This window comes from Trebonia kvetii, from assembly GCF_007827045.1.
Classification (GTDB): domain Bacteria; phylum Actinomycetota; class Actinomycetes; order Streptosporangiales; family Streptosporangiaceae; genus Trebonia; species Trebonia kvetii.
The window spans coordinates 1,022,137-1,133,085 of record NZ_RPFW01000001.1 but is presented as its reverse complement, the minus strand read 5'-3'; the positions used below and the strand labels follow the sequence as shown (position 1 = coordinate 1,133,085).

General features: G+C 70.1%; 107 protein-coding genes and 6 pseudogenes (2 of these 113 cut by a window edge). 67 read left to right on the top strand and 46 right to left on the bottom strand.

The window, feature by feature from the left end; genetic code table 11:
• Positions 1 to 9, bottom strand: partial view of a type I glutamate--ammonia ligase gene (locus EAS64_RS05110; protein ID WP_222849001.1) — the 5' portion only. The gene continues 315 nt to the left of window position 1, outside the view; only the first 9 of its 324 coding nucleotides appear in the window; the start codon lies at positions 7 to 9; its stop codon lies beyond the left edge, outside the window.
• Between the two features lie 10 nt (positions 10 to 19).
• Here EAS64_RS05110 and EAS64_RS05105 point away from each other — a divergent pair, with 10 nt between their 5' ends.
• On the top strand, positions 20 to 229 hold the full coding sequence (locus EAS64_RS05105; protein WP_145851499.1) for a hypothetical protein: 210 nt from the start codon (positions 20 to 22) through the stop codon (positions 227 to 229).
• Between the two features lie 159 nt (positions 230 to 388).
• On the opposite strand, the gene EAS64_RS05100 is transcribed toward EAS64_RS05105, so the two are convergent.
• Positions 389 to 3,154 carry a LuxR C-terminal-related transcriptional regulator gene (locus EAS64_RS05100; protein ID WP_187365701.1) on the bottom strand — a complete coding sequence of 922 codons (2,766 nt, stop codon included), beginning with the start codon at positions 3,152 to 3,154 and terminating at the stop codon, positions 389 to 391.
• A gap of 615 nt (positions 3,155 to 3,769) precedes the next feature.
• Between EAS64_RS05100 and EAS64_RS05095 the strand changes: the two genes are divergently transcribed.
• The gene (locus tag EAS64_RS05095; protein WP_145851497.1) at positions 3,770 to 5,842 is read left to right on the top strand and encodes an HNH endonuclease; all 2,073 of its coding nucleotides are present in this window, start codon (positions 3,770 to 3,772) and stop codon (positions 5,840 to 5,842) included.
• A gap of 78 nt (positions 5,843 to 5,920) precedes the next feature.
• Here EAS64_RS05095 and EAS64_RS05090 read toward each other — a convergent pair whose 3' ends face one another.
• Positions 5,921 to 6,649 carry an alpha/beta fold hydrolase gene (locus EAS64_RS05090; RefSeq protein ID WP_145851496.1) on the bottom strand — a complete coding sequence of 243 codons (729 nt, stop codon included), beginning with the start codon at positions 6,647 to 6,649 and terminating at the stop codon, positions 5,921 to 5,923.
• On the bottom strand, positions 6,636 to 7,061 hold the full coding sequence (locus EAS64_RS05085) for a nuclear transport factor 2 family protein (RefSeq protein WP_187365700.1): 426 nt from the start codon (positions 7,059 to 7,061) through the stop codon (positions 6,636 to 6,638). Before EAS64_RS05085 ends, EAS64_RS05090 begins: the two co-directional genes overlap by 14 nt.
• 102 nt (positions 7,062 to 7,163) lie before the next feature.
• Here EAS64_RS05085 and EAS64_RS05080 point away from each other — a divergent pair, with 102 nt between their 5' ends.
• Positions 7,164 to 7,748, top strand: coding sequence for a TetR/AcrR family transcriptional regulator (locus EAS64_RS05080; RefSeq protein ID WP_145851494.1), 585 nt, complete (start codon positions 7,164 to 7,166; stop codon positions 7,746 to 7,748).
• Between the two features lie 6 nt (positions 7,749 to 7,754).
• Here EAS64_RS05080 and EAS64_RS05075 read toward each other — a convergent pair whose 3' ends face one another.
• Both EAS64_RS05075 and EAS64_RS05065 read right to left on the bottom strand, forming a co-directional pair.
• Entirely contained in the window at positions 7,755 to 9,956 is a 2,202-nt protein-coding gene (locus EAS64_RS05075; RefSeq protein WP_187365699.1) for a tetratricopeptide repeat protein, read from the bottom strand.
• Positions 9,956 to 11,518, bottom strand: a complete 1,563-nt coding sequence (locus tag EAS64_RS05065) for an APC family permease (RefSeq protein WP_222849000.1) — start codon at positions 11,516 to 11,518, stop codon at positions 9,956 to 9,958. The genes EAS64_RS05075 and EAS64_RS05065 overlap by 1 nt, the downstream gene beginning before the upstream one ends.
• A 273-nt stretch (positions 11,519 to 11,791) precedes the next feature.
• Between EAS64_RS05065 and EAS64_RS05060 the strand changes: the two genes are divergently transcribed.
• Positions 11,792 to 13,777 carry a WD40 repeat domain-containing protein gene (locus tag EAS64_RS05060; protein WP_187365698.1) on the top strand — a complete coding sequence of 662 codons (1,986 nt, stop codon included), beginning with the start codon at positions 11,792 to 11,794 and terminating at the stop codon, positions 13,775 to 13,777.
• A gap of 82 nt (positions 13,778 to 13,859) precedes the next feature.
• The gene (locus EAS64_RS05055) at positions 13,860 to 14,198 is read left to right on the top strand and encodes a hypothetical protein (protein WP_145851490.1); all 339 of its coding nucleotides are present in this window, start codon (positions 13,860 to 13,862) and stop codon (positions 14,196 to 14,198) included.
• A 3-nt stretch (positions 14,199 to 14,201) separates the two neighbouring features.
• Here the strand turns inward: EAS64_RS05055 and EAS64_RS05050 are convergent, their stop codons facing one another.
• Positions 14,202 to 14,600 carry a VOC family protein gene (locus tag EAS64_RS05050; protein WP_145851489.1) on the bottom strand — a complete coding sequence of 133 codons (399 nt, stop codon included), beginning with the start codon at positions 14,598 to 14,600 and terminating at the stop codon, positions 14,202 to 14,204.
• 115 nt (positions 14,601 to 14,715) lie between these two features.
• Positions 14,716 to 15,594: an ABC transporter substrate-binding protein gene (locus EAS64_RS05045; protein WP_145851488.1), complete on the bottom strand. Its 879-nt coding sequence runs from the start codon at positions 15,592 to 15,594 to the stop codon at positions 14,716 to 14,718.
• 198 nt (positions 15,595 to 15,792) lie between these two features.
• Here EAS64_RS05045 and EAS64_RS05040 point away from each other — a divergent pair, with 198 nt between their 5' ends.
• The 3 genes from EAS64_RS05040 to EAS64_RS05030 all read left to right on the top strand — a co-directional run bounded on the left by EAS64_RS05040 (position 15,793) and on the right by EAS64_RS05030 (position 17,539).
• Positions 15,793 to 16,203 carry a pyridoxamine 5'-phosphate oxidase family protein gene (locus tag EAS64_RS05040; RefSeq protein WP_145851487.1) on the top strand — a complete coding sequence of 137 codons (411 nt, stop codon included), beginning with the start codon at positions 15,793 to 15,795 and terminating at the stop codon, positions 16,201 to 16,203.
• A gap of 91 nt (positions 16,204 to 16,294) precedes the next feature.
• Positions 16,295 to 16,777 carry a hypothetical protein gene (locus tag EAS64_RS05035; RefSeq protein ID WP_145851486.1) on the top strand — a complete coding sequence of 161 codons (483 nt, stop codon included), beginning with the start codon at positions 16,295 to 16,297 and terminating at the stop codon, positions 16,775 to 16,777.
• A 165-nt stretch (positions 16,778 to 16,942) separates the two neighbouring features.
• Positions 16,943 to 17,539 carry an amidase family protein gene (locus tag EAS64_RS05030; RefSeq protein ID WP_222848999.1) on the top strand — a complete coding sequence of 199 codons (597 nt, stop codon included), beginning with the start codon at positions 16,943 to 16,945 and terminating at the stop codon, positions 17,537 to 17,539.
• A 118-nt stretch (positions 17,540 to 17,657) separates the two neighbouring features.
• On the opposite strand, the gene EAS64_RS05025 is transcribed toward EAS64_RS05030, so the two are convergent.
• Positions 17,658 to 18,380, bottom strand: coding sequence for a DUF4386 domain-containing protein (locus EAS64_RS05025; protein ID WP_145851485.1), 723 nt, complete (start codon positions 18,378 to 18,380; stop codon positions 17,658 to 17,660).
• A 109-nt stretch (positions 18,381 to 18,489) separates the two neighbouring features.
• Here EAS64_RS05025 and EAS64_RS05020 point away from each other — a divergent pair, with 109 nt between their 5' ends.
• From EAS64_RS05020 to EAS64_RS05005, 4 genes are all read left to right on the top strand, one after another.
• Positions 18,490 to 20,295 carry an AfsR/SARP family transcriptional regulator gene (locus tag EAS64_RS05020; protein ID WP_145851484.1) on the top strand — a complete coding sequence of 602 codons (1,806 nt, stop codon included), beginning with the start codon at positions 18,490 to 18,492 and terminating at the stop codon, positions 20,293 to 20,295.
• 93 nt (positions 20,296 to 20,388) lie between these two features.
• Positions 20,389 to 21,264, top strand: coding sequence for a tetratricopeptide repeat protein (locus tag EAS64_RS05015; RefSeq protein WP_145851483.1), 876 nt, complete (start codon positions 20,389 to 20,391; stop codon positions 21,262 to 21,264).
• Between the two features lie 63 nt (positions 21,265 to 21,327).
• Positions 21,328 to 21,705: a hypothetical protein gene (locus tag EAS64_RS05010; RefSeq protein WP_145851482.1), complete on the top strand. Its 378-nt coding sequence runs from the start codon at positions 21,328 to 21,330 to the stop codon at positions 21,703 to 21,705.
• 24 nt (positions 21,706 to 21,729) lie between these two features.
• The gene (locus tag EAS64_RS05005) at positions 21,730 to 22,674 is read left to right on the top strand and encodes a 2-hydroxyacid dehydrogenase (RefSeq protein ID WP_145852357.1); all 945 of its coding nucleotides are present in this window, start codon (positions 21,730 to 21,732) and stop codon (positions 22,672 to 22,674) included.
• A 9-nt stretch (positions 22,675 to 22,683) separates the two neighbouring features.
• Here the strand turns inward: EAS64_RS05005 and EAS64_RS05000 are convergent, their stop codons facing one another.
• The 5 genes from EAS64_RS05000 to EAS64_RS04980 all read right to left on the bottom strand — a co-directional run bounded on the left by EAS64_RS05000 (position 22,684) and on the right by EAS64_RS04980 (position 26,339).
• Complete coding sequence (locus EAS64_RS05000) at positions 22,684 to 23,676, bottom strand: LLM class flavin-dependent oxidoreductase (protein ID WP_145851481.1); 993 nt, start codon at positions 23,674 to 23,676, stop codon at positions 22,684 to 22,686.
• 126 nt (positions 23,677 to 23,802) lie between these two features.
• A complete protein-coding gene (locus tag EAS64_RS04995; protein ID WP_145851480.1) occupies positions 23,803 to 25,035 on the bottom strand; it encodes an NAD(P)/FAD-dependent oxidoreductase in 1,233 nt (410 codons plus the stop codon).
• A 28-nt stretch (positions 25,036 to 25,063) separates the two neighbouring features.
• A complete protein-coding gene (locus EAS64_RS04990) occupies positions 25,064 to 25,231 on the bottom strand; it encodes a GTP cyclohydrolase I (protein ID WP_145851479.1) in 168 nt (55 codons plus the stop codon).
• Positions 25,228 to 25,923, bottom strand: coding sequence for a helix-turn-helix transcriptional regulator (locus tag EAS64_RS04985; RefSeq protein ID WP_145851478.1), 696 nt, complete (start codon positions 25,921 to 25,923; stop codon positions 25,228 to 25,230). The genes EAS64_RS04990 and EAS64_RS04985 overlap by 4 nt, the downstream gene beginning before the upstream one ends.
• Positions 25,924 to 25,967: 44 nt before the next feature.
• On the bottom strand, positions 25,968 to 26,339 hold the full coding sequence (locus EAS64_RS04980) for a MerR family transcriptional regulator (protein ID WP_145851477.1): 372 nt from the start codon (positions 26,337 to 26,339) through the stop codon (positions 25,968 to 25,970).
• 71 nt (positions 26,340 to 26,410) lie between these two features.
• On the opposite strand from EAS64_RS04980, the gene EAS64_RS46655 reads away from it, so the two are divergent.
• Together EAS64_RS46655 and EAS64_RS43345 are read left to right on the top strand one after the other, a co-directional pair.
• Positions 26,411 to 26,815 carry an MFS transporter gene (locus EAS64_RS46655; protein WP_281283190.1) on the top strand — a complete coding sequence of 135 codons (405 nt, stop codon included), beginning with the start codon at positions 26,411 to 26,413 and terminating at the stop codon, positions 26,813 to 26,815.
• Positions 26,746 to 27,819, top strand: a complete 1,074-nt coding sequence (locus EAS64_RS43345; protein WP_281283189.1) for an MFS transporter — start codon at positions 26,746 to 26,748, stop codon at positions 27,817 to 27,819. The genes EAS64_RS46655 and EAS64_RS43345 overlap by 70 nt, the downstream gene beginning before the upstream one ends.
• Here the strand turns inward: EAS64_RS43345 and EAS64_RS04965 are convergent.
• The 4 genes from EAS64_RS04965 to EAS64_RS04950 all read right to left on the bottom strand — a co-directional run bounded on the left by EAS64_RS04965 (position 27,776) and on the right by EAS64_RS04950 (position 31,508).
• Entirely contained in the window at positions 27,776 to 29,263 is a 1,488-nt protein-coding gene (locus tag EAS64_RS04965; RefSeq protein ID WP_145851475.1) for an MFS transporter, read from the bottom strand. The two genes, EAS64_RS43345 and EAS64_RS04965, sit on opposite strands and share 44 nt — an antisense overlap.
• 48 nt (positions 29,264 to 29,311) lie before the next feature.
• Entirely contained in the window at positions 29,312 to 29,599 is a 288-nt protein-coding gene (locus EAS64_RS04960) for a potassium channel family protein (RefSeq protein WP_281283217.1), read from the bottom strand.
• An 83-nt stretch (positions 29,600 to 29,682) separates the two neighbouring features.
• Entirely contained in the window at positions 29,683 to 30,780 is a 1,098-nt protein-coding gene (locus EAS64_RS04955; RefSeq protein ID WP_145851473.1) for an ABC-2 membrane transporter-related protein, read from the bottom strand.
• On the bottom strand, positions 30,777 to 31,508 hold the full coding sequence (locus EAS64_RS04950) for an ABC transporter ATP-binding protein (RefSeq protein ID WP_145851472.1): 732 nt from the start codon (positions 31,506 to 31,508) through the stop codon (positions 30,777 to 30,779). Before EAS64_RS04950 ends, EAS64_RS04955 begins: the two co-directional genes overlap by 4 nt.
• A 164-nt stretch (positions 31,509 to 31,672) precedes the next feature.
• Between EAS64_RS04950 and EAS64_RS04945 the strand changes: the two genes are divergently transcribed.
• From EAS64_RS04945 to EAS64_RS04930, 4 genes are read left to right on the top strand one after another with little or no spacing between them, the layout of a single operon-like run.
• The gene (locus EAS64_RS04945; protein ID WP_187365697.1) at positions 31,673 to 32,869 is read left to right on the top strand and encodes a sensor histidine kinase; all 1,197 of its coding nucleotides are present in this window, start codon (positions 31,673 to 31,675) and stop codon (positions 32,867 to 32,869) included.
• A complete protein-coding gene (locus tag EAS64_RS04940) occupies positions 32,866 to 33,555 on the top strand; it encodes a response regulator (protein WP_222848998.1) in 690 nt (229 codons plus the stop codon). The genes EAS64_RS04945 and EAS64_RS04940 overlap by 4 nt, the downstream gene beginning before the upstream one ends.
• 17 nt (positions 33,556 to 33,572) lie before the next feature.
• On the top strand, positions 33,573 to 34,853 hold the full coding sequence (locus EAS64_RS04935; RefSeq protein ID WP_145851470.1) for a cation:proton antiporter: 1,281 nt from the start codon (positions 33,573 to 33,575) through the stop codon (positions 34,851 to 34,853).
• A gap of 45 nt (positions 34,854 to 34,898) precedes the next feature.
• Entirely contained in the window at positions 34,899 to 35,432 is a 534-nt protein-coding gene (locus EAS64_RS04930) for a DinB family protein (RefSeq protein ID WP_145851469.1), read from the top strand.
• A 1-nt stretch (position 35,433) separates the two neighbouring features.
• Here the strand turns inward: EAS64_RS04930 and EAS64_RS43340 are convergent, their stop codons facing one another.
• Complete coding sequence (locus EAS64_RS43340) at positions 35,434 to 36,150, bottom strand: phosphodiester glycosidase family protein (protein ID WP_187365696.1); 717 nt, start codon at positions 36,148 to 36,150, stop codon at positions 35,434 to 35,436.
• Positions 36,151 to 36,325: 175 nt separating this feature from the next.
• Between EAS64_RS43340 and EAS64_RS43335 the strand changes: the two genes are divergently transcribed.
• The 4 genes from EAS64_RS43335 to EAS64_RS04910 all read left to right on the top strand — a co-directional run bounded on the left by EAS64_RS43335 (position 36,326) and on the right by EAS64_RS04910 (position 38,547).
• On the top strand, positions 36,326 to 36,481 hold the full coding sequence (locus tag EAS64_RS43335; RefSeq protein ID WP_187365695.1) for a hypothetical protein: 156 nt from the start codon (positions 36,326 to 36,328) through the stop codon (positions 36,479 to 36,481).
• A gap of 235 nt (positions 36,482 to 36,716) precedes the next feature.
• The gene (locus tag EAS64_RS04920; RefSeq protein WP_145851467.1) at positions 36,717 to 37,481 is read left to right on the top strand and encodes a VIT1/CCC1 transporter family protein; all 765 of its coding nucleotides are present in this window, start codon (positions 36,717 to 36,719) and stop codon (positions 37,479 to 37,481) included.
• 151 nt (positions 37,482 to 37,632) lie between these two features.
• The gene (locus EAS64_RS04915; protein ID WP_145851466.1) at positions 37,633 to 38,316 is read left to right on the top strand and encodes a DUF4389 domain-containing protein; all 684 of its coding nucleotides are present in this window, start codon (positions 37,633 to 37,635) and stop codon (positions 38,314 to 38,316) included.
• Between the two features lie 3 nt (positions 38,317 to 38,319).
• Positions 38,320 to 38,547 (top strand): hypothetical protein, encoded by a 228-nt coding sequence (locus EAS64_RS04910; protein WP_145851465.1) that lies wholly within the window; start codon positions 38,320 to 38,322, stop codon positions 38,545 to 38,547.
• A gap of 22 nt (positions 38,548 to 38,569) precedes the next feature.
• Here the strand turns inward: EAS64_RS04910 and EAS64_RS45585 are convergent, their stop codons facing one another.
• A complete protein-coding gene (locus EAS64_RS45585; protein ID WP_246115524.1) occupies positions 38,570 to 39,058 on the bottom strand; it encodes a zinc-binding dehydrogenase in 489 nt (162 codons plus the stop codon).
• Positions 39,059 to 39,077: 19 nt separating this feature from the next.
• A pseudogene (locus EAS64_RS45580) lies at positions 39,078 to 39,353 on the bottom strand (alcohol dehydrogenase catalytic domain-containing protein); the annotation flags it as partial.
• A 186-nt stretch (positions 39,354 to 39,539) separates the two neighbouring features.
• Here EAS64_RS45580 and EAS64_RS44535 point away from each other — a divergent pair.
• Entirely contained in the window at positions 39,540 to 40,229 is a 690-nt protein-coding gene (locus EAS64_RS44535) for a TetR/AcrR family transcriptional regulator C-terminal domain-containing protein (protein ID WP_145851464.1), read from the top strand.
• Positions 40,230 to 40,273: 44 nt separating this feature from the next.
• Here the strand turns inward: EAS64_RS44535 and EAS64_RS45575 are convergent.
• Both EAS64_RS45575 and EAS64_RS04890 read right to left on the bottom strand, forming a co-directional pair.
• Positions 40,274 to 41,122, bottom strand: a pseudogene (locus tag EAS64_RS45575) (sensor histidine kinase); the annotation flags it as partial.
• A 338-nt stretch (positions 41,123 to 41,460) separates the two neighbouring features.
• Complete coding sequence (locus EAS64_RS04890) at positions 41,461 to 42,114, bottom strand: response regulator transcription factor (protein ID WP_145851462.1); 654 nt, start codon at positions 42,112 to 42,114, stop codon at positions 41,461 to 41,463.
• Between the two features lie 241 nt (positions 42,115 to 42,355).
• Between EAS64_RS04890 and EAS64_RS04885 the strand changes: the two genes are divergently transcribed.
• Complete coding sequence (locus EAS64_RS04885) at positions 42,356 to 43,084, top strand: ABC transporter ATP-binding protein (RefSeq protein ID WP_145851461.1); 729 nt, start codon at positions 42,356 to 42,358, stop codon at positions 43,082 to 43,084.
• A complete protein-coding gene (locus tag EAS64_RS04880) occupies positions 43,081 to 44,148 on the top strand; it encodes an ABC-2 membrane transporter-related protein (RefSeq protein WP_145851460.1) in 1,068 nt (355 codons plus the stop codon). The genes EAS64_RS04885 and EAS64_RS04880 overlap by 4 nt, the downstream gene beginning before the upstream one ends.
• A gap of 87 nt (positions 44,149 to 44,235) precedes the next feature.
• Here the strand turns inward: EAS64_RS04880 and EAS64_RS47330 are convergent.
• From EAS64_RS47330 to EAS64_RS04865, 3 genes and pseudogenes are all read right to left on the bottom strand, one after another.
• A pseudogene (locus EAS64_RS47330) lies at positions 44,236 to 44,367 on the bottom strand (toxin glutamine deamidase domain-containing protein); the annotation flags it as partial.
• Between the two features lie 248 nt (positions 44,368 to 44,615).
• Positions 44,616 to 44,933 (bottom strand): annotated as a pseudogene (locus EAS64_RS47325) (SRPBCC family protein); the annotation flags it as partial.
• Positions 44,926 to 48,279 carry an ATP-binding protein gene (locus EAS64_RS04865; protein WP_145851459.1) on the bottom strand — a complete coding sequence of 1,118 codons (3,354 nt, stop codon included), beginning with the start codon at positions 48,277 to 48,279 and terminating at the stop codon, positions 44,926 to 44,928. The gene EAS64_RS04865 and the pseudogene EAS64_RS47325, both read right to left, overlap by 8 nt.
• Before the next feature lie 154 nt (positions 48,280 to 48,433).
• Here EAS64_RS04865 and EAS64_RS45570 point away from each other — a divergent pair, with 154 nt between their 5' ends.
• From EAS64_RS45570 to EAS64_RS04850, 3 genes are all read left to right on the top strand, one after another.
• Positions 48,434 to 48,796 (top strand): nuclear transport factor 2 family protein, encoded by a 363-nt coding sequence (locus EAS64_RS45570; RefSeq protein WP_145851458.1) that lies wholly within the window; start codon positions 48,434 to 48,436, stop codon positions 48,794 to 48,796.
• A gap of 11 nt (positions 48,797 to 48,807) precedes the next feature.
• Complete coding sequence (locus EAS64_RS45565; protein WP_145851457.1) at positions 48,808 to 49,176, top strand: cupin domain-containing protein; 369 nt, start codon at positions 48,808 to 48,810, stop codon at positions 49,174 to 49,176.
• Between the two features lie 76 nt (positions 49,177 to 49,252).
• Positions 49,253 to 50,758: an amidohydrolase gene (locus EAS64_RS04850; protein WP_145851456.1), complete on the top strand. Its 1,506-nt coding sequence runs from the start codon at positions 49,253 to 49,255 to the stop codon at positions 50,756 to 50,758.
• Positions 50,759 to 50,823: 65 nt separating this feature from the next.
• On the opposite strand, the gene EAS64_RS04845 is transcribed toward EAS64_RS04850, so the two are convergent.
• On the bottom strand, positions 50,824 to 52,362 hold the full coding sequence (locus EAS64_RS04845) for an MFS transporter (RefSeq protein WP_145851455.1): 1,539 nt from the start codon (positions 52,360 to 52,362) through the stop codon (positions 50,824 to 50,826).
• An 84-nt stretch (positions 52,363 to 52,446) separates the two neighbouring features.
• On the opposite strand from EAS64_RS04845, the gene EAS64_RS04840 reads away from it, so the two are divergent.
• Positions 52,447 to 53,070, top strand: coding sequence for a TetR/AcrR family transcriptional regulator (locus EAS64_RS04840; RefSeq protein WP_145851454.1), 624 nt, complete (start codon positions 52,447 to 52,449; stop codon positions 53,068 to 53,070).
• Between the two features lie 42 nt (positions 53,071 to 53,112).
• On the opposite strand, the gene EAS64_RS04835 is transcribed toward EAS64_RS04840, so the two are convergent.
• Entirely contained in the window at positions 53,113 to 54,198 is a 1,086-nt protein-coding gene (locus EAS64_RS04835) for a hypothetical protein (RefSeq protein WP_145851453.1), read from the bottom strand.
• Positions 54,195 to 54,719: a SigE family RNA polymerase sigma factor gene (locus EAS64_RS04830; protein WP_145851452.1), complete on the bottom strand. Its 525-nt coding sequence runs from the start codon at positions 54,717 to 54,719 to the stop codon at positions 54,195 to 54,197. The genes EAS64_RS04835 and EAS64_RS04830 overlap by 4 nt, the downstream gene beginning before the upstream one ends.
• Positions 54,720 to 54,885: 166 nt before the next feature.
• Between EAS64_RS04830 and EAS64_RS04825 the strand changes: the two genes are divergently transcribed.
• Complete coding sequence (locus tag EAS64_RS04825; RefSeq protein WP_145851451.1) at positions 54,886 to 55,728, top strand: FTR1 family iron permease; 843 nt, start codon at positions 54,886 to 54,888, stop codon at positions 55,726 to 55,728.
• A gap of 75 nt (positions 55,729 to 55,803) precedes the next feature.
• Positions 55,804 to 56,220, top strand: a complete 417-nt coding sequence (locus tag EAS64_RS04820) for a mycothiol transferase (protein ID WP_342782011.1) — start codon at positions 55,804 to 55,806, stop codon at positions 56,218 to 56,220.
• A gap of 11 nt (positions 56,221 to 56,231) precedes the next feature.
• Here EAS64_RS04820 and EAS64_RS04815 read toward each other — a convergent pair whose 3' ends face one another.
• Complete coding sequence (locus EAS64_RS04815) at positions 56,232 to 57,020, bottom strand: SRPBCC family protein (protein WP_145851450.1); 789 nt, start codon at positions 57,018 to 57,020, stop codon at positions 56,232 to 56,234.
• The gene (locus EAS64_RS04810; protein WP_145851449.1) at positions 57,017 to 57,358 is read right to left on the bottom strand and encodes an ArsR/SmtB family transcription factor; all 342 of its coding nucleotides are present in this window, start codon (positions 57,356 to 57,358) and stop codon (positions 57,017 to 57,019) included. Before EAS64_RS04810 ends, EAS64_RS04815 begins: the two co-directional genes overlap by 4 nt.
• Positions 57,359 to 57,479: 121 nt before the next feature.
• Between EAS64_RS04810 and EAS64_RS04805 the strand changes: the two genes are divergently transcribed.
• Both EAS64_RS04805 and EAS64_RS04800 read left to right on the top strand, forming a co-directional pair.
• Positions 57,480 to 58,172, top strand: a complete 693-nt coding sequence (locus tag EAS64_RS04805; protein WP_145851448.1) for a phosphatase PAP2 family protein — start codon at positions 57,480 to 57,482, stop codon at positions 58,170 to 58,172.
• A 33-nt stretch (positions 58,173 to 58,205) separates the two neighbouring features.
• On the top strand, positions 58,206 to 58,469 hold the full coding sequence (locus EAS64_RS04800) for a metal-sensitive transcriptional regulator (protein WP_222848997.1): 264 nt from the start codon (positions 58,206 to 58,208) through the stop codon (positions 58,467 to 58,469).
• A gap of 27 nt (positions 58,470 to 58,496) precedes the next feature.
• On the opposite strand, the gene EAS64_RS04795 is transcribed toward EAS64_RS04800, so the two are convergent.
• Positions 58,497 to 58,883, bottom strand: coding sequence for a helix-turn-helix domain-containing protein (locus tag EAS64_RS04795; RefSeq protein WP_145851447.1), 387 nt, complete (start codon positions 58,881 to 58,883; stop codon positions 58,497 to 58,499).
• 94 nt (positions 58,884 to 58,977) lie between these two features.
• On the opposite strand from EAS64_RS04795, the gene EAS64_RS04790 reads away from it, so the two are divergent.
• Together EAS64_RS04790 and EAS64_RS47320 are read left to right on the top strand one after the other, a co-directional pair.
• On the top strand, positions 58,978 to 60,984 hold the full coding sequence (locus tag EAS64_RS04790; RefSeq protein ID WP_342782010.1) for a heavy metal translocating P-type ATPase: 2,007 nt from the start codon (positions 58,978 to 58,980) through the stop codon (positions 60,982 to 60,984).
• Position 60,985: 1 nt separating this feature from the next.
• Positions 60,986 to 61,609 (top strand): annotated as a pseudogene (locus EAS64_RS47320) (asparagine synthase-related protein); the annotation flags it as partial.
• Between the two features lie 132 nt (positions 61,610 to 61,741).
• Here EAS64_RS47320 and EAS64_RS04780 read toward each other — a convergent pair.
• A complete protein-coding gene (locus EAS64_RS04780; protein ID WP_145851446.1) occupies positions 61,742 to 63,712 on the bottom strand; it encodes a right-handed parallel beta-helix repeat-containing protein in 1,971 nt (656 codons plus the stop codon).
• A gap of 173 nt (positions 63,713 to 63,885) precedes the next feature.
• On the opposite strand from EAS64_RS04780, the gene EAS64_RS04775 reads away from it, so the two are divergent.
• Positions 63,886 to 65,376: an MFS transporter gene (locus EAS64_RS04775; RefSeq protein WP_145851445.1), complete on the top strand. Its 1,491-nt coding sequence runs from the start codon at positions 63,886 to 63,888 to the stop codon at positions 65,374 to 65,376.
• 10 nt (positions 65,377 to 65,386) lie between these two features.
• Entirely contained in the window at positions 65,387 to 66,022 is a 636-nt protein-coding gene (locus EAS64_RS04770; protein WP_145851444.1) for a TetR/AcrR family transcriptional regulator, read from the top strand.
• 45 nt (positions 66,023 to 66,067) lie between these two features.
• Here EAS64_RS04770 and EAS64_RS04765 read toward each other — a convergent pair whose 3' ends face one another.
• Complete coding sequence (locus tag EAS64_RS04765) at positions 66,068 to 66,781, bottom strand: AraC family transcriptional regulator (protein WP_222848996.1); 714 nt, start codon at positions 66,779 to 66,781, stop codon at positions 66,068 to 66,070.
• Positions 66,782 to 66,909: 128 nt separating this feature from the next.
• Here EAS64_RS04765 and EAS64_RS04760 point away from each other — a divergent pair, with 128 nt between their 5' ends.
• On the top strand, positions 66,910 to 67,596 hold the full coding sequence (locus EAS64_RS04760; RefSeq protein ID WP_145851443.1) for a TPR end-of-group domain-containing protein: 687 nt from the start codon (positions 66,910 to 66,912) through the stop codon (positions 67,594 to 67,596).
• A gap of 22 nt (positions 67,597 to 67,618) precedes the next feature.
• On the opposite strand, the gene EAS64_RS04755 is transcribed toward EAS64_RS04760, so the two are convergent.
• Positions 67,619 to 68,854, bottom strand: a complete 1,236-nt coding sequence (locus EAS64_RS04755; protein ID WP_246115522.1) for a CaiB/BaiF CoA transferase family protein — start codon at positions 68,852 to 68,854, stop codon at positions 67,619 to 67,621.
• Positions 68,855 to 68,985: 131 nt separating this feature from the next.
• Here EAS64_RS04755 and EAS64_RS04750 point away from each other — a divergent pair, with 131 nt between their 5' ends.
• Both EAS64_RS04750 and EAS64_RS04745 read left to right on the top strand, forming a co-directional pair.
• Entirely contained in the window at positions 68,986 to 69,882 is an 897-nt protein-coding gene (locus tag EAS64_RS04750; protein WP_246115521.1) for a hydroxymethylglutaryl-CoA lyase, read from the top strand.
• Positions 69,883 to 69,926: 44 nt separating this feature from the next.
• Positions 69,927 to 70,610, top strand: a complete 684-nt coding sequence (locus EAS64_RS04745; protein WP_145851441.1) for a GntR family transcriptional regulator — start codon at positions 69,927 to 69,929, stop codon at positions 70,608 to 70,610.
• Positions 70,611 to 70,632: 22 nt separating this feature from the next.
• Here EAS64_RS04745 and EAS64_RS04740 read toward each other — a convergent pair whose 3' ends face one another.
• On the bottom strand, positions 70,633 to 70,998 hold the full coding sequence (locus EAS64_RS04740) for a universal stress protein (RefSeq protein ID WP_187365694.1): 366 nt from the start codon (positions 70,996 to 70,998) through the stop codon (positions 70,633 to 70,635).
• A gap of 71 nt (positions 70,999 to 71,069) precedes the next feature.
• Between EAS64_RS04740 and EAS64_RS04735 the strand changes: the two genes are divergently transcribed.
• On the top strand, positions 71,070 to 72,653 hold the full coding sequence (locus EAS64_RS04735) for a phytoene desaturase family protein (protein ID WP_187365693.1): 1,584 nt from the start codon (positions 71,070 to 71,072) through the stop codon (positions 72,651 to 72,653).
• Between the two features lie 106 nt (positions 72,654 to 72,759).
• Positions 72,760 to 73,302 (top strand): VOC family protein, encoded by a 543-nt coding sequence (locus tag EAS64_RS04730; protein WP_222848995.1) that lies wholly within the window; start codon positions 72,760 to 72,762, stop codon positions 73,300 to 73,302.
• 27 nt (positions 73,303 to 73,329) lie between these two features.
• Here the strand turns inward: EAS64_RS04730 and EAS64_RS04725 are convergent, their stop codons facing one another.
• A complete protein-coding gene (locus EAS64_RS04725) occupies positions 73,330 to 74,994 on the bottom strand; it encodes an FAD-dependent oxidoreductase (RefSeq protein ID WP_187365692.1) in 1,665 nt (554 codons plus the stop codon).
• A 144-nt stretch (positions 74,995 to 75,138) separates the two neighbouring features.
• On the opposite strand from EAS64_RS04725, the gene EAS64_RS04720 reads away from it, so the two are divergent.
• A complete protein-coding gene (locus tag EAS64_RS04720) occupies positions 75,139 to 76,590 on the top strand; it encodes an aromatic ring-hydroxylating oxygenase subunit alpha (protein WP_222848994.1) in 1,452 nt (483 codons plus the stop codon).
• Here the strand turns inward: EAS64_RS04720 and EAS64_RS04715 are convergent.
• From EAS64_RS04715 to EAS64_RS04705, 3 genes are read right to left on the bottom strand one after another with little or no spacing between them, the layout of a single operon-like run.
• A complete protein-coding gene (locus tag EAS64_RS04715; protein ID WP_222848993.1) occupies positions 76,542 to 77,543 on the bottom strand; it encodes an ATP-binding cassette domain-containing protein in 1,002 nt (333 codons plus the stop codon). The genes EAS64_RS04720 and EAS64_RS04715 overlap by 49 nt on opposite strands.
• A gap of 13 nt (positions 77,544 to 77,556) precedes the next feature.
• On the bottom strand, positions 77,557 to 78,675 hold the full coding sequence (locus EAS64_RS04710; protein WP_145851437.1) for an acyl-CoA dehydrogenase family protein: 1,119 nt from the start codon (positions 78,673 to 78,675) through the stop codon (positions 77,557 to 77,559).
• Between the two features lie 50 nt (positions 78,676 to 78,725).
• Positions 78,726 to 79,565, bottom strand: coding sequence for a mycofactocin-coupled SDR family oxidoreductase (locus EAS64_RS04705; RefSeq protein ID WP_145851436.1), 840 nt, complete (start codon positions 79,563 to 79,565; stop codon positions 78,726 to 78,728).
• A 153-nt stretch (positions 79,566 to 79,718) separates the two neighbouring features.
• On the opposite strand from EAS64_RS04705, the gene EAS64_RS04700 reads away from it, so the two are divergent.
• Genes EAS64_RS04700 through EAS64_RS04675 form a run of 6 tightly spaced genes read left to right on the top strand, consistent with a single transcriptional unit; the run spans position 79,719 to position 86,652 of the window.
• Positions 79,719 to 80,471 (top strand): SDR family NAD(P)-dependent oxidoreductase, encoded by a 753-nt coding sequence (locus EAS64_RS04700; RefSeq protein ID WP_222848992.1) that lies wholly within the window; start codon positions 79,719 to 79,721, stop codon positions 80,469 to 80,471.
• Positions 80,472 to 80,517: 46 nt separating this feature from the next.
• Entirely contained in the window at positions 80,518 to 82,023 is a 1,506-nt protein-coding gene (locus tag EAS64_RS04695; RefSeq protein ID WP_222848991.1) for an aldehyde dehydrogenase family protein, read from the top strand.
• A 43-nt stretch (positions 82,024 to 82,066) separates the two neighbouring features.
• Entirely contained in the window at positions 82,067 to 83,260 is a 1,194-nt protein-coding gene (locus EAS64_RS04690; RefSeq protein ID WP_145851434.1) for an amidohydrolase family protein, read from the top strand.
• A 14-nt stretch (positions 83,261 to 83,274) separates the two neighbouring features.
• Positions 83,275 to 84,459 (top strand): cytochrome P450, encoded by a 1,185-nt coding sequence (locus EAS64_RS04685; protein WP_145851433.1) that lies wholly within the window; start codon positions 83,275 to 83,277, stop codon positions 84,457 to 84,459.
• A gap of 16 nt (positions 84,460 to 84,475) precedes the next feature.
• Positions 84,476 to 85,342: a TIGR03619 family F420-dependent LLM class oxidoreductase gene (locus tag EAS64_RS04680; protein WP_145851432.1), complete on the top strand. Its 867-nt coding sequence runs from the start codon at positions 84,476 to 84,478 to the stop codon at positions 85,340 to 85,342.
• Between the two features lie 20 nt (positions 85,343 to 85,362).
• The gene (locus EAS64_RS04675; protein ID WP_145851431.1) at positions 85,363 to 86,652 is read left to right on the top strand and encodes an acyl-CoA dehydrogenase family protein; all 1,290 of its coding nucleotides are present in this window, start codon (positions 85,363 to 85,365) and stop codon (positions 86,650 to 86,652) included.
• A 205-nt stretch (positions 86,653 to 86,857) separates the two neighbouring features.
• Here the strand turns inward: EAS64_RS04675 and EAS64_RS43330 are convergent, their stop codons facing one another.
• Entirely contained in the window at positions 86,858 to 87,571 is a 714-nt protein-coding gene (locus tag EAS64_RS43330) for a nuclear transport factor 2 family protein (protein ID WP_187365691.1), read from the bottom strand.
• Between the two features lie 193 nt (positions 87,572 to 87,764).
• Here EAS64_RS43330 and EAS64_RS04665 point away from each other — a divergent pair, with 193 nt between their 5' ends.
• From EAS64_RS04665 to EAS64_RS04650, 4 genes are all read left to right on the top strand, one after another.
• Positions 87,765 to 88,610, top strand: coding sequence for a FadR/GntR family transcriptional regulator (locus EAS64_RS04665; protein WP_145851430.1), 846 nt, complete (start codon positions 87,765 to 87,767; stop codon positions 88,608 to 88,610).
• Between the two features lie 328 nt (positions 88,611 to 88,938).
• Positions 88,939 to 90,069 (top strand): sugar ABC transporter substrate-binding protein, encoded by a 1,131-nt coding sequence (locus EAS64_RS04660; protein WP_187365690.1) that lies wholly within the window; start codon positions 88,939 to 88,941, stop codon positions 90,067 to 90,069.
• Between the two features lie 22 nt (positions 90,070 to 90,091).
• Positions 90,092 to 91,660: a sugar ABC transporter ATP-binding protein gene (locus EAS64_RS04655; protein WP_145851428.1), complete on the top strand. Its 1,569-nt coding sequence runs from the start codon at positions 90,092 to 90,094 to the stop codon at positions 91,658 to 91,660.
• A complete protein-coding gene (locus EAS64_RS04650) occupies positions 91,657 to 92,757 on the top strand; it encodes an ABC transporter permease (protein WP_145851427.1) in 1,101 nt (366 codons plus the stop codon). The genes EAS64_RS04655 and EAS64_RS04650 overlap by 4 nt, the downstream gene beginning before the upstream one ends.
• A 13-nt stretch (positions 92,758 to 92,770) precedes the next feature.
• Here the strand turns inward: EAS64_RS04650 and EAS64_RS45555 are convergent, their stop codons facing one another.
• On the bottom strand, positions 92,771 to 92,950 hold the full coding sequence (locus EAS64_RS45555; RefSeq protein ID WP_246115591.1) for a nitroreductase family protein: 180 nt from the start codon (positions 92,948 to 92,950) through the stop codon (positions 92,771 to 92,773).
• A 20-nt stretch (positions 92,951 to 92,970) separates the two neighbouring features.
• Positions 92,971 to 93,108, bottom strand: a pseudogene (locus EAS64_RS45550) (nitroreductase family protein); the annotation flags it as partial.
• 83 nt (positions 93,109 to 93,191) lie between these two features.
• Between EAS64_RS45550 and EAS64_RS04640 the strand changes: the two are divergent.
• From EAS64_RS04640 to EAS64_RS04575, 14 genes are all read left to right on the top strand, one after another.
• Positions 93,192 to 94,484, top strand: a complete 1,293-nt coding sequence (locus EAS64_RS04640; RefSeq protein WP_222848989.1) for a CaiB/BaiF CoA transferase family protein — start codon at positions 93,192 to 93,194, stop codon at positions 94,482 to 94,484.
• Positions 94,484 to 95,680, top strand: a complete 1,197-nt coding sequence (locus EAS64_RS04635) for a CaiB/BaiF CoA transferase family protein (protein WP_145851425.1) — start codon at positions 94,484 to 94,486, stop codon at positions 95,678 to 95,680. Before EAS64_RS04640 ends, EAS64_RS04635 begins: the two co-directional genes overlap by 1 nt.
• A gap of 73 nt (positions 95,681 to 95,753) precedes the next feature.
• The gene (locus EAS64_RS04630) at positions 95,754 to 96,947 is read left to right on the top strand and encodes a thiolase C-terminal domain-containing protein (protein ID WP_145851424.1); all 1,194 of its coding nucleotides are present in this window, start codon (positions 95,754 to 95,756) and stop codon (positions 96,945 to 96,947) included.
• Entirely contained in the window at positions 96,944 to 97,405 is a 462-nt protein-coding gene (locus tag EAS64_RS04625) for a Zn-ribbon domain-containing OB-fold protein (protein ID WP_145851423.1), read from the top strand. The genes EAS64_RS04630 and EAS64_RS04625 overlap by 4 nt, the downstream gene beginning before the upstream one ends.
• Positions 97,389 to 98,003 carry a Zn-ribbon domain-containing OB-fold protein gene (locus tag EAS64_RS04620; RefSeq protein WP_145851422.1) on the top strand — a complete coding sequence of 205 codons (615 nt, stop codon included), beginning with the start codon at positions 97,389 to 97,391 and terminating at the stop codon, positions 98,001 to 98,003. The genes EAS64_RS04625 and EAS64_RS04620 overlap by 17 nt, the downstream gene beginning before the upstream one ends.
• Positions 98,000 to 99,151: a thiolase family protein gene (locus EAS64_RS04615; protein WP_145851421.1), complete on the top strand. Its 1,152-nt coding sequence runs from the start codon at positions 98,000 to 98,002 to the stop codon at positions 99,149 to 99,151. The genes EAS64_RS04620 and EAS64_RS04615 overlap by 4 nt, the downstream gene beginning before the upstream one ends.
• The gene (locus EAS64_RS04610) at positions 99,130 to 99,930 is read left to right on the top strand and encodes an SDR family NAD(P)-dependent oxidoreductase (protein ID WP_246115520.1); all 801 of its coding nucleotides are present in this window, start codon (positions 99,130 to 99,132) and stop codon (positions 99,928 to 99,930) included. The genes EAS64_RS04615 and EAS64_RS04610 overlap by 22 nt, the downstream gene beginning before the upstream one ends.
• A complete protein-coding gene (locus EAS64_RS04605) occupies positions 99,927 to 101,018 on the top strand; it encodes a phosphotransferase family protein (RefSeq protein ID WP_145851420.1) in 1,092 nt (363 codons plus the stop codon). Before EAS64_RS04610 ends, EAS64_RS04605 begins: the two co-directional genes overlap by 4 nt.
• Positions 101,015 to 102,325 (top strand): acyl-CoA dehydrogenase family protein, encoded by a 1,311-nt coding sequence (locus EAS64_RS04600; RefSeq protein ID WP_145851419.1) that lies wholly within the window; start codon positions 101,015 to 101,017, stop codon positions 102,323 to 102,325. The genes EAS64_RS04605 and EAS64_RS04600 overlap by 4 nt, the downstream gene beginning before the upstream one ends.
• 1 nt (position 102,326) lies before the next feature.
• Positions 102,327 to 102,674: a hypothetical protein gene (locus EAS64_RS04595; RefSeq protein ID WP_222848988.1), complete on the top strand. Its 348-nt coding sequence runs from the start codon at positions 102,327 to 102,329 to the stop codon at positions 102,672 to 102,674.
• Positions 102,675 to 102,680: 6 nt separating this feature from the next.
• Positions 102,681 to 104,198, top strand: a complete 1,518-nt coding sequence (locus EAS64_RS04590) for a class I adenylate-forming enzyme family protein (protein WP_145851418.1) — start codon at positions 102,681 to 102,683, stop codon at positions 104,196 to 104,198.
• Positions 104,199 to 104,315: 117 nt separating this feature from the next.
• Positions 104,316 to 106,526: an alpha-galactosidase gene (locus tag EAS64_RS04585; RefSeq protein WP_145851417.1), complete on the top strand. Its 2,211-nt coding sequence runs from the start codon at positions 104,316 to 104,318 to the stop codon at positions 106,524 to 106,526.
• Positions 106,527 to 106,615: 89 nt separating this feature from the next.
• Positions 106,616 to 107,116: a helix-turn-helix domain-containing protein gene (locus EAS64_RS04580; RefSeq protein WP_145851416.1), complete on the top strand. Its 501-nt coding sequence runs from the start codon at positions 106,616 to 106,618 to the stop codon at positions 107,114 to 107,116.
• Positions 107,113 to 107,652, top strand: a complete 540-nt coding sequence (locus tag EAS64_RS04575; protein ID WP_145851415.1) for a DUF6036 family nucleotidyltransferase — start codon at positions 107,113 to 107,115, stop codon at positions 107,650 to 107,652. The genes EAS64_RS04580 and EAS64_RS04575 overlap by 4 nt, the downstream gene beginning before the upstream one ends.
• A 189-nt stretch (positions 107,653 to 107,841) precedes the next feature.
• Here the strand turns inward: EAS64_RS04575 and EAS64_RS04570 are convergent, their stop codons facing one another.
• The 3 genes in view from EAS64_RS04570 to EAS64_RS04560 are tightly spaced (each overlapping or abutting the next) and all read right to left on the bottom strand, a layout consistent with a single transcriptional unit that may run on beyond the window.
• A complete protein-coding gene (locus EAS64_RS04570; RefSeq protein ID WP_145851414.1) occupies positions 107,842 to 109,902 on the bottom strand; it encodes a beta-galactosidase in 2,061 nt (686 codons plus the stop codon).
• On the bottom strand, positions 109,899 to 110,798 hold the full coding sequence (locus EAS64_RS04565; RefSeq protein WP_145852345.1) for a carbohydrate ABC transporter permease: 900 nt from the start codon (positions 110,796 to 110,798) through the stop codon (positions 109,899 to 109,901). Before EAS64_RS04565 ends, EAS64_RS04570 begins: the two co-directional genes overlap by 4 nt.
• On the bottom strand, positions 110,798 to 110,949 hold the 3' portion of the coding sequence (locus EAS64_RS04560; RefSeq protein ID WP_145851413.1) for a carbohydrate ABC transporter permease. 829 nt of this gene lie beyond the right edge of the window; only the last 152 of its 981 coding nucleotides appear in the window; its start codon lies beyond the right edge, outside the window; the stop codon is at positions 110,798 to 110,800. The genes EAS64_RS04565 and EAS64_RS04560 overlap by 1 nt, the downstream gene beginning before the upstream one ends.

The following is a 110,949-nucleotide window of genomic DNA, read 5'->3' as shown; positions in this document are numbered from 1 at the left end:
GTTCTCCACCCGGATGGTCTTGGCGTCGCGGCGCGTTCGACGCGCCGCCGACGTGGAGGCCAGGCACCGCCTCTGGCGCGCCGCCTATTTCGCGGCGTCGCCGCAGGAGTTCCCGCACACCACCCGCCTGGCGGCGCTGCTCTACCCGAGCCTTGACGACCAGTTCGAGTTCGGCATCGACCTGCTCATCACGGGCCTGCGCCGGCGCGCCGGCCAGCCGACTGCGTGAGGTTCAGGGACCTGCAATTGTCTGAGAGTCGGGGTGGCCGGACTCCCCAGTCTGCACCCACCCCGACTAAGCCCAGCCTGACAGCAGGAACGGCCGGATAGCCTCAGCCAAATTGCGTATCCGCGCGCCTTGCCGCAACATCATCCCGCGGCTGCCGCGTCATCTCGCGCCCGGCGCCGCGGATGCGAGCGCGTCCCGCAACGCGGCGCGTGACGTCACGCCGAGCTTGGGGAAGACGTGACGAAGGTGCGTGGCAACGGTTCGTTCGGAAAGGAAGAGCCGCTCGGCGATGTCCTTGTTCCGCATGCCGCCCGCCGCCAGGGCCGCGATCTGCTCCTCGCGGGCGGTCAGCGGTTCTGAGCCGTGTGGCACTCCCCGCGTTCTAGCCTGCCCGGTTGCGCGGAGTTCCTCCACCGCGCGTGCGGCCCACGGGCCGGCCCCAAGCCATTCGAATCGTTCGAGCGCGTCGGTCAGTTGCGCCCTTGATTCGCGGGTGGCGCCTGAACGTCGCAGGCGTTCGCCGTAGATGAGCTGGAGCCTGGCGTGTTCGAAGGACCAACGGTCGGATTCGGCTACCGACAGGGCCTCGGCGAACAGGTCATGTGCCGCCCTGGCATCGGCCGTCACCATTGCCTTACAGCCGGTCACGATCATTCGCAGCCGCGGCGAGATGGCTGCGATGCCAGCCGCTTCCATGGCCGCGACGTGCGCCGCCGCCTCGGCACGCCGGTAGGTCCTGATGCAGGACTCAACCAGGTCGAGCGCCACGTACAGTACGTGCGGAGTATGCGAGGGAAGATGTCCGGCCGGGGCGATCTGGGTCGCGCAGCGATAGGACTCCTCAGAGTCCCCGGCCCCGGCAGCGGCCAGCGCGCGTGCCTGCCAGGCGTAGCACTCGATCGCCCGGACATGACGCGGGATCGCCCAGGCGAGCATCTCGTCGGTCACCGCACGCGTTCGCGCGAAGTCGCCCTGCGCCGCGGCGACCGACGCCTGGATAAAGCGGGCCACGTACCCGAGCAGCACGTAGTCGCGCTCTTCGCATAGCCGCAGGCTCTCGGCCGCGCATTCCGCCGCCTCGTCCCACTGTCCCGTCTGGAAGTTGTCGATCCCCAGCATGTTCAGGCTGTGAATGGCGGAGACAACAGGGCCGCCGTCCGCGTGCCCATCGCGCACGACCTTCCTGAGGGCGCCGCGGCATCCCGCGAGGCGGTCGACGAATAGCGCAGCAAGCGCAACCCGGATCACCTCCACCGAGTCGTCGGCCAGGTTGTCGATCGCCACGGAAAGGCGGCTCAGTGCCTGCTCGCTCGCGGACACCGGATCGGCGAATGTCTCGCCGCATACCCGCAACGTTTCAGGTACTGCCGGACCGAGTCGGCCGATCGCCTCATGGAACGGCTGCCACAGCGCGGGCCGCCCGCCGAAGAAGCAAGTCACCATCAGGGCGTACAGCGCCACCTCTGGCGAACTGTCGCCGTCCAGGCGGGTCACTGCCCCGACCGCACCGACAAGCAGCCGGTGGGACCCATCCAGGTCACCGGCATTGGTCATCAACAGGTAAGAGGCGGCGATCTTGGCCTCTACCGAGTCGTTAAGATCTCCGTCCTGCCGCAGCGCGTCCATGAGCAGGCTGGAAGCGCGCAGCCGTTCGCCGGACACTCCCACGCCCGTGATGGCCGCACGTGCGAGTCGCCGGCCTCGCTCGGTGGGATCCTCGCTGAAGCCCGAGGCGCGGGTCATCGCGGCTACCGCTCCCGCAGCGTCGCCATTTTGCAGACTCCGCAGCGCCGCGTTTTCCAGCTGGCTCGCGATGCGCTCGTCGGGTTCGCGTCCGGCGGCCGCCGAGTGCCAGGCACACCGGTCCGGGTCGTCGCTGAACAGGGTGGCCAGATCATGGTGCGCGGCCCGGAGTTCCTCGTAAGAGGCCAGCTCGATGATCGACGACCGCACCAGCGGATGGGTGAACACAAGACGATGCCAGAGTTCGTCCAGGTGCAGCAGGTGGGCCCGCTCAGCCATGGCCAGCGGGTCCGGGCCGGGCTCGGGTCCGCGTGCCGCCTCAAGGACGCGTGCGTCCCCCGTCCCGTCGAGCGCCGCGAGCAGCAGCAGCCGGCGGGCGGTGTCCGGGAGTGTCGCGAGGGTCGCGGAAAACACGGAAAGCAGGCGGGGTGTCAGTGGCAGTGCCGCTGGGAGCGCCGCGCTTCCCGCGCGCTGCGGCTCGCTCAAGGCGTCCGGGAGATCAACCAGGGCAAGCGGGTTACCTCGTGCCTCGGCCAGGATGCGCGCCCGCACGTGAGCCCCGAGTGCGGGAAAACGCGATGTGAGCAGTTCCCCGGCCGCTACTTCCGTCAGTGGCGCCAGCTCATGCACGGGCAAGCAGGAATCGTCGAAGAAACTGTCCGCACCGCGCCGCGATGACCCGAGGAACCCGATACGGCTTCCGGACACGCGGCGTGCCAGGAAGCCGAGTATGTCCGCGCTCAGCTGGTCAAGCAGCGGCAGGTCATCGATGACGATGAGAAGCGGTGCGTCCGCTCTCACCGTGTGCAGCAGCTCGATCACGGCGGCCGACACCTGCAGCCTGTCCGGAATACTGCCGTCGCCGGCTCCCAGCGGAGCCCTCAGCGCGCTGCGGTGCATGTCCTCCAGCCCGGCGCAGTAGCCCGTGAGGGGGATTAGCAGCTGATTGAGAACGCCGAAGGCGACATCCGTCTCCGACCGAACCCCCCGTCCACGGAGAACCGTGATCCCCGCTGCCGCCGCCATTTCCGCTGCCAGGTCCAGAACAAGAGTCTTCCCGGCACCAGGCTCCCCGGACACGATTAGCGCGGCGCCAATATCTGCCGTTTTTCTGAGAAACCTTTGAATCAATGACAGTTCGGCCTCGCGACCCACGGGCGACGGCGCGATTTCTTCGTACATAGAGCCCCCCAGGCCGAGTCCTTCCCCCATAGCCGCCACCCTGCAGCCTTTGCTCATAGAGCCTGAGCCTGCCACATTACATATGGCTAACAAGCGGCGCTAGGTGTTATTCGTTCTTTAGAGGCGTGCGCTCACATTTATGTGAATCGCGCACAAAATCTGCACTAACCCGCAACACCAAGCATTGGACGCCATCACCTAGGGATAAGACCGCACGAGCCCGCACAAGGCGCCGGTCATACTGGGGCTAATCAGTCAAAGCAGGCGTGGCGGGATCGGCCTGTCGCGGCAGTCGCCGCCGCCTCGGCGATCGCTTCAATGGCGAACGGAGAATCACCGATGGCTGAGGGGATGTAGCACCTGTTCCTTCCCATCGCCGGCGGCAGGGTTCGCCGTGTACGCAAGGAGTGCCGGGTAACGCTTCCCACCTGGACGGGATTCAGGACCCCTTAGAAGGCGAGCACTTGCCAGGGCTTGACGGGAAACGGTGCAGCCTAACGACCGTTAGGGGTTAGGTCTACGGGTCCAGTCGACGCGGCATCCGGAATGTCAGACCCTCGCAGTAGTATTCGATTGGTAACTGAAAGATGATCTTCCCTTCGAACGGGGGCGTTCATGGACTGGCAGGCAGCCGGCGACTGGCAGGGCGGCACGCCCGGCCGGCCCGCGGACCTGCCCGCCCTGCTCGCCGCGTTCGAGCACGGCGGGGCGTGGGAGAGGGCCGCGCCGTCCGCCGCGCTCGCCGTCGCGCTGGAGACAGCCGCCGGGTCGGGCGGCCTCTATGCGGAGGCGGACGCGGACGCCCTGGTCGGGATCGTGCGGCAGTGGGCGGCGGTCGAGTCGTGGGCGGCGGCGGGCATGCTGGGCGCGCTGCGCGCGCTGATGCGCGACGACGACGCCGGCGCCCCGGTGCTGCGCCGCCGCACCGACCTGCCGGGCGGGTGGGACGACTCGCTGACCTACGAGATCGCCGCGGCGCTGGCGATGGGACCGCAGTCGGCCGGGAACCTCGCGAACCTCGCCTGGACACTCGGCATGCGGCTGCCCGGCATCGGGCGCCTCCTGGCCGGCGGGATCCTGACCCGCTCGAAGGCCCGGCTGGTCGCGCAGGTCTTCGAGCCCCTGGATGAGGATGAGGCGGCCCGCGCGGAGGCGCTGATCGCAGGTGAGCTGGAGGGCAAGACCTACCCGCAGGTGGAGCGCCTGGCCTGGCGGGCGGCGCTGGCGGTGGCGCCGGACGCGGCCGAGCGGCGGCGGTCGCGGGCGGAGCGGGCCGCGCGGGTGACGGTGTTCCGTGAGCAGGCCGGCACGGTCGGCATGTCCGGCCGTGACCTGCCGGCCGCCGAGGCGCTGGCGGGGCACGCGAACGTGGCGGCCCGCGCCGCCGTGTACGCGGCGTCCGGGGCGTTCCCCGGCCAGGACACCAGCCGCCTGCAGGCGCAGGCGTATCTCGATCTGCTCGGCGGCGTCCCGGCCGCCGACCGGATCGCGTTCGCCGCCGCCGCCGCCGGGGCGGAGCCGCCCGGTGAGCCCGGCCCGGACGCCGCCGGCCACGATGGTGATGATGTCTGGTTCGGCGGGGACGACGGCGACGGCCCCGGACCGGGCCGCGGTGACGGTGGCGGCGGCAGCCCGGCTCCCGGCCTCGGCCCCGTCGCCGGCACCGGCGACATTAGCGGCGGCCCCGATCCCGGCGGCGGCGACGATGACGATCCCGCCGATGACGCCGACGATGACATCCCCGATCTCGGCGACGATGACGACGGCCGCATCCTCGAGCCCGGCGGCGACGACGCTGACCATTCTGCCGATGACCCGGACGACGACATCCCCGGTCCCGGCGACGATGACGACGACATCGCGGATCTAGGCGGCGATGGCGGCGGTCCGGGCGAGCAGGAAGTTCCTGAACCGCCGTCCCCGCCACTGGCCGAGGTGACGGTCCCGCTGGCTACCCTCCAGCGCCGGGCGGAACGCGCCGGGGACAACCGGCTGCTCGGCCCCCTCGACCCCGCCCTGGCCCGGCAGCTGGCCGCCGCAGCCGCCCGCTCCCCGCACTCCCGCTGGGAAATCATCATCGTGGACGAGCACGGGTACGCCATCGGGCACGGCATCGCCCGCCCCGCCCGCGGCCGACCCGGCGGGCCGCAGCCGCCGGGCCCCGGACCGAGGCCCGCCCTGGGCGCGCTGCCCGCACGGGTCAACCTCACCATCACCGAGACCCGTCTGCGCCAGCTAGCCCAGGCCGCCCAGCCAAGGTCCGGCGCCCCGCCGGGCGACTGGCACCTAACCCCGCGGAAACCGGGAACGTGGGCACTGACGCTGCCCGGCGGCCGGCAGCTGAGCGTGCGGTTCGACGTCGTGCCCACGCATCACTGCGACCACCGCTATCAGACCAGCGCCTACCAGCCGGGCGACCGGCTGCGCCGCCTGGTCCAGGTAAGAGACCACCAGTGCACGTTCCCGACCTGCTCCCGCGCCGCCCGCGAGTCCGACTTCGAGCATGCGGTCCCGTACGACAAGGGCGGCAAGACCGACGCCTGCAACGCCGGCGCCCGCAGCAGACGCTGCCACCAGGTCAAGCAAACCGCAGGCTGGACCGTCACCCAGCCCAAGCCCGGCTGGCACCAGTGGACCACTCCCGCCGGCCGCACCTACACCCAGGAACCCTGGCGATACACCGCCTGACCCTGTGAACTGGCCCGCACCTGGGCGGCCATCGCCAGGATCGTGTCGGCCACGACGCCGGGCCGGTTCCTGGGGATGTTATGGCCGGTGCCGTCGACAACGACATGGCGACCCCGCGGGGCTGCCGCCGCGAGCCCAGCCTGCAGACCCGTCCAGTGCGCGCGGAATCGGCGGGGAAACCCGCGAGCAGCGCTCAGCACGACAACGGGCACGTCGGGAAACTGCCTCGGGCAGGCGCGCAGCTCCCGCAAACGCCGCGAGGGTCACCGGGGCATCATCGTCCAGCTCATCGGGAACGACGGCGCGCACGATCCGCCATCCCCACCGGAAGGCAAGAGGCAGCCCGCTGTCCATCTCCTCATGCCCCGGGTCCACCAGGACCAGGCCCGCAACCAGTTCAGGCCGGCGGAAGGCAAGCAGCTGGACCAGGACGCCGCCCCAGCTGTGTCCGGCGAGCACGCACGGACCCGCCGTCAGCCCGGCAATGATCGCGGCGAGGTCGTCGACCTGGCGATCGATGGTGACCAGGCCGGGCGCGGGGGTGCTGCCGCCTAGCCCGGCCCGGTCGTGGGCGACGACGCGAACGTGCGGGGCCAGCAGCGGGATGACTCGCCCCCTGGCCGCGGCCGCGTTGCCGAGCCCAGCCTCGAGCACGATGGCCGGCTCACTGGCGCCGACGCCGGCCTCCACCCGCCGGACGACCCGCGGCACGACCTGCCGCGCGACCCGCCGCTCGACCCGCCGCGCGACCCCCCGCGCGACCCCCCGCGCGACCCTGCCTTCGGTACCCGCGTCAGCTCCCCGCACGCGCGTCCTCCATCAGCTCCTGGAAGACCCGGGGATCGGCGAAGTCGCGGAAGAGCGCGATACGGCCGTCCTGAATCCGGAGAACCTGGATGGACGTTGCCGTCAGCGACCGGCCCGTGGCCGTGACGGTCGCCTTCGCCCGCATCTCCGCGACAACCACCGACGGGTCCTGCGTCTGGTAGAGCTCTGTCACCTCAAGTTCCTCGATCCGCAGCGACGACGCCATGACCTGCTGGGAGTACTCGCGGATCGCCTCCCGGCCCGCGATCCGCACGGGCGTGCCCGGCGGCCCGTGGAAGCAGAACTCCATCACCGCATCGGGAGCGAACAGGTCAGCCAAGCCGTCGGCATCGCCGCTCAAGATGAGCTGGCTGCGGCGGGCTAGGACATCGGCGGGTGTGGTGGTCGGCATGTCGGCGGATCCCTTCATTCGGAGACGGTTCGCTCAACAAGCGTTCATTGAACAAGCGTAGAACGAAGAGGAGCGCTCGGTCAACACCCGTAGAATGAACAAATGACCGCTCCAAGGCCCAACTCGCGCGCTGAGCAACGCCGTCGCACCGAAGCGCGCATCCTCGACGCCGCGACCCAGGTCTTCTTCAGCGCCGGGTACGACAGGGCCACCATCCGGGCGGTGGCTTCGGCCGCGGGAGTCGACGCCGGCCTGGTCATGCACTACTTCGGGTCCAAGCAGGAGCTGTACAGGCGAGTTATCGACACCGCCCCGGTCCCCGAGGTCAGCGGGACGCCCGCCGAGGCCGCCGAGCAGATCCTGGCCGGCCTCGCCAGCCGGCTGGCGACCCCGGCCACCGCGTCGCTGGCCCTGCTGCGCTCGATGCTGACCAATCCCGAGGCCGCCAGCGCCGCCAGCGCCGGCATCGCCCGCTACGAGGCGGAGATCGCCCAGGCCATTCCCGCCGGCGACGCGGACCTGCGGGCCGCGATGATCACCGCCATCACCCTCGGCATCACGGTCTCCAGGCACCTCATCAAGTCCGACGTACTCGCCACCGCCAACCCGGACCAGATCATCGAGCTACTGCGCCCGGCCCTGCATTCGCTGACCGGTTCTACCGGGAACAGCGAGCCGGGAGCTTAGCGGCTGTCACTCCTCGCCGATGTCGGCCAGGATCTCACGCAGTTCGATGATCAACGGATCGTCGTGCGGTAGCACCCGCCGCAGCCGGTCCACCGTGTCGCGAAGCAGCGCTCGTGCGTCGCCATACCTGCCGAGTTGCGTGTACACCCGGGCAAGCTCCGCCCGGCTGCGCAGCGCGTCGGGGTGACGGGGGCCGAGCAGCCGCTCGAAGCCGATCCGCGCCTGCTCGTAGACCCGCTCTGCCGCCACTGCCTTGCCTGTGCGCTGGTAGGCGGCGCCGAGGCTGTACCGCGCCCGGACCGTGTCCAGGTGATCAGGACCGAGAGCACGCTCCCGGTCGGCGACCACCCGCTTGTAGGCCGACACCGCCTCCTTTGCCATGCCGCTGGCGAAGTAGGCATCGGCCAGGCCCTTGCGGGTGGTCATTGTCTGCGGGTGGCGCGATCCCTGGGCGCGCTCGCGGTCGGCGAGTGCGCGCCGATAGAGCGCGATGGCGTCAGCGAAGCGGCCTGCGGCCAGGTAGGCGGCGGCGAGTTCGTCGCGTGCCCCGATCGTGTCGGCATGCTCGGTGCCGAGGACCTTCTCGGAATCGCCGAGCGCGCGGTCCAGGATGGAGATGGCGCGGTGGACCTGGCGGGCCGCGACAAGAGCGTGGCCAAGGCGGACCCGCGCACCGATCACCTCATGGTGATCCGACCCGGGCTTCATGGCCTGGCTTGCGTCGACCAGCCGCTGGAACCAGTCGACCGCCTCGTCCTCGAGGCCGGCCGCCAGGCAGGCCTCGGCAAGCCGCTGCCCGGCCAGCAGCGTGTGCGGGTGGCCGGCGCTGAGCAGCTGACCGCTGGTCGTGACCAGGTCGCTCCAGTGGTCTACCGCGGGACCCGTCAGGCGGGCGTGGTCCAGGCTGTCCCCGGCTCGCAGCAGCACGGGGTGGCAGCCGTCGGCCCATAGCCGGTTCCCGGCGATCCGGCGCAGGGTCGCCGTGCAGGATCGCAGGCCGGAGGTGGGCCAGCCGGGCTGCTCCGTTTCTGGCCAGGCCTGCAGCAGCGAGTCCGCTGCCACCCAGGTCACCTGGTCAAGTGCCCCTTCTGGTATCGCGGCGCGCAACGCCGCCTGCAGCACCGGGCTGACCCGGATCGTCGGCGGCGCCGTCTCGGGTGAGATGGTCGCCAGGCCGACGCGTTCCAGTGCCGCCACCGCCGCGCGAACGGTCTCGTCGCCCGCCCAAGCCTCGCCGCCCGCGACGTAGCCGACCGCCGCGGGTGCGGTCAGCACGGTTCCCGGAATGCCGTGCCCGTCGAGCACCGCGACCAGGGCAAGCAGCGCCTGGACCGATCCGCCGGGTGCAAGCTGATTGGCGCGTTCGAACGAGATCATCCAGGTGACAGCGCTGGCCGACGGCGAAGCGCCAGAAGATTCGGCCAGCCGCTGCCGCCAGCCGAGGAAATAGTCGCGGTAGTGCAGGCACGACATCGTGGAGCTGGCAATCACCGCGCTGGCCTGAGCAAGCGCGGCCGGCTCCATGCCCATGTCGCCGACCAGGTCGATCGCGCCGAGCCGCTGGCCAGGGTTGGCCGACAGCCTCCCCATCAGGTAGCCGAGGGCCTCGCGCGAGTTGAACAGCCCGACCGGCAGGACCTTCAAGCCGCGGGGCACGGCCGTGGCGTCGGCGCAGGTCACCAGCACCCGGCCAGTCGGCCCTGACGGCGACAGGCCGTCAAGGTCCGCGGGATCGGCCAGGTCATCGAGGACGACAAGCCATCGACGGCTCGTCTCGTTCAGCCAGCCAAGGAACTGGGCGGTGACCGATTCGCAGCTGATCACCTGCTCCCTGCCGGTCGCGGCGGCTGTCGCCGCGGCGTAGCCGGACAGCACCGCGGCCCGGCTCGTGGCCTGGATCCAGACCAGCAGGTCAAGCTCGTGCGAGTGCCACAGCGACTCGGCGAAGGCCGCGGCGAGTTGTGTCTTGCCCGACGACCTCAGCCACGCGCCAGGACCAAGGCCAGGACCAGAACCGGGACCAGGATCGTCGACTCGATCGGGGATCAACGCGACCGCGGCCCCGGCAGGCAGCGCGGCGGCCAGGTCGGGAACGGTCTCGAACCGTTCCGTGTAACCGTCGGCCACGCGGGGGACGCACCCCGAGCGGACCGGCCAGGACGGTGTGCCGGACATCGCCGCGCCCCGGGGCGGCGCCGCGCTTGTCATCACAGTTCCAGCTCAGGGATTCGCATGGCAGACGTAGTGGAGAGCGTCTGCCTGCGGAAGAAGGCGGGCGCGCTGACCCGCATGTAGACGAAACTAGCCACCCCGGCCAGCGCGGCCAGTGCGGCGATGATGAAGATCCCGCCGATCTGCCAGTGCAGGCCGGGCACCGTCCAGGTGGTGTAGCTGTTGGACGCCACCCAGTCGCTTTGCAGGCTGTAGATCCCCGCCGCGTACATGATCACGCCGCCGAGCACGGGCAGGACGCCGCGCATCCACAGGTTACGGGCGCTGTCGGTCAGCGTGGACCGGTAGTACCAGGCGCAGGAGAAGGCGGTAAGCCCGTAGTAGAAGGCGATGTAGAGCCCGATCGCGGACACGGCGTCTGCGATCGGGTTGCCGCCGGATATGTAGTTCAGCGGGATGTACAGCGCGGCCGCGGCGACCCCCACCACGACCGTGGAAACCGTCGGGGTCAGGTACCGGGGGCTGATCTTGGCGAACTGCTGCGGCAGCGCCCGGTAGGCGGCCATGGACAGCGTGGTCCTGGCGGCCGGCAGGATCGTCGTCTGGGTGGACGCGGCGGCCGAACTGAGCACCATGAGGATCAGCAGCCGGGACAGGACCGTGCCGACCCCGGAGTTTCCGAAGATCGCGCTCCCGGTGACCGACAGCACGTCGAACTGGTGGTCCGGGTTCGTCAGCCCGACACCCTTGCCGCCGACCCCGGCGAAGGACTGCACGGCGAGGATCACAATGGCGTAGGTGAACAGCAGCAGCACCGTCGAGATGATCCCCGCCTTGCCCGGAATCCGGGACTTGTCCGCCGTCTCCTCGTTCACCGACAGCGCGGTGTCCCAGCCCCAGTAGATGAACAGCATCAGGATGATCCCGGACACGAACGCGGACAGCGGCAGGTGCGTCGGCGAGAACCAGCCGAGGCTCGGGTGCAGCGACCCAGGCGGGCTGCTGAAGAACACCCTGACCAGCGCGGTGACCGACATCGCCATCAGCATGACGACCTCGATGGTCAGCAGCACCCGCTGGAACCTGGCCGAGACCTCAATGCCGCGGTAGCAGATGTAGGTCATCGCGGCGATCCACAGCAGGCCGACGAGGAGCACCCAGCCGCCGGAGGCGTTGGCTCCGATCGAGCTGTCAGGTCCCTGGACGAGGAAGAACAGGTACTGCCCCGCCACCTGGGCGAGGCTGCCCATGACCAGGATGTCGGCGGCCACGGTGGCAAAGCCGCCCGCCCAGCCGATCGCCGGCGAGAACGCCCGGGTCCCCCAGATGAACGTGGTGCCGCAGTCGGGGTCGGCCTTGTTAAGCTCGCTGAAGCCGATCGAGCACAGCAGCATCGGCACGAACGCCAGCACGGCGATAAGCGGCGACTTCAGCCCGACGGCGGCCACCACGAAGAACAGCGTCGCGGCCAGGCTGTAGGCAGGCGCCGTCGACGCGACTCCGATGACGACGCTCGACACCAGGCCGAGAGCACCAGTCTTGAGACCCTTTTCTCGCGACTGTTCTGTCGGCTGCATGCCAGTAGCAAACGCTGTCATGATCCCCCCTCACGCGGACCAAACCCGCGGCATGGCGGGAAAACACTGACCGACCCGCTGTCTCCGCGCCCCGCGGATAAACCTGCAGCGTAACGGATGATCGCCGCGCACATCCCCATAATGGGACAATCGCTGAGGGGAAGGCGGAAACCCGTCAACCGTTCCGAAACAGAAGTCAACGTCAGGATGAACGGTTGCGTCCTGACTCACACCCGAAACCGTCTCCCTCGGTTCGCGGCGGCCTCACCCGCCCCGTGATCCATGATGTCGGGTATGGCTGGTTTCGAGCGGGCTGACGTCATGGTGCGGATGCACTTCGGTCCGAACCACGGGATCGCGTTCTCCCCTGACGGTGCGCTGCTCGCCGTCTGCTCGGCACACCACGCCGAGATCATCGACGCCCGGGACGGCCGGGTGCTGCGGCTGATCCGGGGGCACGCGGGGACGGCGGCGGACGTCGCGTTCTCGCCCGACGGCCGCGTCATCGTCACCGGATCCTACGATGGCACCGCCAGGACCTGGGAGGTCGCGACCGGGGCGTCGCTTCGCGTGTTCACCGGGCACACGGGCGGGCTGCACGCCGTCGCGTTCTCGCCAGCAGGGACGCGGGTGGCCACGGCGTCGAGCGATGAGACCGCCCGCGTCTGGGACGCCGCGAGCGGGACGGCCCTTGTCACCCTCGCCGGGCACTTCGGGGGCGCGCGGGACGTGGCGTTCTCGCCCGACGGGACGCGCCTGGCGACCGTGTCCACCCTGACCGCGATGATCTGGGACGCCGAGTCGGGCCAGCGGGTCGCGTCGTTCAGCGGGCACGGCGACAGCGTGACCTCGGTCGCGTTCTCTCCGGACGGGACGCTCGCCATCTCCGGCTGCCTCGATGGCGAGGGGTCACTCGACAGCATGGCGTGCGTCTGGGATGCCGCGACGGGGAAGGAGAAGTCGGCGCTCAGGGGCACCTACGGCGGCGTTCATGACGTCGCCTTCGTCCCGGGCACCTCTCTCGCCCTGACCGCGACGCATGACCCCGGCGTGCGGGTATGGGACGCCGTCACCGGCGCGGGCCGCGCTCTGCTCAAGATCGCCGACGAGGTGAACGCCCTGGCGGTGTCCGCCGACGGCACGCTCGTCGCGGCGACGACCACGATCACCGCGCGGACGTGGCAGACCGCCACCGGCGAGCCGGGCCGCACGATCAGCGGACGCCACGATCACCTGACCGCGATCGCGTTCGCGCCGTCCCGCGCATTCCTGGCAATCGCGTCCACCGACAAGACGGCGACCATCTGGGACGTCGCGACCGGCGTCCCCGTGCGGACCCTGGCGGGACATGGGAGCTCCGTCACCGCCGTCGCGTTCTCCCCCGAGGGCGCGTCCGGTGCGGTCGCGACCGGCTCGCTTGACGGCACCGCCCGGATCTGGGACGCGGCCACCGGACAGCCGCGCCGCACGCTTGCTGGGCACTCATCGTGGATCAAGGCGCTGGCGTACGCGCCGTCGGGGACCATGATCGCCACCGGGTCCGGTGACAACACCGCCCGCACCTGGAATGCCGTGACGGGCGCGGGCCTGGCGACGCTGCGCGGGCACGGCGGCCAGGTCACGGCGGTCGCGTTCGCGCCGGACGGGGCGCAGATCGTCACCGCCTCAGATGACAGAACCGCCCGCGTCTGGGATGCCGCGAGCGGGGTGCACATCCGAACGCTCGGCGGGCACGACTCGTGGGTGCAGGGCGTCGCGTTCTCCTCGCGCGGCTTGATCGCCACCGCCTCGTGGGACAACACGGCCAAGATCTGGGACACCGCAGGCGCCTGCCTGGCAACCCTTACCGGGCACTCCAGAACGGTGGAGGCCGTCGCCTTCTCGCCGGACGGGGCGCTGCTCGCCACGGCCTCAGCCGATGCGACCGCCCGGGTGTGGCACGCGGCGACCGGCGAGCACCTGGTCACGCTGGCCGGGCACGACTACACGGTGCGAGCCGTGGCGTTCTCGCCGGACGGGGCGCTGCTCGCCACGGCCTCGGCCGATGCCACCGCGCGGTTGTGGGACGTCGCGAGCGGGGCGCACCTGGCCACCCTGGTTCCCCTGCCGTCCGCTGGGTACATCACGCTGCTTCCTGGCGACCGCTACAAGCTTGGCGGCGACCCAGGCGACTGCCTGTGGTGGGCGGCCGGACTCGACCGGCTCGGCCCAGACGAGGTGCACAGCCGCTTCCCGGGGATCCGCCGGCTCCCGCCCGCCGCGCCGATCCTGCCCGCCTGATGCGTTTCCGCTGATCTCTTGCCGCCACGGGACATATGCGCCACTATTGCCCGAAGTGGGATGAATGAGGCAGGTGGTCTCGATGGACGAGGTCCGTTTCGGATCGAGCCGCGAGGCCGGCCTGCCGTCTCGCCGTCTGCGCGCGCTCGCCGTCGGCGCCTCGGTGGCGGGCGTCGCCGCCGCGGGAGTCGCGTACGCGGTGATAGCGAACAGCGCGCATCACCCGATGACCTCGCAGCCTGCGGTCGCGCAGTCCGCCGCGGCGCTTCCTGATCCGGCCCGCCTGCTGCCGTCGGCGGGCTGTTCACCCGCTCAGGCGGACTGGCCTAGCCTGGCCGGCCTCCCGGCGAGCATGCGCCCCGGCGCGCTGCCGGTCATCGTGGACGCTCAGTTCAGCGGCAGGTGCCTGGCGCCCGGATGAGCCTTACCCGAGCTTCGCCTCGGGAAGGACCGGCTCGAACAGCTCGACGGGGTTGCCCGACGGGTCCTCGGCGATGATCTGCCTGCCGCCAGTTCCGTTGACGATGTCGTTGCGGAACCGGACGCCGCTCTCGTGCAGCTTCCCGACGAGCGTCTCAAGGTCGGTGACCTCGATGGAGAACCGGTTCCAGCCGCCAGGGGCTGGCATCGTGCCATCGGCCATGGCCTGCCCGCCGCCCGGGCCGCCGCCCGGCGCGCTGAGCACCAGGCGCAGGTCGCCACGCGACAGCATCGCGAAGGCGGGGGCGGGATGCATCACCTCGGTAAAGCCCAGGTGCTTGGTGTAGAACGCGATCGCGGCGTCAACGTCGTAGACGATGTACCGGACGCTCACCGTGGCCATGGCAGACCTCCCATCGAATGTGATCACGGAACTTTTGATCCTGGCGGAGCTTTTCTACCCAGATCTGGTAGCAAAGTTCCGTTGAAATCCGAAGTTCCGTGATCATGCCCAGGCGTCAGGCGAGGGCGGCCTCGTCGTAGCCGAGCAGTGCGGATGCGCCGTCGAAGAGTTCGTGCGACTCGATCCACTGCTGGGTCTCGGCGAAGACTTCCCTGGTGTATGGCAGGAACACGATGCGCTCACCGGTGCCGAACGCCCGCACGTCGACCTGGTCCCGGTATTTCTCTGGCACGGACCGCAGGTGGTAGTGCTTGTACTGCTCCGGGTGGATGTCGATGTCCATCTGCGCCCGCCGCAGGGCGGCGAGGTACTTGTCCACGTCGGCCTTGCTCGCGCCGGTGCCGGAGACCAGGAATCCGATCATGAACGTGGCGTCGATGACCTTGCGGAACCCGAAGGCCTCGGCGATGTAGAGGGGTACGCCCCACACGACAGCCGCGGGCACTCGCCGCTCGAGCAGCGTGTCGAGGCGCTCGTTGGGCGGACCCTGGAAGGTGAGCTTCATGTCGCCAGGTGCGAGCACATCCTCGAGTGCCTGCACGGCGGCGAAGTGGCTGCCGGAGTGATAGCCCACCCCGATGGGCACCCCGGCTAGGTCCTCGGGACGGCGGGCCGGCGACTCGGGCGGCACCACGATCGCGCACGGCGCCACCGAGTAGGCGGTGGTCACCAGCTGGCCGCTCCGCTCGCGCGCGGCGGTGTTCGTGGCCCAGTGGCAGGCACAGCTGACATCGGCGCCGTCGCGGCCCGCGCCGAACGTCTCGAACGCGCCGGTCTTGATCTCTCCGCCGTCGTCCCGCCGGACGGCGCCGGCGCCGACGCCGTAGTCGCCGGTGATCACGAAGCTGTACTCGAGCCCCTCGGCCGCGAAATAGCCCTTTTCCTCGGCGACCCATTCCTGCAGCCGACCGTGCGGCATGATCTTCAGCGCCATCAGCAGCCTCCTTGCTCGTCAGGCGAAGTCAACGTAGCTCGCCGCCTCGAACAGGGTCAAGGCGGCGGACATCGCCGCCCACTGACCTTGGTCATTCGGGACGGCACGGCTAGGCGGGACCTCTGGCCGCAGCGCCCGCCAGGGCCCGCGCGCCACGCTGAGTTGTGAGCATCGGCGTCGGCAACGGAGGTGGGGCAGATGACTACCCGGACAGTCCGGAAACTGCGGGCCCTCAGCCCTGGGGAGTGCCTCGACCTGCTTGAGCCCGGCGGCGTCGGCCGCGTAGGGGTTATGTCTGCCGAGGGGATCGTGATGCTGCCGGTCAACTACGCTATCGCGGCGAAGACCGTCGTCTTCCGCACCGCACCGGACACGCTGCTCGCGGCCCAAGCCAATGGCCCGGCCAGCTTCGAGGCGGACCGCATTGACGAGGCGAGCCGCGAAGGCTGGAGTGTACTGGTACAGGGCCGCGTGCACGTGGTCTCGGGTGAGCGCGAGGTGCAGAGCCTTGAGCGGGAGACTCGCCTGGAGCCCTGGGCAGATGGCGCCCGCGACGTATGGGTACGGATCACCCCGGTCCGCATCACCGGGCGCCGGCTGGGGCCGTAGACCCCTGCCCCGGGGACCTATGCCTCTGCCGCGCGGCCGGGCGGAATGCTGTGCTGACTGCATGATGACAGGCGCGAAGATCATACTGGACATGGGGATGGATGCCGCGCGTGACAAGCTGGCCGGCCTGGCCGGGGCCAGCTGGATCATGAGCCTTCCGCAGCGACGGGCGGCATACGCCCAGCATCCCGCCGGGAGAGGGCTGCCCGGGCCACGCGCAGACGGCGGAGCGGGACTGGTGGCGGTCATGTTCGGCGCCATGGCGGCCCCTGCACCGGACCGCATTGTTCTTCCGGTCACCTGGGAACCAATGGAGCCGGGCGACGAGTTCACCGTCCAGTTGGACGGCAACATCACCCTGGCCCACGCAACGGAACACGGACATAGCGCGCTGACTCTGGCCGGAGCCTGCCCGCGGCCGCCAGGTGCCCTGACCGCGGACGCCCGCGAGCAGGTCAGGCTCGAGCTCATGGAGGCGTCGCGGGAGTTCATCGCCAGCGTCGCCCGCGAACTAGTCCACACCGCCGGCCCCGGACCGGAGCAGGATCTCACCGGTCCGTCCTGGGCATGGTGAACCGCAGCCTGCCTCGAGACTCCCACCGCTAACCCCGGCCGCAACTCCGCCAACTGCATTTAACTGCCCGGATGCCGGGCGGCTGACGGCGGCAAGAAGAACAAGACTGTTTCTTCCGGATCTCCCGCCATAGATTTCCGAGGAACCGCGAGCGGAGGGAACGCGATGACGGAGCTGTGGGCGCTAGCGGCGTCCGATCTGGCCCGGCTGGTGGGCCGGCGGGAGGTCTCGGCCCGTGAGGTGGTGCAAGCGCACCTGGACAGGATCGGGCAGGTGAACCCGGCGGTGAACGCGGTCACCGCCGTGCTTGACCGGCAGGCACTCGAGGCCGGCGACGCGGCCGACACCGCGCTGCGGCGCGGTGAGGACCCTGGGCCGCTGTGCGGGGTGCCGATGACGGTCAAGGAGAACATCGACGTGGCCGGGTCGCCGACGACGCAGGGGATTGCCGCACTGGCCGCTGCGGTCGCGCGGCGGGACGCGCCGCATATCGGCGAGCTCCGCGCGGCCGGGGCGATCCCGGTCGGCCGGGGGAACATGCCGGAGTTCGGGATGCGCTGGCATACGACAAGCGCGCTGCGCGGCGCCACCCGCAACCCATGGTCGGCGCAGCGCACGCCAGGCGGGTCAACCGGCGGGGACGCCGCCGCGGTGGCCCGCCGCCGGTGGAAACGGTGGCGCCAGGGGAGTTCGCCCGGTTCTGGGAGCTGTTCGAGCCAGCATGGACGGCTGCCTCCGGCAGCCCGGCGTTCGACCCGATGATGGAGCGGGCGGCGATCGCGCACGCCTGGCATGCCTGGATGCGGGACGCGCGGGCCGCGGTTCCGCGAGGACCTGTGCCTGGACGCCGCTGCGGCCATCGAGGAACGCACCGGGCCGCTCACCCCCGTAGCTCCGCGACCGTAGCCGAGGTAACGGCCGCGGTGATGGGAGATGGCCGGAAGCCCTTGAACGTGAGCCAGATCCCGATCGAGAACTCGAAGAGGGCCTCGGGCAGTACCAGGAGGAACGCTGCCGGGGACACCTGCGAGAACACCCCGAACAGTTCCGCGGTCGCCGCGACGAAGGCGAGGCTGCCGCCGGCCAGGCCGAGCACGGCGATCGGCCGTGGCACAAGGCCAGACCGGTACATCAGGTAGCCGAGCATCAGCCCGCTTTCGATTCCGGCGCAGTAGCCGGACCCGAGCAGGAACGTCCACTTGTGCACGGCGACGAGCGCCTTGCCGGCGATGACGAAGGTGCCCGCGTCGGTGCCGCCGCTGCCCGCGAAGTCCCGCCGCATCGTGACGACCGCCAGCAGGCTGATGATGCCGACGGCGATGATCGTGGACTCGACGATCCGAGCGGCGACGAAGCCAAGGGCGATGCCCTCGTTCTGCCGCTTGACGACGGGGAAGATCGCGACGGCTGTCCCGATGCCCGCGATGGCGAGGAGTATCTCCAGGAACGCGCCCGCGAATACGCGGGTGTCGGCGCCTGAGCCGAGGATGTAGTGGGTGTCGTTGAGCACGGGCCCGTAGAGGATGAGCGCGGGAATCGAGGTAATGAAGGTGACGAGGTAAAGCACGCCTGTGACGAGCGCGGTCTTCCTGAGCGAATCCATCTGTGTCTCCCTGGAACTGCACGGTGCCTTCGGTGCAAGAGTCCAGGGCAGGCCTTTCGAGGGCCTTTCATAACGCTGTCCGCAATGGTCAGGCGCTACTGTTCATGGCATGGAGTTCCGGGTCCTCGGGCCGCTGGAAGTCGTGCAGGGCAGCCGCCAGCTGCACGTCAGCGGAAGCAGGGAACGCGCGCTCCTGGCCATCCTGGTGATTCACGCCGGCAAGGTTGTCTCCGGCGACCGGCTGATCGAGGAACTGTGGGGCGGCGACGTACCCGGCAACCCGGCGAACGCCTTGCAGGTCGTGGTGTCCCGGGTCCGCAAGGCCCTGGAGGTCCCCGACGGCCCGGGCCCCCTCGTCACCAGAAGGCCCGGCTACCTGCTCGACGTACGCCAGGAAGAGGTGGATGCCGGAAGGTTCGGCCGGCTGGTGGCGGAAGCCAGGCAGGCCGGGCCCGGCGACAAGCCGCGCGCGCTTGCGCTGCTTGAGGAGGCGCTCGGCCTGTGGCGCGGCGCGGCGCTCACCGAGTTCGCGGCGGCGGGATTCGCGCGGAACGAGATCGGCCGACTCGAAGAGGAACGGCTCCGCGCCATCGAGTTGAAGGCGGAAGCGGAGCTAGCGCTCGGCAGGGACGCCGGGCTCGTCGGGGAGCTGAGCGCGCTCGTGGCCGGCAATCCGCTGCGGGAGCGGCTGCGCGTCCAGCTGATGCTTGCCCTGTACCGGTCGGGCCGACAGGGCGACGCACTGTGCGTCTTCCAGGAAGGCCGCGGCGTCCTCGCGGAGGAGCTTGGCGTCGATCCCGGTCCTGAGCTGCGCGAACTGCACCAGCGGATCCTGCTGCAGGACGCTTCCCTCATGTCCCTCATGGCGGCGCCGGAAGAAAGGTCACCGTCCCAGGGCAACCTGCCGGTCCCGGCGACGAGCTTCGTCGAACGGCACGCCGAACTGGCAGGCGCGGAACGCCTGCTGCGCGGGTCACGCCTGGTGACGCTGACGGGGCCCGGCGGCACCGGCAAGACCAGGCTGGCCACTGAACTGGCGACGACTCTGCAAGAGTCCTTCCCCGACGGTGCCTGGCTGGTGGAACTTGAGGCCGTCACCGACCCCGCGACGGTCCTCGATGCCCTGGCAGCGGCCCTCGGTATTGGGGAAAGCTCGTCGCTCGGCGTGGCCGGGCAGGCCCAGCGACCGCTCCTGGACAAGATCATCGGCTACCTGCGCGGCAAGGACATGCTTATCGTGCTCGACAACTGCGAGCACCTGATCGAGGCGTGCGCGCAGGTGGTACAGCGGGTCCTCAGATCGGCGCCCATGACCCGGTTCCTCGTCACAAGCAGGGAACGCCTGGGGGTGGCAGGGGAGGCGCTGTTCGCGGTGCCACCGCTTGGCGTACCGGAACCGCGGGAACAGGCTCACGGACAGATCGCCCAGTCCGAGGCGGTGCAGTTGTTCGCGGACCGTGCCACCGCCGTCCTGCCCGCGTTTGTGCTCGACGACGGCGCCGCCGCCGCCGTGTCTCGCATCTGCCGCCGCCTCGACGGCATACCGCTGGCGATCGAGCTGGCCGCCGCCCGGGTGCGAATCCTGCCGCCGGTACAGATCGCGGCGCGCCTTGACGACAGCTTCGACACGCTCACTTCGGGGAACCGGGGAGTGCTGCCGCGCCATCAGACGCTGCGCGCGGCGATCGACTGGAGCTACCGCCTGCTGGCGGAGCCGGAGCGGGAGCTCTTCGCCCGGCTGTCGGTGTTCGCGGGCGGCTTCACCCTGGAGGCCGCCGAGGAGGTGTGCCAGGACAAGGGCGCCGGGACGGCGACCGTGCTCGAATCGCTTTCCCGCCTGGTCGATCAGTCCCTTGTCAGCTCCGAGGACCGCGGGCAGGCGCGGTTTCGCATGCTCGAGACGCTGCGCCGCTAAGGAGCAGAGCGTCTCGAGGAGTCAGCGGAAGCAGCGGAACTCCGGGGCAGGCACGCGGAGTGCTTCCTGCGGCTGGCCGAACGGGCGGAGCCGATGCTCCGCGGCCCCGGGCAGGCGACGTGGCTGCGCACGCTTGAGTCCGAGCGTGACAATCTCAGCCTCGCCATGGACTGGGCGTTCCGCCACGATCCAGACGCCGCTGTGCGCTTCGCCAGCGCCCTGGCGTACTTCTGGCTGATCGGCAGGCATCGTTCCGCGGTCAGGCAGCGCATCGCGGCGGCGGTTGACAAGGCGCGGGACACGTCGCCCGTCAACCGGGGGCGGATGCTCACCTGGCCGGCCATGCTGGGATGCGTCGAGGGAAGGACCGGCGAGGCGGCCGCGCAAGCGGGAGAGGCCCGCGAGCTTTCCCTGGCGGCCGGCGATCAGTGGGGGCTCGCGCTGTGCGAAGCGGTACTCGGGCTGGCGGTCGGCCTGCGCGGAGAGGTCCGCGAGGCAGGCGAGCTGCTTGAGTCGAGCCGAGTCGGCTTCGGCACGGCCGGCGACGACTGGGGCATGGCGATAGCCACCATGCTCTACGGGTTCGTGACGTCGTTCACGGCTCAGCACGAGCGCGGCACGGCGCTGGCCAGGGAAAGCCTTGACGGCTTCCGAGCGGCGGGTGATCCGTGGGGACAGACGATGTCCCTGGAACTGCTCGGCGTGCTTGCCCGTCGCCGCGGCGCCTTCGCGGCTGCGATCAGCGCGTTCGAGGAGGCCCTCGGGGTCGTCAGGGATCTTGGACTGCGCGACGAGGTGCCCTTCCTGCTCGCCGACCTCGGAGACCTCCACGTGCAGCTGGGCGACTTCGAGACGGCGGCGGTCCTGCACAAGGAGGCCCTGGACCTGGCGCAGGGCACGGGCGCCACGGACGCCGCCGCACTCGCCCGCGGCGGCCTCGCCCTGGCGGCCCGCCGCCAGGGCGACTAAGGACGCGCCAGGGAGCTGTACATCGAGGCCCTGTCCTTTCACCGGGAAACGGCGCGGACGCCGATGCTGGCCAGCACGCTGGCGTCCCTGGGTTACGTGGAGGAACTCCGCGGTGACCTGGACGCGGCGGAAGCCTGCCACCGGGAGAGCCTGCTGCTTGCGCGGGACCAGCCGGACGGAGCCACCGTCGCTCTCGCGCTTGAGGGGCTGGCCTGTGTAGCCGCCGCCAGGCGGCAACCGCGCAGGGCCGCCATTCTGCTTGGCGCCGCGGAATCGGTCCGTGAGGGAGCTGGGACGCCGCTCCCGGCTCAGGAAAGAGCCGATGTCGAACGGGCGACGGAAGCTGCCCTCAGCTCACTCGGCGCGCAGGACCTCGCCGGCCTGCTGGAACAGGGCCGGCGCATGAGCGTCCCGGATGCCGCCACTAGCATGAACGACTGACTAGAAGGAGGGCGCACCGTGCCAGTGGCCTGGGTTCCTTACGCTAGCCGTGCCGAAGCGGAAGGTCGGCTCGGGGGCATCCCCGACGGTCTTGATCTCGACTTCTACCGGGCCGACGGAGACGACTTCCCCGCTACCGCCGACGAGGTCGCCTTCTACGTGCTGCCCTACATGAAGGGCACCTCCGTCCTTGATAAGGTCGGGCAGATGCCGCGGCTCGAGGTCGTGCAGACGCTCACGGCGGGCTACGAGGACGTGCTGCCGCTGCTGCCCGACCAGGTGACGCTGTGCAACGCGGCCGGGCTGCATGACACAAGCACCGCGGAGCTGGCGGTAGCCCTGGCCCTGGCGAGCGGCCGGCACCTGGACTGGTTCGCCCGCGATCAAGTCACCGGCACCTGGGGCCAGCGGCCCGGCAGGGCCCTCGCCGACCAGCGGGTGCTGATCGTGGGTTACGGGCGCATCGGGGCGGCCATCGAGGCCCGCCTGCAGGGCTTCGAGGTCGCCTCGGTCACCCGGGTGTCCGGGCGCGGCCGGAGCGGACCGCCGCTGGTTCACCCGGTCGGCGACCTGCACGGTCTGCTACCGGAGGCGGACGTCGTCTTCGTGGTCGCACCGCACACGCCGCAGACCGAGGGCATGTTCGGCGCGCGCGAGCTCGGCCTGCTGCCGGACGGCGCACTGCTGGTCAACGTGGCGCGCGGCAAGCTGGTGGACACCGCGGCCCTGCTCGCCGAGCTGTCGGCCAGGCGGATCACTGCCGCGCTCGACGTGACGGACCCCGAGCCGCTGCCCGTCGGCCACCCGCTGTGGCACGCGCCAGGAGTGCTGATCTCGCCGCACGTCGGCGGCGCGAGTTCGGCGTTCACGCCCAGGGCGGACCGGCTGATCGCCGCGCAGCTGACCCGGTTCGCGGCCGGCCAGCCGCTGGCGAACGTCGTCCGCCCCGGTCACGCACTGCCTGCCTAGCCAGTGCCGTTACGCAGCCTCGACCTTCGGCATGATCTCTTCCTTCAGCCGCTTGAGATCGTCGAGGGTCTTGGCGACGGGCACGTCCTGGAACGGCGGCCACAGCAGCGGCATCGTCAGCCCGGCCTCCTTGTAGCGCTTGAGCTTGTCGGTGATCTGCGCGGCGGTTCCCGCCAGCAGGTTGCTGCCCTTGCCCATCGGCGCCTGATCGGTCTCTGTGTCCGTGATCACGAACCAGATCATGCTGCAGATCTCGAGATCGTCGATCGAGCGCGAGCTTTCCAGCTTTTCGAGCTCTTCCTTGATGGCGCCGCGCCACTGCTGGAGTTCCTCGGGCGAATCCTGGATGCCGATCCAGCCCGACAGCCCGTACTTGGAGATCCGGCGTGCCGAGCGAGCCGGATCCTTCAGCCCGCTGAAGAAGATCGGCGGGTGCGGGTGCTGCACCGGCTTCCACCCGAAACCGCACCGGTCGAAGTCCGCGAACTCGCCGTGGTACTCGAACAGCTCGTTCGTCCAGATGCCCTGCATGATCTCGATCGTCTCGCGCACGTGCGTGTGCCGCTTGGGGAAGATGTGCGAGGCACTGGCCGCCGCGAACTCCTCGGGCATCCAGCCGGAGCCGATGCCCACGTTGAGCCGGCCGCCGGAGAGGTGGTCCACCGTGGCGAGCTCCGCGGCGAGCACGCCCGGCGAGCGGTACGGCGTGTCGCAGATGCTCATGCCGATCCGCACCTTGCTCGTCTTCGCGGCGAGCCACGGGATCAGCGGCCAGCCCTGGTACCACTGGCCGCGGGAGGACACCGGCAGCGCCTTCGGGAATTCGGCGATCATGCCGAACGAGTACTGGAGCCCCTGGCTATCGGAGATTTCCGGCACGACGATCCGGTCGAGCGTCCAGACGGAGTCGAAGTCGAGCTCCTCGGCGAGGCTGGTGAGGTCTTCGAGTTCCTTGACGGTTACGTGGTCGCGGAAGTTCGGCAGGTAGAGAGCGAGTTTCATGAGGCGGGCCTCCTGAGTATGCGGGGTGTGTGGCTTGTTGCGCGCTCCTGTTCTCCGCGGATGGGATCAATGGATCGATGATCTCCCCTTCCGTGGCCGTCATCAATGGAAGGGGAGCCCGATCTCCTAGCGGCCGGTCTCCTCGAGCGGAATGTCCGGGTTGGCCAGCTTGGCGGTGTCTACGGTGCCGCCGCGCCTGATCAGCGCCTGGACCGCGTCGTTGACGTCCCAGACGTTGACGTTCATGCCGGCCAGCACGCGCCCTTCGCTGAGCCAGAACGCGACGAACTCGCGCCGCTGCTTGTCGCCGCGGAACACCACCTCGTCGTAGCCGCCGGGCTCCACGTAGCCGGAGTACTCCATGCCGAGGTCGTACTGGTCGGTGTAGAAGTACGGCAGCCGGTCGTAGACGGCCTGCTGGCCGAGCATGGCCTTGGCCGCGATGACCGGCTGGTGCCGCGCGTTGGCCCAGTGCTCGACCCTGATGCTGGACTTCAGCAGAGGGTGGTAGGCGCACGCCACGTCGCCCGCGGCGTAGATGTCCGGGTCCGAGGTGCGCAGCGAGGCGTCGGTCAGGATGCCGTTACCGACGTCAAGACCGGCCGCCTCGGCGAGCTGGGTGTTCGGCGTGATGCCGACTCCCACCACCACGGCATCGGCCGGGACATAGCTGCCGTCGGAAAGGCGCACGCCGGTGGCGCGATCGTCAGTGCCAGTGATGTCGTCGACGCCGACGCCCATGCGCAGGTCGACGCCGTTGGCGCGGTGCAGTTCCGCGAAGACCTCGGCCACCTCGGGGCCGAGCACCCGCAGCAGCGGCAGTTTGGCCATCTCCACGATGGCGACTTCGGCGCCGGCGGTGCGGGCCGCGGCGGCCGCCTCGAGACCGATCCACCCGGCGCCGATCACCGCCACGCGTTCCGCGCCCTGGAACGCCTGCCTGATCTGGTCGCTGTCGCCCACCGTGCGCAGGTAGTGCACGCCCGCAAGGCCGGCTCCCGGCACCTGCAGGCGGCGCGGCGACGAGCCGGTGGCCAGCAGCAGCTTGCCGTACCGGACCCGGCTGCCGTCGGCGAGCGTGACCTCGTGCCGTTCCCTGTCGATGCCGGTGACCGCGGCGCCGAGCCGCAGGTCGACGTCGTGCTCGCGGTACCAGTCCTCCGGATGGACGTAGATCGCGTCGCGTTCGGCCTTGCCCATCAGGTAGTCCTTGGACAGCGGCGGGCGTTCGTATGGCCGTTCGTTCTCCTCGCCGAACAGCACGACCGGCCCGTCGAATCCCTCGCCGCGGAGCGTCTCCGCGGCCCTGGCGCCGGCCAGGCTCGCACCGGCGATAACAAGCGCTTCATTGGCGGCCATTGTCTGATAGTCCCTTCGAAGTGAGTGGTCAGCTAGGTACCCCGGCCAGCGCGAAGAAGTCGGCCCGTGACCGCGGGTCGGAACGGAGCGTGCCGAGCAGCGCAGAGGTAACGGTCTTCGACCCATGGGCGAGCGCGCCGCGCAGCGTCATGCACGAGTGCTCGGCCTCGAGCACGACGCCCAGCGCGTGATTCATGTCGTGGGCTCCTCGGTGGATGGCTGGTGTTCTTCGACGGCCACGCAGCAGTGCCCTGGCCGCGGGTCGAGAACTGGCTGCCAGTCAGGCAGGCGCAGGCCGTCGACCATCCCGCAGATCAGCGACCGGTTCATGCCGCAGACGAGCTCGCGATGCCGCTGCGCCAGATGGTGGAAGGGACAGTTGCGCAGCCGGATGACGGCGCCGCCGTCGGTGTCCTGCACGACAGGCGCGTACCCGTGAGCGGCCAGGACGTGCGGCAGGTCGCGTGCTTCGCCGGGCCGCCCGCGCTCCGCGAGCTGAGTCCCAAGCCGGTGCGCGGCGTGCCGCAGCGCGGCGCGGCTGGCTCCGCCCGGGTCTTCCGCGACCGCCTGCACCAGTATCTGGGCGGCGAGCTCGTAGTCGCGCGGCGGCACGGAGACCGCGAACTCGCGATCCGACTTGGCATACAGCTTGGCGGGACGCCCGGCGCCTGGTCCGCTCCGCCCGCCGAGCCGCTGGTAGGTCACGGTCAGCAGCCCGGACTCGACCAGCTTGTCCAGGTGGTAGGCGGCGAGCGGTCGGCCGATGCCCGCCAGGGCTGCCGCCTCGTCCCGGCTCACCGCCTCCGGCCGCGAGATCACCACGTCATACAGCCGCCGGCGTACCGGATCCTCAAGGCTGCTCACCGAGGCGAGATCTCGCGTGGTCATGACAGCACTCTAACACTAAAATCCATTAATTAAAGAGGGGCGGGTCATCCGGCCAGCTCCCGGGAGTCGATCGCCCGCAGGTAGCGGCTGATCGCGTCCCTGTTCCTGCTGAGGCACTGGATACGCGCGTCGATCATCAGGCGATGCTGTTCGAGAGCGGCGATGACACCAGGAGCGGGGTCGGTGAGCACGATGGTGCCGGGATCATCGAGGCAGGGCAGGATGTCCCTGATGATGGCGGTCGGCACCCCGGCGTCGATCAGCCCGCGGATCTGGGTGACCCGCGGCACGTCGGCTGGCTCGTAGGCGCGGTATCCGTTGGCCGACCGATCGGGCCTGAGCAGCCCCTGATCCTCGTAGTAGCGCAGCAGGCGTACCGGCACGCCGGTCTGCCGCGACAGCTCTCCGATACGCATCGAGGCTCCCCTCACGGCACCCGGCCGCCGCTCTTTCCCTCACACTAATGTCAGTGTTTCATCATGAGGCCATGACCATCCATGGGCTGACCCGGGCGCTGCCTGGCGCGCCGGGGGAGCGGGCCGGACGCGGGGCGGCTGCCCTCGCGGTGGTGTCGGTCGCGCAGTTCCTGATCGCGCTTGACTACTCGATCGTGTACCTGGCGCTGCCGAGCATCGCCACGGCCCTGCACATGCCGGCCGGCCTGAGTCAGTGGGTGGTCAGCTCGTATGCCGTGTGCTTCGCCGGGTTCCTGGTGGTCGGCGGCCGCCTGGCCGACCGGCTCGGGCCGGTGCGCATGTTCGTCGTTGCCATGACGCTCTTCTGCGTCGCGAGCGCGGCGGGGCGGCGGCGGGAGACGCGGTCGTGCTGCTGGCCGCGCGGGCGGCGGAGGGTCTTGGCGCGGCGCTGCTGCAGCCCGCGGTGCTCGGGCTGATCGGCACGACGTTTCCCGCGGGACGGCAGCGAACCAGGGCGCTTGCCGTCTGGGCGGCGGTCGGCGCGGCCGGGCTGGCCGCGGGCGCGCTGCTCGGCGGCCTGCTCGCCACGGCCTCCTGGCGCCTGACGCTGCTTGTCAACGTGCCGCCAGCGCTCGCGTGCGTGGCGGCCGCAGGAGGATGGTCCAGAACGGTGGAGCGTTCCACCGCGCCGCCACGCCCCATCCCTTTGCTCGCGGCTGTCCTCGGCACCGGCAGCGTCGTCACGCTCGCCCTGGCACTCACCCTCGGCGGCAGCGACGGCTGGGTATCCGTCCCGGCGCTCGCCTGCCTCGCGACCGCGCTCGTCCTGTCGGCGTGCTTCGTCCGCAACGAGATGACCTCGCGCAACGCCCTCATCGAGCCCTCCTTGCGCGGCATCGGGTCGCTGCGCACGGGCGCCGCGGCGGCCGCCCTGTACATGGCGAGCGTCGGCTCCGAGTTCTATCTGCTCACCCTGCTGCTGCAGACCGTCAGGCACTACACCCCGCTGCGGGCGGGGCTTGCGTTCCTGCCGCTCGCCGCCATGGTGACCGTCGGCAGCGTGGCCGCCGCGCGCGCCGCCCGGCGGCGGTGCCCCGGCACGGTGCTCACCGCGGGATTCGTGTTCGCCCTGGCCGGGCTGTTGTGGATCGCGGCGCTGCTGCACGACGGCTTCTACCCGGTCGGCCTGCTCCCCGGCCTGCTGCTCAGCGGATTCGGCCACGGCATGATCTACACGGCCACGTTCACCGTCGGCACCAGTGGCGTGCCGGGCGAGCACCAGGGGACGGCCGGCGCGTTGCTGACCACCGCGCAGTACCTGGCCGGCGGGGTAACGCTTGCCGTGCTCACCCTCGTACTCGCGCAGTCGCGCGGCTACGCCGGCTTCACGGCCGCCTTCCTCGTCATCGCCGCCGCGGCGGCAGCGGGCGCGCTGCTCACCGTTGCTGGACGATCGCCTTCAGTACCCGGCTCCGGCTAGGGCCGGAGCCGGCTCGGCGGCCTGGGCGCTGGTCGGCCGTGCGGCCCGCCAGGCGGCCAGGGCGGCAAGCACGCCGATTCCGGCAAGCACTGCGGTGGTGACGCCGAACGCGTGGACGGCGGTGGCCACGTGGTGCACGGCCGGGGTTCCGGTGCGCGCAAGCGCCAGGTAGAGCGAGCCGAGGGCTGCGACGCCGATCGAACCGCCGATCGACATCAGGGTCGCGCTGACACCGCTGATATCGGGCGCGTGCCTGGCGGAAACCGCACCGGTCAATCGCCCGGTCAGCGCGGCGAAGTTGATGCCGAGCCCGAGGCCGCCGACCGCGAACAGCGGCGCGAGCAGCGCGTCGCCGCGCACTCCCGCGAACAGGGCGCCGCAGATCGCCGCGTAGGCGGCGGCGAGTAGCAGGCAGCCGGCGGCAGGCAGCCGGCGGCTGGCGGCTGGCGGGCAGCCGCCTGACCATTTGCCCGGCGAGGCCGAACGCGGCTACCCAAGGGACAAGCATGAGGCCGGACAGCGCCGGACCGCGGCCGAGTCCGGCTTGCAGGTACTGGGCCACGGTGAAGAGCAGCACGTAGTAGGTGCCGCTGGCGGTCGTCAGGGCTACCAGGCTCCAGCGAACCACGGGAACGCGGACCAGTTCCACGTCAAGCAGCGGGGTGCCGCCTCGGCCGGCGACCAGTCTTTCTGCCGCGATGAACGCCGCGGCGGCGGGCAGGCTCGCGGCCAGCGACGCCCAGGCCCAGGCCGGCCAGCCGGCCGAGTTGCCCACCGTCAGCGGAACCACGATGAGCAGCACCGTGACCGAGAGCAGCGCCACGCCGACCAGGTCGAGCCTGGACTGCCCGCGGCTGTCGGCCGGCAAGTAGCGCAGCGCGCCGGCCACCGCGGCCACGCCCACCGGAACGTTGATTAGGAAGACCGGCCGCCAGCCCAGGCCTGCCAGGTTCGCCGAGACAAGCAGGCCGCCGAGGACCTGGCCGCTTACCGCGCCCGCGGACAGCGCCAGTGCGTACCTGGAGATCGCCCGCACCCGTTCGGCGCCGGAAAAGTGCAGCTGGATGCCGGTCAGCGTCTGCGGAAACATCACGCCGGCCGCCGCGCCCTGTAGCACCCTGGCCGTGATCAGCACGACCGGGTCCATGGCAAGACCGCAGGCCAGCGATGCCAGGGTGAACAGCGACACCCCGGCCACGAAGACCCGCCGGTAGCCGAATGCCTGTCCAAGCCGGGCGCCGGTGATCAGCAGCATCGCCAGCGCGATCAGGTAGCCGCCGACCACCAGCTGCAGCGCAGCTCCGGACGCGCCCAGGTCGGCGTGAATGGACGGCGTGGCCACGTTCACGATCGTGACATCCGCCTGCGCCATGAACGGCGCGGTAAGCAGGACACCGAGCAGCAGCCAGCGCCGCCGGTTCACTTCCGCTATCCGAGTGCTCATGACCGGTAGACGCGCCGGCGGCCGCGAGCGTGAGATCCGGTGCGGCGGTTAGCGGCGGATCTGCTGGTCGGGCTGTGCGCCGTCGGCGTCTCCCGATTGCCGGCGACGGCTGACCGCGCCACTGACGATCTTGAGCGCGAGCCCGAGGATGACGAGATCGGCGACCATCTGCCCGGTGACCACGAGCCGCGCCGCCTCGGTCTTGGCCGTGATGTCGCCGAACCCGACCGTCGAGAACACGGTGACGGCGAAGTACAGCCCGTCGGTGTGCGTCAGCCGCCCGTCGAAGTTGCTGGCCGACATCGTGGCCATGACGACATACGTGCTGGCGAACAGCAGCAGGAACAGCTAAACGCTCGCCGCGCACCAAGGACTGCAGTGTAGACCCGGACCTGGACCAGGCCAGGTCGCGGGCCTGGTCAGCCGGAAACTACGCCGAGGGCGCGGCGGTGGACTAGCCAGATGGTCGCCGCGATGAGCAGTGCCGACAGCGCGAGCAGCCAGCCGCCCTCGATCCACTGGAACGGCCAGAACCGGCTGGCCGGCTGGTAGCTGGTCCACAGCGTGTAGCCGTGCGGGGCGAGGCACTGCGCGAACGGGTTTCCAGCGGAAGCGGGGCCGCCGCCGCTGAGGCCACCGCCCTTCCCCGCTGAAGACTGAGCGAAAGTGCAGTACTTGTCGAGCAGGCTGGCCGGGGGGTTGCCGGCGAAGGCGAACCTGCCGTCCTTGGTCCACCGCTGGCTGATGATCCACGCGCTGCCGGGCACATCGGAGTCGCCGCTGGTGATCAGCGGTGCCAGGTAGCGCTCGCGCAGCAGTGCCGCGGCCGCGATGGCGAGCCCGGCGTAGACAGCCAGCGCGGCGACAATGGCGGGCACGACCCGGCGGATGAGCATGCCGGCCAGGGCACCGGTCGCGAAGACGGCCAGCGTCCAGGCGGGGAGCGTGACCTCGCGCAGGGTGAACACGGTCACCAGCGCGGAGTTCCCGTAGAGCCCCAGGTCCTGGTTGCCGGTACCGAGGTAGGGCAGGTAGCACCAGGACAACAGCACGCTGAACGCGGCGGCCGCGGCGGCCAGCGCGACCGCGAGCAGCACCAGCTTGGCGAGCGCCCAGCGCCAGCGGGCGAACCCCTGGGTCCAGGCGAACCGGAAGGTGCCGGTTTCCAGCTCCCGTGCCAGCACCGGTGCCCCGGCGAACGCCCCGATCAGCGCGGGCAGCAGCTGGAGGAAGATGGCCGCGTACCCCATCACGTCCCACGTGCCGTTGAACGTGTTGCCGAGGTCCTGGCAGCCGGGCGAGCTCACCGGGTGGCAGGCGGCCGCGGCGGCGTAGGTGTCGTGCACGCGCGTGCCGGCGATCCACAGCCACACCGCGAGCACGCCCAGCAGCACGGTCACGCCGGCCAGCGCGATCCGGTGCTGCCGCCAGGTGACCCCGGCCATCCGCCGCCACGGCAGCGGCCGCGGGGCGGCCTCGTCCTCGTCCGGGCGGGCGGGCATGGTCCGCGTGGTCATCGCGTCACCTCCGGTGTCTGGGTCTCGCGCAGGAAGTGCAGGGCGAGTTCCTCGAGGCTCGCCTTGCCGTGCGTGCCGAGCAGGTCATCGACCTCGCCGGCCAGCCGCACCTGGCCGCCTGACATCAGCACCAGGTAGCCGGCCACCCGCTCCAGTTCGGTGAGCACGTGCGAGGACAGCAGCACCGACACCCCGTCGGCGTCCGCCGCCGCGCGCACCGTGGCCATGAAGTCGTGCCGGGCGACCGGGTCGAGCGCCGCCACCGGCTCGTCGAGCACCAGCAGCCGCGGCCGGCGGGCCAGCGCCAGGGTCAGCGCCAGCTGCGCCTGCTGGCCGCCGGACAGCTTGCCCGCCCGCCGCTTCACCGGGATGCCGAGCTCGTCAAGCCGGGCCCTGGCGTAGGCCTGGTCGAAGCGCCGGTTCAGGTTGCGGGTCAGGTAGATCATGTCCGCGACCGTCAGGCCCTTGTACAACGGCGTGTCCTGGGCCACGAACGCGATCCCGTCAAGCGCGGCCGACGACCCCGCCCAGCGGCCGCTCAGTACGGTGACCGCGCCCGTCGACGGCGCGGTCAGGCCGACCGCCAGGTTGAGCAGCGTGGTCTTGCCGGCCCCGTTCGGCCCGACAAGCGCCGCCACGCGCCCGGCGGGGATCTCCAGCGTGCAGTCGCGCAGCGCCCAGGTACGGCCATAGCGCTTGCCCAGGCCACTGGCCTCGACGACGTTCATCAGGTCTCCTCCCATGCGCAAATCCGATGTGCCGCCGCCCACTGTCCCGGGATCGCCGCCCGGCTGTCTGCGGCCGCGCGAACGAAGCGGTTCATCCGCGAGGATGAATCCGCGTCGCCGCAGGGATGATGCACAGGGGCTGGTCAGGGGATACCTTCGGTTGCATGCAGGCAGTTGGGCGCTTGGCGGGCCGTGACCCGGGCATGATCGTGGATGCCGGGATGGGGATCGCCGGGGCCGGGCTGATCGCCATCGCCACGTGGGGCTCACCCCGCCTGATCGGCAGCGAGGCGATCGCCGGGCCCTCGTGGCTGCTGCTGCCGCTGCCGTTGCTCGTGGGCGCGCCGCTGGTGCTCCGCCGCCGCGCGCCGCTGCTGACCTGGCTGGCTACCTGGGCTGGCATCGCGCTGCTTTTCTTGCTCGCCGGCAATTCGCTGCGCGGCGTGGCGTTCATGTTCGTGCTGTTTACCGCCGCCTACTCGCTGGGCGCGCATGCCAGCCTGCGCCACGCGGTTACCGGGCTGGTAGTCGCCACCCCGGTCCTGGCCCTGATCAATCACGCGGGCGAGGCGGGGCTCGCCTATCCATCGCACAGCGGCTCATCGGGCGTGGTGCTGTCGTTCCTGCAGCTCCTGGCTTTCTGGCTGGCTGGCGTGTTCGTCCACGCCCATCGGCGGTCCGTCTCGCTTGCCGCGCGGAGCCTGGCGCTGCAGCACCAGGCCGAGCACGCCGCGGCGGTTGAGCGGACCCGGATCGCCAGGGAACTGCACGACATCGTCGCCCATCACCTCAGCGTGGTCGTGCTCCAGGCAGCCGGCGCCCGGGCGTCGGGAAAGCCGGCGGAGGCGACCCTGGAGAAGATCGAGAACAGCGCGCGGCAGGCGCTGGCGGAGACCCGCCGCCTGCTTGGCGTGCTGCGCGACCCGGACGAGGAGGCCGGCCTCGCGCCGCAGCCGGGCATCGGCGAGCTGGACGCGCTTGCCGCGAGTGTCCGGGCCGCCGGCCTGCCGGTGAACCTGGTCATCGACGGCGACCCGGCCGCGCTGCCCGCGGCGGTGGACGTGTCGGTTTACCGGATCGTCCAGGAGTCGCTGACCAACGTCCTCAAGCACGCGGGCCCGGCCAGCGCCGATGTGACCATCGAGTGTGCAGGGGACACCGTCACGGTCGAGGTCACCGACGACGGAACCACTGAGCCCGGCACCAAGATCTCGGCTGGCGGGCACGGGCTGGCCGGGATGCGCGAGCGGGCCGCGGTGTTCGGCGGTGAGCTGGCCGCCGGGCCGCGGCCGGGCGGCGGGTTCACCGTGCGCGCCCGGCTGCCGCTCGGCGGCGGCCTTCAGCCTGCGAGAGTGTCGTGATCAGCGTCCTGATCGCCGACGATCAGGACCTCGTCCGCGAGGGCCTGCGGATGCTGCTTGAAGCCGAGCCTGACCTGGCTGTCGCGGGGGAGGCCGCCGACGGCAGCCAGGCGCTTGACCAGGCACGCCTGCTAGATCCCGACGTGATCTTGATGGACGTCCGCATGCCCAGGATGAACGGCATCGAGGCAACCACCCGGCTCGTCCGCGCCGGGTCCCGGGCACGCATCCTGATGCTGACCACCTTCAACCTGGACGAGTACGTCTACCACGCACTCAAGGCAGGCGCGAGTGGCTTCTTGCTCAAGGACGCCAGCCGGGACCAGCTGACCGGCGGCGTGCGTGCGGTGGCGGCGGGCGAAACCCTGCTCGCGCCGGCTGTCACCAGACGGCTAATCGAGGACTTCTGCAGTGGCCCCGCCCCCGGCACCTCGGCCGCCGGCGCCGGGGGCCTCAGCGAGCGGGAACTCGGCGTCGTGCGGCTCGTGGCCGAAGGTCTGTCCAACGCCGAGATCGCCGCCAGGGTCTACCTCAGCGAGACCACCATCAAGAGCCACATTGCCCGCATCCTCGCCAAACTCGGGCTCAGGGACCGGGTGCAGGTCGCCGTCTACGCCTACGAGCACGGCATCGTCCGGCCCGGTCACCTCCCGCATGGTGCTGAAGGGAAACGGGAAAGGAGCTAACCAGCGAGAGGGCTGGTATGGACGATGCGATAGCGGTCGTGGCGGTGGCGCTGCTTGCCTATGCGACGGTGGAGCGGCGGCTCAGGCCGACGCCCGTCAGCGGCGCAATGCTGTTCACCGCGGTCGGCCTGCTGGCCAGCGGGCAGGTCACCGGGCTGATCACCTCCTCCCATGCGGGTCACGGGGCGACCGCCTTCCTGGAGCTGACCTTGGTGATCGTGCTGTTCACCGATGCCATGGGGGTCAACGCGGCCGGGTGGGCGGTCGAGGCGCCGCTGCCTGCCCGGCTGCTGGGAGCGGGGCTGCCGCTGACCATTGCAGCCGGCTGGGCCGTGGGCTGGGCGCTGTTCCCCGCTGCCGGGGTCTGGGGTGCGGCGCTGCTCGCCGCTGTCCTGGCGCCGACCGACTCCGCGCTCGGTCTGCCGGTCATCAGCAACGAGCGGGTTCCGCTGCTGATCCGGCATGCGCTCAACGTCGAGGGCGGCCTCAACGACGGTCTCGCGCTGCCGTTCGTCACCATCTTCCTGGCACTGGCGCTCGAGGAGGAGAACGCGGTCGGCGGCGGCCATGTCTTGCAGGTGCTGCTGCGGGGGCTGGTGGCATCCGGCGCGATCGGCGCGGCGGTGGGCTGGGGCGGCACGCTACTGCTGCGCTGGTCGACGGGCAGGGGCTGGTCACGACCGCACTGGCAGTCGGTGGCACTGCTGGCCATGGCGGTGCTGTCGTTCGCCCTCGCTGACCTCATCGAGGGCAGCGGCTTCATCGCCGCATGGGCGGCCGGGCTGGCAGCCGGCCTGGTTTCCCGCGGCAGCCTGGCCGAAGCTCAGCAGACACCGGAAGAGCTCGCCAGCCTCGGGGTCTCGGTGAGCTTCGTGCTGTTCGGCGCCCTGTTCCTGGCCCCCGAACTGGACCACGTGACCTGGGCGACGGCCGGCTACGCGCTGCTGAGCCTGACCGTGATCAGGATGATCCCGGTCGCGGTCTCGCTGCTCGGCTCGGGACTTGCCGGGCGAACCGTGACGTACATCGGCTGGTTCGGCCCGCGCGGGCTTGCCTCCATCGTGTTCGCCGACCTGGTGGTCAGCAGCGGACTGCCCGAACAGCACCTGATCGTCCCGGTCGTGATGCTGACGGTGGGCCTGAGCGTCGTGCTGCACGGGGTAACCGCACCCTGGGGTGCGCAGCGCTACGGCCGCTGGTACGCGGCCGCTGTCACGCGCAGTCCCGGCATCCGGGAGGCCGCCGAGTCGCCGCCGGTGGCCTACCGCGTACGGGTCTCCCAGCATCCGCCGCCGTAAACGGAGCCTGGACCGCGCGCGCATCACCGCCCGTAAGGTGGCCACATGGGCGAGCTGCAAGCACTGCTTCGGGAGTACGACCGTGCCCGCGCCTACACCGACGAACTGTGGAAAGACCTCACACCGGATGAGGTGATCTGGCGCCCGCACGAGAACTCCAGTGCCATCGGCTGGCACCTCGGCCACCAGGCGCACGTCGCCCACTTCATGATCCGCAACCTCACCGCGGCCGAGCCCAGCCCCGACCCGGAACTGGATGCGCTGATGGACTCGGCACGGCCAGAGAAGTTCCGCGGCACGCTGCCCACCGTCCGGCGGCTTACCGACTTCCGTGCCGCCGTCGCGGAGCGCGTCCATGCCCGCATCGGCGATATCGCCGCCGGGCGCGTGGGTGCCCCCGGCCAGCTGGCCATCGTCGCGACTCACCTGGTGGCCGCACTGGTCAATCACGAGTACCAGCACGACCAGTGGATCGGCGAGGTCCGTGCGGGAAACCTTGGCCACGCGCTCCCGCCCGACCCCGAATCGGACATGCTCAGCCGCGTGGACGGTTACCTGGTTCTCACGCCAAGCGCCTGACTCAGCGGCTACCGCGGGCCGGCCGGGCGGACATCGTGATGAAGTCGCGGGCGTAGGCCGGATCGAAGAACGTCTTCGGCCCGCGCGAGGTGTCGGTCAGCTTAGCTCCGTTGTAAGGCGCGGCCAGACCGTCCGGGGTGGCCGGCTTGAAGGTGGCGAACACCGGCCAGCTCGGGTTGATGTCGAGTTCCATCCCGCGCACCACTCCGGCCCGCACGAGGAGCTCCGCGACCTGCGGCGGAGTGAGATGCTTGCCGACCACGTAGACGAGGGCGCCATCGGCGGTGACGCCCACCCCGGACCGCCACTGATACCTGGTGCCATGCTCTCCGGCACCGCAGGGGCAGGTCCCGCCCCACACATGCCAGGTGCGCGTGAAGGCGCGCGCGGTGGGCTTGCCGTGGACGACAAGCGGATACAGATTCTGCCTGACGGCCACCACCGTCGGCGTCATGGTGACGTCGCTGCCCCACGCGCCGACGGTAATCGACCCATTGGCGTAGATCACCAGCGAGGCGTCCCCGCGCACCAGCGGCCTGATCATCAGGCCTTCCGTGTAGTAGCCGCCGTGGGCATCGGCCATCTTGAAGCCGCCGTTAAACGCCGCGACGAGCGAGGCGGCCGCCGCGCGCGTGACCGGCGCGGTGTACTTGTACGGGCCGCCGCCCGGTGACATTGACCCCGAATACAGCCGGGCGGACAGCAGACTGGTGTCCATCCAGGCGATTCCGGCGCGCCGGGTGCCGCCAGGGGGAACAAGCAGCGTCTCGTAGACGGCCGGCCTCCCGGCAACGAGCCGCCCGGCCGGATGCCACGATCCCTCGCCGGCGTAAGCCGGCGTTCCGGAGAATGGCCGCAGTGCCGCCGGGGCGGGCAGCGGCGGGTTCCCTGGCGTGGCGACGCGGACGATGGTCGTGCTGCCGCTACTCGTCGTCGTGCGGCTGCGGCCCGAGGTCGTGCGGCCCGAGGTCGTGCGGCCGGCGCCCGCAGGCGTGCTGCGGCCAGCACTGCTGCTCGCCGAGGTGGCCCCGTTCGCGCGCTGCGGCTGACGATGACTTGGTAGGCTGACCGCACTGCACGCCGTTAGCGCAGCCGCCACCGGCAACACCATAGCAATCGGCAGAAACCTGGCATGACGGTCATTTTTCCGGGCCACGGCCCCACGTTAGGACGCCAAGTTCAGGCAGGGGCGCTGTTAACCGGCTGCGAAGCATCTGAAAACGGCCGCGGCGGGAACCGCCCATGCCGGATCTGGGTAGAGAGATCCCTGGGGATTGGGGAGGCATGAGCGCTGACGATGACATGCCCTCCGCTGCTCAGGTAGAGGCGGCCGAGGGCGGGCGTGCGACCCATCCAAGGGAGCCGCATACCACCGGCATGGCGGGACGGCTGAACTGGCTGCGCGCGGCGGTGCTCGGCGCCAACGACGGCATCGTCTCGGTGGCGGGCATCGTCATCGGAGTAGCGGGGGCCACCACCTCCCGCGGCCCGATCTTCACCGCCGGGCTGGCGGGTCTGGTCGGCGGGGCCGTGTCGATGGCGCTGGGGGAGTACGTCTCGGTGTCCAGCCAGCGTGACAGCGAGCACGCGCAGATCGCACAGGAAAAACGCGAACTCGCCGCAACGCCAGAAGCTGAGTTGACCGAGCTGACCGCCCTGTATGAGGCCAAGGGCCTGTCCGCGGAAACCGCCCGCACGGTCGCCGCCGAGCTGACCTCCCGCAACGCCCTGGCGGCCCACCTGGACGCCGAACTGCACATCGACCCTGCCACCATCCCTAATCCGATGCAGGCCGCGGCCGCTTCCGCGCTGTCGTTTGTCTCCGGCGCCCTGCTGCCGATGCTGGCCATCATGCTGCCCCCGGCGCGCTGGCGGGTCCTGGTGGCTTACGTGGCGGTGCTGATTGCTCTGGCCGGCACCGGTGCGCTGAGCGCGCGACTCGGCGGCAGCGACGTCCGCCGCGCCGTCCTGCGCGTGGTCGTGGGCGGGGCGCTCGGCCTGGCCTTCACCTACGGCGTCGGGCGCCTGTTCGGCACCGCCATCCACTGACGCGCCCACCGCCACGGAAGCGGCGGGTCGCCCAGCGTCCTTCCCAGTCGGGACCAATGCCCACTCGTTCCGGGTCATTCGCGCCTTTACCGCCGGCCAGCGCAGCGGTCTGCTGGAACTGAGGACTACGAGCACCGCGGAGGTGAGCAGAATGAGCGCGGCAATGTACCCGGCACGGGTGAACGCGCGGCTAGACCAGCCGTTGTCCCGCTGGCTCTGGCTTGTCAAATGGATCCTGGTGCTGCCGCATTACGTCGTGCTGATGTTCCTGTGGCTGGCATTCATCGTGCTCAGCGTGGTCGCGGGAGCCGCCATCCTGGTGACGGGCCGCTACCCGAGAGGCATCTTCGACTTCAACGTGGGCGTGCTGCGCTGGACGTGGCGCGTGCAGTACTACGCGATCGGCGCGTTCGCGACCGACCAGTATCCGCCATTCACGCTTGAGGACGACCCTGGCTACCCGGCGCACTTCGACGTCCAGTACCCGGAGCGGCTGTCCCGCGGGTTGGTGCTGGTCAAGTGGTGGCTGCTCGCCATACCGCACTACCTGGTGGTGGCCCTCTTCATCGGCGGCACCGGGTGGGCCGCGTACCACTTCGGCGGACTGGTCAGCGTGCTCGCGGTGATCGCCGGAGTCATTCTCTTGTTCACCGGGAGCTATCCAGGCAGCGTCTACGACTTCGTGCTCGGCATGAACCGGTGGGTACTCCGGGTGGCCGCTTACGCCGGCCTGATGACCGACAAGTACCCGCCGTTCCGGCTGGACATGGGCGGTACCGAGGACGGCCTGGAACCGCAGGAATTCGGCCGCTCAGCGGGAACCTGGGAGGGTTGAGCGATGGGTGCATTCTTCAGGCTGCTCAGTGCCGGGCCGCTGTTCTTCGTCAGCGCCTGGCTCCTGATGATCTTCGCCGGGATCGTCGCCGCCGACGTCGGCATCCAGCCGTTCGGGTACCTGACGTCGATGGTGGTCACGATCGGGCTCTGGCTGACCCTCGCCCCCGCGATCGGCGCGGCCAGCCGCCACCCGGCCAAGGGCAAGTGCCAGCACGCCGACAGCGACTGACCTGCCAGGATCCAGCGCGGGCTCAGGGGACGGTGATGGCGACCTTGCCGCGGGCGTGGTGGCCGAGCATATGGCTGACGGCGTCGGCCGCGCAGTCGAGTGAGTAGGTCTTGTCGATGACTGCCCGGACGGCGCCGGACTCAAGAAGGCCGGCCAGTGCGTCAAGGTTCTCGCGGTTCACGGTGAGGGTGGCCGTCTTCACGGTGGTGGAGCCAAGACCCATGAGCATCGCCCGCGCGATCCTCGGCAGGCCCGCAAGCAGGCCTCCCGTGTTCCCGATGCTGTTCGGGATGAATACGCCCCGCGGGGCCAGCAGCCGCGCGGTGGCCGACGGCGGCCGGTTCAGCACGTTGTCGAGGATGACGTCGTACCGCTGCTTGTCGCGGGTGAAATCCTCCGTCGTGTAGTCGATGACGCGGACCGCGCCGAGCGAGCGGACCAGGTCGACGTTGCGGGTACCGCACACCCCGGTGACCTCGGCGCCCAGCGCCGCGGCGATCTGGACGGCCACCCCAGAGCGACCCGAACACCTCGTCGCCGGGCCGGAGGCCGGTGACATGCGGGCCCGCGGCCGCCACAACCCCGGCGACGTCGCTGCCCCGGACGGGGTGGCGGGGCCGCCGCAGTCCGATGCCGAGGCGGAGGATCGACGGCACTCCCGCGACGGTGGCCCAGTCCGGGGTGTTGACGCTGGTGGCCTGCACCCGGATCAGGACGTCGTCGTCGCCGGGCGACGGGCACGGGACCTCCCCGGGCCGAAGCACGTCCCGCGGGATGCCGTAGCCGTGCTGGAGGATGGCCCGCATCACCGGCGGATTGGCTGACATGTGCTCTCCTTTTCTCACCATGTGACGGAACGCGCCGGCCGGCGACAGTTCCGCGCACGGTGATCTGATAGGAAGGAATGAGAACCTTACGATGTAAGGAGTATCCTTACGCCGTAAGGGTAATCTTTACGATGTAAGGACGTCAAGGCTCCGGAGGTCGGTGACATGAAGCTCGGCGACACGGGCGAGGGGGGCGGTCAACGCCGCCCCCAGCTGACGAGGCGGCAGGTGGTGGCGGCCGCCGTCGAGCTCGCCGACTCCAGCGGCATCGAATCCATCAGCATGCGCAGGCTCGCACAGGAGCTGGGAGTCGAGGCGATGTCCCTCTATACCCACGTGCGCAGTAAGGAGGACCTCCTCGACGGCATCGCCGACGCCGTGATCGGCATGATCTCTGCCGATGCCGTCGCCGCCGACTGGAGAACCTCGCTCCGGCGGATGGCACTTGCCGCGCGCGGCGTGATGCTCCGCCACCCCTGGGCGCCGCGCGTGATCGAGACACGGGCCGCACCCGGGCCGGCCGCCCTGGCGTACATCAACGCGGTACTCGGCATCCTTCGCGAAGGCGGCTTCTCGATCGGGCAGGCGCACACCGCCTTGCACCTCCTCGGCAGCCGGCTGCTCGGGTTCACCCGGGAGCTGTTCGACGATTCCGCGGCCGCCGATCCGCAGGCCGCGCCCAGTCTTCCCGCCGAGTTCGCCGCCGCCTTTCCTTACGCGGCCGAGATGGCGCTCGCTGTCGCCCATGGCGGCGCACTCGGGCCGTGCGACGACGACAGCGAGTTCGAGTTCGCTCTCGACTTCCTACTCGACGGCCTCGGCCGGCTTCGCCGATCCGCTGGCCCGCCGTCGTGAGCGTGAGGTAAGCGGATCGGCGGGCTGGTGCGTCGGCGGGGGATGACGACCGAGATGTCGAGGCCGCCTTCGGGCTGGCTGCGGGCGGTGATGGACGCGCCGTGCGCAGTGGCGACCGAGCGGGCGATCGACAGGCCGAGCCCGACACCGTCGCGGACGGCCGTCCGCGCCTCCATGCGCCGGAACGGCTCGAACAGCGAGGGCACCGCCTCGTCCGGGATGAAGGGACCGCTGTTGGCGATCTCGAGGTGCGCTGCCGCGTCGCTGCTGCCGGTGCATACTCTGATCCAGCCGCCTGCCTCGTTGTGCCTGACGGCGTTGCCGACCAGGTTCGCGATCATCCGCTCGAGCAATTGCGGGTCCGCGGCCGTCTCGGCCGGGTCAAGCTTGGCGTCGACGGTGAGCTGCAGTCGTTCGATCTCGGGAGCGGCGGCGTCGATCGCGTCCTCGGCCAGGGTGGCCAGGTCGGTGAACTCGGTGCTGAGCTTGCCCTGGTCGCTGACGGCGATGGTGAGCAGCGCCTCGATCATGCTCTCGGCCTTGTCGATCGACCGCCGGACGCGCACGGCCATGTCGGTGAGCTGCCGCGCCGTCGTAGTCGGCTTGGCCAGGGTCACGTCGATCGCCGTGCGCATCACGGTCAGCGGCGTGCGCAGCTCGTGCGAGGCGTTGGCGACGAACCGGCGCTGGGTGGCGAACGCCGCGTCCAGGCGCTCGAGCATGCCGTCGAACGTGTCGGCGAGTTCCTTGAGCTCGTCCCTCGGGCCGGTGAGCGCGAGCCGTTCGCCGAGGTGCTGCTCGGAAGCCCGGCGGGCGGTTGCGGTGATCTCTCGCACGGGGCGGAGCAGCCGGCCGGAGATGTACCAGCCGAGGCCGCCGGACGCGACCGTCATGACCCCGAGGCCGAGCGCCCAGTAACCGAGCAGTTTGGCCAGCGTGTTCTGCTGTGCCTGCATGCCCGCGACGGTCCCCGCGTAGTAGGCGGCGTACGCGTGCTCGCACAGGTACGTGCTGGTCGTGGTGTACGCCTGGCAGGCCTGCGCCACGGAGCCCACAAGCTTGCCGCTGGCGATCAAGGACTCGGTAGGGCTGGTGGGAAGGATGATCCTCTGGAGCACGAAGAGGGCGAGCCCGAATACCGCAAGCCCGGCGACGAGGAACGGCGCGGCGTAGATCAGGGTGAGCCTGGTCCTGACCTTCTGCGGCCAGAGACGGCGGAGCGAAGGCACGTTCACGGCAGCCGGTACCCGCTGCCGACAACGGTGTCGATCGGGTCGGGCTCGCCGAGCTTGCGACGCAGTCGGCCGATCGTCACCGTGACCGTGCGGGTGAACGGGTCAGCATTCTCATCCCAGACTCGGTCGAGCAGCTCCTCGGCACTGACCACACCCCCGTCCGCGGCCAGCAGCTCCTCGAGGACGCCCATCTCCTTGCGGGTGAGCGACAGCGGGCGCCCGGCCCGGCTAGCCCGGCGGCGGGCCCGGTCGAACATGATGTCGCCCCGCACGATCAGCGGGACGGCGGCCCGCTCGCGCCGGCCAAGCGCACGGACCCGCGCGACAAGCTCCTCGAACGCGAACGGCTTGCCCAGGTAGTCATCGGCGCCGAGGTTGAGCCCCTGCACCCGGTCGCCGACCGTGGCGGCTGCGGTCAGCATCAGGACGCGCGCCGTGGAACGGGCCCCGACCAGCGTCGCGCAGACCGCGTCACCGTGCACCTCGGGCAGGTCCCTGTCGAGGATCACCACGTCGTAGGAGTTCATCAGGGCCTTCTCCAGGCCGGCCGGGCCGTCGTAGGCCACGTCCGCGCCGATGCCCTGGTCGCGCAGGCCGTCGGCGATATCGTCCGCCAGCTCGGCCTGATCCTCGACGACTAGCACCCGCATAAGCCCATAATGCCGCGCCGGACATCACACGCGCATCACACGGGCCGCCGCGCGGATCGTCACGGCGCGGCCGCGGGTTACGCGCGACCTGGCCTTTCGCGCCACGCCAGGCCCGCACGCGCCCGGGTGGACCGGTCCCAACGGCGTCGCGCGTGATGCCCGTGTGACCGCCATCCGCGTATGCCTGGACGTGGCCGGGCGCAGCGCGCGGCCGTTCGGAGGAGAAAGAGGAGGGCATCGGATGAATGTCGTCGAGGCCAGCGGCCTTGGCAAGCGGTACGGCGGGACCTGGGCGCTGCGCGAGTGCACGCTTGCGGTCCCGGCCGGCCACGTGACCGCGCTTGTCGGCCCGAATGGCGCAGGCAAGACCACGCTGCTCAACCTGGCGGTCGGCCTGGCGGCGCCGTCGGCGGGCAGGGTGACCGTGCTTGGCGGCCGCCCGGCCGGGTCGCCCGCCGCGCTTGACGGCATCGCGTTCGTCGCCCAGGACACGCCGCTGTACCGGAACCTGTCGGTCGCGGACATGATCTACCTGACCCGCAACCTGAACCGGCACTTCGACCGGGCATACGCCGAGGCCCGGCTCGCCGAGCTGGGCATACCGCAGAAGCGAAAGACAAGGAAGCTGTCCGGCGGCCAGCAGGCGCAGGTCGCGCTGACCCTTGCGCTGGCCAGGCGGCCGCGGCTGCTTGTGCTCGACGAGCCGGTGGCGATGCTCGACCCCGTCGCCAGGCACGACTTCATGGACACGGTGCTGGCCGCGGCGTCTGCCGACGGCGTGTCGGTGCTGCTGTCCTCGCACGTGCTCGCCGAGCTTGAGCGGGCGGCAGGCTACCTCGTCCTGCTATCGCGGGGCCAGGTGCGGCTGGCCGGCGAGGTCAAGGGCCTGCTCGCCACGCACGAGGCGACCAGCCTGGAAGAGCTCGCCCTGTCCTACCTGCGGCAGCACGCGACGGAGGTGGCGCGATGAGCGCGCTGACAGTGCCCGCGAGCCCGGAGGCGGACGCCCGCCTGCGGCCGCTGCCGTGGCGGCGGATGGCCGGGATCATCTGGCGGCAGCACCGCTTCGCGCTGGCCGGCGAGGCGGCGTTGCTCGGGGTGCTCGCCGTGCTGCTGTGGATCGCGGGCACCACGCTGCACCACAGCTACGCCAACGCGGTTGCCTGCCGCCCGGCAGGCTCGCCGGCCTGCCAGGCGGCGACGCTCGCCTTCGTGGGCAGCTATGGCTTCCTGTCGAACGGCATCATCCTGCAGGCGCTGCCCGCACTGATCGGGGCATTCATCGGCGCGCCGCTGCTGGCCAGGGAGATGGAGACCGGCACCTTCCGGTACGCCTGGACCCAGGGCTTCGGGCGGTGGCGCTGGTCGCTCGCCAAGCTGGCGTCGCTCGCGGTGGCCGTGACGGTCCCCGCCCTGCTGTTCGGCCTGCTGCTGTCCTGGTACTACCAGCCGTACTTCGCCACGCGCAATGACTCACTCGGCCTCATCGAGATGACCCAGTTCTTCCCCGGCCTGTTCGACCTGCACGGAGTCGCATTCGCCGCCTGGACGCTTGCCGCGTTCGCGATCGGCGCGCTGGCCGGCATGCTCATCCGCCGGGTCGTCCCGGCGATCGCCGCAACCCTGGCCGTCTACGCCGGGCTGGCCTTCGCCGCGGGCGCGTTCCTGCGCGAGCATTACCTGACGCCGCTGGTCACCAGCGACCTGAACCTGCCCGGGTCCGCGTGGGTCCTCGGCCAGTGGTGGACCAAGGGCGGCGTCACGCTCAGCTCTGCCACGATGTACCAGGTCATCAACTCCGCTTGGGAGCAGGTCAACCCACCCGCGCCTGGCGCGGCAGGCGCGGCGGGGAAGTACGGGGATTACCTCAGCGTGCTGCGGTACCTCACCGGGCACGGGTACACGCAGTGGACGAGGTATCAGCCTGGCAGCAGGTTCTGGCCGTTCCAGTGGATAGAAAGCGGCTGGCTGCTCGCGCTGTCGGTGCTGCTCATCGCCGGATGCGTCTGGCTGGTCCGCCGCCGCGCCGCCTGAGCATCCGTCAGGCGCGGTCGACGGGCTTTCCTCGAAGCCGAGCCCGTCGAGCGTCGGCGGCCAGGTCTCGCGCAGGCCCGACTGCCCGTCCACGGCCATGACGGTGCCGTTGTCGTTGACCGCGTTGAACCAGTGGCCGCCGCCCGCGGGCCGGTCAAACCCGACCACTGCCACGCTGTCGGGCCCGAGCCCGTCCAGCCGCTCCCTGACCTGAGCCATGGACGCGGGAACGGCGCACCCCGCGTCGTGGCCCGGCAGGTCAAGCGGCGGTTAGGCCCCGGCACGGGCAGGTGGTCACGTCTCGCAAGCGGCTGCTTTCGCAATGGAGAACGCGCGCGGCAACCCGCCGGTTCACGCACCCGGGCAATGTGGACTAAGCGCGCCTTCGCTAACTGGCTTTCCGCTGCCGCGAGCGCGGCGAGCCGGGACAGGGACTGGCTGATGACGTCCTGCTGGGCGGCCAGCCGGTGCGCCTCCGCCTCGGGGATCTCTACATGCACCGTGATGCTCGTCGCCGCGCCGCCGTCAAGCATCGTCAGCCGCCATTCGAAGACCAAGTCAGAGACCAGGCAGGAGATCGTTACGCCCGACTCGGTGACGCGAAGCTGCTGCGCCATCGGGAAGTCGGGGTAACCCTGCGGATACATCGTGTACTCGCCCGCCTGGCCTGGCTCCACCGACCCGACGCCTGCCCACCAGTCGGGGAACCGGGATGGGTCGTAGAGCAGCTTCCACACCTCTTCCGGCGGCGCGTCGCTGCGTGCCCCGTCCTCGAATTCAGGCATCTGAGCCTCCCAGATCTGCCACGGTGGCGATGTCCGCGCGCAGCGCGGCTAGTTCCCTCGCCGGCTCGATGAGTTCGGCGACGGGCGGGCGGCCCAGGTCGATCAGCGCCGCGACATAGTGCTGCCCGAAGTCGATGTCGGGTTCGGCGTGCTCAGGCCGCGACCGGCGGAGCCAGCCGGATTCCGCTTCGCGCAGCCGCCTGGCGGCGAGTGACCGGTTACCGCGCTGCAGCGCGATCAGGCCCTGAACGTGCGACATCCGTGCCACGAGGGTGTCGGGCAAGTCAGCGGGGGAGACCGGCTCAAGCGCGACTCCGCGCAGCTCGGTCTCGGCGTCGTCCGGCCGTCCGTCCCTGGCAAGCACCTCAGCGCGCAGCAGCCGCGCGCGCGGCCGGCTGACCGGGGCGCCAAGATCGAGGGCGAGGCCGAGCTCAATGGCGGCGGTCTTGTACTCGCCGGCCGCGGTCGCGAGCAGGCCGCGGTCGTGGTGCACCAGGCCCTCGAGTTCCGGCAGCCCGATGCGCTCCGCCGCCGCGGCTGCCGCGTCGCAGGCGACGCGCGCCTCGCCGAGCCTGCCAAGGAGCCGGAGCAGTGCCGTCCGTGCGGAGTGCGTGTACACGCACGGACGCAGCAGCCCGGTGGGCGCCACCAGCGGCAGGCAGCGATCCGCGAAGTCCAGCGCCCGCGGCAGGTCGCCCGCGCACGCCGCGGCGCTCGCGGCGTTCACCAGGCTGCTGTAGGCGAGATCGGGTCGTCCGGCGCGGCTCGCCGCGGCGGACGCCGCGGCGAGCGAGCCGTAGCTCTCGGTGAACCGGCCCGCGCGGAGCAGGGCGTGCGCGCGGGCCACGTCGATGTCGTGGCTTAGCCGGCTGACCCTCGCCGGCGATGCCCCGGCAACCTCGCTCAGCATCCCTTCCGCCTTGACGAGCAGATTATCCGCCTCGGCCGCGTCACCCGCCACCGCCTGCGCCCAGGCCATCCCCGCCAGCGACTCGGTCAGGATCAGCGGGTCGGTATCGCCGCCGTGGTCGCAGCAGTCAAGCGCCGCGCGGTAGGAGCGCAGCGACTCACGCGGATGGCAGATCCCGCCGCGCAGCCAGTGGCCCCGGCGAAGCCACGCGGCGGCCAGCGCGTCGTGGTCATCGGAAGCGATCAGCTCGAGCGCACGGCCGAACGCCTCGTCCGACTCCGGGAGCATACCCCGCCACGCCTGGACGTCGGCCAGCTCGATGAACAGCTCAGGGTCCAGCCCGGCGCCGGCCTGGCCGGCCAGCGACGCGGCCTCCGTCAGGTAGGCCGCCGCCTCCGGCAGGGCCGCCACCATCCGGGCGGCGGCCGCCGCCCTGACGAGCTGATCTGCCGCCAGGTCAGCCTGGCCGGCGAGCCGGAAGTGCCGGGCGATCTCCGCGGCGTTCCGCGCCGGACTCGGCCGGACGGCGCTGCCGCGCGGCTCCCGCTCACGCAGCCAGGTGGCCAGCTTCTCGTGCAGTCGCGCGCGCACCGGGTCCGGGAGATCCTGGTAGACCGCCTCGCGCAGCAACTGGTGCCTGAAGCCGGTGCGCTCGGCGCTTGCGTGCAGCAGGCCGGAGCCGAGTGCCTCCGCCGCGGCTCCCGGCGCATTGTCGAGCAGCGGGAGGGACGCGACCTCGGCCCGGTCGAGGTCCCGTCCGGCGACCGCGGCGAGCTCGGTGAACATTCGGGCCGCCGGACTCAGCCGCGCGATTGCCTGGCGGGCGGCGCCGGCCAGCCCCGCCGCCGGATCCCCGTCATGCGCCGCGTACCTGGCCGTCTCCACGGCAAGCAGCGGGTTGCCCGCCGCGAGCCGGACGATGCGCTCACGGTGCGCGGCAGGAATCCGCACGGTCAGCCCGACCAGTTTGTCCAGTGCCGCGGCGGGCAGCGGCCCGAGGTCGAACTCGGCGGCGAGCGTGCCGCGAGCGCGCAGCGCCGCGAGCACCGCGTCAAGCTCGGATCTGGGCGGCAGCCGGCGCCGGGTCAGCACGAACAGCACGGGCTGCCGGGTGATCCGGCGCCCGGCATAGGCCACGAGTTCGAGGCTTGACCGGTCCGCGGCGTGCAGGTCCTCGAGGACCAGGACGAGCGGCCGGTCGCGCGCCGCCCAGCCGAGCAGCGCCACGGTTGCCTCGAAGAAGCGGATACGGTCCAGCCGAGGTTCGGTCGCCGGCGCACGAGCCCCGGTCCTGATGGCCGTCAGGAGTGTGTCCCAGTCGGCGTCGCCATGCGGCGGAGGCTTCGGCAGCGGGCCGGTCTGCGCGATCAGGTCGTCGAGCAGCTCCGACCACAGCGCGAACGGTGCGGCCGCTCCGGGACCGCCCGCGGCCGCGATGGCGGTCAGGGCGCCATCGGCCGCGGCCGCGTCGAGGATTTCCCGTGCCAGCCTGGTCTTCCCCATCCCGCCGTCCCCGGAGATCGCGACGGCGGTTCCGCTGCCAGCGCGGCTGGCCTGCCAGTGCCGCAGCAAGGCGCGCACCTCACCGTCACGTCCGACAAGCCGCCCCGGGCCGTTCACCGCGCCAGCGGCCGACGGGGCCGGCGTGGCCGGTGTGGCCGGCGTGGCCGGCGTGGCCGGCGTGGCCGGCGTGGCAGGAAACACGGCAGGAAACGCGCCGGGAGACGCCGCCCCAGGCGGCTCTTCCCGCAGCGCCGAGACCAGCCGCTTCGTCTCTGCCGCCGGGCTGATGCCGAGCTCCGCACCGAGCCGAGCGGCGAACCGCTGGTAGGCCGCCACCGCGCCAGCCTGATCGCCGCCGGCGACAAGGAGCCTGATGAGCTCACGAGCGGCCTGCTCGTCAAGCGGCATGGCCGCCACGCGCTTGGCCGCCCAGTCGCGTGCCGTCCGGACATGACCATCGCCTTCGGCTGCGACAACCAGTGCCGCGTACGCGCCGCATAGCCGCTCCCGGTGCTCGTCTCGTGCGTCGAGCACCCAGTCCGCGTCGAACTGGGCGAGCAGGTCGCCGCGGTGCAGCGCGACCGCCTGCTGCGGACACCCGGCGGCGAGGAGCCGCTCTAGTTCGCGGACATCCACGATTAGCCCGTTGCCGGCGAGTTCCACGTGGTCCCGTCCGGCGTGCAGGCACTCGTTCGCCGTCGGCCCGAGCGCCGCGCGCAGCGCCCACAGCGCGCTGCGCAGGCTTGCCCGGGCGCTGGCGTCCAGAACGTCTGGCCACAGCAGGGCGGCGAGCCGGGAACGGCTGTGCGGGCCTGGCCGCAAGGCGAGCCAGGCCAGCAGCGCGCAAGCACGGCGGCTCGTCGGCAGCGTGATCGCGATGCCGTCGACCTCGGCCCCGAGCTCGCCGAGCAGGCGTACCTGCAGCGTGGCCATGATCAATTATCTGCCTCGCCGACTGCCTGGCGCCATGCCGCACGGTCCCGGCTTTGACGGTGGATTGACGGCGCCGCGGGAACCTGACGGCGATCGAACCGGAACGCAGAACGAACCGGAACGCAGAACGAACCCAGCACAGAAGGAGCATCCGATGAGCACCACGACCACCACGTTCGACACCGAGGCGCTGCGCCGCGGCATCGAGGAGCGCGACACGGCCACGCTGCGCGCCCTGTACGCGCCGGACGCCGAGATGACCGTCGTCGACAGGAACGCACCGCCGAGCCAGCCGCGCGTGCTGCGCGGCCGCACCGCGATCGGGGAGTACCTCGACGAGACCTGCGGGCGCGACATGACCCATCGCCTGGAGCGGATCGTCGTCTCCGGCGACACGGCGGCCTTCACTCAGGCCTGCCGCTACCCGGACGGGACCCGAGTGCTGTGCCTGGCGATGCTGGACCTGCGCGACGGGCTGATCGTCAGCCAGACCGCCGTGCAGGAATGGGACGCGTGAGGAGCTCCGCCATGGCACAGGACACCAAGCAGGAAGTGGAACACAGAGACTTCGCCGCGGCGGACGAGGTGCGCGAGTTCGGCCACGGCAGGCTTGAGCTGCTGCACGTCGGCGGCAGCGACATCGGACGGCTCGTCCTGCAGCCCGGCTGGCGCTGGTCAGAGCACGTCAAGCCGCTCGCGGGCACCGAGCTCTGCGAGGCGCCGCACTTCCAGTACCACGTGGCGGGCACGCTGCGCATCAGGACAGCGGACGGCGCCGAGTTCGACGCCACACCGGGTCAGGTCACCTCTTTGCCTGCCGGGCACGACGCCTGGGTGGTCGGCGACGAAGACGTCGTGGTTGTCGACTGGTGGGGAGCCAGCAACTACGCCAAATGACGGCACAAGCGCCCGGGCCCGGGGTGGTATGCGAACCGCCCCGTGCCTGGCCGCGCCGTCATGCGATGATGTCGCGATGTCCGCGTTGCTGCTGCGCCAGGTCAGAGTGGTCCCCCTTGCCGGTCAGGCCGCTGCCGACCCGGTTGACGTGCTGATCCAGGACGGCCTCATCGCTGAGCTCGGCTCGGCCGGCGGTTCGCATCGCGTCCCGGCGGTGGAATGCGACGGGCGCTGGCTCATCCCTGGCCTCTGGGACGCGCATGTGCACCTAGGCCAGTGGGCGCTCGCCGGGCGGCGGCTCGATCTCTCGCACACCTCATCGCCCGAGGAAGTGCTCACCATCCTCGCCCAGGCAGCGGGCGCCGGGACCGGACAGGACAGGACAGCGGGGGACAGGCGACCGATCGTCGGCATGGGCCACCGGGCCGGTGCCTGGGACCGCCAGGTGACCGTGGCCGAACTCGACGCGGTCTGCGAAGCGGTTCCCGTCGTCCTGATCAACAGCGACTGCCACCACGGCTGGCTGAACACCGCGGCGCTCGACGCGCTCGGCCTGGCCCGTCGCGACACCGTGGTCGCCGAGGCCGAATGGTTCGCGGCCTACCCGCTGGTCGCCACGGTTCTTGAAGATCCCCCAGCGCCGGCCGACTACCAGAACGTGCTCAGGAAGGCCGCGGCGCAGGGGATTGTCGGCCTGGTCGACTTCGAGTTCGGCGCGCCGTGGAGCGACTGGGCGCAACGCTGGCACGAGGGTTGTGACCTGCTAAGGATCCGCTGGTCGCCGTACCGCGACCAGCTGGACAGCGTCCGCGCGGCGGGGCTGCGCAGCCGGGCGGCCCTGCCCGGCGCCGACGACCGCCTGTCCGTAGGCTCACTCAAGATCATCAGCGACGGTTCGCTAGGCACCAGAACGGCTTGGTGCTACGAGCCGTACGCCGACACGGGCGGCTTCGGCGCACCCAACCAGTCCGACACCGAACTGGCAGAGTTGCTGGCCGAAGGAACGCGGGCGGGCCTGTCGGTCGCGACGCACGCGATCGGGGACAGGGCGTTGGACACCGCGCTCAAGGCGTACGCCGCCACCGGCGCGGGCGGCTCGATTGAGCACGCGCAGGTGACGACCAGTCAAGGCATGGAAGAAATGTCAAGGCTCGGCCTGACCGCGAGCGTGCAGCCCGCGCACCTTCTCGATGACCATGAGACGACCGACCGCGTCTGGGCTGACCGAACGGATCGCTGTTTCACGCTCCGCTCCCTGCTCGACCACGGGGTCGCGGTCGCTCTCGGCTCAGACGCGCCGGTGGCGCCGCTTGATCCGTGGCTGGCGATCGCCACCGCGGCGCACCGCGGGCTGCCCGGCGATGAGCCATGGCATCCGGAGCAAGCCATCACCGCCGCGGAGGCGATCGCGGCATCGGCGGACGGCACCAGGATCGCCGTCGGTCAGCCCGGTGACCTGGCACTTCTCGACTTCGATCCGCTGTCGACCGATGCCGCCGGGCTGCGCGCCATGCGTGTCGCGCTGACCTGCGTCGCGGGCCGGGTCGTGCACAGCGAGCTGGCCGGGGCTCCGGGACGTTAACCTCGCAGGGCCAGTCGACGATTGCACGGGTTCACCCGCTGAGTGTGACGCGGTTGGCCGCCGGCTCAATTTCTGGCTGGCCGCCTTGGTGCGATCTCCGGCTCCGGCGGAGCAAGGCCGGCGGAATCGGCGACGGCCACGCCGGTGATCTCGCTGGTCGGTTCGCCCCGCGTGTTCGCGGTGCGCAGCGCGATCACGGCCGCGGCGAGGACGAAGCTGCTGCTCAGCAGCAGTGCCCGGTGGAACCCGTCGGTCAGCGCCGCGGGCCGCGCCACGTGCTCCGCGAGCAGCGTGTTCGTCCACGAGGTCGCGACCGCCGAGAAGATCGCCAGCCCGAGAGCGGCACCGACCTGGAACGACGCGTTGATCAGCGCGCTGGCCAGCCCGGCGAGGCGTGGCGGCACCCCGGCCTGCGACGCGGTCTGCACGCCGACGAAGACCCCGCCGAGCCCGAACGCCGTCACCAGGAAGGCGGGGAACAGGTTTGTCCAGTAGTGGCCATCCGCCGGGATGTGCGACAGCCAGAACACGCCGCCCGCCGCGATCAGCGCGCCGCCGACCATCAGCGGCCTGGTGCCGATCCGCGTGATCAGCACGGTACCCACACCAGCCGCGACCGCGACCATGGCGGCGACCGGGACGTAGGCAAGCCCCGCCCGGGTGGGGGAGAAGCCGAGCACGTTCTGCATGTACAGGGTGAGGAAGTAGAACATCGAGTAGAACCCGGCCATGGCGATCACCTGGGTGGCGTCGGCGGCGGGCAGGCCCTTGATACGGAAGATCGCCAGCGGTACCAGCGGGTTCTTGCTGCGCGTCTCGTTGAACGCGAACAGGGCGAGCAGCGCCGCCGCGCCGGCTAGCACGCCGATCGTCTCGCCCGCACCCCACCCGTCTACCGGCGCCCGCACCAGCCCGAAGACAAGCAGCAGCATCCCGCCGGTCCCGAGGAAGGCGCCGGGCAGGTCGAAGTGCGAAAGATCAAATTCCTTCCTCCCGAACGGTTGCGGCTTGCTCTCCACCGCCAGCCGCGACGCGCCGGCGAGGACGGCCGCGCAGACGGGCAGGTTCACGAACAGCACCCACCGCCAGCTCAGCGAGGCGGTGATCACCCCGCCGAGGGCGACGCCGGCGATCGAGGAGATGCCCGCCATCGCGCCCCAGGCGCCGAGTGCCTTCACCCGGTCCGAGCCGTAGCTGAACGTCGTGGTGAGCAGCGACAGCGCGGCCGGCGCCATCAGGGCGGCGCCGAGCCCCTGGGCGAGCCGCGCGCCGACCAGCATGCCGGAGGTCTGCGCGAGCCCGCCAGTCAGCGAGGCCAGGCCGAACACGGCCGTGCCCGTCATCAGCATCCGGCGCCGGCCGAGCAGGTCGGCGAGCCGTCCGCCGAGCAGCAGGAAGCCGCCGTAGGTGACGATGTAGCCGCTGAGCACCCATTGCAGGTCCTGCACGGAAAAGTGCAGGTCACGGGCGATGGACGGGAGTGCGACATTGACGATCGAGGTATCGAGGAAGTCGAGGAAGGCGACTGCGCAGAGGAAGGCGAGCACCAGCTTCCCCCGGCCGGTGGCGAGGAAGGACGAGGTTGCGGACGGTGGATCCGTCATGAGGATGGCCTCCTTGTAATGATGTAATCAGTCAGTTAGCTAACTTACTGGAATATCGCGTGTGGGTCTATGCTTGTCAGCAAGATGACTGACTCAGTTGAACCGGCCAGCGTCCAGGGCTCTGTCGGCCAGGGCTCTGTTGTCCAGGGCAGAGGACAGGACAAACGCAAGCGGCTGATCGACGCCGCGTGCCAGGTGTTCTACGCCCACGGGGTCGAGCGGACCACGCTCGCGGACATCGCGGCCGCCGCCGGGATCCCGCTCGGCAACGTCTACTACTACTTCAAGACCAAGAACGACCTCATCCAGGCGGTCGTCGAAGCGCACCTGAGCGAGGCCAGGGCAATGCTCGCCGCGGTCGAGGCGGCGCACGACGGCCCGCTCGGCCGGCTGAAGGCGCTATTCGGCGCGCTGGCGGACCAGTCGGAGCTGATCGCCACGTACGGCTGCCCGCAGGGCTCGCTGTGCACGGAACTCGACAAGCTTCCCGACGGTCCCGGGCGGGCCGCCGAACTGATGAGGCTTCCGCTCGACTGGGCGGAGCGGCAGTTCAGCGCGCTGGGCCGCGCCGACGCCCGGGACCTGGCCGTCGAGGTCATCGCCAGGTACCAGGGCAGCGCCGTGCTGGCGAGCACGCTGCGCGACCCGGACCTGCTGGCCCGCGAGTCGGCCCGCGTCGCCGCCTGGCTCGACACGGTAAGTGCCTGAGCCTGGAGGCGACGGGGACCGCGCGGCCCGGGACGCGCAGGGTCAGGAGTACGGGCCGAGATACTGAGCCATCTGCTGGCTGGAGACCTGGGCGAAGCCGGCCGGCGGCTTCAGGTTGAGCAGCGCCAGGTTCTGCCTGGTCGGCGGCAGCCAGTCCACGCTCGTGGCGTCCGTCGACCAGCCCGTCACCGTATAGCAGGCCCACTGGATGCCCGGCTTGTCCACGGTGTACATGACGGTCTTCGCCGCCAACGTCGCCTCCTGGACCTCAAGGAAGGTCGAGGCATCGAGCCACACCTCGTTGACGCCCGGCGGCGGGAGCTTGCAGCCGGCGGGCCGCGGCGGCAGGCACGCCCCGTCCTGGCCGGTGATGCACGGGTGGGGCTTGATCGCGCTGTCGTACGCCTTCCGGTAATCGATCCGGATCAGGATGGTCTGACGTCCGTGCAGCTTCCGGTAGCCGACGACCTTGATGATCCCCTTGCGGAGCGCGTCGTTATAGGCGGAGGCCGGATCCGATGCGGTCACGCCGGGCAGCCAGCTGCCGATCACAATGCCCTTCGCGCCCCAGGGACTGGCATCCCGCGTGCTCGCGGAGACCACGTTGTACGCCCGGTCCTTGTAGTCGACCTCGGTCGAGGTGTAGGTCTCGCCCGAGATGCTTTCCGCGGTCGCCATCAGGGGACGGCCGCCGGGGATGCGCCGTGAGCTCACGAACAGCTCCTGCTGGGTCGCCACGCTCAGGTAGCTGACGCCCGCGCCGTTCCTGGTGACCTGGATCATCCTGGCCGCAGCCGCCTCGGCGGCGGCGGCGTGCCGCACGATGTAGGCGGCCGTCCGTGCCTTTCCGGTGACCGTCTGAGACGTGCTCGGCTGCGGGCCGCTGGCGGCGGGGGTCACGCGCGGGTGCTGGCCGCCGGCTGCGCTGCCGGGGCCGGGCGCGCTCCCGGCCAGCACCGCGACCGCCGTAACGGTGGCGGCCACGCCTGTCACGCCGGTCAGGCCGCCGGCCAGCAGGATGCGGCGGCGCGCGATCCGTCGCCGGACGCCGCGCAGCACCGCGGCCTCGTCCGGGTCGGCAGGCTCCAGTGTCCGCAGCGCGGCCATCAGGTCGTTCTCTGTTCTCACCAGATGCTCCTCTCCCCGCAGGCAAGCCCGGTGTGCCCGGCCTCGGGGCCGGGTGACATCTCGATGCGCAGCGCGGCCAGCGCCCGCGACGCGTAGCCGCGCACGGTGCCGGGCGCGAGGCCGAGCAGTTCGGCGATCTGGCCGTCGGAGAGTCCCTCGTAGTACCGCAGCACGAGAACGGCCCGCTGCTTGGCAGGCAGCTTGCCGAGCTCGGCGAGCAGGGCGTCGCGGTCGGCATGGCTGGCCGCGTGATCCGGCGCGACCCGGTGATCGACATCGGTCCCGCTGCCCGCGGGAATGAGCCACCAGGTGCGGCGGCGCGAAGACAGGAACTCGTTCAGGATCATCTTGCGTACGTAGAATTCCGGCCGGTCCAGCGAGCCGATCCGCCGCCACCTGGCATGCGCGCGGACCAGCACCTCCTGGACAAGGTCGTCGCCCCGGACCCGATCCCCGGTGAGCACCGTCGCGAACCGCTGCACCGTGATGAGGTGGCGCGCCGCGAACTCGTCAAAAGTCACCGCACCTCCGCTTGGGTAGCCACTCCAAGCAATACACGCCCTGAGCGTCACGAAGTGCTGTGCGTCACACCGGAATGGGCCGTCCGGCTCTGGGTACGGAAGGGAGAAAGCCGTATATTAGGTTTGCCTTACCTAAGACTTGACCGTTGCATCCGCTGGAGACCATGTGCTCGCCACGCTAGTCATCTTCCTTCGCGAGGGCATCGAGGCGAGCATGATCGTCGCCATCCTGCTCGCGTACCTCGACCGGCTCGGCCGCCGGGAGTATTTCAAGGATGTGTTCCTCGGCGTGGGCGCGGCGCTGCTGCTCGCGACGGGGGGCGGCGTGGCCGCCTACCTCACCATCTCGTCCTACGACGGCTCGCGGGTGCAGACCATCTTCGAGACGGTCACGTACATACTCGCCGCGGCCGTGCTGACCTACATGACGTTCTGGATGCGCAACCACGCGCGGTCGATCTCCACCGAGCTGCGGTCGAAGGCGGACGCGGCCTTCAACGGCAAGGCGCGGTGGGGCCTGGGGCTGCTTGCCTTCCAGGCCGTCGGCCGCGAAGGCCTCGAGACCGTGGTGTTCACGCTGGCGATCATCTTCTCCACGTCCACGGCCAGCGCGCTGACCGGTGCGATCATCGGCCTGGCGGGCTCTCTTGTGGTCGCCTTCTTCATCTACCGGCTTGGCCACAGGCTGAACATGTCGCGGTTCTTCACGGTCATCGGCTGCCTGCTCATGGTCTTCGCCGCGGGCCTGCTCGCCGATACCGTCCAGAACCTCCAGGAACTCGGCTGGCTGCGCGTGCTCGACGTGCCGATGTGGCACACCGGGAACATCCTGTCGGAGGACAGCTCATTCGGCGACGTGCTGCACAGCTTCTTCGGCTACAGCGACTCCCCGACACCGCTCCAGCTCATCGTGTACGTCGCCTACCTGGCGATCGTCATCGCCGCCTTCCTCGGCCTGCGATCCGCCCTCCGCGCCCACAAGGCCCCGCAGCCCGCAGTGGAGTCATAACATCCCGCCCAGCTGGGACGAGCGCACCGTCCTGACAACGTTCCTGGACTACGCCCGCGACACCGTGCATGCCAAGTGCGCGGGCCTGTCGGATGCGGACGCGCGACGGGCGCCGTTGCCCGGCTCGCCGCTGATGACGTGTCCGGGCTGGTCAGCCACCTGCGCTGGGTGGAGGCCTCATGGATCGAGAAGACGATGCTCGGCGGCACGATCGACGCTCCATGGACCGAAGACGATCCCGATCGGGAGTTCCTGATCGCGGTCGAGGTGCCGCTAGCTCAGCTGCTGGCTGAGTACCGGGACGCCTGCGCCAGGCACCGTGACCTGGTGGCGTCCCTTGACCTGGACGCTCCGTCCAGGGGCGCCCTGGACTGGCGGGCGGAGCCGCTGACGCTGCGCTGGATCCTGCTGCACCTGACGGAGGAGACGGCCAGGCACAACGGTCACATCGACATCCTCAGGGAACTCGCCGACGGCGTGCGCGGCCGATAGCGTCAGCGCAACTACGTGGCGGTGACGCCGAACTGGTAGGAACCGACGATCGCCGCGTCCGCCGCGGCGGGTCCCTCGACGCATCGATCCTGGATTCCGGCTTGGAACTTGCCGAACGCCGCCGACGCCGACGCCGACAGCGGGTTGGTCGGACCGTCGATAACGGCGACGTGCAGGAAGCTGACCCCGTCGTCGAGGCGGAAGGCCGCGTATTGCAGGCCAGAAGGTTGGTGCTCCGCCAGTTCGGCGAACACGTCACGGATCAGGCGCTCATTCTCGTCGGCGCTTTCTGGGTGGGTCTTGTAGCGGACCACCTTGGTGACTGTCATGGTCAACTCCCTATCGCTCTTCTCGATCACGGATCCTCTGTCGATCTCGGCCAGGTAATGCGGCAGCAGCGTTTCCCAGCCTGCGCGATTCCGCTCGCGCCATTCCCCGGCCGCGCTGCCTAGCCGCTCCCAGCCGCGGTGCTCGATCTCCACGCGCGCAGCGGCGCTGCCCTGGGCCGTGAACCGGATCTCCACCTCGGTTGCGCCCGCCCGGTCGCCCCGCAGGTGCCACTGGTAGACCAGTCGCGCGGGAGGTTCCCAGACCGTCACCTCACCCCAGTCGTGCTCGACGCCGTCGGATGTGCGCTCGTAGATCCGCCCTCCGACGGCACCCTCGAGGACGATGAGAGCGGCCTGACCGGTCACGGTGTGATCCGGCGGCCACCAGGTGCTGATCCTGCGGGTCCACACGCGGAACGCGTGCTCGGCCGAACAGGCGACGTCGAAGGACATCTGCAGCGGGGCCGTCACCGTTCCGCCTCCTGGTCTGAGGCCTCTGGGAGGTTTTCCGCCAGCAACCGGAACCGGACGGCGGCCTCGCCCCAGATGCGCTCAAGATAGGCCTGCACGGCGTACATCCCCCGCTCTTGCAGGTGATAGATCCGTCGTGTGCCACGGGCCTGCTCGGTCACCATCCCGGCGTCTTTCAGCACGCGCAGGTGGCGCGAGACCGCGGGCCGGCTGATCGTCATCGCGTCGGCGATCTCCCTGACCGGCTTGTCGCCGCCGCTGAGCAGCCGCAGGATCTCCCTCCTGTTGGGGTCGCCGAGCGCCTCGAACGGGTCGCCGGCTGCCTCCTGGTTCCGCATCCTGCTCCACTCCGCGTATCGGTAACAGCAAGGCTACCGTAACACGGAGGTTACCGATGTGGGCAGGTTCCCGAAATCAGCGATGGGCGGGCATCCGCGGCCCTCGCGTTAAGGTTTCCGTATGCCATCCGCCCGTCTGTCGGAGCTCAGGGCGGCGCTGCCTCGCATGGCGGTGCTTGCCGGCATCTGGGCGGGGCTTGTCGGGTGTCTCATCGCCTCCGGCGAGATTGTCGTCCATTCGAATGCCGTGACGCACTTCGATCGTCATGCCACGAGCGTGCTGGTGAACTCGCGGACGGCAGCGCTCGACTCCGCGATGAAGGCGGTGACCTGGCTGGGCTCCTGGATCGCGCTGACGGTCATGGCTGCCGTCGTCGCCGGGCTGGTCCTGGCTAGGCACCTGCCGCTACTTGCCGCGGCGGCGGCAGCGCTCGCGTGGGCGGGCGAAGCCGGCGGGGTGCGGATCGGCAAGGAAGTTGTCGCCCGTGACCGGCCTCCCGAGGCGATCCGGCTGGTGCAGGCGCACGGCTGGTCTTTCCCTTCCGGCCATGCCGCCGCGGCGGCCCTGGCCATTACCGTCCTGGCCATGTGCGTCACGGCGGTCACCCGCCACCGGACGCTTCGGGTACTCGGCTGGCTGATCGCCGGACTTGCCATCGTGGCCACCGCGTTCTCCCGCGTGGAACTGGGAGTGCACTGGACGACCGACGTGATCGCCAGTGTCGTGTTCACGGCCGTCTGGCTTACCGCGATCGCCGTCCTGCTCGGCGGCCGCCTCCGGCCGACCGTCCGGAATCCCCCTGGGGGGATATAGAATCGGGGCCGACGAAGCAGCGAAGGAGACTCAGTGGTACTGCAGCCCGATGAGATGAAGGCCATCATCCTGCGGATGAAGCGCGCCCATGGTCACCTCGGCAGCGTCATCAAGATGCTGGAGGAAGGATCCGAATGCGAGGATGTGCTCACCCAGCTTGCGGCCGTCAACAAGGCGCTCAGCCGTAGCGGTTTCGCGATCGTGTCCACGGGGCTGCAGCACTGCCTGACCGATGGCGACGGACCTAGCGAGGCCGATATCGCGAAGATGGAGAAGCTCTTCCTCGCCCTGGCCTGACAGCCGAGCCTGGGCGTGGCCCGGCCGTCAGACGGTGACCGGGACTGTTCCGGGTCCGGCGGCCTGGTCGCGCACGCCGAGGCGCAGGTGCTCGCTGTGGTACACGGCCTCGTCGAGCAGCCGCGCGACGTGGTCGTCGTACAGGGCGTACATGGTGGTCTTGCCGTGCCTGGTGCCCGCGACCAGGCCCAGGTGGCGGAGCATGCGCAGCTGGTGGGAGACCGCGGACTGCTCCATGCCGATGTCGGCGGCCAGCTCGGTGACCGAGCATGGCTCGCGGCGCAGCCGGGACAGGATCAGCAGGCGACTCGGCGCGGCGAGAGCTTGCATGGTCTGCGCGACAAGAGCCGCGGAAGCGCCGTCGAGCACCGCGGGCGGTACCTGCTGCTCCGGCTGCCGCGTCTTATGTCCCATGCCCGACAGGGTACCGTATTGATCATATGAAGAATTGTTCATTTGATCCTGTATCACCAGGACCGGCGCCGGTGCGCCGCGTGGGGAGGCCGGCGTGACCGCGGTGCTGACGGGCTCTCGCGCCGCCGCTGGCCAGGACGCCGTCACTGCCCGGCCGCAGGAATCAGGGGCTTGGTCCCTGCCGGAGGTCCGGTGGGCGGTCCTGGCCACGCTGCTGTTCGCGGCCGGGCTCGCCGCCCGTCTCGCGGCAGCCCCGGCGTGGCTGTGGTGGACGTTCTTCCTCGCCTGCTATGCGGCTGGCGGATGGGAACCCGGTCTAGCCGGGCTGCGGGCATTGCGGCACCGGGCCCTCGACGTTGACCTGCTGATGGTGGTCGCGGCGATCGGTGCCGCGGCGATCGGGCAGGTGCTCGACGGCGGCCTGCTCATCGTGATCTTCGCGACCTCGGGCGCACTCGAGGCGGTGGCCACCCACCACACTGAGCGGGCCGTGCGCGGCCTGCTCGACCTGGCGCCCGACCGCGCGGTACGCCTCGGCCCTGACGGCGCCGAGGAGCTTGTCGACGCGGCCGAGCTGGCCGCCGGTGACGTGATCGTGGTGCGACCAGGAGAACGGATCGCTGCCGACGGGCAGGTCATCAGCGGGGCGAGCGAGGTGGACCAGGCGACCATCACCGGAGAGCCGCTGCCCGCGCCGAAGGAGGCGGGCGACGCGGTTTTCGCTGGAACGCTGAACGGCACCGGCGCGCTGACCATCCGGGCAGGCACGGCCGCCGCCGACTTCGTGATCGCGCGGATCGTGTCCATGGTGGCCGAAGCCTCCGCGACCAAGGCGCGGACCCAGCTGTTCATCGAGAAGGTGGAGCGGCGGTACTCCGTCGGCATGGTCGCGGCCACGGTGGCGCTGTTCGCCATCCCGCTGCTGGCCGGCGAGGCGTTCCAGGCCGCGCTGCTGCGCGCCATGACGTTCATGATCGTCGCGTCGCCGTGCGCGGTGGTACTCGCCACGATGCCGCCGCTGCTTGCCGCGATGGCCAACTCCGGCCGGCACGGAGTCCTGGTGAAATCGGCCGTCGTGATGGAGGAAGCGGGCCAGACCGGTCTTGTCGCGTTCGACAAGACCGGCACGCTGACCGAGGGCACGCCCAGGCTGGCCGCGGTCCGCGTGCTTGCCGGCGCCGGGCTCACCGAACACGATGCGCTGTCTCTGGCCGCCGCCGCGGAGAACCCGTCCGAGCACCCGCTTGCCCGCGCCGTGGTGAGCGCGGCGAAGGACGCCGGGCTGACGGTCGAGGCGGCCACCCGTTTCGCCGCGCTGCCCGGACGCGGCGTGACAGCCACGGTCGGCGGCCGGACGGTCGAGATCGGCAGCCCAAGGCACCTACTGGGAACGGCGGCGGTCGGCGCATCAGCAAGCGAGTTCCGCCAGGAAGTTCACGCGGCGGTTGCCGCGCTCGAGGACGACGGGCAGACCGTCGCGGTCATGCGCGTCGACGGCACTCCAGCCGCCGTGCTCGGGATCGCGGACCGGCTCAGGCCCGCCGCCGCGGAGACGGTCGTGGCGATCATCGCGGTAACCGGCGCGGCCCCGGTGCTGCTGACCGGTGACAACCGGCGGGCCGCCGCGCGGCTCGCCGCCGAGGCCGGCATCGCCGACGTACGGGCGGAACTGCTACCCGAGGACAAGGTGGCCGCGGTCAGGGAACTCGAAGCCGCCGGCCGCAGAGTGCTGCTCGCCGGGGACGGGGTCAACGACGCGCCCGCGCTCGCGGCGGCGAGCATCGGCGCCGCGATGGGCCGAGCCGGCTCGGACCTGGCCCTGGACACGGCCGACATCGTCATCATGCGCGACGACCTGGCGGCGATCCCCGGCGTCATCAGCCTGTCCCGCCGCGCCCGCCGGGTCGTCACCGCCAACCTCGTGATCGCCGCCGTCATCATCGCCGCGCTCGTCACCTGGGATCTCGCCGGGCACCTGCCGCTCCCGCTCGGCGTTCTCGGCCACGAGGGCTCCACCGTGATCGTCGGGCTGAACGGCCTGCGGCTGCTGCGCGCCCGCACCTGGACCCCGGCGCCGGACCAGCCCGCGACGGTCAGCTGAAATCAGCGACGGCAGCCTGCTGTCCGGCGGCCTCGACTCCAGCGTCGTCTCCGCGCTGGCTGCCGACAGTCTCATGCGCCGCGACCGGGCCAAGCTGGCCACCTTCTCGGTGGACTTCGTCGGCAGCGCGCAGGCGTTCACGCCGGACCAGCTCCGGCCCAGCCATGACGAGCCGTTCGCGCATGCTGCCGCCGAGCACATAGGCAGCGGGCACAGCACCGTCATGCTGTCGGCTGATGACCTGGTCGAGGCCCAGTGGGCGCCGCTTGCCGCGCACGACCTGCCCACCATGGGCGACATGTGGGTGTCGATGTACCTGCTGTCCAGGGAGATCCGCAAGCAGTCGACGGTCGTGCGGGTGCCGTTCACCGATCACCGGCTGGTCCAGTACGTGTGGAACGTCCCGCGGGCCATGAAGGAGGCCGGCGGGATAGAGAAGGGCTTGCTGCGTACCGCCGCGGCCGGGCTCCTCCCGCCGGACCTGCTTGGCCGTCGCAAGAGTATCTACCCCGGTGCGGCCGACCAGGCCTACGAGCGCGCGATCGACACGCAGCTGCGCGCCCTGCTGCGGCAGCCTGGCGCGCCACTGTTTGAGCTGATCGACAGGGAACGGCTTGCAGCCGCATACGCGCGCGACCCACGGCTGCCCGGTTTCATGGCGATCCAGCCGAGCAGCACGGCGCCCGTCGGATTCCTGCTCGACATAAACAGGTGGCTAGCGCTCCCGCGTCACCATCCGGTAGCCCGGCCAGCGGGCTCACCACACCCGGATACGCGACGTGCCCGGGCCAAGGCTGGCGATCGGTCCGGCGGGGTAGTCGCGGCCCGGTTCCTTGCGCTCGCCGAGGAGGTCGACGTCGATGATAACCGGGCTGCCGTTCCGTTCCTCGAAGTCGGCGTCGGCGAAACGTACGCGCGGCAGGTCGGCACCGGTCACGACGCCAAGCCGGACGCCGCGGAAGGCCGCGGGCAACTGCGCCTCCAGGAAGACCTCGTCGCCCTCGTCGGCCACCTCGAACGACAAGTCCTGGGCGAGCGTCAGCGCCGAGGCCTCCGCGGCGAAGGCGCGCGCACCGGGCGCGTACACGTTGTCGCGCAGGTACGCGGGCTGCCGCACGCCGGGGAAGCGCCGGTGATCGCCACCTGGCTGTACGGCGAGGCTGGCGAGGTACTCCTCGAGGGTCGCCGGGTGGCCGTCGTAGCCGGCGGTGCCGTAACCCGCGGGCGCGGTGCCGAAGGCCGCGGGCCCGTACGCCGCGGCGGCATCGCCGCCGAGGAAGACGTTGCCGACGTACCGGTCGTCACCACCGTAGATCACGGCGTAGCCGGCCACCTGCGTGCTGTGCGGCCGGTGGTAGGGCGTCGCCCGGTCCATGACGGGCTCCAGGCGTACCGTGCCGCCAATCAGGTTGTGCACGAACGCGCCGCCCTGGCTGAACGACTCGAGTGCGGCAGGCGAGGCGAGCACATTGTGCTCGATGAGGAACGGGCCATGGCTCACCTCGACGAACAGGTCACGGTTGTTGCGGTAGCAGAGGTTGCGCGAGACGCGCGTGCCCTGCGTCTGCCAGTCGAGCCAGATGCCGAGCGAGCAGTCGTGGATGCGGTTGTGCCGGATCTCGACGTCGATCGCGGCGTGCAGCTTGATGCCGGCGATCTCGTGACCGAAGAACTCGCGCTTGATCGCGATGTTGTAGATGTGGTTGTCCTCGATCGTGGAGAAGACGCAGCCAAGGTGGCCGACGATGGCGTTCTGCCCGCAGTCGAAGATCGTGTTGCGCCGGACCACGTGCGAGCCGACGTGCTCACGGTCCCAGCCGATCTGGCGGGCGGCGAACACGGACTCGAGCTGGTACTGGTAGCCGGGCTTGTCGCCCCGCAGCGTCGCGTAGTTGTCGCCCGTCGAGGCTTCCTTGCCGAGCGAGACGGCGGAGCACTTCGCGTCGTGGATCACGTTGTCCTCGATGATCCAGCCCTTCGCCCAGTTGGGGCCGATCAGCCCGGGCTGGTCGGCGGTGGGCGGGGTCCACGGGCACGCGGCCTGCGCGAGCTCGAAGCCACGAACCGTTATGTAGTCGATGTGGTGTTCGACGGGGGAGAACACCGACCGGCGCACGTTGATCTCCACGAGCTCGGCGTTCGGGTCGGCGCCCTGGAAGTTCGCCCAGATCGTCGTCGTCTCCTCGCCGACCTCGGCGTACCAGACGAGCCGGGTCTGCCCGGGGTTGCGCACGCGGTCCGTCACACCCGTCCAGTGGTCGAGCACCTGGGTGCGCAGCGGCGGATCGGTCACCGCCGCCCGCGTGCCGGCCTCGTAGCAGCTGACCCCGTTCAGGTAGACGTCGCCGAGATGCTTGCGCAGCGGCGGTACGGGCTCGACGAGCCAGTCGCCCGCGACCTCGTCCGCGAACGGGTTCCAGTCGCCGAACAGCGCATTGGGCACCGGCACTCGCCACACTGTGCCGCCAGGCTCCTGCTCCCAGCCGGTGACCGGCTCCGACCCCTTGATGACCACGTGCTCGCCGGGCGCGGCCTGGTAGGTGATGCGGCGCGCCCCGCTCAGCCCGCCACGCCGCGGCCGTACCCACTCCCGGTACTCGCCCGCGTGGACGAGGACGGTGTCGCCAGGCCGGGCCACTTCCGCCGCCCGGTTGATCGTGCGGAACGGGCGGCCCGCGGAGCCGTCCGCGGTGTCCGCGCCGTCCGGCGCCACGTGGAGGGTCGTCATGCGAAGATCATTCCAGAAATGCCCGTGTCGTTACCGGGGTCAGGACCCCGGCAATGAAACGGGCATTTGCTTAACGATCTTCCAGCCCCGCCGGCCGACCCCGTAGCGGAATTTTCATTCCGCTACGGTATGCTGTAGCGGAATCATGATTCCGCTTTCAGGAGGGCCCTGACATGGAGAGTGCGCCGCGGCCGCACTATCAGCTGACGTTCGGGATACTCGCGCTCGGCATCGGGGCGTTCTCGTTGCTGCAGTCGCTGGTGATCCCGCTGCTGAGCACGGTGCAGGCGGAACTGCACACCTCGCAGAGCGCCGTGACGTGGGTATTGACGGCCTATCTGCTGTCGGCGTCGGTGATGACACCGATCCTGGGGCGGGTCGGTGACATCTACGGCAAGAAGTGGGTGTTCGTGGCCGCGCTGGCCGGACTCGCGGTCGGATCGGTGCTGGCGGCCGTGGCCCCTAACCTCGCGGTGCTGATCGTGGCCCGGGTGATTCAGGGGCTGGGCGGCGGGTCGCTGCCGCTGGGGTTCGGGATCATCCGCGACGAATTCCCCGCGGACAGGGTGGCCGGCGCCGTCGGTATCCTCGCTGCGCTGACCGCGGTCGGCGGCAGCCTGGGCATCGTGCTGGCCGGCCCGATCGTGAACGCGCTCAACTGGCACTGGCTGTTCTGGCTGCCCGGCATCGCGACGATGGTCGCGGCGGTCGGCGCGGTGCTGTTCATACCGCAGTCGCCCATCCGCAGCCCGGGCACGATCAGCTGGCTGCCCGCGGTGCTGCTGTCCGGCTGGCTGGTGGCGCTGCTTGTGCCGCTGAGCGAGGCGCCGAGCTGGGGCTGGGGGGCGCCGGCGGTCATCGGGCTGCTGGCCGTGGCGGTGCTGCTCGCCGCTGCCTGGGTGTGGTCCGAGCTGCGGGCGGCCACCCCGCTGATCGACATGAAGATGATGCGGCGCCCGGGCGTCTGGACGAACAACCTTGTCGCGCTGCTCATCGGCGTCGGAATGTACGCGATGTTCGCGTTCCTGCCCGAGTTCGTGCAGACCCCGTCCTCGGCCGGGTACGGATTCGGCGCCAGCATCACCCGCTCGGGTCTGATGCTGCTGCCCTCCGGGGTCACCATGTTCGCGGTCGGCCTGTTCGTCGGGACCCTCACCCGGCGGCTCGGCGGCAAGGTCCTGGTGGTCGCGGGCTGTGTCGTCGGGTGCGCGGCGATGGCCATGTTCGCCTTCGCGCACTCCCAGGAATGGGAGATCTACGTCGCCACCGGCGTGATCGGCGTCGGCTTCGGGCTGGCCTTCTCGGCGATGACGGCGAATGTCGTGTCCGCGGTGCCGGCCGGCCAGACCAGCGTGGCTACCGGCATGAACGCGAACATCCGCACGATCGGCGGCAGCATCGGCGCCGCCGTGATGGCCAGCATCGTCACCGCGAAGCTTGAGCCGTCCGGCCTGCCTGCGGCGTCCGGCTACACGACCGGGTTCGGGGTCATGGCCGCCGTCGTGGCGGTGGCCGCGCTGGCCGCGCTGCTGATCCCATCGCCACGGCGGCCGCGCACTGCTGCCACCGAGGCGGCCGCCGTCGGCACCCTGGTGATGTCCGGCGACGCGGTGACGGCGGAGAGCGCCGCCGGGGAGACGGTGGCCAGCGAACTGGGCGAGTGAGGGAAGGCCGATGATCAGTGAGCCCACGGTGAGCGACCCGGCGCTGCCCGGGAGGCGCGACGCGGTCCGCAACTACCACCGGGTCCTCGCGGCGGCCCGCGAGGTACTCGGCGAGTCCGGTGCCGATGCCAGCATGGAGGAGATCGCCGCCAGGGCCGGGGTCGGCGTCGGTACCGTGTACCGGCGGTTCGCCAACAAGGACGCCCTGATCGACGAGCTGGTGCGGCTGTCCCAGTGCGAGGCGCTTGCCGAGGCCAGGCAGGCGCTCACCTGCCCGGGCGGCGATGGTCTGGAGCAGCTACTGCGCGGGCTCGGTGCGCTGTTCGCCGCGCACGCCAAGTACGCGCACCTGCTGCTCGAGCGGAGCGCCGACGGCGCCACCGCGCGCGAGATCCGCGCCGCGGTCCGGCAGCTGACGAGCCGCGCCCTGGCCGCCGGCACGCTGAACGCCGACGTGACCGTCGGCGACGTGATGGCACTGGTCTGGGCCATGCGCGGGCTGACCGAGACGACCGGCGAGGTCGCGCCGGGTACCTGGCAGCGGTTCCTCGACATCCACCTGGCGGGCCTGCGCGCACCGGGCCCGCTCAGCGCCACGCCGTCGATGTCAGCCGGACAGCTGGCGGAGCTGCTTCCGCGCCCTTAGCGGTGGCCGACTGACCGCCGCGCCAGAGCCGGCGCAGAGCCGGTATCAGGCACCCTGCCGGAAGTACGCGGCCGGCGTGACGCCGGTCTCGCGGCGGAACGCTTGCACAAACGCGCTGTCGGAGTCGTAGCCGACATGGCGGGCGACGTTACCGACCGGCTCGCCTGCGGCGAGGGCGCCAACGGCGGCCCGCAGCCGCAGCCGGGTGCGCCAGCGGCCGAAGCTCACGCCGGTGTCAGCGAGGAATGCCCTGGCCAGAGTGCGCTCGCTGGTCCCGACGGCACGGCCCCACTCGGCGAGCGTCCGGCCGTCTGCGAGGTTGGCCGAGATCAGGTCCGCGACCTGCCTGGCCCGGTCATCGGCTGGCATGCGGACCTCGATGGTGGTCATCGCCACCGGCCGCAGGATGTCGACAAGGACCGCCTCGGCATTCGCCCTGCGCCGCCCGTCGAGGACCGGGTCTTCCAGGTACCCAATCAGCTCGGCCATCAGCGGACTTGCCGACACGGGAGTCGGCTCGGTCCAGCCGATCGGGCACTGGGCGGGCCGGACGTAGGCGGACCGCATCGTTGCCGTTCCGGCAGAAAGCGTTTCGTGCCGCACGCCCGCAGGTATCCACAACGCCCGGGTGGTCGGCAGCACCCAGGCCGATTCCCGCGTGCGGACGGTCAGCACCCCGCTCGCGGCCCAGGCCAGCTGATGATCAACGTGCGCGTGCCAGTCGAAGACCAGTCCCGCCGGCATCGGGAAAGTCGCCACGATGACAGCCGCATCCGGACTCACCGGGCTTGCGGCGCAGTGGTCATCTCGGTCATGTCCGTCCTGCGACACAGCTTGTCAGTCTACGCTCTTGGCCCTGCGCAGCCGCGGTACCTAGCGTCGGGACCATGAGCGAAAACCTGCGCGCCGCCGTGACAGGACTGATCGGACTGGCCGCCGCCGCCGAGCAAGCGCTGCTTGCAGAACCGCAGCCGGCCGCGGGCAGCGCGGAACTCTGGGCGGCAGTGCCGGTGGTCGCGCACGACACCGAGTTCCGGCGGCAGCAGGTACAGCGGCTGCGCGCCATCCGCTGTCGGCAGGCGCCGCCAGAGTTCGCGGAGGCCGATCACGCCTCGGCCGCGCTGTACGCGGAACTGAGCGCGCAGCCCGCCGACGCGGTGGCCAGGGACAGCTGGCGCGTCGCGGGCGAACTGGCCGAGGAAATGCGCCTGGTCAGCCGCGAAGACCTGCTTGAGCCGGCCAGGAATCCCTGGCTGCGCGGCAGGCAGCTGTGGCTTCAGGTGGTGGTGCGGGGATTCTGGCACCCCTTGGGGCATCTCGGCGAGTACTACCTCGGTCACGGCCAGCCGGATCGCGCGGTGGCCCTGGCCGAGCACGCCGTCGCGGCCGCGGGGTACGTCGGTGCGCCTGCCCGCGCCCGCGGCATGGCCAGCTACAACCTGGCGTGCGCCCGGGCACGCGCCGGGCAGCTCGACGAAGCAGCCGCCGCCCTGACCGACGCGATCACCCTCAACCCCGACGTCCGAGCCAACGCCCGCCGCGACAAGGACCTGGCCGGCATCATCGCCTCGTAAAAGGGTGGCCCAGCGCCCGCGGTTAGATCACGCTCGCGGCGGTCAGCTTTGCCATCTCGCCGTCATCGAGGCCGAGCAGGCCGCGGTAGACGTCGTTGTTGTGTTCGCCAAGCGCGGGCCCGGCGTGCCTGACCCGCCCCGGGGTGCCGGACAGTCGCGGGAACACGCCGTGCATCGGCACCTCGCCGAACTCCGGATGGGCCAGCCGGATGATGGCCTCGCGGGCCGCGAAGTGCGGGTCGGCGAACATGTCCTTGGCCCGGTAGATGCGGCCGGCGGGCACGCCGTCCGCGTGCAGCCGGTCAAGTAGCTCGTCCGCGTTCACGGTCGCGGTCCACGCCGCGATGAGGTCGTCGAGCTCGTCCATGTACGCGCCGCGCGCCCCGTGCGTCGCGTACCGCTCGTTGTCGGCGAGGCCGGGCTGCCCCATGACACCCGCCAGGCGGCGGAACACGCCGTCCTGGTTGGCCGCGATGAGGATCAGGTCGCCGTCGGCGGTCGGGTACACGTTGCTCGGCGCGATATTCGGCAGCACGCTCCCGGTGCGCTCGCGCTGGTAGCCGGCCAGCTCCCACTCGGGCAGCAGCGACTCCATCAGGGCGAGCACCGCCTCGTAGATGGCCGAGTCGACCACCTGGCCACGGCCGGTGCGGTGCCTGGCCTGCAGGGCGACAAGCGTGCCGAGGGCGGCGAACGTGGCGGCGAGCGCGTCGCCGAGCGAGATGCCTGCGCGCGACGGCGCGCGGTCCGCGTCGCCGGTGACATAGCGGATGCCGCCCATGGCCTCGCCGATGGAGCCGAAGCCGGCCCGCTGCGCGTACGGCCCGGTCTGGCCGTAGCCGGTCACCCGGGTGATGACGAGGCCGGGGTTGATCTCCCACAGCTGCTCGGGTGCGAGACCCCAGCGCTCGAGCGTCCCCGGCCGGAAGTTCTCGAGCAGCACGTCCGACTTCGCGGCCAGCTGGCGGACCAGGTCCTGCCCCTGCGGGTCGCGCAGGTTGACGGTGACCGACTTCTTGTTCCTGGCGAGGACAGGCCACCACAGCGACTTGCCGTGCGGCTTCTCCCGGCCCCACTGGCGCATCGGGTCGCCCCTGCCCGGCTCTTCCACCTTGATGACCTCGGCGCCGAAGTCGCCGAGCAGCTGCCCGCAGAACGGCCCGGCGAGCAGCGTCCCGAGTTCGGTGACGCGGAGTCCGGCAAGCGGCTCCGTCCCTGGCTCGTCCGGTACCGCGCTGTCCTCGCCTGTCGTTGCCACGCCGGGTGTCCTCCGGTCCGTCCGTTGAGTAGATTGCATGCAATTCATTCACACCAGCTTGTCTTTGGCAAGGTCTAGCGGTTGAATGTCAAATATTGCATGCAAGTTGCTTCGAGTGGCTGGGGGCAGGCGTGGTCGAGATCGTTGAGGTTGGACCTAGAGACGGGCTGCAGAACGAGAGCGTGATCCTCGATGTGCCCGCCCGCGTCGCCTACATCGAGGCGCTGGCCGCGACGGGGCTGCGGCGCATCGAGGCGGTCAGCTTCGTCAACCCGGCGCGGGTACCGCAGATGGCGGACGCCGAGGCGGTCATGGCCGCGGTGTCCAGGCCCGATGGGGTCAGCTACAGCGGTCTTGTGCTGAACAAGCGGGGACTCGACCGGGCGCTCGCGACGGGCCTGCACGAGGTGAACATGGTCGTGGTCGCCACGGACACCTTCTCCGCGAGGAACCAGGGGATGAGCACCGCGGAGGCCATCAGTGCCACGGCGTCGATCGCCGCGACGGCCCGCGCCGCGGGACTCTCGGTCACCGTGACAGTCGCCGCCGCGTTCGGCTGCCCGTTCGAGGGAGAGGTGCGGCCGGAGCGAGTGGCGGAGATCGTCCGCCAGTGCGCCGACGCGGGGCTTACCGAAGTCGCGCTCGCCGACACCATCGGCGTGGCGGTGCCCCAGGACGTGCGGACCCTGGTGGCGGCCGTCCGAGCCGAGACCAGCCTGCCGCTGCGGTGCCACTTCCATAACACGAGGAACACCGGCTACGCGAACGCGCTCACCGCCCTCGAGGCCGGCGTGACCGCGCTCGACGCGAGCAGCGGCGGCATCGGCGGCTGCCCGTTCGCGCCCGCCGCGACAGGCAACATCGCCACCGAGGACCTGCTGTACGCGCTCGGCCGCAGTGGCATCGACGCCGGGATCGACATGACGCCCCTGCTCGCCGCGTCCGCGTACATCGAGGAGCGCCTCGGCCACGCCAACCCCGCGCTGCTTGGCCGGGCGGGCGTGTTCCCGCCGGGCGAAGCATCCTGACCTCGGCGAAACCCGCGTTACGCTCTACGCCGGAGGTAAGGAACGTGCGATCGGCTGACAGCGCTGAGGGAACGCCGTCCCCCCAGGCGGTGGACAGGGTGTATGCGAGGCTCAGGCAAGGCATCCTCGACGGGACCTATGCCCCCGGCGCCCGGCTCGGCGAGGCGGACCTGGCGGTCGCCCTTGGGGTGAGCCGCACCCCGGTCAGGGAGGCGCTGCGCCGCCTGGGCTCAGAGGGCCTGCTGTCCACCCTGCCGAATAAGGGCGCCCGGGTCAGGACGTGGACCACCAGCGAGCTCAGTGACATCTCCGACCTGCGCGCGCTCCTTGAGGGACACGCCGCCAGGCAGGCCGCGACCAGGATCACCGGCGCGGACATCGCCGCGATGGCGGACCTGGTCACCAGGATGGAAGCCGCAGCCGCCGACGGCACCGACGCCGACATCGACCTGATCACCGAGCTCAACCGCGAGTTTCACGGCGCGGTCATCGAGGCGTCGGGCAACGCGCTGCTGCCCGGGCTCATGCACTCCCTGCTGCACGTGCCGGTCATCTCGCGCACCTACCGGCACTACTCGCCCGCCCGCATGCAGCAGAGCATGCGGCAGCACCGCGAACTGGTCGACGCGCTGCGCGCGGGCGATCCAGCCTGGGCGGAGGCGGTCATGCGCGTGCACGTCCTGTCCGCCCGCCCGGCTCAGCTCGAAATCGCCGACGACGCCGAATAGGGCCGGTCAGCCGGCGCTGCGGCTAGCGGATGACCAGGACGGGACGGTCGGTCAGGTGGATGACCTTGTGCGCGGTGCTGCCGAGCACAAGCCCGGCCAGGTCGCCGCGGCCGCGTGAGCCCATCACGATGACGCCGCAGCCGAGCTCGATGGCGTCGGCGACGATCACGCGCGCGGCGTGACGGTACATGGTGTTCTTCACCAGGCCATGTGCCTTGACCCCGGCCTTGGTCAGGGTCTCGACGGACGCCGCGACCTCGGCACCGGCCGCATCCGCGGTCTCGAGGGGCGGTAGCAGGCCGGCCTTGCCGCCGTACTCATGCTCGCGCAGGTGCAGTACCCACACCTCGCCGCTGGACAGCAGGGCCAGGTCCCTGGCCGCCAGCACCGCGATGTCCGCCGGGGATTATGACCTGGGCACCTTCTCTTGGGCGTGCTTGTCAGCCAGACTTGGGGGTCGTGACTTCTGACGCGGACGTTATCGTTGCCGGAGCCGGGCACAACAGCCTGATCGCCGCCTGCTACCTCGCCAAGGCCGGCTACCGCTGCCTGGTTCTCGACGCCAGGGACGTCCCGGGCGGCGGGGCCACGACGGAGGAGGTCCTGCTCCCCGGCTACAAGATCGACACCTGCGCGACGGGGCATACGCTGATCCGGGTCAACCCGCTGCTGACGAGGGACGAACTCGGGCTCATCAAGGACTACGGCCTGCGGTATATCGATCCCGACCCGGTTGCCCACGTCGCCTTCCCCGACGGCGAGCAGCTCACCATGTGGCTCGACAAGGATCGCACCGCGGCGGAGATCGCCCGCTTCAATCAAGGCGACGCGGACGCGTACCTAAGGCTCCTGGCCGACTACGACGCGGTGAAGTCGGCGTTCAGCGGGGCGCAGTTCACCCCGGTGGGTTTCGGCCCGTCCCTTGACCAGCGCCTGGCCGAGCACCCGCGCGGCAGGGTCTGGCAGCGGATCGCTCAGCTGTCGCCGTGGGACGTGATCAGGCACGAGTTCACCGACCGGCACGTGCAAGCGTTCATGCTCTGGATGGCCTTCCAGACCAATCAGGCTGTCGACATGCCCGGCTCGGGAGTCCTCGCGTACTCGCTGGTCTTCGGGCGGCAGCAGCGAAGCTGGTCGATCCTGCCGGGCGGCTCGCAGACCCTGGTCGACGTGCTCGTCCGCTACCTGGAAGATCACGGCTCCACGATCGTCACCGGCAGGACCGTCACCCGGCTGATCCTCGACGGCGGCCGCTGCGTGGGCGTCGAGGCGGCGGACAGCACGGGCGGCAGGCACGAGTACCGCGCCGCGCGGGCGGTGCTGTCCACCATCCACGTCACCCACCTGCGGGACATGGCTCCCGCCAGTAGCTGGCCCGAGGAGTTCCACTACAGCGTCGACACCTATGACGTCGGCATCCCCGGCTTCGGCGTGTACCTGGCCACCAGCGCGCCGCCGGTGTTCGAGACGCCGGGCAATGCCGGGCGGACCGCCGTCTCCGCCGGCACCGTCGGCTGGCCGGAGGACGTGATCGGGCTCGGTGCGGACCTGCGCGCGGGCCGGTTCATCGACGGCGTCCCCTGGCTGCTGATCGCCACGCCCACCCTGGCCGACCCGACGCGCGCGCCGGCGGGCCACCACACGGTCAAGCTGCTCAGCCAGAACGTCTACGACGTGCAGGACTGGGACGTGATCAAGGAGGAGCACGCCAAGCGCCAACTCGCCCGCCTGTGCGAAGCGGCGCCGAACTTCACCGACGACGTGATCCAGGCCATGCTGGTGAAGTCGCCGAAGGACTACGAGAAGCTGAACCCGCACATGGTCCACGGCGCGTTCCACGGCGGCGACCGCGGCATCGCCCAGTCAGGCGGCCTGCGCCCGGCTCCCGGCTGGGGCTCGCACCGGATGCCCATCGCGGGCCTCTACCAGACCGGGGCGACCACCCACCCGGGCGGTTCCATCACCGGCGCGCCCGGCCGCAACGCCGCGATGGTCTTGCTCCACGACCTCGGCCACGACCCCGCCGAGGTGCTGAGGCGGTGATAGGCCGGGACCTGTCTCACTGACTGAAAACGTTGCCGGTGAAGCAGCGGCATGGGTGATTACCTTCGCAGTATGTCGATTTCTTGCGCCTGCCTAGGAGATGTCGATGCGATCGCTGGCTGATCTCATGCGGAATTTCCTGCAGATCGGTTACGTGACCGACGACATCGACGCCGCGGCGTCGTACCTCGAGTCCAAATTCGGGACCATCGAGTGCGTCAAGCACTTCAAGTCGTCTCTCGGCCGTGGCAACCCCGACGCCGCCCCCGGGTCCTTCGTGGTGGTTGACGGAGTGACAGCCGAGGAATGGCTGATAGACGTGGCTCTGGTCAACGCCGGAGCAACGAACCTGGAGATCATCCGGCCGTTGGGCGGCGCCGTCGACCTGTATCGCGGTGCCATCCGCCCCGGCGTCCCGGCGACAGTTCATCACCTGGGCTTCCGCATCGACGACTTCGACGCGGCGTCCGAGGTCGTCGCGGCGAGCGGCATGACCTGGAAACAGTTCGGCCGTAGTGGTGACGTGCGTTTCGGGTACCTCGACGCCACCGCCACCCTGGGGCATTTCATCGAGGTCATGGAACTCGGGCCCGAGGGTGCCGGGATGTTCGCCGGGCTGCAGGCGGCATCGAACGCAGCCCGGCCCTGAAGGAGGGCCGGGCTCTTCGCCGGACCGCTATCCGATGTCCCGGGCCGGCGTGGCGGCGAGGTGCCGGCCGGCCCGGTAGCCCATGGTCACGCTGGGCCCAATGCAGCCGCCTCCGCCCGGATAGGTGCAGCCGAGCACGGAGGCGGAAGTGTTTCCGGCCGCATACAGTCCCTCGATCACCGGGACGCGGTTGCCGAGCACACGCCCGTCGGCGTCGATGCGGCAGCCGCCGTGGGTGCCGATGGTTCCCGGCCACTGCTGGATCGCACCGTAGGGCGGGCCGGCGATCGGCGCCAGGTTCACGGTATCGGGACCGGTCAGCACGCGGGTCTGCGCGGGATCGCCCCAGTCGGGATCCTCGCCCTTCTCCGCGTAGTAGTTGTACCGCTCGACGGTCTGCTCAAGCGCGTCCGGGTCGATGCCGATCTTCTCAGCTAGCTCGCTAACCGAGTCCGCCAGTGCCATCCAGTCAGGTGCTGTCTCGCCCTCCGGGCCCTGCAGGCTGAGTTCGATACCCGGCTTGACCCCCATGATCCCCTTCTCCAGGTGTCCGGCACCGAAGATCACCCAGGCGGGCGCCTTGTTCGTGTAGCCGGGGTTGCGCTGGTCGAAGAACCCGAACGGGTGGGAGAAGTCGTTGTAGGTGTACCCGCCGTGCATGAACCGCTGGCCGCGGGAGTTGACGATGATGGATCCCGCGCCGAGGCCCATCATCATCTGCGGCAGGGGATTGCCGTCGCGGCCCTTCGCGAACGGCTCGTAGATGACGCCGTAGCTGAAGAACGACGTCATGTTGCCCATCTTCGCGCCGGCTTCCATGGCCATCAGATGGCCGTCACCGGTGTTCATCCACGGCGACATCGGCTGAACGTCGTAGCCGATGTAGGTCTTGACCATCTCCTTGTTCCACTCGAATCCGCCGCAGGCCAGCACGACGCCGCGCTGTGCGCCGATCCGCTTCTCATTGCCAGCCGGGCCTGCCACCACGCCGGTGACCGCGTCCTTGTCGTCGGTGACCAGCCGGGTGGCGGGCGTGCTGGTGCGGACCTCCACGCCCCGGTCGAGCAGCGCCTTGAACAGCGGGCCGATCAGGCCGCCGCCCTTGGCCCGGATTCCCTCGCGCCGTCGCTGCTCGACTGCTTCCGGGGTGTGCAGTCCTTGGTACTGCTCGTTGAAGCTGAACTCGGCGGGCGGAACCCACGGGCCGTAGTTGATCAGCCTGGCCCGCTCTCCCAGCTCAGCGCCGGCTGGCCATGGCATCGGCGACACGCTGCGGGCGAACGGCTTGACGCCAGGGATCCGGTCCCCGATCACCGAGTAGTAGTCGTGCAGCGGGTAGTGCTGCTCGCTGCGGTAGCCGGTGTGTGCCTCAAGGTAGCCGATCGCCTGGTGCGCCGTATCGACGTAGACCTCGATCAGCGACGGGTCGGTCGTTTGGCCGTCCGAGAGCCTGGTGACGTAGGCGATCGCCTCGTCGCGGCTGTCCTTATCGGCGATGTGCCGGTTGAGCGGTACCCACATGTCGCCGCCGGACACCGCGGTGGTACCGCCGATGAACTCGTCCTTCTCGATGACAAGGACACTGGCGCCACCGTCCCTGGCCAGCAGCGCGGCGGTGAGCGCACCGCCGCCGCTGCCGACGACAACGACGTCGAAAATCTCGTCCCAGCTCGGTCGGTCAGTTGCGGCCACGGTAACCCCCAGGGTGTCGGCGGGTGGATGCACGGCAGCGTAACGCCGCTGGCAGTGGCGCGAAGCTGCCTGTCTCGGTGGCCGGGACGGCCCTTAGACACGCAGGTCGGGCGGATGCACAGTGTTGGAAACAACACTGAAGGAGTGATCGCAGTGTCCGCGGTGGCCGAACCTCACAAGCTGAAGGGTGTTACGCCCTCGTTCCCCGGTGACATGCCTTCGGAGCGGATTCCGGAGAAGTACCGGCTGGGCCGCGGCTTCGTACCCAAGGCCCGGTACCTGGACCCAGAGTTCCAGGCACTCGAACTGGACAAGCTCTTCACCCGCACCTGGCTGATGGTCTGCCGGGAGGAGGAGATCTCCCGGGTCGGCAGCTACGTCGAGTACGAGCTCGGCGCCTATTCCATCGTGGTTATCCGCGATTCGGCCGACTCGATCAAGGCGTATTACAACTCGTGCCGGCACCGCGGCACCCGGCTGGTGGAGGGCTGCGGCCGGGTCGGCACGTTCATCTGCCCGTTCCACGGCTGGCGCTGGAACCTGGACGGCTCGATCAAGCTCATACTCGACCAGGAGGAGTTCGACCCGATCGCGGCCGACAACTGGAGCCTGGTCTCGGTGCGCTGCGACACCTGGGGCGGTTTCGTCTTCATCAACATGGACCCCACCGCCGAACCGCTGCTCGACTACCTGAGCCCGATCCCGGAGTACTTCGCGCCGTTCCAGTTCGAGAAGATGCGCGTGACTTGGTGGAAGAGCTTCCAGGTGCCGTGCAACTGGAAGACCGCCCTCGACGGCTTCCTCGAGTCGTACCACGCGATCGGTACGCACCCGCAGCTGATGCGGTCGGACAAGCACAACCTGAACCTGGCCACGCTGCGGGAGATCGACAACCGGATCTGGTCGCCGACCACCACCTACGAACGGCACGCGACCTATTCCGCCGTCGGCAAGAAGAAGGAAGTCGTCCCGGACACGGAAAAGACGCCGGAGGCGCGCGGCACCGACAACGTCACCGACCCGCGGGTCAGCTTCGCGATGAGCGTGCAGTACATCTACGAGGACATGAAGGGGCTGGAGAACCCGCTCAGCCACCGGGCGGCCGAGGAACTGAAGACGGCCGAGATCCCCGAGGACGGCAACGTCTACGGGAAGTTCCGTGAGCTGTACCGCGACCTGTCCATCAAGGAGGGCATTGACTGGCGCGACATCACGCAGGAGCAATGGGCTCAGGCAGGCACGGCCTGGAACGTCTTCCCCAACCTGATCCTGCTGCCGAACCAGGGATCGGCCTTCGGATACCGGGCCCGTCCCGTCCTCGGCGACCCGGACAGCTGCACCTTCGAGATCTTCGCCCTGGAGCAGGTCGCGACGGCCGACTACGACAAGCGAACCGACGTCAAGCGCCAGCACTTCGACGACTTCAACGATGCCGACCTGGGCGACGTCTTCATGCAGGACATGCGGAACGCCAAGAATGTCACGGTCGGCATGCACTCGCCGGGCTATGACGGCCACCGCCTCAGCGAGGCCCAGGAGATGACCATCTACAACCACCACCGAGTGGCCGACCGGTACATCTTCCGCGAGGACTGAAGGCCCGCATAGAACCCGCATGGAAAAGGGCCCCGGCTCGTCCGGGGTCCTTTTCCATGCGGCGGCAGCCCGTTCAGGCGCCGGTTTAGTCGGCCCCTAGGTAGGACTTCCCGATGGACTCGATGTCCGCCAGCAGGTCCGCGGCCGGCCCTTCCAGGGCGACCGTTCCGCGCTGCAGCACGTACGCGCGATTGGCCAGTTCCAGGGCCAGGTGGGCGAACTGCTCCACCAGCAGCACGGCGACGCCCTGCTTGGCGACCGTCCGCAGCAGGCAATGCCACCCGGCGCGGGTAGAAGAGGTCAGTGGCCCAGTGCCACCACCGGACTGGCTCGAGCGTGACGGCGAGATTCTCGGCCACCGTGAGGTCGCCGAACGGCTCCACCGTCTGGAACGTGCGCCCCACGCCCGCCACGGCTCGTCGGTGCGGGGAGCCGGCGGAAAGATCCTTGCCGCCGAGGCTAATGGTGCCGCTGCGCGGCTTCACGAACCCGGAGACGGCGTCGATGGCCGTGGTCTTGCCCGCGCCGTTAGGGCCGATGAGGCCAACGATGCACCCAGGTGCGATGGTGAGGTCGAGATCCTCCACCGCGGTGACCACGCCGTACCCGACGGTCAGGCCGCGCACTTCCAGCCCGGCCTTCGGCCGGACCGGAAGGGGGGCGCCCACCCGGTCCCTGGCCGGCCCGCCCCATTTCCAGATCTTGCGCCAGAGCGCACCCAGCGGCTGCGTCTGCCCGTGCGGGTTGAAGATCAGGGACAGGATCAGGCCAAAGCCGCCGATCGTGATCAGCCAGCGTTGCACCGCGTCGTGGCCGAAGAAGATGTAGGTGAAGATGCCCGACGGGAAGATGAGCGCCCCGAACAGCGGGCCCAGGATGTAGCCGATGCCGCCGATGAGCGTGAAGATCACCAGGTTCAGCGAGTTGAGGATGTCGAAGGGGTCGTAGGTCACCGAGTCGTCGAGGTTATGACAAGCCAAGGCGCTGGAGGAGCAGCTCGCGGTGGTAGCCGGGGTCGCCGAACATCAGCTCAGAGCTTTTAGCCCGCTTGAAGTACAGGTGGGCGGGATGCTCCCAGGTGAAACCGATGCCGCCGTGGACCTGGATATTCTCCGCGGCGACGCGCGAATAGGCCTCGGAGCAGCGGGACTTGGCGAGCGATGCCAGGACCGGCAGTTCTTCGTCGCCCGCGGCGGCGGCCCGGCCGGCGTAATGGGCGGCAGACTTGGCCGACTCCACCTCAAGGACCATGTCGGCGCACTTGTGCTTGATTGCCTGGAAGCTGCCGATGGCGCGGCCGAACTGCACCCGTGCTTTGGCGTATTCCACCGCCATCTCCAGCACCTTCTGCGCACCGCCCGCCTGCTCCGCGGCAAGGGCGACGACGGCGAGGTCAAGCATGGCGGAGATCGCCGGCCATGCCTCGCCTTCCGCGCCGACCAGGCGCGCGGGGGTGGAGTCGAAGGTCAGCCGGGCCTGCTTGCGGGTCTGGTCAAGGGTGGGCAGCGGACTGGCGGACAAGCCGGCCGCTCCCTTTTCCACGGCGAAGACGGACACGCCGCCGGGGGTACGTGCAGCTGCCAGCACGACATCGGCGGCGGTACCGTCGAAGACGAAGAGTTTCTCCCCAGTGAGCGTCCAGCAGCCGCAGCGGCCGTCAGCTCGCAGCGCCACGCTAGCCTCGTCCCAGCAGCCGTCGGCCTCGGCCAGCGCCACCGTGGCGATGACCGAGCCGCTGGCGATGCCGGGCAGGTAGTCCTTCTTCGCGTCGTCGTCCCCGGAAGCCATCAGCAGGTTGGCGGCCATGACGACGCTAGAGAAGTACGGGGCGCAGAGGAGCGCACGTCCCATCTCCTCAAGCACCACGATCAGCTCCACGTAGCCGTAGCCGGACCCGCCGAACTGCTCGGGAATGATCAGGCCCTGCAGCCCGAGCTGGTCCGCCATCTGCGACCAGACCGCCGGATCGTACCCTGCGGTGGTTTCCATGAGGCGGCGCACCTCTGATTCTGGCGACTTCCGCTCCAGGAAGCGCCTGATCGCCGACCTGAGCTCTTCGTGCTCCGCACCGAAGATCGCATCCATTAGCAGCCCTGCTCCTTACTCGCGGATACCGCGACTCGCTCGTACCGTGTCTAGCCGCGTGACAGCTGGCCGCCGTCAACCGGAAGCGCCACGCCGGTGATGGCGCGGGCCTCGTCGGAGACGAGAAAGGCGATTGCGTTGCTCACGTCGCGGGGCTCGAGCCAGTCGAGGGGGAGCAACTGTTTCATCCGGAACGCCGCGCGCGCGTCCTGCAGCGTCGGGTTTGCGACGCCGGGACGGAACATCCCGTATGTCTCGTCGTTCATCATCATGTCGGTGCCGACCAGGCCTGGGCAGACGCTATTGACCCGGATGTTGTGCGGCCCCAGGTCGTTGGCCAGGGTGCGCATGAGGCCATTGACGCCGTGCTTGGACGCCGCGTAGCTGGCGATGTTGCCGAACCCGTGCAACCCGGTCACCGAGCTGATGAGGACGACGGCGCCGCCCTGGTTTCGCGCGATCATCGAGGGAGCGCACGCTCTGACCGTGCGCCAGGCGCCCGTCAGGTTGACGTCCACTACGTTCTGCCACTGGTCGTCAGACAGTTCCCAGGCCGGGCCGTGCGCAATGGTGCCGGCGTTGGCCACCACGATGTCGATGTGGCCGAAGGCGGCCAGCGTCCGCGCCACCACGGCGTCAAGCGCGGCTTGGTCGCGGACGTCGGCCTGTGCGGTCAGCACGCGGACGCCCTCGGCGGCACCCTCGGCCAGCTTGGCCGTGAGCTGAAGGTCGGCGGGCACAGCCGGCGGGTAGTAGGCGGTCGGGATGGGGGCGACAAGGTCGATGGCGACGATATCCGCCCCGTCTTCGGCCAGCCGTACCGCGTGCGAGCGGCCCTGTCCGCGTGCCGCCCCGGTGATGAGCGCCACCTTGCCGCTCAGCTTCGCCATGACCGCTCCTTCGCGAGCCCGGGGGGGAAAGAAGATGAGAATCATAGTAAGGAATATCTTGACAGCGGTCTAGGGCACGCGCTGCAATGACTGTGCTGACGCGGTCCAAGGGAGGGCATAGTGGCAGGCAAATGCGAGGCTAGGGTCGCCGCCGTGACCGGTGGCAGCCGCGGGATCGGGCGCGCCATCGCCGAGGCGCTTCTCGCTGAGGGAGCGAGCGTCGCGATCTGCGGCCGTTCCGAGGAAAAGGGAAAGGCCGCACTCGACGAGATGGGAGCGGGCGACCGGGGCCACTTCGTCGCCTGCGATGTGCGGCAGCAAGAGGAGGTGGAGGGTTTCATCGATGCCGCGGCTGCTCACTTCGGCTCGCTGGACATCCTGGTCAACAACGCCGGCGGCTCGGACGGCTTTGCCCGGGTGCACGAGTTGACGGACCGCGCATGGCAGAACGCCCTGGCGTGGAATCTCAACTCGACCTTTTGGGCGACCCGCCGCGCGCTGCCGCACATGCTGCGCGATGGCTGGGGCCGGATCATCACCATCTCCTCGATCGAAGGAAAGCAAGCCAACAAGTCGGCGATCAGCCACTACATAACCAACAAGCATGCGATCAACGGGTTCGTCAAAGCCGTCGCCTGCGAATACGGACCCGACGGTATTACCTCGAATGCGATCTGCCCCGGCGCCATCGAGACCGACACCATGCGGGACGCGGGTGCCGTCGCGGCGGTCGCGGCGGGCATCAGCTACGAGGAGTTCCTCGCCCGGTACGCCCAGGAGTCGATGATCAAGCGGCTCAACACCGCCGATGAGGTAGCGGCCATGGCAGTGCTGTTGGCGAGCGACGCCGGCGCGGGCATTACCGGCGCCCTGCTTAACGTCGACGGAGGGAGCGCGCCATGGTGAGCGCCGCCGTCGCCCACGCCGCGATCATCGTAATCAGGAGGCACCATTGAGCGGTCAGACCGAGGCACCGCACGGCACATCCGGTGCCGGCGTGCGCCCCGCCCGCGCGTACATCGACGGCCGCTGGGTCACCGGCGAGGGAGAGCCGTTCGAGGTGATCAACCCGGCCACCGAGGAAGTGCTCGCCGTGGTCCCGGGTCTGACCACGGCCCAGGCGGACGAGGCCGTCGCCGCCGCCGCCCGTGCTTTCGCCGGCGGTCCGTGGAGCACGGTGCCGGCCCGGGAGCGCAGCCGGCTGCTGCACCGGCTGGCCGACCTGATCGAGCGGGACACCGACAAGCTCATCGACCTCATGGTCGAGGAAATCGGCACGCCGCGCGCCGTGGCTTCCTTCATGCAGGTGCCCTTCCCCGTCCGCAACTTCCGCTGGTTCGCCGACGCCGCCGCCGGCCTGGCCGCCGCACCCGACCAGACGCTCCCGACGACCGCGGCAGGGGACGGCACCGCCACGCTGCTGACCAGGGAACCCATCGGGGTGGTGCTCGGGCTCACCGCCTTCAACTTCCCGCTGAACCTCGCCGCGTGGAAGATCGGCGGCGCGCTGGCCGCCGGATGCAGCATCGTGCTGATGTGCTCGCCCAAGTCCGTCCTGACCACCACGGCGCTCGCCGCCCTGATCGAGGAGGCAGGCTTCCCGCCGGGGGCGTTCAACTTCGTCTACGGGCCGCCGGTGGTCGCCGAGCACCTCTGCGCTCACCCCGGTATCGACTTTGTCACGTTCACCGGCTCGGCGGAGGTGGGCAGGCGCATCGTCGCGCTGACCGCGCCGACGCTCAAGCGCGTGGTACTCGAACTCGGCGGCAAGTCCGCCGACGTGCTGCTGCCCGGCAGCGACGTGCGGTCGCTTGCCATGCGCTGCGTGCTCGGCTGGACCGGCAACGCCGGGCAAGGATGCAGCTCGCTCACCCGCACCCTGGTGCACCGGCCCGATTACGAGAGCTACCTCGAGGCGGCGGTGGCAGCCGCTGAGGCGCTTGGCTGTGGCGACCCGCGCGATGCGAACACCGTCGTGGGACCGCTCATCTCCGCGGCGCAGCGCTCCCGGGTGGCCGGCTACGTCGACCGGGCGGTCAGCGCCGGCGCGAAGGTGCTGACTGGCGGCAAGCCGCCGCAGGCCTTCCACCGGGGCTACTTCTACGAGCCGACCGTCGTCGTCGGCGTCGACAACAGCGCCGAGATCGCACGGGACGAGCTGTTCGGCCCGGTCAGCGTGGTGCTCCCGTACGACGACGTGGACGAGGCCGTCACGCTGGCCAACGACACCATCTACGGCCTGGCCGCGAACGTCTGGGGGCCGACCGCCGCGGCCGTCGCGGTGGCCGGCCGTATCCGGGCCGGGACCGTAACCGTCAACGGCGGCGGCCCGATGCTCGGCGACCACCCGTGGGGCGGCTACAAGCAAAGCGGGCTCGGCCGTGAAGGCGGGGTACTGGGATTCACCGAGTTCTTCGAGACCAAGCACATCCTGTGGCCGCTGGACCAGCCGGCCTAGAACCAGTGAGCAGTTCAGAAAGACGAGTCAGGAGGCAGCCGTCGTGCTAACACCCGCCGAGGTCGATCAGTACCGGGTCATCGACACCGACACGCACGTTGTCGAACCCTATGACCTGTGGACATCCCGGCTGCCTGCCCGCTGGCGGGACCAGGCGCCGCACGTCAAGTGGGACGATAACTACCAGGAGGACGCATGGTATTTCGGTACCGAGCGAATCGGCCCCGCGGCCTCCGCGGCGCAGGCAGGCTGGCGGGAGTACCCGCCCGACCACCCGCCGCGCCTGGCCGACGTGGACGCGGCGACCTGGGAACCGAAGGCGCGGCTGGCCCGAATGGACGCCTACGGGGTGTGGGCCCAGGTGCTCTACCCCAACGTGGCCGGCTTCGGCGCCGGGAAGCTGCTGACGCTTGGCGACAGTGACTTGATGCTCGCCTGCGTGCGGGCCTACAACGACTTCCTTGTCGAGTACGCGTCGGCCGATCCCAGGCGCTTCATCCCGATCATGGCGCTGCCGATGTGGGACATGGAGCTGTGCGAGAAGGAGATCGTCCGGGCGGCATCGGCCGGCCACAGGGGCGTCATCATGACCGGCGAGCCGACCTTCTGGGGGCTCCCGCCGATCGCGGAATCGTACTGGGACCGGCTCTGGGCGCTGTGCCAGGAGATGGAACTACCGGTCAACTTCCACATCGGCTCCGGCGACATGTCGATCTTCGACCACGCCTCGCCGAGCGCGGGACCGCACGCCAACTACGCCGGCTTCGGCGTCCAGTTCGGACTCGCGAACGCCAAGGTCATCGCCAACCTGATCACCGGCGGTGTCTGCCACCGGTTCCCCTGCACCAAGTTCGTGTCGGTGGAAAGCGGCGTCGGCTGGATACCGTTCGCCCTGGAGCACCTGGACTGGCAGTGGCTGAACTGCGGCGTCCAGCATGAGCACCCGGAGTACGACCTGCTGCCAAGCGAGTACTTCAAGCGCCAGATGTACGGCTGCTTCTGGTTCGAGCGGGGGTCGGTCAGGTCCGCGATCGACCAGCTCGGCCCGGACTGCATCTTGTACGAAAGCGACTTCCCGCACCCGACCAGCATGGCGCCGGGCCCGGCCACCGCCGCCGTGGAACCGCGCGAGTACATCGCCGCCGAGCTCGGCGACTTGGCACCGGGCGTGCTGCGCAAGATCTTGCATGACAACGCGGCCGCGCTGTACGGCGCGGAACTTCTGGGCAGTGAGTGAAGGAGACGCCCCGCATGGACGACTACCCACGGCTTGAAGTCGACCTCACCGCCAAGATCGCCCCCGCGGGCGAACACTGGAAGGAACTCGACGCGCTGCGCGAGCAGCACCGGTTCTTCTGGAACACCTACGGATCCGGCTACTGGGTGCTGACCCGGTACGACGACATCAAGGAAGCCTCCCACCAGCCGGACATCTTCTCCAACCACTCCATCGTGGCGACCGACCCCGAGCCCGCCTACCGGTTCCTGCCTTCCTTCCTGGACCCGCCGCAGCACGTCAAGTACCGGCGGCTGCTGAACGGGTGGTTCGCCCCCGCCGCGGTGCAGAAGATAGCCCCCGAGATCACCCGGCACGCTCGGGAGACGATTGAGCCGCTGGTCGCGGCCGGTCACACGGACTTCTGTTCCACGTTCGGCGACCAGTACCCGGTGAAGGTCTTCCTGCTGTCGATCGGCCTTGACACTAGCGACGCGGACTTCTTCGTCTCCTGCGTGCGCCGGATGTCGGGCGCCATCACCGGCCTGGAAGAAGACGTCGCCCAGATGATGGCGGCGTGGGGCGAGGTCGCCGCCTACTGGACGGACAAGGTCGCGGACCGCCACGCCCGGCCGCTGGATCCGAACGTCGACATCGTCAGCCACTTGTGCCGCGGCGAGGTGGACGGCGCGCCGCTGCCCGACGCGGACATCATCGACCTCATGGTCACGCTGACCCTCGGCAGCCTGGACACCCTCAAGAGCCAGCTCGGCTGGTGCTTCTACCACCTGGCCGCGCACCCGGACGACCGGCGGCGGCTGATCGCCGAGCCGGAACTGATCCCCAGCGCGGTCGAGGAGTTCCTGCGCGCCTACCCGATCGTTCCAATGGCGCGGAAGGTGACCAGGGACATCGACTTCCACGGCTGCCCGATGCGCAAGGGCGACATGGTCATGCTCACCTACCCGTCGGCGACCAGGGACCCGCGCGAGTTCCCCGACGCCGACAAGGTGATCCTCGACCGGTTCCCCAACCGGCACATGGCGTTCGGCGTCAGCGAGCACCGCTGCCTCGGCTCGCACCTGGCGCGCAACGAGATGCAGACGGCAATCCGCGAATGGCACCGGCTCATCCCGGACTACCGGCTGGCCGGCGACGAGCCGCCGCTGGCGCACCACGGCCAGATCTCGCTGATGAGCCTGCCGCTAGCCTGGGACTGAGGCTGGTACGGCACTGATGCGATTCGGACTGTCCGTCTATGACGTCTCCGCCACCGAGCTGGCCGACCTGGCCGCGGCGGCGGAGACGGCCGGCTTTGACACCCTCTGGCTCGGCGAGCACCTGCTGCGGCCCGTTGACTACCACGCGGTGCACCCGACCAGGGAGCCCGAGCAGGAGCTGGCGGCACGGATCGTGGGGCCAGAGACCCGGCTCACCGATCCGCTTGTCGCCCTGGCCGCCGCGGCAGGCCGCACCAGCCGGCTCCAGCTGGCCACCGGCATCTACGTGCTGCCGCTGCGGCATCCCCTGGCGGTCGCCAGGGCCACGCTGACGCTGCAGGAGCTCGCCGAGGGCCGACTGCTGTTCGGCGTCGGCCTCGGCTGGCTGCGCGAGGAGTTCGAGGCGCTCGGGGTGCCGTTCGCCGACCGGGCCGCCCGGTTCTCCGAAGGCCTGGACATCCTGCGCAAGGCGTGGGCGGGCGGACCCTTCGAGCACCGTGGCAGTGTGTACGACTTCGGGCCGGTTGAACTGACGGCGCAGCCGGCCAGGATCCCGCTCGTCCTCGGCGGGAACACCGCGCCCGCCCTGCGCCGGGCGGCACTGCGGGCGGACGGCTGGTTCGCCTCGGGTACCCCGTCGCCGACCGAGGCCGTCGACCTGATGGCACGGCTTGACGCGGCGCAGGCCGCAGCGGGACGCGCGGTGCCCCTCACCACCTACGTCCGCGCGTCGCAGGCCGCTGACATCACGCGCTACGCGAATGCCGGCTTCAGCCAGGTGGTCTTCTGGGCGCACGAGCTGTGCCCGCCGGGGCCCGGCCGGTGGGACCGGCTCGCCGCCGCAGCCGCCGAGCTTGGCGTGACAGAGGGAACACGGCCATGACCAAGATAAAGAGTGACCCAATGCCGGATGACACAGTGCCGTCGGCCACCACGCCGAGCGTCGCGGAGTTCGCCGCCGCGGCCAGGAGCTGGCTCGCGGCGCGGTTGCCGGCCGCCGCGGCCGACCCGGAGCAGCGCGTGTGGGGCGAGGGCAGCGACGACGTGTCGGTGTTCCACCGGCTGTCTTTCGAGCAGGAGCGGGCGCTGCTCGACCGTGCCATGGCCTGGCAGCGGGACAAGTGCGACGCCGGCTACGGAGCCATCACCTGGCCCTCCGAATACGGCGGAGCCGGGCTCAGCGACGCGCACGAACGGGCCTTCAGCGAGGCGGAAGCCGGCTTCGCCACGCCGGAGGGACACGAGACGTTCGCGGTGACCACCTCCCTGGTCGCGCCGACCGTCGCTCTGTTCGGCACCCCCGGTCAGCGTGCGCGGTTCGTGCGCCGGTTCCTGCGGGCCGAGGAGCTGTGCTGCCAGCTGTTCTCAGAACCGGGCGCCGGCTCGGACCTGGCGGGCCTGGCGACCCGGGCAGAACGAGTGAAGGGCGAAGGGGGGACGGGAGGGGAGTGGATCATCAACGGCCAGAAGATCTGGAGTTCCGGCGCGCAGTTCGCCGGCTGGGGCGAGCTGATCGCCAGGACCGATCCGTCGGTGCCCAAACATGCCGGGATGACCGCGTTCCTCATCCCGCTCGACGCGCCCGGCGTGCGGATCAGCCCGATCAGGCAGATGTCGGGCGGGTCGTCGTTCTGCGAGGTGTTCCTGACCGATGTGCGGGTTCCCGATGAGCTGCGCCTCGGGGATGTCGGCTCGGGCTGGAAGGTCGCCCTGACCACGCTGGGGTTTGAGCGCGGCGGCAGCGGCGGCGGCCGTGGCGTCGGGGGTTCCTGGGAGCGGCTGCTCGGCCTGGCGCAGTGGCTCGGCCGCACCGGCGACCCGGTTGTCCGCCAGCAGCTCGCGTCGGTCTACATCCATCAGCGGGTGCGGCGGATGAACGCGGCCCGGGCCGCGGCCGCCGCGGCGGCCGGCCAGCCGCCCGGTCCTGAGGGGTCGGTCGGCAAGCTGCTGTGGGTGACGGGAATGACGGAGATCGGCCAGGTGGCGGCCGGCCTGCTCGGCGCCCGGCTGACCGCCGACACCGGCGAGTGGGGCACCTTTGCCTGGAACGATCACATACTCGGCGCGCCCGGCTACCGGATCGCGGGCGGCTCCGATGAGATCCAGCGGAACATCATCGCCGAGCGCGTGCTCGGGCTGCCCGGCGACATCCGGGTGGACCGCGACGTGCCGTGGCGGGACATTCCCCGGTAGCGCCCCATGTCCCGGTAGTACCGTACCCGGCCGAACGCGGACGCCGCCGACAAGGCGCCCCCTGACTGCGGACGCGCAGCACGCACTCGTTCGGGATAAGAAGAGCGATATCTTCCATCCCGAACGGGTGCGGCTTACTCTTACCGCCCCATTGCCCAAGGAAGGACACTGGCCGCCGCCCGCGGCCAGCCTCATCGGTAACGGGTCAGCTCGCGTCCGGCTGCGGCAGCCTGCGCTGCTCCATCCAGCCCGGTTCCATGATCTTCTCGGTTATCTTCCAGGTGCCGCCCACCCGCCGCAGCTTGTCCCGGTACCTCGCGACGATCAGCGTGACCGCGCCCTCGTCGCCGGCGTCGGTCTGGTGCGACGTGTGGTAGGTGAGCGTGCTCGCCTCGTCCGGGCCCGTGAAGTCGATGTGGTAGACGGACAGCTTGTGGTGCTGCCAGGACTTGTCGGCGGTCATCCCGTCGATCCACTTCACGATCTCGTCCGCCCCGGTGAGGTCCGCGACCGTCATGTAGACACCGTGCGCGTCGTCGGTGAACAGCGAGCGCAGGGTGGCGAAGTCCTTGTAGTCGACACTGGAGGCGTACCGGTACAGGACGTCGCTGATCTGCTGCCGGTCGACCAGCTGGCGCAGCTCTTCCTGGCTCACCGGCCGCGCCGGCAGGCTGGCAGCCCCTGCGGAGTCCGAGGTGACAGGGGCCATCGCGTCTCCTTCAGCCGTGATGATGGTTATCGCGCCCTCCGGGCACGCTCGAGCGCCGGCCATGGCCTGAGCCTCGCGCCGCGGGTGTATCTCCCGGCTGCGGTCCCGGTCAGCGCAGTACCCGTCGTCATCGGGGGCGTAGACGTCCGGGCTGACGGTGTAGCACCGGCCATGGCCGTTGCACAACTCCGAGTTGACCGAGATTCGCATCCGTCCCCCTCTGGTCCGGTTACCGCCGGTGTCTTGTGCCACTGGGGCGCTAGCGCCGGGTCCTGCTACCGCCGGGCCCCTGGTGACTGTCGCGTCGCCCGCGCAAGCTGACCATACATTATGATCATCATCATGAAAAGATGCCTTCGCCGGGTTGTCGTCGAGTATCCCTCAGGATGATTAGCATGGAGCTATGACTAGCCAGGAGAACGCGTCGCCCGGTGCGGAAGCGTCGCCGGGAGAAGACGCCGAGCAGCTTCCAGCGCCCGGGCGCAACCTGTGGGTCAGCCTGGCTCAGTCCAACGCGGACCTGACCGACCAGCCGCGGCGCCCGGCCAAGACGGCCGAGACCGTCGCCGCGGCGATCGTGCGCGACATCGTCTCGCGGAATCTGGGCCCCGGTGACACCTTGCCGTCCGAGGCGGCCATGCTTGCGCACTACCGGGTCAGTCGCGCATCGCTGCGGGAGGCGTTGCGCCTGCTGGAGGTCCAGGAACTGATCCGGCTCAAGCCGGGTCCAGGCGGCGGGCCGATCGTCACCGCGGTCGACCCGCGCAACCTGGCCAAGATGACCACCCTGTACCTGCACCTCGGCGGGGCAACGTACCAGGAGCTGTTCGAGGCGGTGCTTGTCATGGCGCCGATCAGCGCGGAGCGCGCGGCGCGTAACGGCGACCGGAGCCTGGTCTCCGCCGCTATGAAACCTTTCCTGCTCGAGGAACAGCCGCTCCAGGGTCCCGCCTACTGGACGGTCACCAACGAGTTCCACGGGTCGGTGGAGGCGCTTGCCGGCAACCGGGTCATCGAACTGCTCGGCCGCATCGTCGGCAACATCTGGCATGAGCACATCGTGACGCGCATGGATACCGGTGCGGTCCGGGAGCAGATTCACGCCGAGCACCGGGACATCGCCATGGCCATCATGGCGAAGCAGCCGAGCAAGGCCGCTCGCCTGATGCGCGATCACTTCGCCGGGCTCGTCGAGGAGTACAGGCGGCACTGGCCCGGCCGTTTCGACGAGCTTATCGAGTGGGACTAACGCGGTCCTTAGCCCGTCCGCCTAAGCACCGTCCACTGTTCTGTCCTCCCTCGGGGAGGATCTCCTGCCCGGAGATCCTCCCCACTCTTGTTCCTCATAACGATAGTTTTCATCGTAATCATGATAAGGAACCTCTTGACGACCGAATCCGAGCGGCGTGATACTCCCTCTAACAATCGAGCCAGGCCGCCGCCGAGAGTCCCGCGGCCTGGTCCTCCGACCCCGCAGGGGGGACATCGCAATGAAGCTACGGAAAACCTGTTTCGGCATTCTCGCAACGGCATGCGTGGCGGTCGCGTCGGCATGCAGCTCCTCGTCATCGACCTCAGTGAACACCTCCGCCTCGACCTCCCCGGCTGGCTCGGCCTCGACTTCCCCGGCCGGCTCGGCATCAGCGGCACCCGCGAGCAGCGCCGCGAGCACCGGCGTGGCCAAGGCCACGTCGCAGATCGCGACACTGCTGACCGAGCCGTCCACCATCCCGGCGACCAGCCCGCTGCCGCATGCCCCGGCGAAGGGCGTCAAGGTCGCGTTCCTCACCTGCTCGGCGGCCGCGTGCTCGCTGCTCAACCCGGGGTTCACTGCCGCGGCCAAGGCGCTGGGCTGGGACCCGACCGTCATCACCTACAACTTCGCGACACCGGGCCAGGCGGTGCAGCAGGCCATCGACGCCGGCTACAAGTACATCGCGACCACGAGCATCACGCTGAGCACCATCACCCCGCAGGTCCAGGAGGCCAAGGCCAAGGGCGTCGCGCTGTTCGGCGCCTATACCGATGACACGCCAAGCGGCACGCAGAACGGCCTGTACGGCGTGGCGCAGAACGGCGCGGGCGACCTGAAGACCGGGGCGATGATGGCGGACTGGCTGATCGCGAACTCCGGCGGGCACGCCAACGCGGTTTACGTGGATATCCCGCTGTACCCGTCGCTGGTCGGCCAGGGACAGGGCGCCCAGGCCGAGTTCGCGAAGCTGTGCCCTGGCTGCGCGTTCGCCACGCTGCCGGTGAGCGGGACACAGCTCGGCGCGGGGCAGGTTCCGGCGGCGATCGTGGCCTACCTGCGGTCGCACCCGAGCGTCAACTACTTGTACCTGTCCTTCCAGGACCTCGACGCGGGCGTGGCCGCGGCCATCCGATCGGCGGGACTGGCCGGCAAGGTCAAGATCGTCGGGACCGAGGGGCAGGCGTCCCAGCTGCAAGAGGTCGTGAAGGGCCAGGAAGCGATGTGGTCGATTCTGCCCGAGCCCTACGTGATGTGGGTCGTGGTCGACTGGATGGCCCGGCTGTCCGAGGACGTGCTGACTCCCTCGTCGCTGAGCGCCACCGACCAGGGAGTGGAATTCATCGTCGACACGGCCGCCAAGGCCACCGCACAGCTGACCGCCAACGGCGGGAACTGGCCGGGGCCGACGAACTACCAGGCGCAGTTCGAGAAGCTGTGGCACGTGGGCGCCTGACCGGCTGCCTGGATCCAGTGCCATGACGCTACAGCTCCGTCACGTGACGAAGTCCTTCGGCGAGCAGACGGCGCTACGGGACGTGGACCTCTCCGTGGATTACGGCGAGGTCCACGCCCTCGTGGGGCAGAACGGCTCAGGCAAGTCAACGCTGATCAAGCTGCTCTCCGGCTACCATCAGCCCGCCCCGGGCGCCGAGGCCGAACTGGACGGCCGGCCGTTCCAGCTCGGCAGCACCCACGCGGCGCGCGCGGCGGGACTTCGCTTCGTCCATCAAGATCTTGCCCTGGTCCTGCAGCTGAGCATTCTCGACAACATGATGCTCGGCCGCCCGTACCCGGTCGGTCTTGCCGGCAGGATCCGGTGGCGTGAGGCGGCCGACCGGGCCGGCGGCTACCTGCGCCGGGTGGGCGTGGACGTCGATGTCCGGTCGCCTGTCGGATCGCTCAGCATGAGCGAGCGCACCGCGGTCGCGATCGCGCGGGCCCTGTCGGACACCGGGCACGGGCGGTTGCTGATCGTGCTCGACGAACCGACGGCCGCCATGCCCGCAGGGGACGTCGACCGGCTTCTTGAGTCGATCGGTCGGCTGCGTGCCGAAGGCCACGGTGTGCTGCTTGTCTCACACCACCTCGGCGAGGTCCTGGGCATAGCGGACCGGATCACCGTCCTGCGCGACGGCCGTGTCGCGGCGTCGGTGCCGAGCGGCGACGTCGACCAGCGCCGGCTGACCGAGCTGATTGTCGGCCACTCCGCCCTGGCCTCGGACGCCGGCACACGGCAGCCGGCGGCCCAGGGTGACGGGGACCGGGGTGCGGTCCTGCGGGTCCGCCGGCTGGCGGGAGGCCGGATCCGCGGGCTTGACTTCGCCGTCCGCGCCGGCGAGATCGTAGGGGTGGCGGGCATCACCGGATCGGGCCGCGAGTCGCTCGCGCCCCTGCTGACCGGGGGCCTGCCGCACCGCGGCGAAATCGAGGCCGCGAGCTCGGTGCTGGCGCCCGGTCGGCCACGAGGCGTCGTGGCCGCCGGCGTGGCGGCGGTTCCGGGCGAGCGGGCCCGGCTGGGAGTGTTCCCCAACCTCGGCGTCCGCGCGAACATGACGATCTCGCAGCCCGAGCGCCACCGCCGGTGGGGCCGGATAGTCCGCAGCGCCGAACGCGACGAGGTCGAGACGTGGATCGACCGTCTGGGGATCGTCACCCAGGGGCCGGACGCGCCGATGCCAACCCTGTCCGGCGGCAACCAGCAGAAGGTTCTCGTGGCGCGGGCGCTGCGAACCCGCCCGAAGGTGCTGGTGCTCGACGACCCGACTCAGGGCATCGACATCGGTGCCCGTGCGCAGATCCACGAGGTCATCGAGCGGTGCGCCGCCGAGGGTATCGCCATCTTGCTGGTCTCGACCGATAGCGACGAGCTCGCGCGGCTGTCGGACAGGGTCCTGATCCTGGCCGGCGGCAGGCTCGCCCGCACCCTGGAACGCGGCCCCGGGCTGACCGCCAAATCAATCGACGCGAGCCAGCTCAACACGACGCAGGGGCCAGCCTTCGCTGCCGCGACATCTCGTTCCGAAGGAACCGAAGGAGAATCATGAACGCCGTCACCGCGCCCCCGGTTCGGCCGACCCGCGCGAGCTGGCGGCCCGGTCCCCCCCGGCTGCCGAGCATCGGCCGATTCAGCGCCGTGTACCTTTGGGTCGTCTTCCTCGTCCTGTTCGGCGCACTGCAGTTCCACCTGTTCCTGACCGTCAGCACGTTCCAGGTGGTGTTCTCGCAGGGTGCGGTGACGGCGGTGCTTGCCCTGGCGTTCCTCGTGCCGTTGACCACCGACACCTACGACCTGTCGATCGGCGAGATGATGTCGCTGACCATCGTGGTGATCAACTGGCTGACCCTGCACACCAGCCTGCCGATCGGGGTCATCGCCGTGATGGTCGTCGCCGGCTGCGCGCTCATCGGTGCGGTCTCCGGCTTCGTGGTGGTGAAGCTGCGGGTGAACTCGCTTATCGCCACGCTCGGGATGAGCGAGGTGCTCAGCGCGTTCCAGCTTTACATCTCGCAGAACCACCAGGTGGCCGGCCAGTTCTCGAGCCTGTTCGTCACGATCGGAAACGGCACGGTGTTCGGGATCCCCTACCTGGACCTGTACATGATCGTCATCGCCGCCGCCTTGTGGTTCGTGCTCGAGCAGACGCCGCTCGGGCGGCGGATGTTCGCCGTCGGCGGCAACCGGGAGGCGGCGCGGCTGGCAGGCATCTCAGCCAACCGGATCGTCTGGGGATCGCTCGTCACCTCCGCCGCCATCGCCTCGCTGGCCGGAGTCATCTATACCGCGCAGGTGGGCGCCTACACCGCCGACATCGGCCAGGGTTACCTGTTCCCGGCGCTCGCCGCCGTGTTCTTCGGCGCCTCGCAGCTCTCGCAGCGGCCCAACGTGTGGGGGACGCTGATCGCCTTCTTCGCCCTGGCCTTCGGCATCCAGGGTCTTACGCTGCAGTTCGGCGCGGGCACATTCTGGGCCAGCCCGCTCTTCCAGGGCGTCGCGCTCATCGGCGCCGTGGGCATCGCCAGCAGCCGGGGCGCCATCGGCGCCGGCGGTGACGGCCGGGCCATCAGGCGCCTGCTGCGGTCACGCGGCCCCGAAGCCCGGCCAGGCGCCGTGCCGGACCTCGGGGCCAGCCCGCGGTCCTGACCTGCGTCGCGGCTTACCAGTGATCCCAGTGCACGATATCCGCCGTCGGCTTACGCGGGCCGGGCCTGAAGTCCAGGCCCTTGGTGTACGCGATGGGGATCATGGCCGCCTGCGCGCACCGCTCGTAGGGAATGCCGAGCAGGGCGGCCGGGCGTCCTTCGCGGCTGGATCGGTGACGAAGACCCAGTGCCACGTCTGCCGGTTAGAGCCGGACGGAGCCTGCAAGGCCAGTTCGAGGCACTCGGTCAGCACCTCGGGCTCGACGGGGCGGTCCAGGTCCAGCCGGCGCCGCACGGACCGGGTCGTCGTGAGGAGTTGGTCTGCGGTTAGCCCAATGGCTGAGTGGGTCATAAAAGTAAATAGTAATCATCATCATGAATCTTGACAGCCTGTTGGCGGCAGGGGTTTCATGGCAGGTGAGTAAGGGAGGAACCTTGTACCTCGATGAACGACGTCGGCCAGGACCGCGCCGCGGACCGCTGGCCGGCGTCCGCGTAGCGGACTTCTGCTGGATGGGAGTCGGGTCGGTCGCGACGCGGCTGCTCGCCGACTTCGGCGCCGAGGTCATCAAGATCGAGGACCGGACGCGGATCGACACGCCAAGAAAGTTGCCCCTGTACAAGGACGAGGATGCGCGGAACTTCGGCGAGGAAGTCGTCGGCGCCGACCCGGACAAGGGCGGTCTGTTCAACAACTACTGCCGCAACAAGCTCGGCGTCACGATCAACATGCGCTCCGCCGAGGGGCGGCGGCTCGCCGAGCGGCTGATTGCCGCCAGTTCGGTGGTGACGGAGAACTTCGCCCCCGGCGTCATGGAACGGTGGGGCCTGACCTACGAGCGCCTGCGGGAGCTGCGGCCGGACGTCGTCTACGCCCGGATGAGCGGATACGGCCACAGCGGCCCGAACGCCGCCTACCGCAGCTACGGCCCGGTCGTCCAGGCCGTCAGCGGGCTGTCGTTCATCAGCGGCCTCCCTGGCCGCGAGCCGTCAGGCTGGGGCCTGTCCCACATGGACAACCAGGCCGCCTTCTACAACTCGGCCGCCATCTTGATGGCCATCCGCCACCGGATGCTGACCGGGCAGGGAACCGAGATCGACGTGTCGGCGATCGAGACCGGCATCAGCCTGCTCGGGCCGGTCATGCTTGAGGTCACCGTGAACGGGCGTGCCACCCGCGGGCCGCGCTATCCGGCCGGCAACCGGCTAGAGTATCCGCACGCCGCTCCCCACGGGGTATACCCGGCTAGCGGTGAGGACCGCTGGGTGGCGATCGCCGTTTTCAACGACGAGGAGTGGTCGCGCTTCGCCGACGCGATCGGGCGACCCGCCTGGACAGCGGACGAGCGCTTCGCGAGCCAGCAGTCGCGCTGGGAGAACCAGGACGCACTGGATGAAGCGGTGGCGACGTGGACTAGCCAGCGTGACCGCTACGAGGCGACCAAACTCCTGCAAGAAGCCGGCGTGCGGGCCGGCGCGGTGCAGAACGCCCAGGACCTCAACGAGACCGACCCGCAACTCGCACACCGCGGAGTCTTCTTCCAGATGGACCACCCGGTGATCGGCGAAGCCCGGTTCGAGGGCGTCCCCGTCCACTTCGACGGCATGTCGGCGGACAACTGGCGATCGGGCCCGCTCCTTGGCGAGGACAACGAGTACGTGTTCAAGGAACTCCTCGGCGTGGCCGATGACGAGTTCGCGGAGCTCACTGTATCCGGAGTGATCTGATGACCGAAGCCACGCCGTACGGCGATCTCACGGTCGTGGAGCTGGCCGACGACCCGGCAGGCGAGGCGACGGGCAAGCTGCTGGCGATCATGGGCGCCGACGTGATCAAGGTCGAGCTACCCGAAGGCGCGCCTGGGCGCCGCATTGGCCCGGCCGCGGCCGGCGCCCGCGACGGCGACCCGGACGCCAGCCTGCACTTCTGGTTCTACAACGTAGGCAAGCGCAGCGTGGTGCTCGACTACCGGACCGCCGACGGCATGGAGTGGCTGCGTGGCCTGCTGCAGCAGGCCGACATCGTGATCACCGGATGGCGCCCGGCGGAATGGGCAGACCTCGGCATCAGCCCGGCCGAACTGCGCGACGGCGCGCCCGGTCTGATCGTCATCAACCTGAGCCCGTTCGGGCTGGACGGGCCGTGGGCCGACATGGTCAGCTCCGACCTGGTCGGCCTGGCGCTCGGCGGGCCGCTGAACAGCTGTGGCTACGACGACCACGCCATCCCGCCGATCCGTCCGGGCGGCGACCAGGGTTACCAGCTCGCCGCCAGCTTCGGACATCTCGGTATCCTGCTCGCCCTGATCGAGCGGCAGCGCACCGGCCGGGGAGAGCTGATCGACGTGGCCATGCACGACTGCCTCTCGGTCAGCGCCGAACTGGCCAACCCCTACTGGTTCTACCCCCGGGTGCTGGTGCACAGGCAAACCTGCAGGCATGCCCAGCCCACCCCGACGCAGCCGGCCGTGTTCGCCACCGCCGACGACCGTTACGTCTACTTCGCGCTGATCACCACCGAGCGAAAGCCGTGGCAGAGCCTGGTCGAATGGATGGAATCGGTGGGACTGGCCGTCGACCTCACCGACTCCCGATACGACGACCCGGAATACCGGCAGGCGAATTTCGCGCACATACAGCAGCTGGTGGAGGTGTTCTTCCTGTTGCAGCGGGCCGACGACATCTACCACGAGGGCCAGCGGCGCGGCCTGCCGGTCGGCGTGCTCAACGCGCCGGAGGACCTGCCGGACGACGAGCACCTGACCGCCAGGAACTTCTTCGTTCCCGTCGACGATGACGCGCCCGGCGGCCCGCACCTTTACCCTGGTGCGCCCATCCGCTTCTCGGCCCTGGCCGCGCCGCCCCTGACGCGCGCGCCGCGGCTCGGCGAGCACACCGCCGACGTCCTGCGGGAGCTGACATGAGCGAGCTTGCGAGCGAATCGGTAAGTACTGTGCGTCCGCGAATGCGGACTCCGAGCGCCAGCGAGGTGTCCTCATGAGCGGGACAGGCTGGCGGCCAGGCGCGTGCGCCATCGCCGGGATAGGAACGACCGACTTCAGCCGCGACTCCGGCCGCAGCGATCTCACCCTGGCCACCCAGGCGGTGCTCGCCGCGCTTGACGACGCCGGCATCGCCGCCGCCGAGGTCGACGGCATCGTCCGCTGCGACATGGATCTCGTCAGGCACAACGACCTCGCCGAGGCGCTCGGCATCCGCCAGCTGAGCTACTGGGGCGAGTGCGGCCCCGGGGGAGTGGCGCCAAGCGCGCTGATCGGCCAGGCCGTCGGGGCGATCCTGTCCGGACAGGCGGACACGGTCGTGGCCTTCCGCTCGCTGAACGGGCGGTCGGGCCGGCGGTACGGCGCCGCGCCCGCATCGGCGGCTCAGCAGGTCGTCGGCGGCGGCGCAACCTACGACGAGTTCTTCCTGCCGCACGGGCTGCTCACGGCGGGCCAGATGTTCGCGCTGATGGCACAGCGGCACATGATCGAATACGGCTCGACCCCGGAGCAGCTCGGCTCGATCGCCATCGCCTGCCGGGACCGCGCGCAGGCCAACCCGGCGGCGCAGATGCACGGCCGGCCGCTCACCATGGACGACTACCTGTCCGCGCGGATGATCTCCTCACCGCTGCGGCTGTACGACTACTGCCTGGAGACCGACGGTGCCGCCGCAGTCGTCGTGACCAGCGCCGCACGGGCCCGCGATTGCCGCAACGGCGCGGCGCTGATCCAGGCGGTGGCGCAGGCCAGCCTGCCGGGGACACAGCCGGGAACCATGTTCCCCGTGCTGATGCGGGACAGCATCACCTCGCTGTCATCCCGTGCGGTGGCGGAGCTGCTCTGGGCGCGGTCCGGCCTCGGCCCGGCCGACGTCGACGTCGCGCAGCTGTACGACTGCTTCACCATCACGCTGCTGCTGCAACTGGAAGACTACGGCTTCGCCAAGCGGGGCGAGGGCGGCGCGTTCGCCGCGGATGGCGGCATCGGGCTGGACGGGCTGCTGCCGTGCAACACCTCGGGCGGTCACCTGTCCGAGGGCTACATCCACGGCATGAACCACATAGTGGAGGCGGTCCGCCAGATTCGCGGCACGTCCTCGGCGCAGGTGCCCGGTGCCGAGGTCAGCCTGGTCACGTCCGCGCCGCCGCCCGCGAGCAGCGCGCTGATCCTGACGGCGGACCGATGACCACGGCCCGACCAGCACAGCCGGAACAGCCGCCCAGGCTTGCGCCGGCCGTCAGCGACCCGGACACCGGCGGATTCTTCGCCGCGGCGGCCCGCGGCGAGGTGGCGCTGCGCTACTGCGCCGGCTGCGGCGCCGTGCTGCACCTGCCGCGGGCGTACTGCTGGCATTGCGGCGGCTGGGACACCGGCTACCGGGCCGTCCCGCCGCGGGCGCGGGTGTACTCCTGGACGGTGGTGGAGCACCAGGTCCATCCGGCCTACCCGGTTCCCTACACCGTCGCACTGGTCGAACTCGCCGGCGAGCCGGCCGCCCGGCTGGTTACTTACCTGCCCGGCCGTGCGGCGCTGCATCCTGGCCAGGAACTCAGCGCGCGCTTCGAGCGGCTGGAGAACGGCACGGTGCTGGTCCAATGGCGGCCAGCCGACGCGGAAGAAGAGGCGGATGACGACGCTACCTGAGGACAAAGCAGTGCCGGTGGCCGAGGGCCTGTTCACCTGGCCTGACCGGGGGGTTGAATGGGGGTCGTCCCCCCTAGGGCAAGCAGAGCCCGACCGGGGGGTTGAAGGGGGGTCGTCCCCCCTAGGGCAAGCAGAGCCCGACCGGGGGGTTGAAGGGGGGTCGTCCCCCCTAGGGCAAGCAGAGCCTGACCGGCCGTGCCTGATCGGCAGCACATGCACGGCCTGCGGCACAACCACCTTCCCCGCCCAGGGTTCCTGCCCGCGCTGCACGGGGACGGACCTGCGGACGGGGCCGCTGGCGCAGACAGGCCGGCTGTGGAGCTGGACCATCCAGGGATTCGAACCGAAGCCGCCGTACGCCGCCGACGGGCCGTTCACCCCCTACGGAGTCGGGTACGTCGAGCTGTCAACCGAGGACGGGACCGGCACGGTGCTTGTCGAGTCCAGGCTCACCGAGGCGGACCCCGCGCGGCTTGAGATCGGCGCGCCGATGCGGCTGACGTTCATCTCGCTTCGCCGTGATGCCTCCGGTGCCAAGGTCATGACCTTCGCCTTCGAGCCCGCCGGGGCCGTCGCGCAGATCGGAGGGGCAGCGTGAACGTCGCGATCGTCGGAATCGGCATTCACCCCTTCGGCAGGCACCCCGGCGTGTCCGGCCTGGCCCAGGGTGCCTACGCGGCCCGTCAGGCGCTGGCGGACGCCGGGGTCGGCTGGGCCGACGTGGAGTGCGCGTTCGGCGGCAGCCTGGCGGCGGGGAACGCCGACACGCTGGTGAGTGACCTAGGGCTCACCGGCTTGCCGTTCATCAACGTCCGCAACGGGTGCGCCACCGGGGGGAGCGCGCTCGCCATGGCCGACCGCGCCATCCGGTCCGGCGACCATGACCTGGTCATGGCCGTGGGCTTCGACAAGCACCCGCCGGGCGCGTTCAACGCCGACCCGGAGGAAAGCGGCCTCGGCCGCTGGTACGGGGAGACCGGCCTGATGCTCACCACCCAGTTCTTCGGCATGAAGATCCAGCGGTACATGCACGAGTACGGGATATCCGCCGCGACCCTCGGCAGGGTCGCGGCGAAGGCATTCCGCAACGGCGCGCGCAACCCGCATGCGTGGCGGCGCAAGCCGCTCACCGAGGAAGAGATCGCTAACTCGGCGATGATCAGCCACCCGCTGACCAAGTACATGTTCTGCTCGCCAGGCGAGGGCGGCGTGGCACTCCTGCTCTGCCGCGCCGACCAGGCCCGCCGCTACACCAGCCGGCCGGTGTACCTGTCCGCCGTGTCGCTGCGCACCAGGCGGTTCGGCTCGTTTGAGGTATTCAGCCCGTGGCTCGCTCCAAGCCCGCCAGAGGGACGCGGCGGCCCCAGCGCCGATGCGGCACGGGCGGCCTTCGAAACGGCCGGGCTCGGACCGAAGGATGTGGACGTGCTGCAGCTTCAGGACACCGAGTCCGGTGCCGAGATCATGCACATGGCCGAGACCGGATTCTGCAAGGACGGCGAGCAGGAGGCGCTCATCCGCGGCGGCGCCACGGAGATCGGCGGCACCATGCCGGTCAACACCGACGGCGGGTGCCTGGCCAACGGCGAGCCCATCGGGGCCAGCGGACTGCGCCAGGTGTACGAGAGCGTACTGCAGCTGCGCGGCGCGGCCGGCGACCGCCAGGTTCCCGGCCAGCCCAAGGTGGCGTTCACCCACGTCTACGGTGCGCCGGGCATCAGCTCGTGCGCGGTTCTGACGCGATGAGCGCCATGGACGCGCGGCCCGGCGCACCCGGCCTGCGAGCCGACCTGGCCGGCAAGGTCGCCCTGGTAACCGGCGGGACCAGAGGCCTTGGCCGCCGGATGGTCTCGGCGCTGGCCGCGAGCGGCGCCGACGTGGTCGTCACCAGCCGCGACGAAACGGCCTGCCGCGATGTCGCCGAGCAGGTAGCCAAGGAATCGGGGCGGCGGACCCTCGCCAGGGCCTGTCACCTCGGCCGCTGGCAGGAGATCGGCGGGCTGGTCGACGACGTGTACGCCGCGATGGGCCGGGTCGACATCTTGGTCAACAACGCCGGCATCTCGCCGGTGTACAGCTCGCTCGACGCGGTCGGCGAGGACCTGTTCGACAAGACGATCGCCGTCAACCTGAAGGGCCCGTTCCGGCTCGGTGCCCTCATCGGAACACGGATGGCCAGCGGCCACGGCGGCTCGATCATCAACATCTCGAGCACGGCCGCGGTCAAGCCGAGGCCCGGGTACGTGCCGTACGCGGCGGCCAAGGCCGGCCTGGTCGCCATGTCGGAGGGACTGGCCAGGGCATTCGGGCCAACTGTCCGTTCCAACGTGATCATGGCCGGGCCGTTCCGCACCGACATCACCGCCGGCTGGGACTGGGACGCCTTCAACACACGGGTGAAGGAGTTCGCGCTCGGCCGCATCGGCCAGCCCGAGGAGATAGTCGGTGCGGTCCTCTACCTAGCAAGCGACGCTTCGAGCTACACCACTGGCACGGTCATCCGGATAGACGGAGGTGAACCGTGACGAACGCGGAACTCGCCGACGCCGCCAAGGTCCGCCCCGGCGAGGACCTGGACTGGCCTAGGGTCGCCGCCTACCTGAAGGCTGAACTGCCCGGGCTCGACGGCGAACTGGAGGTGCTCCAGTTCCCGAACGGCTCGGCGAACCTCACCTACCTGCTGCGGTTCGGTGACCGGCCGCTGGTGCTGCGCCGGCCACCGTTCGGGCGCCTCGCGCCAGGTGCACACGACATGGCACGGGAGTCCCGGGTGCTGTCCAGGCTCTGGCGTGCCTTCCCGCCGGCGCCAAGAGCGCTGCTGCTGTGCGAGGACCACAGCGTCGCCGGCGCGACGTTCTTCGTCATGGAATACCGCTCGGGCACGGTGATCTGGGATGAGATCCCCGAGCCGATGCGCCGCCATCCCGACGCGACCAGGCGGGTGGGCTTCGCCGTCGTCGGCGCCCTCGCCAGCCTGCACCAGGTCGACTACGCCGGCTGCGGCCTTGCCGACCTCGGCCGGCCGGACGGCTTCGTCGCCCGGCAGGTCCGCGGCTGGCGCAACCGGTGGGAGGCGGTCGCCCACGGCGCCGCCCCGGTGGCGCAGCCGCTCATGCGGGAGGTCGCGGACACGCTTGAGCGGACCCTCCCCGCCCCGCAGCGTTCCGCGATCCTGCATAACGACCTCAAGCTGGACAACTGCCAGTTCGATCCCGCCGACCCCGACCGGGTGCACTCGGTGTTCGACTGGGACATGGCCACGCTCGGGGATCCGCTGGTGGACGTCGGGATCCTGCTCAACTACTGGCCGGATCCTGCCGACACGCAAGACGACCGGGGGATGTACCCGGACGGCCAGGAGACGCTCGGCCTGCCCGGCCACCAGGAGATCCTCGCCGCCTACGCCAGCGCGACCGGCCTCGACCTCGCCGGTATCGGCTGGTACCAGGCCTTCGCCTGCTGGAAGACGGCGGTCGTGCTGCAGCAGCTGCACGACCGTTACCTGCGCGGGGAAACGGCCGACGAGCGGATGGCCACCCGCGGGGACCGGGTCGCGGAACTCGCCGCCCGTGCCCGCCGCCTGCTGGGCAAACCGCGAAATGAGGATTCATGAGCTGGGACTTTGAAACCGAGCCGGCATTCCAGGCGCAGCTCGACTGGATGGACGGCTTCATGCGCCACGAGGTGGAGCCGGTGGACCACCTCATCAGTCACGGGTACGACATGACCGACCCGGCGCGGCAGCGGCTGATTCCCCCGCTGCAGCAGGAGGTCCGCGAGCGCGGACTGTGGGCCTGCCACCTTGGCCCGAATCTCGGCGGCCCCGGTTACGGTCAGCTGAAACTCGCCCTGATGAACGAGATACTCGGACGCTCGCACTGGGGTCCCATCGTCTTCGGCTGCCATGCACCGGACTCCGGCAACGCGGAGATCCTCGCGCACTACGGAACACCTGAGCTGAAGCGGCGCTACCTCGATCCCCTGCTGCGCAACGACATCGTGTCCGCGTTCTCGATGACCGAGCCCGCGGGCGGCTCCGACCCGACAGGCTTCACGACCACCGCCACACTGGACGGCGGCGAGTGGGTGATCAACGGCGAGAAGTGGTTCTCCTCGCATGCGCGGTTCGCCGCGTTCCTGATCGTGCTCGCGGTCACCGAGCCGCCAGACGAGTCGCCAGTGCCGTCGCACCGCCGGATGTCGATGTTCGTCGTGCCGCGGGAAACCCCCGGCGTGGAGATCGTCCGCAACGTCGGGATGTACGGGCACAGCGGCGAGGGCACCCATGCGTACATGCGCTACAACGACGTGCGGATACCCGCCGACCATATCCTTGGCGAGCGCGGTGGAGGGTTCGCCGTCGCGCAGACCCGCCTGGGCGGCGGCCGGATCCACCATGCCATGCGGACCGTGGGACTGGTCCGCAAGGCGTTCGACGCGATGTGCGAGCGGGCGCTGTCCCGCCGGACACAGGGCGAGGAACTCGCCCGCAAGCAGCTGGTCCAGCAGATGATCGCCGACTCCTGGATCCAGCTGGAGCAGTTCCGCCTCCTGGTCCTGCACACTGCCTGGAAGATCGACCGCTACAACGACTACCGGAAGGTACGGGCCGATATCTCCGCCGTCAAGGCAGCCATGCCCCAGGTGCTGCACGACGTGGCCGCGCGGGCGCTGCAGATTCACGGCTCGCTCGGCGCGTCGGAGGAAATGCCGTTCGGCGCGATGATCATGGAGTCGTTCCACATGGGACTCGTGGACGGCGCGACCGAGGTGCACAAGATCACCCTCGCGCGCGAGCTGCTCAAGGGGTACAAGCCCGCGTCCGGCCTCTTCCCGGCAACGCACCTGCCCAGGCTGGCCGCCGAGGCCCGGAGCCGTTACCACGATGTACTGGCCGAGCTGCACAGCGAGGAGGTCTGAGTTGACATCAGAAGCGGGAACGGTGGACCTGAAGCCGGGGTCGCGCTGGCGCAGTGCGGTCTGCGACACCGAGGTCGTCGTCGTGCGAGCCCCCGCCGGGCCGGTGACCTTCCACATCGGCGGCGCAGAGGTAATCCCCGCCGACGCCGGCCAGGATCGTCCTGGCCGGAACCGCGGGGGTGCGCAGCCGGACGCGGCGCTCGCCGGCGGCACCCTCCTCGGTAAGCGCTACACCGACGAGGCAACCGGGCTGCAGGTGCTGTGTGTCAAGCCGGGGGAGGGCACCATCACCGTGGACGGGCGCCCGGCGACGGTCGTGGCGCCCAGGCAGCTGCCGGCCTCGGACTGACCGCGCATGAACATCGCACTGCTGCTTGAGATGGCCGCGGACGGCGCGGGCGAGCGCATTGCGCTTGGCCCGCGCTCCGGCGGTACCAGCTACCGTGAGCTGCTGCGCCTGGCCAGGAACTCGGGGAAGTGGCTCGCGTCCAAGCCCGGCCCGCGCGCCGGGCTGCTGGACGGCAACTCAGCGGCTGTCCCGCTGCTGCTGTTCGGCTCGGCGCTCGCCGGAAAGGCATTCGTGCCGGTCAGCTACCGGCTCGCCGCCGATCAGCTGCACGCCGTGCTGGAGCGGCTCGGTCACGGTGTCCTGGTCACCGCCCCGGATGCGGCGCTGCCCGTGCCGCTCCCCGAGGGACTTGCGGTAATGGCCCGTGAGCAGTTCCTCAGCGAGGTGCGCGACGGCGCGTCGGACTCGCCTACCGGGATCCCGGCTCCGGAGGATATCGCCGCACTGCTGTTCACCAGCGGGACGACCGGCGCGCCGAAGGCGGCGGTCCTGCGCCACCGTCAGCTCGCGGCTTACATCATCGGCACCGTGGAGTTCCTCAGCGCCGAGCCGGGGGATGCGGCGCTGATCAGCGTCCCGCCGTACCACATCGCCGGGATCAGCGGGATTCTCAGCTCTGTTTACGCCGGACGACGCATCGTGCAGCTCGAGGCGTTCGAGCCGCGCGCCTGGGTGCGGCTTGTCAACGACGAAAGCGTCACGCACGCCATGGTGGTGCCCACCATGCTCAGCCGCATCCTCGACGTTCTGCTAGCAGACGGGGAACGGCTGCCGTCCCTGCGGCACCTGTCTTACGGGGGCGGACGGATGCCGTCCAAGACGATCGAGACGGCCCTGCGGCTGCTGCCGCATGTCGATTTCGTCAACGCCTACGGCCTCACGGAGACAAGCTCAACCATCGCCGTGCTCGACCCCGACGATCACCGCCGGTTCGCGGCCGGGGACGCAGCCAGCCGCCGTGGGCTGAATTCCGTCGGGCGTCCGCTGCCGAGCGTGCAGATCGAGATCCGCGGGCCAGACGGCAAGGCGGTAGGTCCCGGCGTCTCGGGCGAGGTGTTCGTCCGCGGCGAGCAGGTAGCGGGCGAGTACCTCGACGGGGGCCGCCTCAACGACGGCTGGTTCGCCACCCGCGACGCGGGTTACCTCGACGCCGACGGCTATCTCTTCCTTGACGGACGCCTGGACGACATCATCGTCCGGGGCGGTGAGAACCTCTCACCGGGCGAGATCGAGGACGTGCTCGTTGAGCATCCGGCCGTGTGCGAGGCAGCGGTCGTCGGGCTTCCCGACCCGGAATGGGGGGAGCAGGTGGTAGCCGTCGTGGTTCCCGCGGCGGGCGCGACCGCGGACGCCGCCCTCCTGCAACGGTGGGTGCGCGAGCGGCTGCGCAGCTCCAGGACCCCGTCGCGGGTGGAATTCGTCCCTTCGCTGCCGTACACCGAAACCGGCAAGTTGCTGCGCAGACAGATCCGCGACCAAATCCGCCGTGACCAGGTCGTCTCTCCCACGGCGCCGCAACGGTAATCACGCCCCCGTTCCGGATAAAAGCCTTGAATATCCCGAACGGGGGCGTGCTTACCCTTCCCCGGCACCATTCCCCTGCGGGACCACTGGCTACCAGCCTGTGCAACGCTGAGACCTATGCCAGCTACGTCCTCTCCACCGCCTGACCTGACCGCGATGCGGTCGGTCACCCCAGCGAACGGCCCTCTCCTCATCGCCGCGCTTGATCCGCCCGCCGGCACCGGGCTGATCCTGTTCCCAAGGCCGGGTTCGCTGCCCGCCGTCTGGGCCGGGCCGGTGCCCTCCGCCGGGCTGGACCCCGCCGACGCGGTCGCGCTGCTGGCCGCGGCCCGGCCGTGCACGCTGCTGCCCGAGCACGGCCTTGGCTGGTTCGGCCGTCCTGCACTGTCCGGCTACCGCCTGGACGCCGGCAGCTGTCCGGTGGCTGGGCGGGACTGGTCGCCGCTCTTCCGGCCGTCTGGCATTGAGTCCGATGGCCGCCGGGCCGTGGTCCGCGCCGAGGACGTGGCGGCCGGCCTGCGGCTGGTCACTGAGGCCGAGGCGGTGCAGGGCGGCGCGATCCGGGTCCGGCACACGCTGGAAAATACGGGAGCCCAGCCCTACGTGGTGGACCGCCTGGAGGTGGTGTTCCCGCTACCCGCCCGGGTCGGGGAGGTGCTCGACTTCACCGGCCGGCAGACGGCCGAGCGGATACCGCAGCGCCACCAGCTGGGCGACGGGCTCTGGCTGCGGGAGGGGCGCCGTGGCCACACCGGCCATGATTCGGCCACCGTCGGGGTGGCCGGGGAGCCCGGCTTCGGCTTCGGCCACGGGGAGGTGTACGGGGTGCACGTCGCGTGGAGCGGCAACACTGTGCACCGCGTGGAACGGCTGCCGTCGAGCCTGCTCGAGCTCGAGGGAGGCGAACCGCACCGCCTGCTGCCAGGGCTGACCACCATCGGTGGCGGTGAGCTGCCGCTGCCGGGTGAGATCACCCTGGCCCAGGGCGAGGCGTACACGACGCCCTGGGTCTTTCTCGCTGCCAGCCGGAACGGTCTTGACGGCCTGGCCGCGCAGTTCCACGATTACCTGCGCTCGCTGCCCGCCCACCCGCGCACGCAGCGGCCGGTGACCCTGAACGTCTGGGAAGCGGTCTACTTCCGGCACGATTTCGCTACGCTGGCGCAGCTCGCGGATATCGCAGCCGGCATCGGGGTGGAACGGTACGTGCTGGACGATGGCTGGTTCACCGGCCGCCGCAGCGACCGGGCCGGCCTGGGGGACTGGCAGGTCGACGAGGCGGTGTGGCCCGGCGGGCTGCACCGGCTCGCGGACCACGTGCGGGCCCGCGGCATGCAGTTCGGCCTGTGGTTCGAGCCCGAGATGGTGAACCCGGACTCCGAGCTGTACCGTGCCCACCCGGACTGGATCCTGTCGGCGGGCGGGCGGGTGCCGCCGCTGCAGCGCCACCAGCTCGTCCTTGACCTGACCAGGCCCGAGGTCGCCGACTACCTCTTCGGCGAGATCAGCGCCGTGCTGTCGCAGTACCCGATCTCGTACGTCAAGTGGGACTGCAACCGGGATGTCATCGATGCCGGCTCCGGCATGCACGCGGGCGCCCCGGCGGCGCACGCCCAGGTGCTGGCGGTGTACGCGCTGATGGACCGGCTGCGCCAGCAGTATCCCGATGTGGAGTGGGAGGCGTGCGCGGCCGGCGGCGGCCGGATCGACCTGGCCATCCTTGAGCGGTTCCAGCGGGTCTGGCCGTCGGACATGACCGACGCTCAGGCCAGGCAGTCGATCCAGCGCTGGACCGCACAGCTCGTGCCGCCCGAGTACCTCGGGGCGCACGTGTCCGCCCCGTTCTCACACCAGACCGGCCGGTACATGCCGCTGTCGCTGCGCTGCGCCACGGCCCTGTTCGGGCACATGGGCATCGAGTGGGACATCACCCAGGCGAGCAGCGAGGAGCTAGACCAGCTCGCCGCCTGGATCGAGCTGCACAAAGCGCATCGGGACCTGATTCACTCCGGGCGGGTGGTCCGGCTTGACACCGGTGATGACACTGCGTGGATGCATGGCGTCGTGGCGGCTGACCAGTCGACCGCGCTGATGTGCTACGTGCAGCTCGACGTGCCCAGGCACGATCAGGCGGTGGCTATGAGGATTCCCGGCCTTGACCCCGCGCGCCGGTACCAGGCGACCGACGTCACGCCCGGACATGAGGCGGGCCTAGTGAACGACCTTGCATCCGGTGTGGAGGCTTCCGGTGCGGCCCTGGCGGAGATCGGCCTGGCGATCCCGCCACAGCGGCCGCTGACCGCCGCCATCATCCTCATCCAGGGGTAGCTCCGCTTCTGCATCATGAATTCCCTACTGGGCATAGCGCGGCAGGCATTGGCGTTGTGTTTTTTGTGTTTTCTACGGATAATGGATTGATGGACTCGGACGATCTGATCCGCACTGGCGAGGCGGCAGTCCTACTCGGCTGCTCTCGTCAGCATGTCGTGGACTTGTGCGACTCCGGCAGGCTGCCGGCCGTGCGCGGGGGCGGATCACACCGATACGTGCGGCGTTCTGATGTGCTGGCCCTGGCGCGCCGCCCGCTGACACGGGAGCAAGAGCAGTCCCGCTGGCTGCACGCCGCGATCGCCAGCCGCCTCGTGGCCGAGCCCGACCTGGTGCTGGCGCGGGTCCGGGCAAACCTCGACCGATTCAGCGCCGTCCACGCCGGGACGATGGCCGCCCATTGGCTGGGACTGTGGCGCGACGCGCTGGACGCCGGACCGGACCAGGTCCTCACGGCCTTGATGTCTGAAACTCCGCAGGCCGCGGAGATGCGGCAGAACAGCCCGTTCACCGGCATCCTTCCCCCTGACGAGCGCCGCGCAGTGCTGGATTCCTTCCGGCGGCACTGGCGGGCAGGCCACGCCCAGTGACCCGCGAACAGCTCGCGCATGTGCTGCGCGCCGTGGCGCGGATTTCTGGAGAGCGCGACATCCTGATTATCGGCAGCCAGTCCATCCTGGGCAGCTACCCGGAAGATGCGCTCCCGGCGCGTGCCACCGGGTCCATGGAAGTGGACACGGCCTTCTTTACCGACCCTGACGGTGCGAAGGCGGACATCGTCGATGTCAACCTGGGCGAGTTCTCCGAGTTCCACAACGAGTTCGGCTATTACCCGCAGGGCGTCAGCGTCAGCACCGGCGTCTTCCCGGCCGGCTGGCGTGATCGCCTGGTCGTCTTCGAGACACCGGGAACCGGGCCGGGCCGCGGCCTGTGCCTGGAGCCGCACGACTGCATCCTGGCCAAGCTCGTCCGCTTCGACGAGAAAGACTTGGACTTCGCCGTCGCCCTCGTCAGAGCCGGGCTCATCAGCCTGGACGTCCTCGCCGAACGGGCAGGCACGCTCCCCGCGCACCCCGCCGTCATCGACCGCATCCAAAACTGGATCAACGCCATGCGATCCCGGTAGTGGCTGTGAATCAGGTACGCCGATAACTTGCGCGGAACGGCACTACCCGGCAAGAAGCCATCGGCCCAAACCAAACGACGCCAGGCGCGACGGGCGCTGGGGCAGCGAACGCAGGGCCGCTGAAACGAGCCGCCGCCAGCCCGTCGGGGCTGGCGGCGGCTCGGCCGCGGCTCGGCGGCCGGCGGCGGATCAGCCGTCCGACCGGCCCACCGCGCCGCTGCCTGGGTCGTCCCAGGCCAGCACCAGCACATCGCGTTGAGCGAGCACGGCGAGCGGTCCCACCTTGGCCCCGGTGAGCAGGTCGAGGCGCCTGGCACCGAGGTCGAGCTCGACCGGGCGGTCGAGGTGGCTGATGAGGAAGAGGTAGTCGCCGCGGCGGACCGCCTCCACACCATCCGGCAAGTCAGTCCACAACGTGACGCCCGCGTCCTGGCACGCCTGACCGATCAGGCGGCTGAGTGTTGCCCGGTCCGGGAGCGTGCCGACATAGAACGCTGAGCCCTGGCCGAACTGATGCCGGGTCACCGCGGCCCGGCCGCCGAGATGGCCTCCACGGAAGAAGAGCAGCGGACTTGCACCGCGCAGTTCGATAACGTCCTGCCAGAGCCGGCCGGCGGCAGCGGCGGCGGCCGTGCCTGAGCCTTCCAGGCGAACGGTCGCGCCGTCAGGCAGCGGCGCCAGTTCCTCGATGCGCAGGCCGAGCAGCTCCCGCCAGGGCGCTGGATAGCCGCCCAGGCGCACCCGGTCATGCGGATCGACGATCCCGGAGAAGAAGGTGATGAGGGCGGTGCCGCCGTCCGCCACGAAACGGCGGACGTTTTCCGCGCCCGCGTCAGTGACGAGGTAGAGCGCCGGCACCAGGACGAGCCGGTAACCGGACAGGTCGCTCTCCGGGTGGACGAAGTCGGCGTTCACCCCCGCCTGCAGCAGCGGCCGGTACACCTCGCCAAGCAGCTCGGTGAGGCGCAGGCTGCTGCTCGGATGCGAGTCGAGCTCAAGCGCCCACCAGTTCTCCCAGTCGAACAGGAGCGCTGCCTGGGCACGCACCGGATGGCCTGCGACCGGGGCGAGCCGCCGCAGGTCCGCGCCAAGGCCCACCACCTCACGCCAGACCCGGCTGTCGGTCCCGGCGTGCGGCACCATCCCGCTGTGGAACCTCTCGGCCCCGGCCGCCGCGGCGCGCCACTGGAAGGAAAGCACCGCGTCGGCGCCGCGGGCGACCGCCTGAAGGCTGAGCGCGCGGTGCTGCCCCGGCGCCTTCGGCGCGTTGAGCGCCCGCCAGTTGACGGCGCTGGGGGCCTGTTCCATCAGCAGCCACGGGCGGCCGCCGCCCGCCGACCGGGTCAGGTCGCAGGCCATGGCCGAGGCCACGTGCGCCTCGGCGTCGGCCGGGTCCGGATAGTTGTCCACGGACACCACGTCCATCCCGGCCGACCAGCGGAACTGGTCCACCGGCCGGAACAGCCCCATGAAGTTGGTCGTCACGGGCTTGCCAGGGCTGTGCGTGGCGAGCACCTCCCGCTCGGCGGTGTAGCAGGCGAGCAGCTCGTCGGAGCTGAAGTGCGCGAAGTCGAGCTGCTGAGCCGGATTGCGGAAGGTAGGAGCGGCGCGCGGCGGCTGGATCTGGTCCCAGCTCGTGTAGTCCTGGCTCCAGACCGCCCCGCCCCAGGCGTCGTTGAGCTGGTCAAGCTCCCCGTACCTGGCCCGGAGCCAGTGCCGGAAGGCAAGAGCCGACGTCTCGCAGTAGCAGGCGGAGACATGGCAGCCGTACTCGTTCCCGATGTGCCACATGGCCACGGCCGGGTGATCGGCGTAGCGCTCGGCCAGGCGCCGGGCGAGGTCGGCCGCCGCGTCCCGGTAGGCCGGCGAGCTGGGGCAGTAGTGCTGGCGCGAGCCGAAGGCCAGGCGCGTCCCGTCCGCCGTGACCGGCAGGATCTCGGGATGAGCGGCGACGAGCCAGGCCGGCGGTGAGGCCGTCGCGGTGGCCAGGTCGACCCATATCCCCGCGTCGGCCAGCATGTCCAGCACCCGGTCCAGCCAGCCGGCGGTCAGCTCGCCCGGGGCCGGCTGCAGCCTTGTCCAGGAGAAGACCCCGACCGTCACCAGGTTGACCCCGGCCTCGGCCATCAGCCGGACATCCTCGGCCCAGGTGGCTTCTGGCCACTGCTCCGGGTTGTAGTCGCCGCCGTAGCCGATGCCGCCAAGCTGCGGCAGGATTTGCCGGCCCGAGCCAGTCCGGGGTGCGCTCACAGCTTGACACCCCCCGCGGCCAGGCCGGACCGCCAGAAGCGCTGCAGCGACAGGAAGGCGATGACCAGCGGTATGACCGAGATCAGCGAGCCGATGACCACGTAGCTGACCAGCTGCGGTGCCTGGCCGTACTCGTTGTTCCAGGTGTACAGGCCGAGCGTCACCGGATACAGGTTGGTGTTGGACAGCATGACCAGCGGCAGGAAGAAGTTGTTCCAGATCGCCACGAACTGGAACAGGAACATGGTCACGAGGGCGGGCGACATGATGCGCAGCGCCACGGTCCGGAAGATCCGGCCCTCGCTGGCGCCGTCGATCCGGCCGGCCTCGATCAGCTCGTTGGGAATCGACGCCTCCGCGTAGACACGGGCCAGGTAGACGCCGAACGGGCTGACGAGGCTCGGCAGGAACACCGCCCAGTAGGTGTTGGTCAGCTCGACCTTGCTCATCAGCAGGTACAGCGGCAGCGCCAGCGCGGTGCCGGGGACCAGCACGCCGCCGAGTATGACCGAGAAGACGAGGTGCCGGCCGCGGAAGTCGTACTTGGCCAGCGCGTACCCCGCCGCCGCGGCAAGGACCGTGGCGCCCAGTGCCCCGACACCGGCGTAAAGCAGGGTATTGACCAGCCAGTGCCAGTAAATCCCGCCGTCATAGCTGAAGAGCCCGGTCAGGTTGGATGCGAAGCGGAACTGGCTGAACCAGAACCCCTCCGAGGAGTACAGGGTGCTCGGTCCCTTGGTGGAGGAGACGACCAGCCACCACGCCGGTAGCAGGAAGTAGACGGCACAGACGAACATGAAAGCGGTGGCCAGAATCCCCGACCGGCTGACCTTCGGCGCGGCGTGAGCCCGGGACCGTGCGGGGCGGACTAGCCGGGCCTCGGCACGCACCGCCATCACGCTGCCGCCCCGCGGCGCTGGATCAGCTTCAGGAAGCCGAAGGACAAGATGAAGGTGCCGACCGCGAGCACCACCGCGATCGCCGCCGCGTAGTTCGGGTTGTTGGCGGTGAATGCCTGCGTGAAGCCGAGCAGGTTAGGAGTGTAGG

Excerpts from the sequence above, each read along its gene's own strand:
- EAS64_RS05100 (WP_187365701.1), bottom strand. The coding sequence starts at position 3,154 with ATGTACGAAGAAATCGCGCCGTCGCCCGTGGGTCGCGAGGCCGAACTG.
- EAS64_RS05095 (WP_145851497.1), top strand. The coding sequence starts at position 3,770 with ATGGACTGGCAGGCAGCCGGCGACTGGCAGGGCGGCACGCCCGGCCGG.
- EAS64_RS05085 (WP_187365700.1), bottom strand. The coding sequence starts at position 7,061 with ATGCCGACCACCACACCCGCCGATGTCCTAGCCCGCCGCAGCCAGCTC.
- EAS64_RS05080 (WP_145851494.1), top strand. The coding sequence starts at position 7,164 with ATGACCGCTCCAAGGCCCAACTCGCGCGCTGAGCAACGCCGTCGCACC.
- EAS64_RS05075 (WP_187365699.1), bottom strand. The coding sequence starts at position 9,956 with ATGACAAGCGCGGCGCCGCCCCGGGGCGCGGCGATGTCCGGCACACCG.
- EAS64_RS05065 (WP_222849000.1), bottom strand. The coding sequence starts at position 11,518 with ATGACAGCGTTTGCTACTGGCATGCAGCCGACAGAACAGTCGCGAGAA.
- EAS64_RS05060 (WP_187365698.1), top strand. The coding sequence starts at position 11,792 with ATGGCTGGTTTCGAGCGGGCTGACGTCATGGTGCGGATGCACTTCGGT.
- EAS64_RS05055 (WP_145851490.1), top strand. The coding sequence starts at position 13,860 with ATGGACGAGGTCCGTTTCGGATCGAGCCGCGAGGCCGGCCTGCCGTCT.
- EAS64_RS05050 (WP_145851489.1), bottom strand. The coding sequence starts at position 14,600 with ATGGCCACGGTGAGCGTCCGGTACATCGTCTACGACGTTGACGCCGCG.
- EAS64_RS05045 (WP_145851488.1), bottom strand. The coding sequence starts at position 15,594 with ATGGCGCTGAAGATCATGCCGCACGGTCGGCTGCAGGAATGGGTCGCC.
- EAS64_RS05040 (WP_145851487.1), top strand. The coding sequence starts at position 15,793 with ATGACTACCCGGACAGTCCGGAAACTGCGGGCCCTCAGCCCTGGGGAG.
- EAS64_RS05035 (WP_145851486.1), top strand. The coding sequence starts at position 16,295 with ATGGGGATGGATGCCGCGCGTGACAAGCTGGCCGGCCTGGCCGGGGCC.
- EAS64_RS05030 (WP_222848999.1), top strand. The coding sequence starts at position 16,943 with ATGACGGAGCTGTGGGCGCTAGCGGCGTCCGATCTGGCCCGGCTGGTG.
- EAS64_RS05025 (WP_145851485.1), bottom strand. The coding sequence starts at position 18,380 with ATGGATTCGCTCAGGAAGACCGCGCTCGTCACAGGCGTGCTTTACCTC.
- EAS64_RS05020 (WP_145851484.1), top strand. The coding sequence starts at position 18,490 with ATGGAGTTCCGGGTCCTCGGGCCGCTGGAAGTCGTGCAGGGCAGCCGC.
- EAS64_RS05015 (WP_145851483.1), top strand. The coding sequence starts at position 20,389 with ATGCTCCGCGGCCCCGGGCAGGCGACGTGGCTGCGCACGCTTGAGTCC.
- EAS64_RS05010 (WP_145851482.1), top strand. The coding sequence starts at position 21,328 with ATGCTGGCCAGCACGCTGGCGTCCCTGGGTTACGTGGAGGAACTCCGC.
- EAS64_RS05000 (WP_145851481.1), bottom strand. The coding sequence starts at position 23,676 with ATGAAACTCGCTCTCTACCTGCCGAACTTCCGCGACCACGTAACCGTC.
- EAS64_RS04995 (WP_145851480.1), bottom strand. The coding sequence starts at position 25,035 with ATGGCCGCCAATGAAGCGCTTGTTATCGCCGGTGCGAGCCTGGCCGGC.
- EAS64_RS04990 (WP_145851479.1), bottom strand. The coding sequence starts at position 25,231 with ATGAATCACGCGCTGGGCGTCGTGCTCGAGGCCGAGCACTCGTGCATG.
- EAS64_RS04985 (WP_145851478.1), bottom strand. The coding sequence starts at position 25,923 with ATGACCACGCGAGATCTCGCCTCGGTGAGCAGCCTTGAGGATCCGGTA.
- EAS64_RS04980 (WP_145851477.1), bottom strand. The coding sequence starts at position 26,339 with ATGCGTATCGGAGAGCTGTCGCGGCAGACCGGCGTGCCGGTACGCCTG.
- EAS64_RS46655 (WP_281283190.1), top strand. The coding sequence starts at position 26,411 with ATGACCATCCATGGGCTGACCCGGGCGCTGCCTGGCGCGCCGGGGGAG.
- EAS64_RS04965 (WP_145851475.1), bottom strand. The coding sequence starts at position 29,263 with ATGAGCACTCGGATAGCGGAAGTGAACCGGCGGCGCTGGCTGCTGCTC.
- EAS64_RS04955 (WP_145851473.1), bottom strand. The coding sequence starts at position 30,780 with ATGACCACGCGGACCATGCCCGCCCGCCCGGACGAGGACGAGGCCGCC.
- EAS64_RS04950 (WP_145851472.1), bottom strand. The coding sequence starts at position 31,508 with ATGAACGTCGTCGAGGCCAGTGGCCTGGGCAAGCGCTATGGCCGTACC.
- EAS64_RS04945 (WP_187365697.1), top strand. The coding sequence starts at position 31,673 with ATGCAGGCAGTTGGGCGCTTGGCGGGCCGTGACCCGGGCATGATCGTG.
- EAS64_RS04935 (WP_145851470.1), top strand. The coding sequence starts at position 33,573 with ATGGACGATGCGATAGCGGTCGTGGCGGTGGCGCTGCTTGCCTATGCG.
- EAS64_RS04930 (WP_145851469.1), top strand. The coding sequence starts at position 34,899 with ATGGGCGAGCTGCAAGCACTGCTTCGGGAGTACGACCGTGCCCGCGCC.
- EAS64_RS43340 (WP_187365696.1), bottom strand. The coding sequence starts at position 36,150 with ATGGACACCAGTCTGCTGTCCGCCCGGCTGTATTCGGGGTCAATGTCA.
- EAS64_RS04920 (WP_145851467.1), top strand. The coding sequence starts at position 36,717 with ATGAGCGCTGACGATGACATGCCCTCCGCTGCTCAGGTAGAGGCGGCC.
- EAS64_RS04915 (WP_145851466.1), top strand. The coding sequence starts at position 37,633 with ATGAGCGCGGCAATGTACCCGGCACGGGTGAACGCGCGGCTAGACCAG.
- EAS64_RS04910 (WP_145851465.1), top strand. The coding sequence starts at position 38,320 with ATGGGTGCATTCTTCAGGCTGCTCAGTGCCGGGCCGCTGTTCTTCGTC.
- EAS64_RS44535 (WP_145851464.1), top strand. The coding sequence starts at position 39,540 with ATGAAGCTCGGCGACACGGGCGAGGGGGGCGGTCAACGCCGCCCCCAG.
- EAS64_RS04890 (WP_145851462.1), bottom strand. The coding sequence starts at position 42,114 with ATGCGGGTGCTAGTCGTCGAGGATCAGGCCGAGCTGGCGGACGATATC.
- EAS64_RS04885 (WP_145851461.1), top strand. The coding sequence starts at position 42,356 with ATGAATGTCGTCGAGGCCAGCGGCCTTGGCAAGCGGTACGGCGGGACC.
- EAS64_RS04880 (WP_145851460.1), top strand. The coding sequence starts at position 43,081 with ATGAGCGCGCTGACAGTGCCCGCGAGCCCGGAGGCGGACGCCCGCCTG.
- EAS64_RS04865 (WP_145851459.1), bottom strand. The coding sequence starts at position 48,279 with ATGGCCACGCTGCAGGTACGCCTGCTCGGCGAGCTCGGGGCCGAGGTC.
- EAS64_RS45570 (WP_145851458.1), top strand. The coding sequence starts at position 48,434 with ATGAGCACCACGACCACCACGTTCGACACCGAGGCGCTGCGCCGCGGC.
- EAS64_RS45565 (WP_145851457.1), top strand. The coding sequence starts at position 48,808 with ATGGCACAGGACACCAAGCAGGAAGTGGAACACAGAGACTTCGCCGCG.
- EAS64_RS04850 (WP_145851456.1), top strand. The coding sequence starts at position 49,253 with ATGTCCGCGTTGCTGCTGCGCCAGGTCAGAGTGGTCCCCCTTGCCGGT.
- EAS64_RS04845 (WP_145851455.1), bottom strand. The coding sequence starts at position 52,362 with ATGACGGATCCACCGTCCGCAACCTCGTCCTTCCTCGCCACCGGCCGG.
- EAS64_RS04840 (WP_145851454.1), top strand. The coding sequence starts at position 52,447 with ATGACTGACTCAGTTGAACCGGCCAGCGTCCAGGGCTCTGTCGGCCAG.
- EAS64_RS04810 (WP_145851449.1), bottom strand. The coding sequence starts at position 57,358 with ATGCGGAACCAGGAGGCAGCCGGCGACCCGTTCGAGGCGCTCGGCGAC.
- EAS64_RS04805 (WP_145851448.1), top strand. The coding sequence starts at position 57,480 with ATGCCATCCGCCCGTCTGTCGGAGCTCAGGGCGGCGCTGCCTCGCATG.
- EAS64_RS04795 (WP_145851447.1), bottom strand. The coding sequence starts at position 58,883 with ATGGGACATAAGACGCGGCAGCCGGAGCAGCAGGTACCGCCCGCGGTG.
- EAS64_RS04780 (WP_145851446.1), bottom strand. The coding sequence starts at position 63,712 with ATGACGACCCTCCACGTGGCGCCGGACGGCGCGGACACCGCGGACGGC.
- EAS64_RS04775 (WP_145851445.1), top strand. The coding sequence starts at position 63,886 with ATGGAGAGTGCGCCGCGGCCGCACTATCAGCTGACGTTCGGGATACTC.
- EAS64_RS04770 (WP_145851444.1), top strand. The coding sequence starts at position 65,387 with ATGATCAGTGAGCCCACGGTGAGCGACCCGGCGCTGCCCGGGAGGCGC.
- EAS64_RS04760 (WP_145851443.1), top strand. The coding sequence starts at position 66,910 with ATGAGCGAAAACCTGCGCGCCGCCGTGACAGGACTGATCGGACTGGCC.
- EAS64_RS04730 (WP_222848995.1), top strand. The coding sequence starts at position 72,760 with ATGCGATCGCTGGCTGATCTCATGCGGAATTTCCTGCAGATCGGTTAC.
- EAS64_RS04710 (WP_145851437.1), bottom strand. The coding sequence starts at position 78,675 with ATGGATGCGATCTTCGGTGCGGAGCACGAAGAGCTCAGGTCGGCGATC.
- EAS64_RS04705 (WP_145851436.1), bottom strand. The coding sequence starts at position 79,565 with ATGGCGAAGCTGAGCGGCAAGGTGGCGCTCATCACCGGGGCGGCACGC.
- EAS64_RS04685 (WP_145851433.1), top strand. The coding sequence starts at position 83,275 with ATGGACGACTACCCACGGCTTGAAGTCGACCTCACCGCCAAGATCGCC.
- EAS64_RS04680 (WP_145851432.1), top strand. The coding sequence starts at position 84,476 with ATGCGATTCGGACTGTCCGTCTATGACGTCTCCGCCACCGAGCTGGCC.
- EAS64_RS04675 (WP_145851431.1), top strand. The coding sequence starts at position 85,363 with ATGCCGGATGACACAGTGCCGTCGGCCACCACGCCGAGCGTCGCGGAG.
- EAS64_RS43330 (WP_187365691.1), bottom strand. The coding sequence starts at position 87,571 with ATGCGAATCTCGGTCAACTCGGAGTTGTGCAACGGCCATGGCCGGTGC.
- EAS64_RS04665 (WP_145851430.1), top strand. The coding sequence starts at position 87,765 with ATGACTAGCCAGGAGAACGCGTCGCCCGGTGCGGAAGCGTCGCCGGGA.
- EAS64_RS04655 (WP_145851428.1), top strand. The coding sequence starts at position 90,092 with ATGACGCTACAGCTCCGTCACGTGACGAAGTCCTTCGGCGAGCAGACG.
- EAS64_RS04650 (WP_145851427.1), top strand. The coding sequence starts at position 91,657 with ATGAACGCCGTCACCGCGCCCCCGGTTCGGCCGACCCGCGCGAGCTGG.
- EAS64_RS04635 (WP_145851425.1), top strand. The coding sequence starts at position 94,484 with ATGACCGAAGCCACGCCGTACGGCGATCTCACGGTCGTGGAGCTGGCC.
- EAS64_RS04630 (WP_145851424.1), top strand. The coding sequence starts at position 95,754 with ATGAGCGGGACAGGCTGGCGGCCAGGCGCGTGCGCCATCGCCGGGATA.
- EAS64_RS04625 (WP_145851423.1), top strand. The coding sequence starts at position 96,944 with ATGACCACGGCCCGACCAGCACAGCCGGAACAGCCGCCCAGGCTTGCG.
- EAS64_RS04620 (WP_145851422.1), top strand. The coding sequence starts at position 97,389 with ATGACGACGCTACCTGAGGACAAAGCAGTGCCGGTGGCCGAGGGCCTG.
- EAS64_RS04600 (WP_145851419.1), top strand. The coding sequence starts at position 101,015 with ATGAGCTGGGACTTTGAAACCGAGCCGGCATTCCAGGCGCAGCTCGAC.
- EAS64_RS04590 (WP_145851418.1), top strand. The coding sequence starts at position 102,681 with ATGAACATCGCACTGCTGCTTGAGATGGCCGCGGACGGCGCGGGCGAG.
- EAS64_RS04585 (WP_145851417.1), top strand. The coding sequence starts at position 104,316 with ATGCCAGCTACGTCCTCTCCACCGCCTGACCTGACCGCGATGCGGTCG.
- EAS64_RS04580 (WP_145851416.1), top strand. The coding sequence starts at position 106,616 with ATGGACTCGGACGATCTGATCCGCACTGGCGAGGCGGCAGTCCTACTC.
- EAS64_RS04565 (WP_145852345.1), bottom strand. The coding sequence starts at position 110,798 with ATGGCGGTGCGTGCCGAGGCCCGGCTAGTCCGCCCCGCACGGTCCCGG.